This window comes from Streptomyces sp. NPDC048504, from assembly GCF_043200035.1.
In the GTDB taxonomy this organism is placed as follows: Bacteria; Actinomycetota; Actinomycetes; order Streptomycetales; family Streptomycetaceae; genus Streptomyces.
Map to the genome: position 1 here is coordinate 250,645 of NZ_JBICXA010000011.1, position 95,714 is coordinate 346,358.

General features: G+C 69.8%; 88 protein-coding genes, 5 pseudogenes and 2 riboswitches (1 of these 95 running past the window's edge). Of the genes and pseudogenes, 42 read left to right on the forward strand and 51 right to left on the reverse strand.

Annotation, left to right across the window (positions count from 1 at the left end; genetic code table 11):
• Together ACGFY9_RS27305 and ACGFY9_RS27310 are read left to right on the forward strand one after the other, a co-directional pair.
• Positions 1-664 carry the 3' portion of a hypothetical protein gene (locus tag ACGFY9_RS27305; RefSeq protein WP_393758340.1) on the forward strand. Its footprint begins 44 nt before the window's first position, so 664 of the gene's 708 nt are visible here — the last part of the coding sequence; its start codon lies beyond the left edge, outside the window; it ends in the stop codon at positions 662-664.
• Between the two features lie 17 nt (positions 665-681).
• Positions 682-876 carry a hypothetical protein gene (locus ACGFY9_RS27310; protein WP_393758342.1) on the forward strand — a complete coding sequence of 65 codons (195 nt, stop codon included), beginning with the start codon at positions 682-684 and terminating at the stop codon, positions 874-876.
• Between the two features lie 517 nt (positions 877-1,393).
• Here the strand turns inward: ACGFY9_RS27310 and ACGFY9_RS27315 are convergent.
• Positions 1,394-3,001 (reverse strand): AMP-binding protein, encoded by a 1,608-nt coding sequence (locus ACGFY9_RS27315; RefSeq protein WP_393758505.1) that lies wholly within the window; start codon positions 2,999-3,001, stop codon positions 1,394-1,396.
• 32 nt (positions 3,002-3,033) lie between these two features.
• Complete coding sequence (locus tag ACGFY9_RS27320; protein ID WP_393758344.1) at positions 3,034-4,704, reverse strand: AMP-binding protein; 1,671 nt, start codon at positions 4,702-4,704, stop codon at positions 3,034-3,036.
• A gap of 272 nt (positions 4,705-4,976) precedes the next feature.
• On the opposite strand from ACGFY9_RS27320, the gene ACGFY9_RS27325 reads away from it, so the two are divergent.
• From ACGFY9_RS27325 to ACGFY9_RS27340, 4 genes are all read left to right on the forward strand, one after another.
• Positions 4,977-5,789, forward strand: coding sequence for a response regulator transcription factor (locus tag ACGFY9_RS27325; RefSeq protein ID WP_393758346.1), 813 nt, complete (start codon positions 4,977-4,979; stop codon positions 5,787-5,789).
• Positions 5,790-5,960: 171 nt separating this feature from the next.
• Positions 5,961-8,780 carry an ATP-binding protein gene (locus ACGFY9_RS27330; protein ID WP_393758348.1) on the forward strand — a complete coding sequence of 940 codons (2,820 nt, stop codon included), beginning with the start codon at positions 5,961-5,963 and terminating at the stop codon, positions 8,778-8,780.
• A gap of 201 nt (positions 8,781-8,981) precedes the next feature.
• Positions 8,982-9,773, forward strand: a complete 792-nt coding sequence (locus ACGFY9_RS27335) for a serine protease (protein ID WP_366493857.1) — start codon at positions 8,982-8,984, stop codon at positions 9,771-9,773.
• Between the two features lie 161 nt (positions 9,774-9,934).
• A complete protein-coding gene (locus ACGFY9_RS27340) occupies positions 9,935-10,582 on the forward strand; it encodes a LysE family translocator (protein ID WP_393758350.1) in 648 nt (215 codons plus the stop codon).
• Positions 10,583-10,611: 29 nt separating this feature from the next.
• Here ACGFY9_RS27340 and ACGFY9_RS27345 read toward each other — a convergent pair whose 3' ends face one another.
• The gene (locus ACGFY9_RS27345) at positions 10,612-11,706 is read right to left on the reverse strand and encodes a winged helix DNA-binding domain-containing protein (protein ID WP_393758507.1); all 1,095 of its coding nucleotides are present in this window, start codon (positions 11,704-11,706) and stop codon (positions 10,612-10,614) included.
• A gap of 198 nt (positions 11,707-11,904) precedes the next feature.
• Between ACGFY9_RS27345 and ACGFY9_RS27350 the strand changes: the two genes are divergently transcribed.
• Complete coding sequence (locus ACGFY9_RS27350) at positions 11,905-13,083, forward strand: magnesium and cobalt transport protein CorA (protein WP_393758352.1); 1,179 nt, start codon at positions 11,905-11,907, stop codon at positions 13,081-13,083.
• 286 nt (positions 13,084-13,369) lie between these two features.
• On the opposite strand, the gene ACGFY9_RS27355 is transcribed toward ACGFY9_RS27350, so the two are convergent.
• From ACGFY9_RS27355 to ACGFY9_RS27365, 3 genes are all read right to left on the reverse strand, one after another.
• Positions 13,370-14,599: a tyrosine-type recombinase/integrase gene (locus ACGFY9_RS27355; RefSeq protein WP_393758354.1), complete on the reverse strand. Its 1,230-nt coding sequence runs from the start codon at positions 14,597-14,599 to the stop codon at positions 13,370-13,372.
• A gap of 47 nt (positions 14,600-14,646) precedes the next feature.
• Positions 14,647-14,883 carry a helix-turn-helix transcriptional regulator gene (locus ACGFY9_RS27360; RefSeq protein WP_393758356.1) on the reverse strand — a complete coding sequence of 79 codons (237 nt, stop codon included), beginning with the start codon at positions 14,881-14,883 and terminating at the stop codon, positions 14,647-14,649.
• Between the two features lie 321 nt (positions 14,884-15,204).
• Positions 15,205-15,462 (reverse strand): helix-turn-helix domain-containing protein, encoded by a 258-nt coding sequence (locus tag ACGFY9_RS27365; protein WP_393758358.1) that lies wholly within the window; start codon positions 15,460-15,462, stop codon positions 15,205-15,207.
• A gap of 513 nt (positions 15,463-15,975) precedes the next feature.
• Here ACGFY9_RS27365 and ACGFY9_RS27370 point away from each other — a divergent pair.
• From ACGFY9_RS27370 to ACGFY9_RS27390, 5 genes are all read left to right on the forward strand, one after another.
• Positions 15,976-16,905, forward strand: coding sequence for a hypothetical protein (locus tag ACGFY9_RS27370; RefSeq protein WP_393758360.1), 930 nt, complete (start codon positions 15,976-15,978; stop codon positions 16,903-16,905).
• Positions 16,902-17,597 (forward strand): ATP-binding protein, encoded by a 696-nt coding sequence (locus ACGFY9_RS27375; protein ID WP_393758509.1) that lies wholly within the window; start codon positions 16,902-16,904, stop codon positions 17,595-17,597. Before ACGFY9_RS27370 ends, ACGFY9_RS27375 begins: the two co-directional genes overlap by 4 nt.
• 94 nt (positions 17,598-17,691) lie before the next feature.
• A complete protein-coding gene (locus ACGFY9_RS27380) occupies positions 17,692-19,011 on the forward strand; it encodes a hypothetical protein (protein ID WP_393758362.1) in 1,320 nt (439 codons plus the stop codon).
• 309 nt (positions 19,012-19,320) lie between these two features.
• Positions 19,321-19,662: a plasmid mobilization relaxosome protein MobC gene (locus ACGFY9_RS27385; protein WP_393758364.1), complete on the forward strand. Its 342-nt coding sequence runs from the start codon at positions 19,321-19,323 to the stop codon at positions 19,660-19,662.
• On the forward strand, positions 19,659-21,386 hold the full coding sequence (locus ACGFY9_RS27390; RefSeq protein ID WP_393758365.1) for a relaxase/mobilization nuclease domain-containing protein: 1,728 nt from the start codon (positions 19,659-19,661) through the stop codon (positions 21,384-21,386). The genes ACGFY9_RS27385 and ACGFY9_RS27390 overlap by 4 nt, the downstream gene beginning before the upstream one ends.
• 59 nt (positions 21,387-21,445) lie before the next feature.
• Here the strand turns inward: ACGFY9_RS27390 and ACGFY9_RS27395 are convergent, their stop codons facing one another.
• The 3 genes from ACGFY9_RS27395 to ACGFY9_RS27405 all read right to left on the reverse strand — a co-directional run bounded on the left by ACGFY9_RS27395 (position 21,446) and on the right by ACGFY9_RS27405 (position 23,437).
• Positions 21,446-22,108, reverse strand: a complete 663-nt coding sequence (locus ACGFY9_RS27395) for a hypothetical protein (protein ID WP_393758367.1) — start codon at positions 22,106-22,108, stop codon at positions 21,446-21,448.
• Positions 22,109-22,215: 107 nt separating this feature from the next.
• Positions 22,216-22,668 (reverse strand): hypothetical protein, encoded by a 453-nt coding sequence (locus ACGFY9_RS27400; RefSeq protein ID WP_393758368.1) that lies wholly within the window; start codon positions 22,666-22,668, stop codon positions 22,216-22,218.
• Between the two features lie 82 nt (positions 22,669-22,750).
• Positions 22,751-23,437: a DUF317 domain-containing protein gene (locus ACGFY9_RS27405; RefSeq protein WP_393758369.1), complete on the reverse strand. Its 687-nt coding sequence runs from the start codon at positions 23,435-23,437 to the stop codon at positions 22,751-22,753.
• A gap of 540 nt (positions 23,438-23,977) precedes the next feature.
• Here ACGFY9_RS27405 and ACGFY9_RS27410 point away from each other — a divergent pair.
• The 10 genes from ACGFY9_RS27410 (at position 23,978) to ACGFY9_RS27455 (ending at position 29,792) form a co-directional block, all read left to right on the forward strand.
• Entirely contained in the window at positions 23,978-24,208 is a 231-nt protein-coding gene (locus ACGFY9_RS27410) for a hypothetical protein (protein WP_067022411.1), read from the forward strand.
• Positions 24,186-24,698 (forward strand): DUF6879 family protein, encoded by a 513-nt coding sequence (locus tag ACGFY9_RS27415; RefSeq protein WP_393758371.1) that lies wholly within the window; start codon positions 24,186-24,188, stop codon positions 24,696-24,698. The genes ACGFY9_RS27410 and ACGFY9_RS27415 overlap by 23 nt, the downstream gene beginning before the upstream one ends.
• A 27-nt stretch (positions 24,699-24,725) precedes the next feature.
• Positions 24,726-25,571, forward strand: a complete 846-nt coding sequence (locus ACGFY9_RS27420) for a helix-turn-helix domain-containing protein (RefSeq protein WP_393758373.1) — start codon at positions 24,726-24,728, stop codon at positions 25,569-25,571.
• Positions 25,572-25,667: 96 nt separating this feature from the next.
• The gene (locus ACGFY9_RS27425; protein ID WP_393758375.1) at positions 25,668-26,057 is read left to right on the forward strand and encodes a hypothetical protein; all 390 of its coding nucleotides are present in this window, start codon (positions 25,668-25,670) and stop codon (positions 26,055-26,057) included.
• Positions 26,054-26,596 (forward strand): NUDIX hydrolase, encoded by a 543-nt coding sequence (locus ACGFY9_RS27430; protein WP_393758377.1) that lies wholly within the window; start codon positions 26,054-26,056, stop codon positions 26,594-26,596. Before ACGFY9_RS27425 ends, ACGFY9_RS27430 begins: the two co-directional genes overlap by 4 nt.
• Before the next feature lie 182 nt (positions 26,597-26,778).
• On the forward strand, positions 26,779-26,922 hold the full coding sequence (locus ACGFY9_RS27435; RefSeq protein ID WP_393758379.1) for a hypothetical protein: 144 nt from the start codon (positions 26,779-26,781) through the stop codon (positions 26,920-26,922).
• Between the two features lie 60 nt (positions 26,923-26,982).
• A complete protein-coding gene (gene dapF, locus ACGFY9_RS27440) occupies positions 26,983-27,783 on the forward strand; it encodes a diaminopimelate epimerase (RefSeq protein ID WP_393758381.1) in 801 nt (266 codons plus the stop codon).
• Complete coding sequence (locus ACGFY9_RS27445; protein WP_393758383.1) at positions 27,780-28,871, forward strand: ATP-grasp domain-containing protein; 1,092 nt, start codon at positions 27,780-27,782, stop codon at positions 28,869-28,871. The genes dapF and ACGFY9_RS27445 overlap by 4 nt, the downstream gene beginning before the upstream one ends.
• Before the next feature lie 37 nt (positions 28,872-28,908).
• On the forward strand, positions 28,909-29,430 hold the full coding sequence (locus ACGFY9_RS27450; protein ID WP_393758385.1) for a C39 family peptidase: 522 nt from the start codon (positions 28,909-28,911) through the stop codon (positions 29,428-29,430).
• Entirely contained in the window at positions 29,430-29,792 is a 363-nt protein-coding gene (locus ACGFY9_RS27455) for a glutamate ligase domain-containing protein (protein ID WP_393758387.1), read from the forward strand. Before ACGFY9_RS27450 ends, ACGFY9_RS27455 begins: the two co-directional genes overlap by 1 nt.
• A 203-nt stretch (positions 29,793-29,995) precedes the next feature.
• Here ACGFY9_RS27455 and ACGFY9_RS27460 read toward each other — a convergent pair whose 3' ends face one another.
• Positions 29,996-30,637, reverse strand: coding sequence for a superoxide dismutase (locus ACGFY9_RS27460; RefSeq protein WP_393758389.1), 642 nt, complete (start codon positions 30,635-30,637; stop codon positions 29,996-29,998).
• Between the two features lie 456 nt (positions 30,638-31,093).
• Positions 31,094-31,356: pseudogene (locus ACGFY9_RS27465) on the reverse strand (hypothetical protein); the annotation flags it as partial.
• A 248-nt stretch (positions 31,357-31,604) separates the two neighbouring features.
• On the opposite strand from ACGFY9_RS27465, the gene ACGFY9_RS27470 reads away from it, so the two are divergent.
• On the forward strand, positions 31,605-33,119 hold the full coding sequence (locus ACGFY9_RS27470; protein WP_393758390.1) for an exo-alpha-sialidase: 1,515 nt from the start codon (positions 31,605-31,607) through the stop codon (positions 33,117-33,119).
• A 201-nt stretch (positions 33,120-33,320) separates the two neighbouring features.
• A pseudogene (locus tag ACGFY9_RS27475) lies at positions 33,321-33,734 on the forward strand (allantoin permease); the annotation flags it as partial.
• 103 nt (positions 33,735-33,837) lie between these two features.
• Here the strand turns inward: ACGFY9_RS27475 and ACGFY9_RS27480 are convergent.
• Positions 33,838-35,139 (reverse strand): hypothetical protein, encoded by a 1,302-nt coding sequence (locus ACGFY9_RS27480; RefSeq protein ID WP_393758392.1) that lies wholly within the window; start codon positions 35,137-35,139, stop codon positions 33,838-33,840.
• A 202-nt stretch (positions 35,140-35,341) separates the two neighbouring features.
• Between ACGFY9_RS27480 and ACGFY9_RS27485 the strand changes: the two genes are divergently transcribed.
• A complete protein-coding gene (locus tag ACGFY9_RS27485) occupies positions 35,342-35,557 on the forward strand; it encodes a heavy-metal-associated domain-containing protein (RefSeq protein WP_393758394.1) in 216 nt (71 codons plus the stop codon).
• A 462-nt stretch (positions 35,558-36,019) separates the two neighbouring features.
• Here ACGFY9_RS27485 and ACGFY9_RS27490 read toward each other — a convergent pair whose 3' ends face one another.
• From ACGFY9_RS27490 to ACGFY9_RS27505, 4 genes are all read right to left on the reverse strand, one after another.
• Entirely contained in the window at positions 36,020-36,637 is a 618-nt protein-coding gene (locus ACGFY9_RS27490) for a sigma-70 family RNA polymerase sigma factor (RefSeq protein ID WP_393758396.1), read from the reverse strand.
• A 155-nt stretch (positions 36,638-36,792) separates the two neighbouring features.
• A complete protein-coding gene (locus tag ACGFY9_RS27495) occupies positions 36,793-37,410 on the reverse strand; it encodes a hypothetical protein (RefSeq protein ID WP_393758398.1) in 618 nt (205 codons plus the stop codon).
• Positions 37,411-37,894: 484 nt separating this feature from the next.
• Complete coding sequence (locus ACGFY9_RS27500) at positions 37,895-38,650, reverse strand: YcnI family protein (protein ID WP_393758400.1); 756 nt, start codon at positions 38,648-38,650, stop codon at positions 37,895-37,897.
• 812 nt (positions 38,651-39,462) lie between these two features.
• Positions 39,463-40,590 carry a HoxN/HupN/NixA family nickel/cobalt transporter gene (locus ACGFY9_RS27505; RefSeq protein WP_393758402.1) on the reverse strand — a complete coding sequence of 376 codons (1,128 nt, stop codon included), beginning with the start codon at positions 40,588-40,590 and terminating at the stop codon, positions 39,463-39,465.
• A 35-nt stretch (positions 40,591-40,625) separates the two neighbouring features.
• A riboswitch (cobalamin riboswitch) is annotated at positions 40,626-40,855 on the reverse strand.
• A gap of 81 nt (positions 40,856-40,936) precedes the next feature.
• Here ACGFY9_RS27505 and ACGFY9_RS27510 point away from each other — a divergent pair.
• The 3 genes from ACGFY9_RS27510 to ACGFY9_RS27520 all read left to right on the forward strand — a co-directional run bounded on the left by ACGFY9_RS27510 (position 40,937) and on the right by ACGFY9_RS27520 (position 42,824).
• Positions 40,937-41,302: an ArsR/SmtB family transcription factor gene (locus ACGFY9_RS27510; protein ID WP_393758404.1), complete on the forward strand. Its 366-nt coding sequence runs from the start codon at positions 40,937-40,939 to the stop codon at positions 41,300-41,302.
• A gap of 320 nt (positions 41,303-41,622) precedes the next feature.
• Complete coding sequence (locus tag ACGFY9_RS27515; protein ID WP_393758406.1) at positions 41,623-42,300, forward strand: DUF5134 domain-containing protein; 678 nt, start codon at positions 41,623-41,625, stop codon at positions 42,298-42,300.
• A gap of 284 nt (positions 42,301-42,584) precedes the next feature.
• The gene (locus ACGFY9_RS27520) at positions 42,585-42,824 is read left to right on the forward strand and encodes a hypothetical protein (protein WP_393758408.1); all 240 of its coding nucleotides are present in this window, start codon (positions 42,585-42,587) and stop codon (positions 42,822-42,824) included.
• A gap of 48 nt (positions 42,825-42,872) precedes the next feature.
• On the opposite strand, the gene ACGFY9_RS27525 is transcribed toward ACGFY9_RS27520, so the two are convergent.
• The 4 genes from ACGFY9_RS27525 to ACGFY9_RS27540 all read right to left on the reverse strand — a co-directional run bounded on the left by ACGFY9_RS27525 (position 42,873) and on the right by ACGFY9_RS27540 (position 46,731).
• A complete protein-coding gene (locus tag ACGFY9_RS27525) occupies positions 42,873-44,336 on the reverse strand; it encodes a PepSY-associated TM helix domain-containing protein (RefSeq protein ID WP_393758410.1) in 1,464 nt (487 codons plus the stop codon).
• Positions 44,337-44,613: 277 nt separating this feature from the next.
• Positions 44,614-45,201 carry a copper resistance protein CopC gene (locus ACGFY9_RS27530; protein WP_393758412.1) on the reverse strand — a complete coding sequence of 196 codons (588 nt, stop codon included), beginning with the start codon at positions 45,199-45,201 and terminating at the stop codon, positions 44,614-44,616.
• Positions 45,180-45,842, reverse strand: coding sequence for a superoxide dismutase family protein (locus tag ACGFY9_RS27535; protein WP_393758414.1), 663 nt, complete (start codon positions 45,840-45,842; stop codon positions 45,180-45,182). The genes ACGFY9_RS27530 and ACGFY9_RS27535 overlap by 22 nt, the downstream gene beginning before the upstream one ends.
• A 175-nt stretch (positions 45,843-46,017) precedes the next feature.
• Entirely contained in the window at positions 46,018-46,731 is a 714-nt protein-coding gene (locus ACGFY9_RS27540; RefSeq protein WP_393758416.1) for a hypothetical protein, read from the reverse strand.
• 249 nt (positions 46,732-46,980) lie between these two features.
• On the opposite strand from ACGFY9_RS27540, the gene ACGFY9_RS27545 reads away from it, so the two are divergent.
• A complete protein-coding gene (locus ACGFY9_RS27545) occupies positions 46,981-47,388 on the forward strand; it encodes a hypothetical protein (RefSeq protein WP_393758418.1) in 408 nt (135 codons plus the stop codon).
• Positions 47,389-47,399: 11 nt separating this feature from the next.
• On the opposite strand, the gene ACGFY9_RS27550 is transcribed toward ACGFY9_RS27545, so the two are convergent.
• The 3 genes from ACGFY9_RS27550 to ACGFY9_RS27560 all read right to left on the reverse strand — a co-directional run bounded on the left by ACGFY9_RS27550 (position 47,400) and on the right by ACGFY9_RS27560 (position 48,734).
• Positions 47,400-47,675, reverse strand: a complete 276-nt coding sequence (locus ACGFY9_RS27550) for a hypothetical protein (RefSeq protein ID WP_393758420.1) — start codon at positions 47,673-47,675, stop codon at positions 47,400-47,402.
• Positions 47,676-47,678: 3 nt separating this feature from the next.
• Positions 47,679-47,894: a hypothetical protein gene (locus ACGFY9_RS27555; protein WP_393758421.1), complete on the reverse strand. Its 216-nt coding sequence runs from the start codon at positions 47,892-47,894 to the stop codon at positions 47,679-47,681.
• 279 nt (positions 47,895-48,173) lie between these two features.
• On the reverse strand, positions 48,174-48,734 hold the full coding sequence (locus ACGFY9_RS27560; RefSeq protein ID WP_393758422.1) for a DUF5134 domain-containing protein: 561 nt from the start codon (positions 48,732-48,734) through the stop codon (positions 48,174-48,176).
• Positions 48,735-48,987: 253 nt separating this feature from the next.
• Between ACGFY9_RS27560 and ACGFY9_RS27565 the strand changes: the two genes are divergently transcribed.
• Both ACGFY9_RS27565 and ACGFY9_RS27570 read left to right on the forward strand, forming a co-directional pair.
• Entirely contained in the window at positions 48,988-49,440 is a 453-nt protein-coding gene (locus tag ACGFY9_RS27565; RefSeq protein WP_393758423.1) for an SRPBCC family protein, read from the forward strand.
• Positions 49,437-49,784: an ArsR/SmtB family transcription factor gene (locus tag ACGFY9_RS27570; protein ID WP_393758424.1), complete on the forward strand. Its 348-nt coding sequence runs from the start codon at positions 49,437-49,439 to the stop codon at positions 49,782-49,784. The genes ACGFY9_RS27565 and ACGFY9_RS27570 overlap by 4 nt, the downstream gene beginning before the upstream one ends.
• 41 nt (positions 49,785-49,825) lie before the next feature.
• On the opposite strand, the pseudogene ACGFY9_RS27575 reads toward ACGFY9_RS27570, so the two are convergent.
• Positions 49,826-50,946, reverse strand: a pseudogene (locus tag ACGFY9_RS27575) (IS630 family transposase).
• A 111-nt stretch (positions 50,947-51,057) separates the two neighbouring features.
• Here ACGFY9_RS27575 and ACGFY9_RS27580 point away from each other — a divergent pair.
• The gene (locus tag ACGFY9_RS27580) at positions 51,058-51,669 is read left to right on the forward strand and encodes a DJ-1/PfpI family protein (protein ID WP_393758425.1); all 612 of its coding nucleotides are present in this window, start codon (positions 51,058-51,060) and stop codon (positions 51,667-51,669) included.
• Between the two features lie 9 nt (positions 51,670-51,678).
• Here ACGFY9_RS27580 and ACGFY9_RS27585 read toward each other — a convergent pair whose 3' ends face one another.
• The 18 genes from ACGFY9_RS27585 to ACGFY9_RS27670 all read right to left on the reverse strand — a co-directional run bounded on the left by ACGFY9_RS27585 (position 51,679) and on the right by ACGFY9_RS27670 (position 71,843).
• Positions 51,679-52,509 carry an ABC transporter ATP-binding protein gene (locus ACGFY9_RS27585; RefSeq protein ID WP_393758426.1) on the reverse strand — a complete coding sequence of 277 codons (831 nt, stop codon included), beginning with the start codon at positions 52,507-52,509 and terminating at the stop codon, positions 51,679-51,681.
• A 4-nt stretch (positions 52,510-52,513) separates the two neighbouring features.
• Entirely contained in the window at positions 52,514-53,479 is a 966-nt protein-coding gene (locus tag ACGFY9_RS27590; protein ID WP_393758428.1) for a FecCD family ABC transporter permease, read from the reverse strand.
• A 65-nt stretch (positions 53,480-53,544) separates the two neighbouring features.
• On the reverse strand, positions 53,545-54,588 hold the full coding sequence (locus ACGFY9_RS27595; RefSeq protein ID WP_393758430.1) for an ABC transporter substrate-binding protein: 1,044 nt from the start codon (positions 54,586-54,588) through the stop codon (positions 53,545-53,547).
• A 93-nt stretch (positions 54,589-54,681) separates the two neighbouring features.
• Entirely contained in the window at positions 54,682-58,944 is a 4,263-nt protein-coding gene (locus ACGFY9_RS27600) for an amino acid adenylation domain-containing protein (protein WP_393758511.1), read from the reverse strand.
• 4 nt (positions 58,945-58,948) lie between these two features.
• On the reverse strand, positions 58,949-59,206 hold the full coding sequence (locus tag ACGFY9_RS27605; RefSeq protein ID WP_393758432.1) for a phosphopantetheine attachment domain protein: 258 nt from the start codon (positions 59,204-59,206) through the stop codon (positions 58,949-58,951).
• A 63-nt stretch (positions 59,207-59,269) separates the two neighbouring features.
• The gene (locus tag ACGFY9_RS27610) at positions 59,270-60,856 is read right to left on the reverse strand and encodes a fatty acid--CoA ligase (RefSeq protein WP_393758434.1); all 1,587 of its coding nucleotides are present in this window, start codon (positions 60,854-60,856) and stop codon (positions 59,270-59,272) included.
• A gap of 17 nt (positions 60,857-60,873) precedes the next feature.
• Positions 60,874-61,431: an FcoT family thioesterase gene (locus ACGFY9_RS27615; protein ID WP_393758435.1), complete on the reverse strand. Its 558-nt coding sequence runs from the start codon at positions 61,429-61,431 to the stop codon at positions 60,874-60,876.
• On the reverse strand, positions 61,428-62,318 hold the full coding sequence (locus tag ACGFY9_RS27620) for a TauD/TfdA dioxygenase family protein (RefSeq protein WP_393758437.1): 891 nt from the start codon (positions 62,316-62,318) through the stop codon (positions 61,428-61,430). The genes ACGFY9_RS27615 and ACGFY9_RS27620 overlap by 4 nt, the downstream gene beginning before the upstream one ends.
• 60 nt (positions 62,319-62,378) lie before the next feature.
• Positions 62,379-62,618 carry an acyl carrier protein gene (locus tag ACGFY9_RS27625; RefSeq protein WP_393758439.1) on the reverse strand — a complete coding sequence of 80 codons (240 nt, stop codon included), beginning with the start codon at positions 62,616-62,618 and terminating at the stop codon, positions 62,379-62,381.
• The gene (locus ACGFY9_RS27630; protein ID WP_393758441.1) at positions 62,615-63,724 is read right to left on the reverse strand and encodes a beta-ketoacyl-ACP synthase III; all 1,110 of its coding nucleotides are present in this window, start codon (positions 63,722-63,724) and stop codon (positions 62,615-62,617) included. The genes ACGFY9_RS27625 and ACGFY9_RS27630 overlap by 4 nt, the downstream gene beginning before the upstream one ends.
• Positions 63,725-63,797: 73 nt before the next feature.
• The gene (locus ACGFY9_RS27635; protein ID WP_393758443.1) at positions 63,798-65,168 is read right to left on the reverse strand and encodes an MFS transporter; all 1,371 of its coding nucleotides are present in this window, start codon (positions 65,166-65,168) and stop codon (positions 63,798-63,800) included.
• 207 nt (positions 65,169-65,375) lie between these two features.
• On the reverse strand, positions 65,376-66,128 hold the full coding sequence (locus tag ACGFY9_RS27640; protein ID WP_393758445.1) for an aspartyl/asparaginyl beta-hydroxylase domain-containing protein: 753 nt from the start codon (positions 66,126-66,128) through the stop codon (positions 65,376-65,378).
• Between the two features lie 95 nt (positions 66,129-66,223).
• Positions 66,224-66,853, reverse strand: a complete 630-nt coding sequence (locus ACGFY9_RS27645; protein ID WP_393758447.1) for an ABC transporter ATP-binding protein — start codon at positions 66,851-66,853, stop codon at positions 66,224-66,226.
• Positions 66,854-67,085: 232 nt separating this feature from the next.
• Positions 67,086-67,694: a sigma-70 family RNA polymerase sigma factor gene (locus tag ACGFY9_RS27650; RefSeq protein ID WP_393758449.1), complete on the reverse strand. Its 609-nt coding sequence runs from the start codon at positions 67,692-67,694 to the stop codon at positions 67,086-67,088.
• 213 nt (positions 67,695-67,907) lie between these two features.
• Positions 67,908-68,588, reverse strand: a complete 681-nt coding sequence (locus ACGFY9_RS27655; protein WP_393758451.1) for a hypothetical protein — start codon at positions 68,586-68,588, stop codon at positions 67,908-67,910.
• Between the two features lie 134 nt (positions 68,589-68,722).
• Positions 68,723-69,262 (reverse strand): copper chaperone PCu(A)C, encoded by a 540-nt coding sequence (locus ACGFY9_RS27660; RefSeq protein ID WP_393758453.1) that lies wholly within the window; start codon positions 69,260-69,262, stop codon positions 68,723-68,725.
• Entirely contained in the window at positions 69,259-71,556 is a 2,298-nt protein-coding gene (locus tag ACGFY9_RS27665) for a heavy metal translocating P-type ATPase (RefSeq protein WP_393758455.1), read from the reverse strand. The genes ACGFY9_RS27660 and ACGFY9_RS27665 overlap by 4 nt, the downstream gene beginning before the upstream one ends.
• Entirely contained in the window at positions 71,556-71,843 is a 288-nt protein-coding gene (locus tag ACGFY9_RS27670; RefSeq protein WP_393758457.1) for a hypothetical protein, read from the reverse strand. The genes ACGFY9_RS27665 and ACGFY9_RS27670 overlap by 1 nt, the downstream gene beginning before the upstream one ends.
• Before the next feature lie 546 nt (positions 71,844-72,389).
• On the opposite strand from ACGFY9_RS27670, the pseudogene ACGFY9_RS27675 reads away from it, so the two are divergent.
• Positions 72,390-72,578 (forward strand): annotated as a pseudogene (locus ACGFY9_RS27675) (CorA family divalent cation transporter); the annotation flags it as partial.
• A 257-nt stretch (positions 72,579-72,835) separates the two neighbouring features.
• On the forward strand, positions 72,836-73,561 hold the full coding sequence (locus tag ACGFY9_RS27680; RefSeq protein WP_393758459.1) for a hypothetical protein: 726 nt from the start codon (positions 72,836-72,838) through the stop codon (positions 73,559-73,561).
• A gap of 163 nt (positions 73,562-73,724) precedes the next feature.
• Here ACGFY9_RS27680 and ACGFY9_RS27685 read toward each other — a convergent pair whose 3' ends face one another.
• A complete protein-coding gene (locus ACGFY9_RS27685) occupies positions 73,725-74,750 on the reverse strand; it encodes an alpha/beta fold hydrolase (RefSeq protein WP_393758513.1) in 1,026 nt (341 codons plus the stop codon).
• Between the two features lie 270 nt (positions 74,751-75,020).
• Positions 75,021-75,599: a TetR/AcrR family transcriptional regulator gene (locus tag ACGFY9_RS27690; RefSeq protein WP_393758461.1), complete on the reverse strand. Its 579-nt coding sequence runs from the start codon at positions 75,597-75,599 to the stop codon at positions 75,021-75,023.
• 434 nt (positions 75,600-76,033) lie between these two features.
• Between ACGFY9_RS27690 and ACGFY9_RS27695 the strand changes: the two genes are divergently transcribed.
• On the forward strand, positions 76,034-76,795 hold the full coding sequence (locus ACGFY9_RS27695; RefSeq protein ID WP_393758463.1) for an SDR family NAD(P)-dependent oxidoreductase: 762 nt from the start codon (positions 76,034-76,036) through the stop codon (positions 76,793-76,795).
• A gap of 139 nt (positions 76,796-76,934) precedes the next feature.
• Here ACGFY9_RS27695 and ACGFY9_RS27700 read toward each other — a convergent pair whose 3' ends face one another.
• The 4 genes from ACGFY9_RS27700 to ACGFY9_RS27715 all read right to left on the reverse strand — a co-directional run bounded on the left by ACGFY9_RS27700 (position 76,935) and on the right by ACGFY9_RS27715 (position 80,670).
• Complete coding sequence (locus tag ACGFY9_RS27700) at positions 76,935-78,191, reverse strand: hypothetical protein (RefSeq protein ID WP_393758465.1); 1,257 nt, start codon at positions 78,189-78,191, stop codon at positions 76,935-76,937.
• Complete coding sequence (locus tag ACGFY9_RS27705) at positions 78,188-79,444, reverse strand: glycosyltransferase (RefSeq protein ID WP_393758467.1); 1,257 nt, start codon at positions 79,442-79,444, stop codon at positions 78,188-78,190. The genes ACGFY9_RS27700 and ACGFY9_RS27705 overlap by 4 nt, the downstream gene beginning before the upstream one ends.
• Positions 79,445-79,547: 103 nt before the next feature.
• Complete coding sequence (locus tag ACGFY9_RS27710; RefSeq protein WP_393758469.1) at positions 79,548-80,153, reverse strand: hypothetical protein; 606 nt, start codon at positions 80,151-80,153, stop codon at positions 79,548-79,550.
• Between the two features lie 10 nt (positions 80,154-80,163).
• Positions 80,164-80,670 (reverse strand): SigE family RNA polymerase sigma factor, encoded by a 507-nt coding sequence (locus ACGFY9_RS27715; RefSeq protein WP_393758470.1) that lies wholly within the window; start codon positions 80,668-80,670, stop codon positions 80,164-80,166.
• A gap of 229 nt (positions 80,671-80,899) precedes the next feature.
• Between ACGFY9_RS27715 and ACGFY9_RS27720 the strand changes: the two genes are divergently transcribed.
• Positions 80,900-81,430, forward strand: a complete 531-nt coding sequence (locus tag ACGFY9_RS27720; protein WP_393758472.1) for a hypothetical protein — start codon at positions 80,900-80,902, stop codon at positions 81,428-81,430.
• A gap of 4 nt (positions 81,431-81,434) precedes the next feature.
• Here ACGFY9_RS27720 and ACGFY9_RS27725 read toward each other — a convergent pair whose 3' ends face one another.
• Positions 81,435-82,199: a class II aldolase/adducin family protein gene (locus ACGFY9_RS27725; protein ID WP_393758474.1), complete on the reverse strand. Its 765-nt coding sequence runs from the start codon at positions 82,197-82,199 to the stop codon at positions 81,435-81,437.
• A gap of 64 nt (positions 82,200-82,263) precedes the next feature.
• Positions 82,264-83,736 (reverse strand): sodium:solute symporter, encoded by a 1,473-nt coding sequence (locus ACGFY9_RS27730; RefSeq protein ID WP_393758476.1) that lies wholly within the window; start codon positions 83,734-83,736, stop codon positions 82,264-82,266.
• Between the two features lie 160 nt (positions 83,737-83,896).
• Between ACGFY9_RS27730 and ACGFY9_RS27735 the strand changes: the two genes are divergently transcribed.
• Positions 83,897-85,465 (forward strand): PucR family transcriptional regulator, encoded by a 1,569-nt coding sequence (locus tag ACGFY9_RS27735; RefSeq protein ID WP_393758478.1) that lies wholly within the window; start codon positions 83,897-83,899, stop codon positions 85,463-85,465.
• A 3-nt stretch (positions 85,466-85,468) separates the two neighbouring features.
• On the opposite strand, the gene ACGFY9_RS27740 is transcribed toward ACGFY9_RS27735, so the two are convergent.
• Positions 85,469-87,076 (reverse strand): purple acid phosphatase family protein, encoded by a 1,608-nt coding sequence (locus ACGFY9_RS27740; protein ID WP_393758480.1) that lies wholly within the window; start codon positions 87,074-87,076, stop codon positions 85,469-85,471.
• Between the two features lie 448 nt (positions 87,077-87,524).
• Between ACGFY9_RS27740 and ACGFY9_RS27745 the strand changes: the two are divergent.
• The 5 genes and pseudogenes from ACGFY9_RS27745 to metE form a co-directional block, all read left to right on the forward strand.
• Positions 87,525-87,752 (forward strand): annotated as a pseudogene (locus tag ACGFY9_RS27745) (diaminopimelate decarboxylase); the annotation flags it as partial.
• Between the two features lie 113 nt (positions 87,753-87,865).
• Entirely contained in the window at positions 87,866-89,671 is a 1,806-nt protein-coding gene (locus ACGFY9_RS27750) for a methylmalonyl-CoA mutase family protein (RefSeq protein WP_393758482.1), read from the forward strand.
• The gene (gene scpA, locus ACGFY9_RS27755) at positions 89,671-91,857 is read left to right on the forward strand and encodes a methylmalonyl-CoA mutase (protein ID WP_393758484.1); all 2,187 of its coding nucleotides are present in this window, start codon (positions 89,671-89,673) and stop codon (positions 91,855-91,857) included. The genes ACGFY9_RS27750 and scpA overlap by 1 nt, the downstream gene beginning before the upstream one ends.
• Positions 91,854-92,846 carry a methylmalonyl Co-A mutase-associated GTPase MeaB gene (gene meaB / locus ACGFY9_RS27760; RefSeq protein WP_393758486.1) on the forward strand — a complete coding sequence of 331 codons (993 nt, stop codon included), beginning with the start codon at positions 91,854-91,856 and terminating at the stop codon, positions 92,844-92,846. The genes scpA and meaB overlap by 4 nt, the downstream gene beginning before the upstream one ends.
• Before the next feature lie 62 nt (positions 92,847-92,908).
• Positions 92,909-93,133: riboswitch (cobalamin riboswitch) on the forward strand.
• Between the two features lie 137 nt (positions 93,134-93,270).
• Positions 93,271-95,589: a 5-methyltetrahydropteroyltriglutamate--homocysteine S-methyltransferase gene (gene metE, locus ACGFY9_RS27765; protein ID WP_393758488.1), complete on the forward strand. Its 2,319-nt coding sequence runs from the start codon at positions 93,271-93,273 to the stop codon at positions 95,587-95,589.
• Positions 95,590-95,714 lie beyond the last annotated feature (125 nt).

Sequence of the window (95,714 nt, forward strand, 5' to 3'; positions counted from 1 at the left end):
CCGACGAGAACACGTCTACGCCGCGCCGTCGTATCCCTGTGTGTGCGGGGCCCCCGTCGCTCCGCCGCTGGACCAACGTGGTGTGGCCACGGTAGTGAATCACCGCGTGTGGGACGAGGACTGGATCGCGGTCCGCTGCGCGGCCTGCGGCCGGCTGGACGAGTGGCCGTACCCGGAGCTGGGCTGCCCGTGCGGGATCCTGCTGCGGATACCGGTCGCGGGCGCGGAACCGACGTCGGAACCCGCCGCGAGGCCCCCCAAGGTCGGCGCCGAGGTCGAGGGCCGCCCCGCTTTCCAGCCTGTCACGATCCGCACCGCGCGCGACGCGGTCACCGCCGCCGCGCTCTATCTGCGCTGGCTCGGCTACCGGGACATCCGCCGCGCCGACCAGAGACCCCCGTCCGGCATCGGCCTCGCCGCCCGCGGCATCCTCGCGCAGGTCGACCCGACCGTGCGCCCGGCCTCACTGCGCGACGTGGAGTGCCTGTGGCTGACCGCCATGACGGAGTCCACCGAATGCGTCTACTTCTCCCTCGCCGGCTACGCAGACGACGCCCGAGCCCGCGCGGACGCCCTCCGCATCCCCCTGTTCGTCCTCGACCTCACGGGGACGCCCCAGCCGGTGAACGAGCTGGCTGATCAACTCGACGCGGCGGGGAGTTAGTTGGGCGGTCGCGGCCGGTGCACGGCGACCACGGCCGCTTCGTAACGGCGGACGACGGGCGACGGTGGCTGCGGCCGACGACGGCCTGGCGGTACGGCGAGGACACGCACCGCAAGTCGCCGACCTCGCCGCAGCCCGTCCTACTCGACCTCACGGGCACGCCCCGGCCGACGAACGGCCTCCCCGACCAAGTCACCACGGCGGGAGGCTAGTTGAGTGGTCACGGCTGGTTCATGGCGATCAGGGTGCGTTCGTGACGCAGGGCAGCGGGCGGTGGGCGACCTTGCCGGCCAACTCGACGCGGCGGACAGCTAGTTGAGCGGTCGCGGTTGCTTCGTGACGGCCGACGCGGGACGACGGACAGCGGGCGACTACCGGACCACGCGACGATGACGCGGACCCCCGGAGGCCGTCCGCCGCCGACGTCGTATTGCTGCGGCTGCGGCTCCGGGACGTCGCCACAAAGCCGCGCCGCAGGTCGCTGGACTCGCCGCAGACCGTCACGTCAGACGTATCCCAGGCCGTCGGACGCCCGGAGTCACAGCAGCTCAGCCGAGCACCAGCCCCCCGCCGCCGAGCGCCCCTTACACGCCACCGGCCGACCGGACGCCCAAGCCACCCCACACCCCAGCAACCCATCACCCCGGCGCACCCCGCACCCCTCACCCCGCCCCGGCCCGGCCCACCACAACACCCGCGAAGGCCCACCTACACCCACTTGCCCCCACCTCACCGCCCCCGAACAGCCCGCTCCCGCAACTCGATCTTCCGTACCTTCCCCGACACCGTCATCGGAAAGGCGTCCATGATCTGGAGCAGACTCGGGACCTTGTAGTGCGCCAACCTGCCCTCGCAGAACCCCCGCAGCTCCTCCAGCGTCAGCGGATCCGCCGGGTCGCGTGGGATCACGCATGCCAGGACCTCCTCCCCGTAGCGCTCATGCGGCACCCCCACCACCTGGACGTCCGCGACCTTCGGGTGGGTGTAGAGGAACTCCTCGATCTCGCGCGGGTAGATGTTCTCGCCGCCCCGGATGATCATGTCCTTGATGCGGCCGACGATCTCGACGTAGCCGTCCTCGCGCATCATCGCTAGGTCACCCGTGTGCATCCAGCGCCCCGCGTCGATCGCCTCGGCGGTCTTCTCGGGCTCGTTCCAGTAGCCGAGCATCACGCTGTAGCCGCGGGTGCACAACTCGCCAGCCGCGCCCCGGGGTTGGGTGACCCCCGTCGCCGGGTCGACGACCTTGACCTCCAGGTGCGGGAGGACGCGGCCGACCGTGCCGGTGCGGTGCTCCAGGTCGTCGTCCATCCGCGTCTGCAACGACACCGGGGACGTCTCCGTCATGCCGTAGCAGATGGAGACCTCCGCCATGTGCATCTCGGCGACCACCCGTTTCATCACCTCGACCGGGCACGGCGAGCCCGCCATGATGCCGGTGCGGAGGGAGGAGAGGTCGTAGGACGCGAAGTCGGGGAGGTTCAACTCCGCGATGAACATGGTGGGGACGCCGTAGAGGGACGTGCAGCGCTCCTGCTGGACGGCCTTCAGGGTCGCCGTCGGGTCGAAGGACGGGGCCGGGATCACGATGCACGCTCCGTGCGAAGTGGCCGCGAGGTTGCCCATGACCATGCCGAAGCAGTGGTAGAACGGGACCGGGATACAGATCCTGTCCTGCTCGGTATACGCGATCAACTCCCCTACAAAATAACCGTTGTTGAGGATGTTGTGGTGGGAGAGGGTCGCCCCCTTGGGGAAGCCCGTCGTGCCCGAGGTGTACTGGATGTTGATGGGGTCGTCGCAGGACAACTCGGCCTCTCGGGACCGTAGTTCCGCCGAACGGTCAGCCGCGCCCCGGGCGACCAGCGCGTCCCAGCTCGGGTCGCCGATGTACACCGCATCCCGCAACTCCGGGCACTTGGGCCGCACTTGCTCGACCATCGCCCGGTAGTCACTCGTCTTGTGGCTGGCCGAGGCGAACAGGACCGAGATCCCCGCCTGCTTGAGGACGAACTCGACCTCGTGGGTGCGGTACGCCGGGTTGATGTTCACCATGACCGCGCCGATGCGGGCGGTGGCGTACTGGACGAGCACCCACTCCGGGCAGTTGATCGCCCAGATCCCCACCCGGTCGCCCTTCGCCACCCCGCTCGCGAGCAGCGCGTACGCCAACTGCTCGACGTCCGCGGCGAATTGACCGTACGTCCAGCGCCGCCCGGACGGCACGTCCACGAGCGCCTCACGGTCGGGCCACGCGGCGACCGCCCGGTCGAGGTTGGCGCCGATGGTGTCGCCGAGGAGTGAAGTCCCGCTGGTTCCATGGCTGTACGAGTTCATCGGCGCGTTCATCGGCGAGGTCGTCGGCGCGTTCATCGGAAGTCCTCCTCGCGGTACTCGGCGCCCGACCCCGCGGCCGTCGCCTCCCGCAGTTCGATCCGGCGGATCTTGCCGGAGACGGTCTTGGGCAGGTCGGCGAACTCCAGCCGCCGGATGCGCTTGTACGGAGCGAGGACGTCCCGCGAGTGCTCGAACAGCACCTTCGCGGTGTCGGGCCCCGGCTCCCAGCCCGCCGCGAGCACGACGTACGCCTTCGGTACGGCGAGGCGCAGCTCGTCCGGCGCGGGCACCACGGCGGCCTCGGCCACGGCCTCGTGCTCCAGCAGGGCGCTCTCCAGCTCGAACGGGGAGATCTTGTAGTCGGAGGCCTTGAAGACGTCGTCGGACCGGCCGACGTAGGTGATGTAGCCGTCCTCGTCGCGGGAGCCGATGTCGCCGGTGCGGTAGTACCCGCCGGCCATCGCCTCCGCCGTACGGTCCGGGTCTCCGTGGTAGCCGGTCATCAGGCCGACCGGCGGGTCGGACAGGTCGAGCGCGATCTCGCCCTCGGCCGCGCCCGGCGCACCCGACACCGGGTCCAGCAACTCGACCCGGTAACCCGGACTCGGCCGCCCCATCGAACCAGTCTTCAACGGCTGGCCGGGACTGTTGGAGACCTGCACGGCCGTCTCCGTCTGCCCGAAGCCGTCCCGGATGGTGACGCCCCAGGCCCGCCGGACCTGCTCGATGACCTCGGGATTCAAGGGCTCCCCCGCCGCCAGCGCCTCGCGGGGCGGGGTGCGCAGCTGGGTCAGATCGGCCTGGATGAGCATGCGCCAGACGGTCGGCGGGGCGCAGAAGGTGGTGACCCCCGCGCGGTCCATCTCGGCCATCAGACGGGCCGCGTCGAAGCGCGTGTAGTTGTGGATGAAGACGGTCGCCTCCGCGTTCCAGGGCGCGAAGAGGTTGGACCAGGCGTGCTTGGCCCAGCCGGGCGAGGAGATGTTGAGGTGCACGTCGCCGGGCTGAAGGCCGATCCAGTACATGGTGGCCAGATGGCCGATCGGGTACGAGGTGTGGGTGTGCTCGACCAGCTTGGGGCGGGCGGTCGTACCCGAGGTGAAGTAGAGCATCAGCGGGTCGTCGGCCAGGGTCCGGGCGTCCGGCGTGAACTCGGCCGACGCGGCGTACGCGTCCTCGTAGGTCCGCCAGCCCTCGACCGCGCCGCCGACCGCGATGCGCGTGTAAGTCCCGGGCACCTCGTCGAACTTGGCGACGTCCCCGGAGCGCACGATCGCCTGCCGGACCCGGCCGCGTTCGACCCGGTCGCGCAGGTCGGCGGGGCCCAGCAGCGGGGTGGCCGGGATGACGACGGCGCCGAGCTTCATCGCGGCCAGCGCCGTCTCCCACAGCTCGGTCTGGTTGCCGAGCATGACGAGGATCCGGTCCTCGGCGCGGACGCCCTGGGCGCGCAGCCAGTTGGCGACCCGGTTGGAGCGCTCGGACATCTCCGCGAAGGACAGGGCGGCCTCGGTGCCGTCCTCCTCGACGATGTGCAGCGCGGTGCGGTCGTTGCCGGCCGCGATGACGTCGAACCAGTCGAGCGCCCAGTTGAAGTGCTCGGGCCTGGGCCAGGAGAAACCCTCGTAGGCCGTGGCATAGTCCGTACGGTGCGCCAGCAGAAAATCCCTCGCGCTACGGAACGACTCACTCGCCGTCGTCATCTGTCCTCCTTGCTTTTTTGGGTCGTTCACCTCCAGGGTGCTCTCAGCCGGCGTCGAGAGCCCGACCGTGCTCAGCCCTTCGGGCCTCCGCGCGCTCGACCTCTCGGCGCCGGCGCACCCTTCCAGTTCACTCCCGCGGTACCGGACCATTGCCGGGCGGCTCTCTGACATCGTGTAATCCGTGATGTGGGTCTCACTACCCCCGTACGGGGGTGTGTGCAGCAGGGCGGCCGCAATGAAGGGGCAAGCGGGTGGCGACGGACGCGGCAGGGATGGTGGAGATTCAGTCGGCGCTGGTACGGCTCCGGCGCGGTACGGGGCTGCCGGTCGCCTTCGGCGGCCTGGTGGAGACCGGCCGGCAGCAGATGCGCATCAGCGAGCTGAGCGGCACGTTGACCCCGTCCCTGCGCGCCCTCGCGGTGTCCTCGGGCAACGGTCTCGGCGGCAAGGCGGTCGCCCTCGCCCGCCCGTGCGCCGTCCTGGACTACTCCGCCTCACGCCAGATCAGCCACGAGTACGACGCCCCGGTGGCCACCGAGGGCCTGCGCGCGATCCTCGCGGTCCCGGTCGTCGTACGCCGCCGGGTGCGCGGTGTTCTCTACGGCGCGCTGCGCACCGCCCAGCCGCTCGGCGACCGGATGCTGAGCGCGGCGATGGAGGCCGCGCGGGACGTGGAACAGGCGCTGGTGGTGCGGGAGGAAGTGCGGGAGCTGCTGAGCGCGGCGCGCCCGGCACCGGCCCCCGATCCGGCGGCGAGCGCGGTGTGGGAGCAGGTGCGGGAGGCACACGCGGCGCTGCGGGCGCTGGCCCCGCGCATCCCGGACCCGGCGCTGCGGGCCGAACTCCTCGACGCCTGCGGCCTGTTGACAGCCGAGGCGGCCACCGGGGACGTAGAACTCGCGCCCCGGGAGCTGGACGTCCTGGCGTGTGTGGCGGCGGGGGCGACGAACGCGGTGGCGGCGGAGCGGCTGGGGCTGCGGCCGGAGACGGTGAAGGGGTATCTGCGCTCGGCGATGCGGAGGCTCGGGGCGCACACCCGCGGGGAGGCCGTGGTGGCGGCGCGGCGGGCGGGTGTGCTGCCGTGAGCGGAGCGGACGTACCCCCTGGGGCGGCTCCCGCGACGACCGGCTATTCATTCATCGGAGCTTTGAATTTCCTCATGCCGCACGGTTGTTATTTCCCTCACGACCCCATCCATCCGAATTTCAAGGACTGATTGCCTAATATTGGCCCGGACACGACACACGAGGGGAGCGGTGACCGTGCGACGGGACTTCAAGGAGCCTGCCAGAACGCGCCCCGACCTGGTCATCGGCCGGGAGGAGATGTTCAACGCCGCCCGTGACCAGCTCGCCGAGGGCGGCAGTGTGCTGCTCCACGGCCCCGCCGGAATAGGAAAGTCGACCGTCCTGCGGGCGTTGGCCGCGGAATACGGCGAGACGGCGCGGACCGTGTTGCGCTGCTCGGCCACGGAGTCCGAATCCCACCTCCCCTTCCTGGCCCTCGCCGACCTCCTCGGTCTGGTCCTGGACGAGGTGTCCGAGCGACTGCCCGCCGCGCAGCGCACGGCACTGGAATCCGCGCTCACCGGCCGCGGCGAGTCCTCCCTCCAGCGCGACGGACTCGCCCTGCGCCTCGCCGTCCTGTCCGCGCTGCGCGCCCTCGCCGCCGACGGTCCCGTGTTCGTCGTAGCGGACGACCTGCAGTGGCTGGACCCGGCCAGCGCGGAGCTCCTCGGGTTCGCCGCTCGGCGGCTCGGGGACACCCAGGTGCAGATGGTGTTCGCGGTGCGGACCGAGGGGCAGGAGTACGACCGGTATCTAAGCGCGTCGCCGCCGGACACCCTCGCGTTCCGGCTCAGCCCGCTGTCCCGGGCGCAGGTGTCGGCGCTGCTCGACCACCGCGGGTACACCGGGCTGCCGCGCTCCACGGTCCGCGAGATCCACCGTACGAGCGGCGGAAACCCGTTGTTCGCGCTGGAGTTGGGCCGCGCGCTGGCCGAGAACCCGACCCCGCCGAGACCGGGCGAGCCGCTGCCCGTGCCGACGTCACTACGCGCGTTGGTGCTGAGCCGGCTCGACATGCTGCCCGCCGAGGCGCGCCGCACCCTGCTGGTCGCGAGCGCGGGCGCCCGGCCCACGGTGGCCCTGCTGCAGACCGCGGGCCGGGAGAACGCGGAGGCGGAGACCGCCCAGGCGGCCGAACTCGGCCTGCTGGCAACGGAACCCGAGGCTCCCGCCGTACGGTTCGCGCATCCGCTGATCTCGGCCGCGCTGTACGCGGAGGCACCCGCGCAGGAGCGGCGGGCCGCGCACGCGGCGCTGTCGACCGCCGCCTCCGACCCCATCGAGCGCGCCCGGCACCTCGCCCTCGCGACCACCGGCACCGACCCGGAGGTCGCCGCCCGGCTCGCCGAGGCCGCGACCCTGGCCCGCGACCGCGGGGCGCCCTCGGTCGCCGCGTCGCTCGGGCTGCTCGCCGCCCGGCACACCCCGGGCGACAGCGTGCCGGGCCCGGACGAGCGCCGGTTGCAGGCCTCGGAGGACGCGATCACCGCCGGCGAGCTGGACCTCGCCCGGGACATCGCGCGCGAGGTGCTGACCCGGACCTCGGTGCCCGCCGAGCGGGTGCGGGCCTGGATCATCGTCATCGACACCGCCGGTCACTCCATGGCCGACGTCGACGCCGTCTTCCCGCAGGCACTCGCCGACGCGGGCGACGACCCCCGGCTGCTCGCCCTGGTCCGCTACCAACTGGCCTGGCGCGCCCTGCTGGTTGAGGGCGACTTCGCCGAGGCCCGGGCGGAGACCGCGCGCTCGGCCGAGCTGGCCGCACGTGCCGGTGACCGGCGCACCGAACTCCTCGCGCTCTCCTTCCAGGCGCAGACCGAGACCCTGATGGGTCATCCGGACGCCCCCCTCACCATCAAGCGCGCGCTGAAGGAGCCCCAGGATCCGAGGGTGGCGTGCCATCACAACGGCGCGGGCTCGGCCAGGTTCCGCTGGCTGGTGATGAGCGATCAGCTGCCCGAGGCACGCGCGACCATCACCGCGCTGCTGCGCGAGGTGCGGCGGCGCGGGTCGGTGGAGAGCGAGGTGCACTTCCTGCGCGGGTTCGCGGAGACCGAACTGCGCTCCGGGCACTGCGGCCGCGCCCTCGACCTGGCCCGCGAGGGCCTGCGGCTGGCCCGCGACTCCGGGATCGGCCAGACGGCGTCCGCGATGCTCACCGCGCTCGCCGAGGCCTCCGGCGGTGACGTCGAGGAGGGGCTGGCGCTGGCCCGCGAGGCGGTCGAGCACGCCGAGGAGGACGGCGACCAGATGTATCTCTCCCGTGCCCTCGGGGCCCTGGGGTACGCCCAGTTGGTCGCCGGGGACGCCCACGGGACCGTCCGCTCGCTGCGCCGGGTCCGCGAACTGGAGCAGGCCCTCGGGGTGACCGACCCGGCGCGCGGCCGCTGGCACGGCGACCTCGCCGAGGCCCTCGTCCGCGTCGGCGAGACCACCGAGGCCCAGGACGTCATCGACGTGACCCGCGAACGCGCGCTGCGCCTCGGCCGCGAGAGCGTCCTCGCCGTACTCGACCGCGCCGAGGCGCTCGTCCGGGCGGCACGCGGCGAACACGACGAGGCCGTCGCCCAACTGACGTCCGTCCAGGACCGCCTCGCCAAACTCGGCTACGGCCTGGAGGAGGCCCGCGCCGCCTTCGCGCTGGCGTCGCTGCGCACCGGCGGACAGCCCGGACCCACGTCGTACGACGAGGCGACCCGGCTGTTCCGGCGCTGCCGGGCGCTGCCCTGGCTGCGGCAGGTGGACGAGGCGGCCGTCACCAAGGCGCCGGAGCCGGCGCCCGTGCCCACGCCCGTGCCGACCCTCGAAGGGCTCGACGGGCTGGCCTCGATGGAGCGTCAGGTCGCCGCGCTCGTCATGGAGGGCGCCACCAACCGGGAGATCGCCGCCCGCCTGTTCATCAGCGTCAAGACGGTCGAGGCGACCCTGACCCGGGTCTACCGCAAGCTGGGGATCCGCTCGCGGGTGGATATCGTCCGACTGGCGGCGGGGCGCCGTCCGAACTGAGGACCCTACGGGTTTACTGTGCGGCGACCGAGGGTTTTCCCTGCCCAACTCCCCTAGGGGGTTCCCTCATTGGGAGCAGGGTGTTCCGGGTTCTAGCTTATGGGTGTGCCGCTCGCCCGGGCATACGGGGGTCGGTCCCGCGACCCCCGTTGCACCCCCCACACCCGCGCGACCCCCACCGGCAACCCAATGAGGAGACTCATGTTCGGGCTCAACCGCGCCAAGAGAACCACCGCAGTCGTCGCAGCAGCCGCCGCTGCCGCAGCGACCGCACTGCTCAGCGCCCCCACCGCTGTGGCAGCCCCCCAGCCCATCGTCGGCGGTTCCACGACCACGACGACGACGTACCCGTTCGTCATGCAGATCACGGACGCCTCGCAGAACCAGTTCTGCGGCGGCACGCTCGTCTCCGCGACCAAGGTGGTCACCGCCGCCCACTGTATGGTCGGCGAGACCACCAGCAGCGTCCGCGTGGTCGGCGGCCGCACCTACCTCAACGGTACGAACGGCACCGTCAGCAAGGTCAGCAAGATCTGGATCAACCCCAGCTACACGGACGCCACCAACGGCGACGACGTGGCCGTCCTGACGCTGTCGACGTCGATGCCGTACACCACGGCGAAGTACGTCGCCTCCACGGACACCTCGGTGTACGCGGCCGGCACCACGGCCCGCATCCTCGGCTGGGGCACCACCTCGGAGAACGGCAGCTCCTCCAACCAGCTGCGGACCGCGACCGTCCCGATCGTGTCCGACTCCAGCTGCAAGAGCTCCTACGGTTCGGACTTCATCGCGTCCGACATGGTTTGCGCCGGATACACATCCGGCGGCGTAGACACCTGCCAGGGCGACAGCGGCGGTCCCCTGCTCATCGGGGGCGTCCTGGCAGGGATCACTTCTTGGGGCGAGGGCTGTGCCGAGGCGGGTTACCCGGGTGTCTACTCCCGGCTGACCGCGTTCTCCAGCCTGGTGACCACGCAGGTCAACTCGTAACCCGGAAGAACTCCTGAGCACCCCTCAGGGAAATACCAGGGTGCGTTGCGGGCTTCCACGAGCAGCCCGCAACGCACCCTATCCATGTGCGAGCCACCGACCGGGCCCTAGAGCGGACCCCTCCCCGCCTGCTTCAATGAGCGCCGGATGGGAGTGATCGCATGGTGTCCACGGACCGTTTCGTCGCCTTCGCCGCGATGTCACTGCTGGTGATCGTGATCCCGGGACCCAGCGTCCTGTTCGTCATCGGCCGCGCCCTCGCCCACGGCCGCCGTACGGCGGTGGCGACGGCGATCGGCAACGTCTTCGGCTCGTACCTGCTGGTGACGGCGGTGGCGTTCGGTATCGGCGCACTGGTGGAGCGGTCGGTCACGATCTACCTGACGGTGAAGTTGGCGGGCGCGGCCTACCTCGTCTACCTGGGCGTCCAGGCGTTCCGCCACCGCAAGGACCTGAAGGCGTCCGCGATGCGAACAACTCCTGGGCGGGAGCCCCGAGGCGACCTCCGGACGGTCCTCGACGGAGCCCTGGTCGGCGTCACCAACCCCAAGGGCGTGGTGTTCTTCGCCGCCGTACTCCCCCAGTTCGTCAACCACTCCGCAGGCCACGTCCCGCTCCAGATGCTCCTGCTCGGCCTGATCCCCATCTCCATCGGCCTGGTCACGGACACCCTGTGGGGCCTGACCGCCTCGGCCGCCCGCACGTGGTTCGCCGGCTCCGACCGCCGCCTGTCCCTGATCGGCGGCGCGGGCGGCTTCACGATGATCGGCCTGGGCGTGACGGTCGCGGTGACGGGCAGAGCGGACTGAGCCTTCCAGAGGTCTCCGGTTTGGGGGTTCTACGGCTGTACGACCGTCCCGAACCGGATGTCGTACGACGTCCCCTTGTGCAGCGTGTCGAGCATCCGCGCCCCCTCGGCGACGACTTCACCCTGCTGAGCCTTGGTCAGCTTGCCGAAGGGCTCGACGACGAGGTGGCCGCCGTCGAGTTTCCAGACCCCGGCGAGGAACCCGTCGACGAGGAACGTGCGGTGAGCGACATTGCCCCACCAGGCGCGGCCCCAGTACTCGGGCGGTACGACCCGGGTGCGGTCGGCGTGGGAGAGGAGCAGGTTGTCGAACTCGGGCAGGAAGCGCGGCGGGGCCGGAGTGTCCGCGTCGGGCCGGGGCGCGTCCGGAAGATCGAAGAGTTCGACGCCGTTCGGATCGTAGAAGGTGACGAGCTGCGGACGCAGTCGCTCGAAGGCCTCGCGCAACCGCGTCAGCCCCGCCCAGGTCTGCATGTCCTTGACGGAGGCCGGCCCGAAGGCGGCGAGATAGCGCAGGACGGTCGCGTCGGGGGTGGGCGCGGGTTCGGCGGACCGCCCCAGCCAGTGCTCGGCGGTGGTCAGGGCCACCTGTCCGCTACGGCCCCACAGCCCGCGCGGGGTGACCTGGACGAGCGGGAGCTTGCAGCGGGCGGCGATCCCGAGGGCCTGCGGATCGGCGTCGGGCCACTCGACGAGGAGCGCCTCGCGCAACTCCTTCATGGTGCGCGGCTCGGCCTCGACGAGTTCACGGGCGAGTACGGCGAGCCGGTCCAGGTCGACACCGCCGAGCCCCTTGCGGAAATTGCCGAGCTCACGATCGCGGGCGGCCTGCACGAGCGGGCGGAGGGTGAGGCAGTCGGCGGCGGTGTGGGTGTGGATGGTGGAACGCATGGTGACGATCCGGACGACCTCGCGCTCGGCCATCAGCCCGGACAGTTCCTCGGGCGCGAATCCGTCGAGGCGGGCGGCGAGGGCGTAGTACGGCGGCTTGACGTTCTGGGCCTGGAGGCCGAGGAGATGTTCGACTGCGGCGCGGGCGGAGAGCGGGGAGCGGCGGAGGAGGAGTTGGCGGTGGAGGGTGGCGCGGTTGAGGGAGCGGGTGTCGAGTACGGGGGCCTTCGTCATGGTCGCCGCCTTGGTCGCCTTGGTCGTCTTCGCTGCCTTGGTCGTCACGCTCCGCACGCTAACGGTGATTGCGGACACCTTCTGTCCGCAACTCTCACCGAATCCCGGACCCCGATCTCACGCCCAGGTCGTTTGCCCCGTATATCCTGCTCGTGCTCCGCGATCACGCAGACGTAGGCCCGATCGAGAGGCACCGCGATGCCCCAGCGACGCGCCCGCCCCACCTCGAAGAACGGCAGAAACGGCAGTCCGAGCAGGACGTCCGGCTGGCGCCGAGCACCGGCCCCGCCCCCGGCGCCCGCACCCGAGCCCCCGGCGTCCACCGCCGACGCGTCCCCCTCGGAACCGTCCGACGCGGGCAGCGTCGTCCAGGCCGCCCTGTACCGGGACGGCGTGCGCGTCTCGGCACCGGACACCCTCGCCGACACCTTCCGCGAACTGCGCGAACAGCCGTCCGGCATGGCCTGGATCGGCCTCGCCCGCCCCACCGAAGGTGAACTCCTGTCCCTGGCAGCGGAGTTCGACCTCCACCCGCTGGCCGTCGAGGACGCGATGGAGGCCCACCAGCGCCCGAAACTGGAGCGCTACGGCGAAACACTGTTCGTGGTCCTGAGCGCGGCCCGCTATTTGGACACGACAGAGGAGGTCGACTTCGGCGAGCTGCACGTCTTCGTGGGCCCGGACTTCGTGATCACGGTGCGGCACGGCGCGGCTCCCGACCTGTCGGCGGTCCGCCAACGCATGGAGGAATCCCCGGAGTTGCTGAAACTCGGCCCCGAGGCGGTGCTGTACGCCATCCTCGACGCGGTCGTCGACGGCTACGCGCCCGTCGTCGCCGGCGTCCAGATCGACATCGACGAGATCGAGACGGAGGTCTTCCGCAGCGAACCGCAGGTCTCCCGCCGGATCTACGAACTCTCCCGCGAAATGGTCGAGTTCCAGCGCGCCACCCGCCCCCTGGTGGGCATGCTGCACAGCCTGATGGCGGGCTTCGCGAAGTACGGCACCGACGAGGAACTCCAGCGCTACCTCCGCGACGTGGCCGACCACGTCACCCACACCAGCGAACAAGTCGACGGCTTCCGCCAGGCCCTCACGGACATCCTCACAGTGAACGCGACCCTGGTCACCCAGCAACAGAACGCGGAGATGCGGGCGTTGGCGGAGGCGGGGTTCGAGCAGAACGAGGAGATCAAGAAGATCTCTTCTTGGGCAGCGATTTTGTTCGCGCCGACGTTGGTGGGGACGATCTACGGGATGAACTTCGATCGGATGCCGGAGTTGCACTGGGTACTTGGATACCCGTTCGCAATCCTACTGATGGCGGTGGTATGCACCAGTTTGTACGTCATCTTCAAGCGGAAAGACTGGCTCTGAGCAATCGCCCTCGGAGGCGCTCCCGGGAGTGACTGCGGCCCGGATCGCGGGCTCCGACGGCGCCTCCGAGGCCGCTGGGGAGAATCTGGGGAGAATGAGCCGCGCTCCAATCTGCGCGGTCTCCTGCGATCGCGGGCGTTGACCTGCGGTTGCCTCGCCGCTGAAGCGCAGGCTGGCAGCATTGATCGGCACGGAGAGTAGCCAACTTCCCTTGTGGAACGCCGAAACGGGTGGGCACAGCAGATCGCTGTGCCCACCCGTTTCGTGGGTTGTGCGGAGAGGACGTCTACGCGGCCAGTGCAGGCTGGCCGATCAGGGCGTCGATGGCGCCTCGCCCCTTGCCGCCGGCCTCCGGCATGAAGTGGGCGTAGTAGTCCAGGGTGATCGTCGGGCTCGAATGGCCGAGCCAGCGGGCCAGGGTGACGACGGACTCGCCCGCTTCGAGGATGACCGAGGCGTATGTGTGCCGGAGCACATGGAAGCCGTCCTTGCGCGACGCCTTCCACCGCTCTCCCTTCTTCTGCCGCATGGGGATGACGCCGGCGGCGGCCAGGGCAGGCTTCCACACCTCTACGTTGAAGATGTTCGCGCGAAGGGCGTTGCCGTACGTCGTGGTGATGACGAGCGGGAACTTCTTCGTCTCCCGGTCGGGCTCCGGGCCGCCCCACGGCAGCTCCACCTCGACCGCCGGGTACTCCATGAAGTACTGGGCCAGGGCCGCCGCGACCGACGGAGGCATGTCGACGACGCGGGTCTTGCCGCCCTTCGGCAGGGTGAAGTACAGCCGCCCGCCGAGGAGTTGGACCTGTCGGCGGATGCGCAGCACTCCACGGGCGAAGTCAACGTCCTCCGGCGACAAACCGAAGACCTCACCCTGCCGCAGCCCACAGCCCAGCGCGAGCACGACGGCAATGCGGTAGCGCGCGTTGATCGCGTCCCGTACGCGCTGCGCGGTCTCCAGGGGCCAGGCTTCCCTCTGGTCCTCCGGCGCCTTGGGCCACCGCACGGACTTGGCCCGCATCGGGTTGCGCACCAGGCGCTTGTCGTCGATGGCGGTCTCGAAGATGTTCGAGAGCGAGCCGAGGATCTGCCGGGCGTATCGCGGTGACAGTTCCTTCTCCAGCGCGGCGATGTATCCGCGCAGTACCGCCGGGCTGATGTCCCGCAGGGCGACGGTGCCCAGTTGAGGCTGGATGTGGAGGCGGACGCGTTCGTCGATGCGTTTGATCGTGCCGGGCGCACCGCGAACTCCCGTCTGCCAGAAGCGTGTTACGTAGTCGTCCAGCGTGATGGAGCCGTCGCGGGGATCGACGAACTCGCCACGTTCGCTGTCGGTGCCGGCCCTGCGCAGCCACGCCTTGGCGTCTTCGAGCACGTCGAAGGACTTGTCCCGGACACCAGGGATACCGGCAACTCGGTACCGGGAGCCCTTGCCGTAGCGGGTGGTGCGTTCCCGCTTGCCGGTGTCGGGGTCCTTCTTCTTCTTGATCCAACGGTCTTCTATGTAGCCGGCCAAATACTTCCCTCGATGACAGGTTGCGTGCGATAGGAGTCAGCCCGGGGTCAGGCGCCCGTGGCGTAGTCCGAGCGTTTCTGCGGTGCGGCGCCCAATGGGCTCAGGGCCGTATTGGAACGCGAGTCGGCCTGCTCCTGTTCGCGGATCCAGGCGTCGAGCGCTTCTATCCGGTACATGACGCGACCACGCGGCCCCATCCGGAAACTGGGCGGGCCGTTTCGGCGATGCCGCCAGACGTAGAGGGTGTGCGGGGACAGGCCGAGGTATTCGGCGGCGTCTTTCACGCTCAGGAATGCCTGGCGCGTTGTGGGGGTGGCATCCGGAACTTGGGTAGAACGCGGCTTCGGAGCACAAGGCGGGCGTGCAGGCATGGTTGGCCTCCGTGGGCGTGGCGGGGGGGTGCGGTTGGTCTGCCAAGCGGCGCGACATTGGAAAGGGGCGCTCGTCGCCGGGCGTGGTCGGCAAACACCATCAATGGTGCGGAGGATCCCCGGTTTCGGTAACCGGGGATCTCGTGCTATATGCCCCAGCGAGTACGAGCCGTACGGCCCAGGGCAAGCACTCGCCGACGGTCCCTGGACTGTGAATCCAGCTCTGGAAGCAGGTCAGACGAGTCTTGGGTCTCCGAGGAGTACTGAAGGTGCGACGTGCAGTGCCTCGGCGAGAGCCACAAGGTCGTCGATGTCGCACCGGCGCTGAACGCGTTCGACGCGAGACAGCATGGTGTTGGACATCGGGTGGCCAAGTGCGGTGACGTGGCGGGCGAGTTGGCGTTGCGACAAGCCGTGTTCGGTGCGGAGGATTTCGATGGTGCGGGCCGCCCGTATTCCTGCAGGGCCGATTTCCAATGAGCGTGCGGGCATGGCTCCAGTTGTAGCGTCCATTCGCCGGTTTGGTTAACCGGCGATCGTGGTCTATGTTCCCCCCGAGCCGGCCACATACGGAGCGGTTCCCCGCGCTGACATGACCCGAGAGCCGTCGCGCCGATCGCCGCTCAGCGACTCCTGCGACATGGGGTGTTGTGTTGTAGCTTGCCCGTCGCCGACACGTCAACGGCTTCCCGATGTGATGCTTCTGGCTTGGAAACCGGCACAACTATTTGGTCAACCGGCGATCGTGCCTTACCGTTTTGCCACCGCCTTCTACCGCCTGCTTTTACGGCTACCTTTCTGCCGTAAGAGATTGCGCGGGATGGGGCTGGACTTGTGCGACCTGGGTGTGGCTATGTTGACGACACCCCCGGAAAGCGCGAGCGGCCATCAGCGCGCCCCGCGCCGCCGGGCCGGTCAACTCCCCCACCCCGTACGCCCGTACCGCCGATCGACGGTGAGCCGTGGGCTCCTGCCCACCTGCAACCGAGTGAGGACCCGCCCCTCTTGGCACGAATCCGCACCCTCAAGCCCGAAGCTTTCGTCTCCGAGTCCCTGGCTGCTGTCTCGCTGACCGCCGAGCGCACCTTCTTCGGCCTGCTCACCCAGGCCGACGACCAGGGCCGTCATCGCGACCACGCCGCCATCATCGCCGGGCAGCTGTGGGTCCTGCGCCCCGAGCACACCCCCTCCGACGTCGAGACGGACCTCGCCCAGCTCGCCGACGCCGGTCTGATCTGCCGCTACACGGGCCCGGACGACAAGCGGTACCTGCACGTCGTCACATGGCACCAGCATCAGAAGATCAACCGGCCGAGCGTGAGCCGTCTGCCCGGCTGCCCTCGCCACAACGGGCCGTCCGGCACCCGGCCGATTGCCGCCGCACCGGTGGCGGAGGCGAGCGTCACGGAGTCCGCACCGTTGCCTCACGGAACCCTCCGTGAGACCTCCTGCGAAGCGCGCGAGCCTGCACCGCATTCGGGATCTGATAGGAAACCGGCAGGTCAGAACGATTTCACGGAGCCCTCCGTGAGGGAGTCAGGAACCCTCCCCGCATCGGCGGTGACGCCTCACCGTCCGGATCTAGGACCTAGGACCATGGATCTAGGAAATACCCCTTCGGGGGGCGCAAGCGCCCACACGCCCGACACCCTCTCGGCCAGGGAGCTCCTTGCCGAGTACGTCAGCGCGTGCAACCACCGCCCACCGGACGACGTCCTGAAGCGTCTCGGCGGACAGGTGCGCAAGCTGCTCGACGAGGGCATCGCCACCGACTACCTCCGGGCCGCTCTGAGACTCCATCGGCTCAAGGGCCTGTCCCCGAGCGTCCTGCCGAGTCTCGTCCACGAGGTCATGAACGCCGCGCCCGTACCAGCCACCCACAAGGCATGGACGAATCCCGCCGATGTCGACGCCGCCTACGGAGGTGACCTCTGACCGCCATCCTCACCCGCGAGCCCCACCGGGTCGGCCCGATCGCCGACCGGCTCAACGGCATCCTGGCCACGCGCGGCATCGACCCCGCGGTCACGGCCCAGGAACCACCCGCCGAGCCGGTCACCGCTCTGGAGCTCGCGGACGCCCGCATCCCCGCCCGCTACCGCCGCGCCCTGGCCGACCACCCGCAGATCACCGCCTGGGCCGACCGGATCGCCCGCGCCGGACGCCCCGGACCCGGCGGACCGGGCATTGCCGAGGGCCCGTCGCTGCTGATCGTCGGCCCTACCGGCACCGGCAAGACCCATCAGGGATACGGCGCCGTACGCGCCCTCCTCACCCGAGGTGTCCGCTTGCGCTGGGAAGCCACCACCAGCGCCGACCTGCACGCGCGGCTCCGTCCCCGCGCCGGCCACGACGGCGAACGGGAGCTGCAGACGCTGGCCCGCTGCCCGCTGCTGCTCCTGGACGACCTCGGCGCGGCCAAAACAAGCGAGTGGACCGAGGAGTTGACCTACCGGCTCATCAACCACCGGTACGAGCACATGCTCCCCACCCTCATCACGACGAACCTGCCGATCCCCGAGCTGCGCACCGCACTCGGCGACCGCGTCGCCTCCCGCCTCGCCGAGATGACCGAACGCGTCATCCTCACCGGACCCGACCGACGCCGCACCGCGCCCACCGCCTGACGGCAGCCCACGTCTCCCCCCTCGCCCTCACCTCACCCCGCCGCCCACGCAAGAGGCATGCACTCGCTCGCGTGGACCCTTGGAGAGCCTCTGCATGACCCCTGGCACCACCGCACTCATCAGCGCCAACGGCACCGGCATACCCGCCTGGCCGCACTGGATCCCTGCGCCTGTGCCCGTCGCGGTCCTGGTCGCCGTCGCCCTGTCCGTCGCATGGTCCATACGGCAGCGCCTACAGAATCGGGACCCCGAGCAGCGCCGTAGCACCGCCGCGGTCCGGGTCGCCGCCATCGCCGCCATCGGCTGTACCGCCTACAGCGCGGACACCAGCTGGCGGTTCGCCGCCGACTATCTCGACATGGGCAGCAGCATCGAACGGGCGGCGATGTTCGCCGCCGCCGAACTCGCGCTGTTCTCCACCGCCCTGCTCGCCCGGGCAAACCTCAACGGCCCGAAGCAAGCACCCGGTATGCCCGGCACCCTCACCTGGGTGATCACCGGCGTGCAGATCGTGCCCGCCTACGCCGAGTCCGGGCTGGTCGGCGGAACCGTGCGGGCCTTCGTCGGCCCGGTCCTGGCAGCCCTACTGTGGCACCTGGCCATGGGCATCGAACTGCGCCACCGCACCCCTGACGCCGACTCCCGCAGCCTGACCGCCGTCATCGCCCGACAGGCACGCGAACGCCTTCTGGCACGCCTCGGGATCGCCGACCGGGATGCGGACGCCGCCCGGATCATCCGCGACCGCGCCCTCGACCAAGCCGTCACCCTGATCCTCCGGGCAGAGACAATGACGCCCAATCAGCGCACCAATTGGCGAGGCCGGCGCCTCACCCGCCGCCTGCACCAGGCCCTAGAACAGGCCGATGTCGACCGCGACGAGCGCCAGGACGAGTTGCTGCTGCGCAAGCTCGCCACCCGCCAACAGGCCCTCACCCTGGCCTCCATTCCGCTGCCCCGGCGTTGGCCCGCCCTCGTCACGGGCAGGACGGTCAGCTCTACGACTGCCCGCCCGCGCGCCGTAGCGACGAAGCGGGCCGAGAATCCGGGCCGCCCGTCCGAGAGCGACGCGGGCGATGACACCGCCCACCGGGAGCCCGAAATCCGCCCGCACCAGCCCGCCCGCACCACCACGAGCCGAGAACCAAATCCGGGCAAGGAACCGTCGGATGCCGATCCGGGCAAGGCCACGCGGGCGAAGCCGAACCGCCCGGGCCCCAGACCGCGCGCGACACGGGAAGTGCTCACCTCCTACGCCCACCGAATCCACGGCGAGACCGGACGTCTCTCCCGCGATCTGCTGGAAGACACCGTGCGCGAGGACGGTTACAGCGTCGCCAGCGACACCGCCGGGGAGGTCGTCCGCACCGTCAAGGCCGAGCTGAGGGCCGCTCACGCCGACCATCCCCACTGACCCGCTCCGACCTCAACACCCAAGGAAGAACACTCAATGCACGGCTCGAACCACGAACTGCCCACAGTCCAAAGGGAGATGACCATCTCAGCGCCATCGGGAGCAAGTTGTACCGGAAGCGATGCTTCCGGGGTTCCCGCCCCAAGGGTGGCGGGAACAGCCCGGCGCCAGGGGGCACCGGGCACTCAGACTGCGACCGAGGGCGGACCGCAGCAGGGAGTAAGGCGGCAGGCCGAGTCCGTGTCGACCAGACGTCAGCGCGTTCGTCTGCCGAAATCGCGCAAGCGACTGAAGCAACCCAGCTGCCGTATGAACGACACCGAGTTCCAGCGATTCACCGACGCCGCCGCCCACTGCCAAATGTCCAACGCCGCCTTCCTCGCCTACGCCGCCGACAAGGCCGCCCGCGACCTGAACCGCACCGCCGCCGAGATCGCGACGGAACGGGAAATCATCAACGAGCTGTTCGCCGCCCGCCGACACCTCGGCCGTATCCACGGCCTGTTCAACCAGGTCGCCAAGGCCCTCAACTCCGGCGCCGACGCACCCCACCTGGACGCCATGGCCCAGGCCGTCGGCAACGCCGCCCGCCGTATGGAGGACGCTGCCGATGCTCTGCTCGCCCACCGCGACGGTGGTGCCTCTGCGTGATCCCCAGCATCCACAAGCGCGGCAGCGAGACGATCGGCCTGATTCGCTACCTCTACGGCCCCGGCACTGAAGAGGAGCACATCGACCCGCACCTGGTGGCCGCCTTCGATCCGCTCACCCCTGACCCCGGCCGCGACTCGAAGGCGACCTACGAGCAGCTTCAGCGCCTGCTCGACCAGCCCGTCAACGCCCTGCCCGCTGGCAAACGCCCCGAGAAGCACGTGTGGCACCTGTCGGTGCGGGCTGCCCCGGAGGACCCGATCCTGTCCGACGAGGACTGGGCGGCCATCGCCCGCCGCATGGTCGCTGCCACCGGCATCGCCCCCGACGGCGACGAGAAAGCCTGCCGATGGGCAGCCGTCCGCCATGCCGACGACCACATCCACATCATCGCCACCCTCGTCCGCGACGACGGCCGCCGGCCCCGCCTGCACAACGAGGCCCGCCGCGCCCAAGCCGAATGCCGCCGCATCGAAGCCGACTACCGGCTGCGCCGCGTCGCACCCGGAGACGGCACCGCCGCCAAACGCCCCACCAGCGCCGAACGCCATAAGGCGAAGCGCCAGGGCAGGGAACAACCGGCACGCGAGGAACTGCGCGAAACCGTACGCCGCGCGGTCGCCGGGGCCACGAGCGAGGAGGAGTTCTTCGACCGCCTGGCCTCGGCCGGCCTCCTGATCCGCAAACGCGTCGCGCCCTCCGGCGACCTGCTCGGCTACAAGGTCGCCCTCCCGGACAACCGCAACGGCGAGAAGGAGCCGGTGTTCTACGCGGGCTCCACCCTCTCGCCCGACCTGTCCCTGCCCCGCATCCGCAAACGCTTCTCCGGCGACAGCGACGCCGCCGACCAAAGCGACAGGGCACCGTCCGACCGAGCCTCCGATACCGCGCCAAGCGGTCCGGCCACTGCTCGGCGCCGGGCGGCTACGGCGGTGTGGCAGGCGGTGCTGGTCGTCGACGACGGCGAGGACGGCCAGGTGGCCGCGAGCATCGCGGCGGCTGGGGAGGTCCTGGATGCGCTCGCCAAGACCTCCGCGGCCCACACCCGCCATCAACTGCGCGAGGCTGCCTTCGTGTTCGAGCGGGCCACCCGCTCCCACGTCCAGGCCGAGCGCGGCCACGACCGGGCCCTGCGACAGGCAGCCCGCGACCTCGTCTACAGCGGGCCGGCGCTCGGCCGCGGGGAAGACGGGGCGACCACGGCGATGGTGATCGACATGGCGTTCTTCCTCGTCACCGCCGCGGCCCACTGGCATGCGAAGAAGGGGCATGCCCAGCAAGCGGTTGCCGCCCAGGGTGCCGCCGAGCACCTGCGCGCCGCTTACCAAGCCGCCGCCGGTGTTCCGTTGGGGGTGCTGTATCAGCGGGGTCGGCGCCTGCCGCAGCCCCTGCGACAGAGGCAGATCGCCCACCTGCGTCAGGCAGTGCCGGAGCTGGCGGATCAGATTCTCGCCGAACCGGGCTGGCATGCCTTGGCCGCCACGCTCGCCGATGTCGAGAGCGCCGGCCACGACCCGGCAGCGCTGCTGGCCGAAGCCGCTGCGCGGCGGGAGCTGGGCACCGCCGGTTCGATCAGCGACGTGCTCGTGTGGCGCCTGCGACGCATGGCCGACCTACCCGCCGACGCCACCACGATGCCCCAACACACCACCGCCGCGGCAAAGAGCGGAGGTACTGCCCGGCCCTCGCCAAGCCGACACGACGGGCCGCGCAACGCACGGTAATCCGGGACATACGCCGGTGCCCCTCTGCCAAAGCAGAGGGGCACCGGCAAAGCGGGTGGTCAGGAGGCGGACTGCACCTTGGCGACCGCCTTCTCCAGACTGACATCCACAAGCCCCGTTGAGCCGGAGACGACCACCAGGACGTTGCCGACTCGGACCGCCGTCTGCTTGACGACGCTGCGCTGCCCGCCGAGCGAGTAGGTGAGCAGCTGGCTCCACCGCTCGTCACCCAGATCCGGTGCGGCCGTCTTCTGAGTGCCCATGTCGATGATGGTGCTGCCCGAGGCAACCTGGTACGTGGGGCAGGAGACCATCGCGTCGAAGATCTGCCCGATGCCCTTCGACAGCTTCGCGGCGCCGTCGCTGTACAACTCCTCGGAAAGCGCGGACTCGCTGCCGCCGACGTAGGCGAAGGACGCCTTCGCCTTGCGGGAGAAGTCAAGGCCGGCACCGGTCGCCGCGTCAGCGCCGAGCTTCTCCAGCGACGGGCAGCCGATCACGCTCACGTCGTCGTGCACGGCGGGGCGCTGCGGCGTGCGGGCGTACCCCTCGCCCAAGTCGCCTTCGTCCAGGAGCCGCTTGGCCAGCTCGGCCGAAGACAGCGGGGCTGGCATCGAGGCGTTCTCGGACGGGGCGGACGCCGGGTCGGCGGAGGAGATGCTGCCGATCGAGCAGCCCTCCAGGGCCAGGACGGCGAGGGCGCTCAGGCTGAGGACGGTCATGGTGTGAAGACGCAAATGAACCCCTAAGTGGCCTGCGAAACGGACGGGTTGACCAAGCCGGGCCTCCGGGCACCGGCAGCGAGAAGGGGCGCAGGGGATCCGGGGGTTCAGTGGCCGAGGTGGCGCAGGCCCTCTTCGAGGGTGGGGTGGAACCGGTCGATCGGACCGGAGTTGCGGTTGTACCAGGCCGCATCCAGGCCGGGCTCCTTCGTCTCGTGGCCAGCCCGGCAGCGCAGCCATATCGAGTCGTCGCGCATGCAGAAGACGATCCAGTCCCGGTACACGCCGCACTCGGGGCACGTACGAACCTCGCCGCCGATGACGAGCGGCTGCTCCCAGCGCCTCATCAACCCGGCCACTTCCTGGCGGGACGGCACCCGCAAATCCGGCGGCGGGAGATCACTCACCGCCGATTCCTCCGCGTCCGATGCTGGAACCGGTGTGGTCGGCACGGGGAAGTCGCCCCACGGCTGTGTGGCCTGCAACTGCAGGAGCAGCGCGTGGCTGGCACGCTGGGCCTCGCGGAATGCGCGGTCCTCGCGAGCGCGTCGAAAGAACAAGATCTCTTCCTCTCTGTCATCGGACGGACGCAGGGAATGCGCCGCATACGTCCGACCTGCGGTTCCGTCAGGGCGCGGATCGTCAACTGCGGTGGACGACTGTGAGCCGTCCCTCAGCGATCTTGGGCACGCTGTGGCGGGGCACCGGGACTGGTGAGGCAAGCGATGACGCGAACGCGGCGACCAACCCGTTCGGAACGCTGGCGCTGAAGCTGGCACACCACAGGTACGGGGTGCCGAGAACAGGCTCCGCCCACGCCTGCCATCCCGACAGGTCAGGGCCCGGGTCGGCGTCCTGAATGAGCGGTGGCATCAGCTCCAGGGAGACGCAGCCGGAGAGCCCGGGGTCCGTGGCGGTGGTGCGGGGGCGATCCACGTCGCGGAGCCAGCCTTGGGCACTGAGCGCGTTCAGCACCGTCTCGGCCCCGCCGAAGTCGGTGTCGGGTGCCTCGCAGGCATCAATCGCCACGAGGAAATCGGCGAGCGCCTCATACGGGACGCCAGTGGTGAAGTACGCGTTCCACTCCGTCATCGCAGAGTTGGCGTGCGGACGTGCGCTCAACTGCCAAGCAACAGGCAGTCCGCCCAGCTCGAACGGATTGGCCGCGAGGGTCCACTCGGCACCACGCAGGTTGTCGGGGCTCACATACAACAGGGTGTGGCGGGAAGTGGGCCACATGCGCCAGCCAAGGCTGGCCAGGGTGTCGCCGATCCGCTCGGCGAGCGCACCGTCGTCCCCAGCCAAGTGACGTGGAGTGACCCAGTACACCGGGTCCGGCGAATCGGGATGGGAGGGATCGCTGGGATAGTGCGGGTGCAGGGGCGCCTCCGTGCCTCGGGATAGGTTACTGACCGTCGTTGACCTGGGGTTTCGGACGGTCGTTCAGGTTGACATGCCAATCCGCAGAGCGCCAGTGGTTTCGCGATCTTCCCTGTCTGCCTCCGGCGAACTGGCGTCCGTCGCCATCCAATCGAGGCGACCAACAGCGAACCCAGCCGTACGAGAGACCCAAGTTGGGGGCGTAAACGCGTCACAGGTGTTCCCTGAGGGAACAGACAGGGCGTTCCCTCAGGGAACGGACGGTGCGTTCCCTGGAGGAACGATATCCGTTGCCAGGGAAGGGCGGACAGCAATCAAATCCGGCCATCCCTGGGGTGTTGCGGCCGGTCCGCTCTTCGTCGCTCTGACCCCGGCCTCGTAAGGTCAACTTCCGTACTCCTGGCAAGTTTCGGCAAGTTCCTAGCCCCACGGCACAGCCACGGGCAAGCTCTGGCACAGAGATCGTTACCGGCATCCGAGGAGGACATCATGGCCCTGCGTAAGCTCGGTAAGGACCCGGAGAGTCCCAGTGGCGGCTCCCCCACCATCTACCTCGACGAGGAGAAGGACAGCTACCTCGTGCAGGGGCTGAAGGTGGAGGACATCGAGCGCCTCGGGCAGATGGACATCCCCGGCCATGAGTCGGTGGTGGAGATCCCCCGGCGCATGGTGCAGTTCTTCCTGGAGGTGAAGAAGGTTGACGAGGACCCCGACGTTTGAGGAACTGTTCCGCGACTGCCAGCGGACGGCCCTCCATCTGGAGATGCGCGACGCCTACATGAAGTCGGACCCGGCCTTCATCGACTGGAAGGCCGGCATCGCACTCGACCCGGCCGAGCGCTGGGGCGACTGGCACAGCATCGTCACGGAGGCGACCTCGCGAAGCGTCGAGGTCCGCCGGGCCCGCGTCGTCTCGACTCCTGTCAGCGAGTACATCCGCTTCGAGTACGACGTGACGGACGGACTCAACATCGCCGCCGGCGAAGACGTCCGCTGGCTCTCCCGGCGAAATACAACGGGCCTCGCCCTTCCAGGCAACGACTTCTGGCTCTTCGACTCCAGCCTCGTTCTCGTCAACCACTTCGACGGTGAAGGCGAGAACATGGAAGTGGAACTCACGGACGACCCCGAGGTGGCAAAGCTCTGCGAGTCGGCCTTCGAGGCCGTGTGGGCGCGGGCAACACCGCACACAGAGTTCCAGCCGGTCTGACAGCCCGAACAGCACCGTCGCAGCGACATGACATCGCCATCTTCGAGCGTTCAGGAAGCCCGCAGGGCTCTTGGTAAACGCCTGAGTGAAATCCGGCTCGAAGCCGGGCTCACCAAACGAGCCTTGGCCAGCAGTCTCGGCTGGCACGAGTCGAAGTGTTCGCGCTTCGAGAGCGGCACACGTCCGCCCTCGGAGCGCGACCTTCGCGCGTGGGCTGCTGCCTGCGGTGCGGAGAGCACAGCCGAGGATCTCATCTCGACAGCCCGCGGCATCGAGGGCATGTACGTCGAGTGGCGCAGGTTGGAGCGCACCGGCCTGAAGCAGGCCCAGGAGTCCGTCCTCCCCCTGTGGGAACGCACCCAGCGCTTCCGCTTCTACTCCCCGTGGCTCATTCCCGGCCCCGTGCAGACGGCCTCGTACATCACCGCACTGCTCACCTCAATTCGCAACCGCCGCGGCCTCATTGATGACGTGCCGGCGGCCGTCAAGGTACGTGTGGAGAAGCAGCAGATCGTCTACGGCAACCACACGTTCGCGATCCTCCTGGAAGAGGGAGCACTCCGAAAGCGCATCGGCGGAACAGAGGTGATGGCCGGCCAACTCGGCTATCTGCTCAGCGTTATGGCGCTGCCGTCGGTGAGCATCGGCATCATTCCTGAGGACGCCGACCGTTCCGGCCTCTGGCCCGTCGAAGGCTTCTTCCTGTACGACGACCACACGGTCCACGTCGAACTCGTCTCGGCCCATCTCGCCGTCACGCAGAAGCACGAACTTGCCATGTATGCCCAGACGTTCACGGATCTGGCCGAGCTTGCTGTCTACGGCTCGGCGGCGCGCGAAATCATCACGGCGGCCATCGAATCCCTGGGGTGAATGCCGGGCAAGTTCCGGCACACTCGTAGAGCCCCTCCTGTCGCCCTTCTTAGCGTTACTGGCACGGCCGGAAACGCGCACTGAAGGGGCGAGACGGTGATCACTGTGGCAAGTAGCGGCAAGGCATCGAGAGCAACCGACAGCGCGGGAACCGAAGTTCTCCCCGTCGACGTCGAGACGATTTCGGAAAGCACCGAGGCAGCCCTCTCCATGCAGATGGCCACCTCCACCCGCAAGGACATGGACACCTCCCTGCCGGAGATCGTCGGACACCTCAACCTCCTGCTCGGTGAGGACCTGGGGGCGGACGAGGACGACGACGTACGGGAGCTGTTCCGCAAGGGATACCGGCTCCTCGACCTGCAGAACCGTCCGACCGCGGAGACCCCGTCGTTCGGCGCCTTCATCTATCTACGGGATGCCGCCGACGTCACGCGAAGGCTCCTGTGGATCTACACACAGCGCCATGGGCTCGGTGCCCCGTGAGTGTCCGGGAGGACCAGATCGTCCGGGAGCTGTCCCACTACATCTACGCGCACCCTGACGAGCAGATGGCGCTGATGCCGGTGTACGACGCCGCCCGCGACCACGCACAGCGCGGGACCTGCACCCACAGCCGGCGCTGCCCGCTCATCACGACGGGCGCGGTCGTAGTCGACGAGCACGATCGTGTCCTGTGCCTGCGGCACGAAGGCACCTTCGCCCTGGCCGAAGCAGAGCCGGAGGAACAGGACAACTCGCTCGGAGGGGCGGCGCTGCGTCTGCTGGCCGAGGCGGTCGGCATCCGGGACGTGTGGACGGAACCCGACAGCGACGGCCCCTTCCTGATCGACGTGACCAGAGCGGGGCAGCACAGATACGGCCCCCGCCTCCGGATCGGCTTCAGATACCTCTTCCGGGCCCACTCCGGCGCCATCGCTCCGATGGTGATCGAAGCCGGCGCGGCGGCCTGGATGCCCCTTGAGGAGATCGGTATCCCGTCGGTCCGCGACCGCCTTCACGGCCACCTGGTTGGTGCCCCGTGAACCCCCGGAACCAACAACTCGCTTACGTGGCAAGCCTCTTGGCACTCGGCGGTTCGATCCTCCTGTCCATCTGGAGAGGCTGAATGTACGGGCGCCGCACCACCGAACCAACCCCTGTGCCTCCTCCCCTCGGCACCATCCCCGGTTACAGGCAACCAAGCGATGTCCACGTTGGAGATTTCGTGTTCCTCGACGGGTTGTACCTGCGGGTCCGCGACATGAGGTCCGCCGGCACCGCGGGGCGCCGCGTTCTGATCTTCGACGAGCACTCCCCATGGGTCATGAGGGAGTCGGCGACCACGTATCGGCCCGTCGAACTCCTCTGATCCCGGCCCCCATTCAGCCATCACGAGAACTGTCACCTCACGCCAGCGAGGAGCTTCGCCATGCGCTTCCGCAAGATCCACGGAGCTGGGAACGACTTCGTCCTGTTATCCGACCCCTCGCCGAATAGCGAGAAGGACTGGCCAAAGGAGGCCGAGCGCCTCTGCGCCAGGCGAACCGGCGTAGGCGCGGACGGCCTTGTCATCAGCAGCCTGATCAGCATCAGCCCGGTCGTCCTCGAAGTCGGCTGCTTCAACGCTGACGGCTCGATCGCGACGATGTGCGGCAACGCTCTGCGGTGTACCGCCTGGGCCGCACACCACGACCACGGCTTCAGCGAGATGAGCCTCCGCATGGCGGGGGTGATGCACGAGGCGATCGTGAGCGACGACTCCGTGTGGGTCACCGCCGAGGTCGGCGCGGTCCATCCACGACGCGTTCAGACCGTCATCAACGGCAAGCCCACTTGGTTCGACAGCGCCCACACCGGCACCGAACACGTCGTCGCCGTCGTGGACGACGTGGATGCCATCGACGCGGTACTCGTCGGACGCCTCGTCCGCCACCACCCGGACCTGGCCCCGCTGGGGACGAACGTCAACTTCGTACAGGCCGCCGGCCACCAGGCGCTGAAGGTCCGCACCTACGAGCGCGGCGTCGAAGCGGAAACCCTGTCGTGCGGGAGCGGAGCCGTCGCGGCCGTCGTCGTCGCCATCCTGCGGGGCCTCGTGTCGCCGCGCACCGTCACCGTCCACAACCGCGCCGGGGAACCGCTCACCGTCCGGCCACATCCCGACCGACCGAAGCGGACTCACTGGGTCGGCGGGCCGGTCGCCCACACCTTCGAAGGGGTCCTCGCATGACTCAGTTCCTCACTTCCAGCTCCGACCTCGCGGTGCGCGAAGCCACCCAGAGCCTTCGCGACTGGCAGCGCGACCGCGAGGGGCTCGGTGTCGCCCTCGTCTACGGGCCGGTATCGGCAGAGGACCGGCTCTACCACTCGACGTGCCCCGTGGACCAGCGCTCCGTGACCGCCCTGTCCGAGGCCCTCGACGACATCGGCGCCCGCTGGAACGTACTGAACCCGTGCGAGCCGGACTTCATCACGGAGTTGGCCGGGTACGACGTCGCCCTCTCCAACCTTCACGGTCCATATGGGGAGGATGGGAGGCTGCAGGGTCTGCTCGACTACCTGCGCGTGCCGTACTGCGGCAGCGGAGTCGCGGCATCCGCCGTGGCCGCCGACAAGATCCTCTGCAAGCGGGTGATGCTGAGCCTCGGCGTCCCCACCCCCGGGTGGTGGGTGTGGTCCGGCGGGCCGACGCGCTGGAACGGGCGGGCAGCGATGGTCAAACCGCCGTTCGGCGGCTCCAGCGTGGGCATGAGCCTGGTCCGCGAACAGGCAGATCTTCCCCAGGCGTTGGCGGACGCGGCCGGCGAAGAAGGCGATGCCGTACTGGTCGAGGACTACCTGCCCGGTGTACCGCTGACCGTGGGGCTTCTGGAACTACCCGGAGGCGCAGTTGTCGTACTTCCCCCGCTGGCCACCGAAGCCACCGAGGCGGCGTTCTACGACGCCGACACGAAACTCGACGTGGACTCCAAGGGCGCCGTAGCCGTTCGGGCCGCCGAGTTGTCGCCGGAGGTGCTGGCCAAGGTCACCGAGTGCGCCACGATGCTATGGGACGGGCTCGGGTTGCGTGGTTCGGCGCGCGTCGACTTCATCCTCGCCGAGGACGACGAGCCGTACGTGCTGGAGGTCAACAGCACGCCGGGCATGTCCCGTGACAGCAACTTCGTGGTGGGCGCCGCGATGGTCGGACTCACGCACACGGATGTCGTAGTGGCCATGCTGCACGAGGCGTTGGCCCGCCCGCCCTACGATGTTCCCCTGCCCACTCCCGCGTTCGCGAGCATCACACTGACTCGGGAGGCTGCCGTCTCACCGTAGGAGCTCGCCCGCTGTGTCGCGTGTCCACGATGTCCCCATGTGCCGACAGCTCATCGACCCCGCGGAATGGGATCTGCACGGAGGCTGGGCACTGGGAGACAGGTTGGAGTGGTCCAACCGGGCGTGCGGCCTGGCGTCTCTGAGGATGATCCTGCTCGCCTACGGGCGCGCGGCACCCACGGTCACGGAACTGCTGAAACTCGCGGTCAAGAACGAGGTTCTGACCCCGCGTGGAGCGCTCCACGCGGGGATCGCGAGCCTGGCTACCGACCTCGGGGTCCCTGCGACCGCTGAGCCTGTGCCGGTCGAAGACCTGCTCGGCCGCCTCGATGTCGCACCCGTCATCGTGTCCGTCACCGAGCAGTTCCCCGACGACGGACGTTCCGGGGGCCACCTCGTCATCCTTCACGGCTACGAGGACGGACCCGACCCGACGATCTTCATCCGGGACCCATCGGCCTGGGGCCAGAGGCACGATCGAGTCCCCCTGAGTCGCCTGTCCCCTTCCTACGCCGGCCGCGCGATCACCTTCGCGCCCCTGAACAACGGAGAATCTTGATGCCCGAGACACACGGCGAGACGACCGAGGCCGCAGGCGGCCGAAGGATCGCCGTACTCGGAGAGATGCTGGAGCTTGGCAACGAAGCCGTGGAAGCCCACCGCCAGGTCGGCCGCATGGCAGCAGAGAACAGCGTCGATCTCATCGTGGCGGTCGGCAACACACTCGCCAAGCAACTCGCCCTCGCAGCGGGCGCGGCAGGCGTCCCGGACATCGCGATGGTCGGCGACAACGGCACCGCCGCCGCGTACCTGGCCTCTATCCTCCGCCCGGGCGACGTCGTTCTCGTGAAGGCGTCCCGCGGCGGACAGCTGTGGCAGATCGCCCAAGCACTCACCGGGCAGCCCGTCACCGGTTTGTGAGCCGCCTCCGGCCCGCTCACCGCCCGAAGATACGTCCGACTCCCCAATTGGGGAGTCGAGAAAGCCCCACGCTGTACAGCCTGACGAAGCAGAAGGGCTCCCGCGAGGATCCGCCCCGCGGGAGCCCTTCCTTGTACTGCCTGCCCCGTGAAGGTTGAGAAGACGGTCACGAGCAGGACATCTGTGCGGTCGTGCCTACGGCGTCACGGCGCGAGCAGCAGGCTGTCGCCGCGCTCCTTGGCGGCGGCGTAACGCCTGGCCACGTCCTGCCAGTTGACGACGGCCCACATCGCGTCGATGAAGTCGACCTTCTGGTTCTTGTACTGGAGATAGAAGGCGTGCTCCCAGGCGTCGAAGACGAGGAGCGGGGTGGAGCCCTGGCCGACGTTGCCCTGGTGGTCGTAGACCTGCTCGACGATCAGGTGGCCGCTCAGCGGCTCGTAGGCGAGGACGCCCCAGCCAGATCCCTGGGTGGTCGCCGCCGCCTTGGTGAGCTGGGCCTTGAAGCCGGCGAACGAGCCGAAGGACTCGGCGATCGCGCCCGCCAACTCGCCGACGCCATCGGCCTCCAGAGGCTCGCCGCCGCCGTCGCCCGTCATGTTGTGCCAGTAGATGGAGTGCAGGATGTGGCCAGAGAGGTGGAAGGCCAGGTTCTTCTCCAGGCCGTTGATCGAGCCCCACGACTCCTTGTCGCGCGCCTCCGCCAGCTGCTCCAGGGTGTCGTTCGCGCCCTTCACGTATGCCGCGTGGTGCTTGTCGTGGTGCAGTTCGACGATCTGCGGGTTGATGACTGGCTCAAGTGCCGCGTAGTCGTACGGAAGCTCCGGGAGCGTGTAAACCGCCATGTCCAACACCCTCCGACGTTATTGCGAATGATATGCAGGTGCACGCTAGCAGCAGGACCGGTTCCTTGCGGATCAGGCATTGGATCTAGGACTTCCGACGTGTCGCAGGCACGGGAAGGGCAGTTGACGTGAGCGGGGCTTCTCAGCCAGCGCGCCACGACACGGCACGGCCGGAACCCGGGGCTTCACTGGGGCAACATGGTCAGCGCTGCACTCCGGGTCGACTGCACGTACTGGCCGTACTGTCGACGCCGGAGCGCCACCTCTCCACCGCTGAAACGTGTGCCCAACTGGCCCTGACCGGGGGGTCGTTCACCCCACTACGGTCTACCGGGCGTTGGAAACCCTGACGGCCCGGGCCTGACGCACACCGTGCGCACGCGGGAGCGGTGCACTACGGCGTGACCGGGCCACCGCACCGTGTGTCAACAGTGCGGCGACGTGGCGGCGGGCCGGCGGGACGAAGCCGTCGTTCAGCGCGTGGACGGTACGGTCGAGTTCGGCGGTCGTGGCGGCCAGGCGTGGGACGACCTCGCAGGCGGCGAACTCCAGGACGGCGGCGACCTGTTCACCGTGGTCGACGGGTACGGCGGCCGGATCCCAGTCGGCGTCCTCCATCGCCTGGACCAGGACAGGGCCCGTTCCTCGGCAGCGTCGGCCGTGGTGCGGGTCGCGGCCGACTCGTCCAGGCCCAGGGCCTCGCGCAGGCCGGGCAGGGCCATCGAAGTGTCCGAGGGTCAAGGGGACGTCAATTCCCTGCGGTTCAGGCGGTGTTGCGACGAAACGCGTTGACATGGTCATGCATGCCGCAGCAGAGTGGCGGCGTCCTTCAGCACGTCCTGCACGTTGTTCGGTTCGGCCGGGCTCCGCCCGCCCTGATGGTGCGGACGTGTACGAGGCATGCTCCCGACCCCCCTTCGCGACGCACCGATGCCGGACGTGCCCCTTCCTCGAAAGGGAACGGAAAATGTCCCTGGCATCCCTGCTCCACCGCCTGGCGAGACCCGGCCTGGTGACGGCGGCCCTCGCGGCCGGCTTGCTGACCCTGTCGACGACCACCGCCGGCGCCGCGCCCGCCCTCACCCAGATCAACACCGACCCCTACACCAACACCACCAGCCAGCACGCCACCGAGGTCGAGCCCGACACCTTCTCCTACGGCTCCACCATCGTCTCCGCCTTCCAGGTCGGCCGGTTCAACGACGGCGGCGCCTCCAACGTCGGCTTCTCCACCTCCACCGACGGCGGTGCCACCTGGACCAAGGGCTTCCTGCCGGGCATCACCACCCAGGCGGGCGGCACCTTCCAGCGGGTCAGCGACGCGTCGGTGACCTACGACGCGAAGCACAACACCTGGCTGATCTCCAGCATCCCCATCACCTCGTCCGTCACCGTGCCGGAGGTCTTCACCAGCCGCTCCACCGACGGCGGGCTGACCTGGAGCAACCCCGTCGTCACCGCGACCGGCTCCAGCCTCGACAAGAACTGGATCGTCTGCGACAACACCGCCACCAGCGCCTTCTACGGCAACTGCTACACCGAGTACGACAACAACGGCGACGGCGACCGTCTGAAGATGACCACGTCGAGCGACGGCGGCCTCACCTGGGGCGCCTCGAAGAACACCGGCAACAACGCCACCGGCCTCGGCGGCCAGCCCGTCGTCCAGCCCAACGGCACGGTGATCGTCCCGGCGTCCAACGCCTCCGAGACGTCGGTCCTCTCCTTCCGGTCCACCAACGGCGGCAGTACCTGGACCTCGACCACCACCATCGCCACCGTCAGCACCTTCACCGTGCGCGGCAGCCTGCGCAGCGGCCCGCTGCCCTCCGCCGAGATCGACGCCGCCGGGAAGGCGTACGTCGTCTGGCAGGACTGCCGCTTCCGCGCCAGCGGGGGCTCCTGCACCTCCAACGACATCGTGATGTCCACATCCACCAACGGCACCACCTGGTCGGCAGTGACCCGCATCCCCATCGACGCGACCACCAGCACCGTCGACCACTTCATCCCCGGCCTCGCCGTCGACCCGGCCACCTCGGGCACCACCGCCCACCTGGCGCTGGCGTACTACTACCACCCGGTCGCCAACTGCACCGCCGCCACCTGCCAGTTGGACGTCGGCTACGTCTCCTCGACCAACGGCGGCAGCACCTGGACCACATCGACCCAGCTGGCCGGCCCGATGACCCACTCCTGGCTGGCGAGCACCACGCAGGGCACCATGGTCGGCGACTACATCTCGACATCCTTCTCCGGCGGAACGGCACACCCCGTCTTCGCCGTCGCCTCGGCCCCCAGCGGGTCGGTCTTCAACGAGGCGATGTACACGCCGACTTCGGGTCTCACCGCAGCCGCCGGCACCACCGCCGCCACGACCGCCACCGCACGTGACAACGTCTTCTCGGCCCGCCTGGCCGCGATCGCCTACGCACAATGGCTGGCCAACGGCGGCACCGGAGGCGGCGAGGACAGCCCCTGACCGACACGACAGACCCTGAACGCAACAGCTGCCCCGGCACGTTTTGCCGGGGCAGCTCCGCGCCACATCTCCTTCTGTCCGGGGGACCATGAGCGGACGTGGCCGACGCTGTACGGGCGGCAGTCCCCTCGGGGGAGACCGCCACCGTGTGTGCGGGCACTCCCCTGGCCGGCCACTTGCAGCGCCCAAGGACAGGTGGTCCCGCTCCAGCCCGAGTTCCACTGCGGCATGCTCTACGCCGTCAACCCGGTCGGTGTCGTGGCCTTCGTCGCCGCCTCCAGCCTGTCCATCGCCATGTACTTCCACGCCCTCGGCGACACCCTGCAGCCCTACTCTGCCGTCGCCGCCGCCGTCATCACCTTCGCCCTCACCCCGCTGATGGCCATCGCCACCAAGGGCAAGTACTACCTGCGCCGCACCGACGACGCCACCGACGAGCCGCTGCTCGACGCCGAGGGCAACCCGAGCACGACGACGTACGACCGCCACGTCTGCCACCAGCCGTACGAGCGCCCGGACTTGGCCGCCTGCCGGACCCACGGCGCGCACGTCTGCTCCTTGTTCCTGAGCACTGACGAGGTCGGTGACCACGTACTGCCAGCGCTGGTCGTCTGACACCGCTTCGGCTGAGGACGGCGATCCGCCCACCGTCCTCGGCCGCTTCCTCGCCGCGCTTCCCGCCCTGATGTCGCTCTACGCGACAAGACGTCTCAAGGCGTTATCCACGCCGAAGATCATTCGACTCCTGCTGCGCGGAGGCATCGATGTCGTGTGCCTGATGTTCTAGGGAGTGGCCTATGGCCGCAACGGCCTCGCTCAAATGCCGAAACACCTTCGTGCGCAGTCCAAGTCGCCTAACTCCTCGTTCCAGCGGCTCCCTCATGTGCTTCTCACAGACCACGAAGTCCGCGTACCCGGCCGCGCACGACAGATAGATCATGTCCGTGAGGTCGCTCCGCTTCCATGTCGTGCCCCTGTTGAGGTGTCGGTGGTGGAGCATCGCGCGATAGAGCCCCGTCGCGGGCAAGATGCTGAAGCCGTTCATCGGCTGCTTCTGTCCCCACCGTTGGAGATCCTGCGGAGAGAGACCGGCCCCCTGCGCCCCCTCCGCCAGCTCGTTTCGGAAGTCGGCGAACAGGAGGGCGTCAATGGAGCGACGCTTCTGCTGCGAATCCCAGTTCTGGCCATCCAGCCAATCGCTGAACCGCTGATTGAACTGCACCCATCCGGGCTCTGGGCCAGGCTCAACCCGCTCGGTGTCGAGCATGACGTCGATGTAAGCGGAAGCGGCCGTCAGGGCGACCATGCGAAAGGCGTCATCGGTGGAGAAATCCGAAGGCGGTGTGTAGGGCACCATGCGACTCGACGAGTGGAGCGAGTTCGGAGTCAGCGTGAACACGGCCGTCGCTCGCCCATCAGCGTCCTGGCCCAGCCAACGGCGGAACATCCCGTCGATTTCGTCACGCCGCACCTGAAGCGGATCGAGCATCTGCCATCCTCGGCTGAGCTGGAGGATCGTCAGGCCGAGGCGATACCGATTGTGTTCCGACGCCCACTTGGTCGTCTCGTAGTAGTGGCCGGCCGAGGCCGGGAGGACGATACGCCGGTCCCGTACCCACTCGGCCAACTGCTCGGCAGCGTCTCGGTCTTCACGGTCCACCGTGGTCCCGCCTTGAAGAGCCTCGGTGATCCGGCGCCATACCCACTGGTCCAGATATACGACGAGGCGTTGCTCAAGCTGGTCGCTCCGGTCACGAACAGGCAGTTCGAAGGCGATGTCATCGCCCTTGCACGTCACGGCAACCAAGTCCCCGAGAGCCGGCGACCAGTGCAACCGCGAGAGGACGCTTGTGCTTTCGAACGGCGCTGGGGCAATCGACTGCCGAGCCTCTTTGCCGTCCGAACGCGTCAGCACGACGGATGACGTCTCGCGGTCGATGGTCATCATCACGACGAAGGGTTCGGGCTTCTTGTCCACGGCGACATCCTGCGGGCCGAACACATCGCTTCCCAAGTCCATTTCATGCGCCGTTCCCCCACAAGATCACATCAGCCTGCCCTGTCCGATGTTCTCGCGCTTCCCCGTCTGAACCCGAGGTCAGATCTTCGCCGGGAACTCCGCGCACCCCTCAGCCGACTACTGAACCGATGGCCCCTGCCTGAACATCCGCACCTGCGGGTCCGTATCCCATCAAAAGCCCTCAAGGCACCAGGAGTTCCCCATGGCTCAGAAGCAGTACAACGTCACCGGCATGACCTGTGCTCACTGCGCGGCGAGCGTCAAGGAAGAAGTGTCCGAGGTCGCGGGCGTGAGCGAGGTCGTGGTCGACGTCGCCGCGAACTCCGTCACCGTGCACGGCACCGACCTCGACGACGCGCGGCTGCGGGCGGCTATCGTCGAGGCCGGGTACGCCGTCGCAGACTCGGTCGCCGCCTGACCGAGCCGATCCATCCGGTCGAGAGCGTCCCGAGCCGAGCTCCGGGCAGGACGGCACCACCCCCGCCGTCCTGCCCGCGCGGATGCCCGGCACGGCGGTGAGTGGCGTCCGGGGGCGGCCGACCGTGCCGATGTCGATTCTCCGGCCAGGGCACGGACGACGTCCCGATCGGTGACCTCCTCCTCCCCCCGACAGCCCGGTGGTACGGAGAGGGCCTCATGACGACGACTTCACGGGCGGTCACCTCGCGGAGATGGACGACAAGCCAGGCAACACCCGTCCACTGATGGGTTGTTGATGTCGGCAGACGCCGATACGGGATGGACTCACCACGGCCATTCGCCCCAGCCGGCCGGTGCGCTCGCTCCCGGCCGCCACCAGACGCACACCTGCCACGCCCGACGCGCGCGACATGTCATCACCATCACACATCCCCCCGTCGGGCGCCGACAAGCGCAGCACTCAGACCGCCGCTACGGCGGGTTCCTCCGCCTCTGCGAGCAGGTCGGTCAGGGTCGCCCGGGCGCGCGCGACGCGGGAGCGGACCGTGCCGATCGGGCAGTGGCTCGCCTCGGCGGCTTCCACGTAGGGCAGGCCCAGCATCTGGGTCAGGACGAAGGCTTCGCGGCGCTCGTCCGGCAGCGCGGCCAGCAGGTCGAGCAGCGCGACGCCGTCCTCGAAGCCGGGCAGATCGATCGGCTGGGCCAGTTCGATCGCCAACTGCCAGTCCGGTACGTCGGACAAGCGGGGCCTGGAGGCGGCGTAGCGGTAGCTGTCGATGACGGCCCGGCGGGCGATCGACAGCAGCCAGGTACGCGCCGAGGAGCGGCCCTCGAAGCGGTGCAGGCTGCCGAGCGCGCGCAGGAACGTGTCCTGCACCAGGTCGTCGGCTGCCTGTGGATCGCCGCAGAGATGAGCCACGTACCGCTGGACGTCGCGTTGCAGGGCGCGGACGAAGTGGTCGACCGCGTCCGCGTCACCACCCCGGGCCGCGAGCGCCCACGCGGTGATCGCCTCGTCGAGAGCTGCCGACTTCTTCTCACCTGTGCCGCGCGAGGCGGGCAGGGCAGGAGTGATCACCTGGAGTCCTTCTCAGTCATCCGTGATCCGGACCGAGGCGCGCGAGATCGCGGGCGGTCCGGTGAGTGGGGTGAGACGGCCCTACGGCGCTTGCGCGGACGTACGGCCGTGGCCCGGGGCACGCCTCGCAGGCCGCCTCGGGATACCGGCTGTCCTCAGACGACAGCGGTCCGAGCCGGCGGTCCCCGGGAGGTGATCGCGTGGACGAGGAGGAGAAGGCGCGGCGCCCGGTCCGGGTAGAGGTGGCTCCTGCGGATGTGCGGGCGGTCCGTGGGCGCGGGCAGGGCGAGCAGCAGTCGTAGCGGAGCCAGCAGTCGGCCGGCGACGGCGCGCAGGATGCGGAACGCGGCCTTCTCGCCGTGGGCCAGCCAGAGCCCGCACAGCAGCGCGGCTAGCAGGTGGGCGACGAGCATGCCGGTCGACGACGTACCACCGGCCGACGAGTTGGCCATGTGCATGGAGCCCGTCCGCATCGAGGCCATGTTCATGGTGGTGTCCGGGGAGACCGAATCACCGGACGCCGACTGGGCAAGCAGGAACGCCGAATGCAGCACCGCCTGGGCGGCGACCACGACCGTCACGATGAGCGGGAGCCCACGTTCACGATCCGCCAAACACCAGCCCGGAACGCCGGTGACGACCAGTCCGGTGGCCAGTGCCCACGCGGGCACGTAGTCCCCGGACATCATGACGTGGCCCAGGGAAGCGAGCACCACGCAGACGGCCGCGAACATCGCGGCCCGTATCGCGCGAGAACACCACCCTGGCCTCATGGCGCCTCATCCTGGCACCGGGGCACCTTCTGTCATGTGCGGGTAAGCAAACCCATAGCCCATCACACTCGATCCACAGCATGTGACCCAGGCCACACCAATAGGCCGGAACTCAAAGTGATTCCTGTCCGACTTCTGTTGGAGTGGCCCTCAATGCGGGCGGCGTCGGTGCAATACCCCTTTCTCCTCTGCCTGGTGGTGGACACCCCGCTCGGGACACGGGAACTTCCCTCGCCCGTGGCCGAGGACGTCATGGCGACCAACCATCGTCCGCGCCAACGAGGTTGGCGACGTCGAAGCACAAGGTGGGGTTCGACCCATTGGCCAGGCGCCTGCCTTTCCAGTACCGAACTGGCCGTCGGCATGGCCGTGGCGGCAATGCTTGGGGCTCATGCAATACCCCTCTCCAGTCCCGTCGTGCGGCACAGGTCGGGGTCCACGGGGTTGCCCCACCCGCAGGTCTCCACCGGCAGGGCAACCCGAATCACTCGGCCCGAGATCCGGCGGAGCGGCTGCGCACTACGGCGAACGCCCCCGCCGCCAGCCCCAGCACACCCACGATGAGCCCGGCGATGCCGAGCCCGCGGGCCGTGGAGTCGCTCTCGGACGCGGTCGACTTGGAAGTGTCGGCACTGCCGCCGGAACTCTTGGAAGCCGTCGCCGAGGCGGCCGAAGTACTGCTCCTTTCGGCGTCCGCGCCCTTCGCGGTGAGCTTGAGGACCGGCGCCGGGTTCTCCGGCTCCTCGCCGCCCGTGCTCTCCTCGATCCAGCGGACGACGTTGCCGTCGGAGTAGGTCTGCAGCGCCTTGAAGGCCAGCTGGTCGGTGTCGTCGGGCAGTTGGCCGAAGGCTACGTTGAAGTCCTCGTAGTGGCCGGCGCCGATCTTCCCGCCGGTCCAGGTGATCTCGGAGACGGCGTCGGTGATGGTGCCGTCGTCGGTCTTGATCGGGGTCTTCAGTTTGGTGCTCGTGACCTTCGCGGTCCAGCCGTCCTGCGGGGAGACGAGCACGCCGAGGACGGGGTGGTCGGTGGGCAGGTAGACCTGGACCTTGGTGGTGCTGGCCTTGTCCTCTTCGTTGGGGACGCGGAAGGTCAGCACGCCGTCCGTGGCGCCCTTGGCGTAGCTCTCGGGGTGGACGGTGACGTGCGCGGAGGCGACCCCGGCGGCGGCCAGGACTCCGGCGGTGGCGAGGGCGGCGACGGTGCCTGCGCGGCGCAGGGTGGTGCGGTGTGCGGACATGGCTGAGTGGATCTCCGTACTGGTGAAGGGATGTCGGGTTCAGTTTGCGTACGACATCCCGTCGGCGGTCCGCGCCGGTGAACGGCGTACCGCAGCCGCACCTGCCGGGTGACACCGGCGGGCCGCGCCGTCGGGCGCGGCGCGTTCGCCCCGCCCTGCGTCCCGCGCGCTACCTGCCACCAAGCAGCAAGCCCCGGCAGGAAGTTGACTGCCCACCGCAGCAGTGACCACAGCGCGGCCTCACCGCGCCGCAGCCACCAGGTGAGCACGAGGGCCGCTCCGACGTGGGCGGCGGTGGCGTGCGGTGTCATCGCGTGCGCGTGGTTCATGGACATGCCGGGCATGGCCATCGCAGTACGAGGGCGTGCAGCGTCGAAGGCGAGGTGCAGACCGCCCTGGGTTGCCAGCGTCGCGCCGCCGATGCCGGTCAACGAGCGTTCCCGGCCGCCCAGTAGACAGCCGACAGCGAAGATCGGCAGGACCGCGGCGGCCTGTACCCACACGGGTGGTGCCGCGCCCATGGCCAGTGCGTGTCCTCCGGCGGCCAGCAGCACGCACAGTACGGCGAACACCGCCGCGCGCAAGCTCCGTACCGCCGGGGACGCGCTCACGTCCGACGGTGCGGCCATGCGGCCCGAGGATCTCTCCCCTTGCCCGCCCATGCGCATCACCGTCCACGTACTACCTGGTCAACCCTGCGTCTTCCTTACGAGTCGGATGCGGGTCCCGTTCAGTTCCCGGCTCGGCCGATGAATTCGATGCGGGCGGGAGCGCGGGCGGGCGGGGCCTCCGACCGCCCCGCAACCGAGGCGTCAGTCCGCATTGGCCGTCTTCACGTTCCAGCGGTGTTCGACGTTGGCCAGGCGCCAGTAGGCGATGGCGCAGGCCCATACGACGACGAAGAGGCCGACGATGATGTAGCCGACGTTGTCGAGGTCGATGCCGGAGATCCAGTCGGTGATGCCGTCCTGGAGACCGAGGTTGTCGTGCAGGACGCTGACGAGTTCGATCGTGCCGATGACGAAGGCGACCGCGATCGACAGGCCGGTGATGGTGAGGTTGTAGTAGACCTTGCGGACCGGGTTGGAGAACGCCCAGTGGTAGGCGAAGTTCATGAAGCAGCCGTCGAGGGTGTCGAAGAGGCTCATGCCTGCGGCGAACAGCAGGGGCAGGCACAGGATCGCGTACCAGGGCAGGCCGGCGGCGGCGCCGGAGCCGGCCATGACCATCAGGGCGACCTCGGTGGCGGTGTCGAAGCCCAGGCCGAACAGGACGCCGACGGGGTACATCTGACCCGGCCGCGTGATGGACCTCGTCAGCCGGCCCAGGATCCGGTTCATGAAGCCGCGGTTGGCGAGGTGCTTCTCCAGCTCGTGCTCGTCGAACTGGCCTGCGCGCATGGCCTTGAAGACCCGGTAGATCCCGGTGAGGGCGACCAGGTTGAGGGCCGCGATCAGGTAGAGAAAGGTGCCGGAGACGGTGGTGCCGATCAGGCCGAGGGTCACACGGGAGTCGGAGTCCTCGTTGAGCAGGGTGCCGGTCACCTTTGCGCCGGCGGCGATGAGCGAGGCCATCGCGACCACGATCGTCGAGTGGCCCAGTGCGAACCAGAAGCCGACCGACACCGGACGCTTGCCGTCGGCCATGAGCTTGCGGGTGGTGTTGTCGATGGCCGCGATGTGGTCGGCGTCGAAGGCGTGCCGCATGCCGAGGGTGTAGGCGGTGATGCCGAGTCCCACGCCGAAGACCTGATGGCCGACGGTGTAGTGGTTCGGGGCGACCATGGCGATCAGAATCATGAAGGCCACGACGTGCAGGGCCGCGATGACGGCGAGCAGGGCGCCGGTGCGGAGCCAGTCCCGGCGTTCCCAGCGCAGTGGCTGCGCGGCCGGTGTCCCGGTGGCGGTGGTCGGCGGGGCGGGGTTTTCGGGCAGGGTCATGTTCGGGGCAGCCTCTCCAGCACCTCGTGGACGGGGTCGTCGTACGGTGCCGTGGCCGGTCTCCTGGCTGACGGGTCGAACGTCTGCGCCGCCCGGCCTTCCCGGGCGCGACATGCGCCCAGTGGCCGCCCGGTCCCGGGTGGGAGCGGGGATGGTGCGGAGACTTCCCGATCACAGTGGCGAGGGCCGCTCCGGACTCCCGTGCCCGAACCTGATCGGACACAGTGCACCGGTCTTCCCGAACACCACGGCCGGATCAGGCTAGGTGCGACACCTGGTCATCCACAAGTCTGCGCAATTGCGCAGGTGTTGTGCATCACGCGGGGGCAGGGGTGAGGATGGGTGCATGCATCTGGTTCCGGAGAGTCGCGCGCATCGCCGTGCGATCGATGAGCACACCGTCTGCGAGGCCATCGAGGGCATCGGCGATGCCGCCCGCGTCAACGAGTGGGCCGCCCGTTTCTCCCTGCTGGGCGAGCCGAACAGGCTGTCCGTGCTGCTGGCCGTGCACCGGGCCGGGCCCATCGCCGTATCGGATCTGTCGCTGGCCACGGGCATCAGCGACACGTCCGTCTCCCAGATCCTGCGCCTGCTACGGGCCTCGGGCACCGTCACCGCCGACAAGGACGGTCGCGTCGTCCGCTACCGGCTGACCGATCCCGGTATGGCGGCGCTGCTGGACTCCTCGCTTCCGCCGGAGCCTGCGGCCTGAGTCGTCTTCAACTGACCCGCGCCGACCACCCGTTCATCGAGCCGCCGTGCAGGTCGTACGGATGGTCGGCCGCAGTCCGTCTCATGGTGCGTTCGCGGCCCGCCGCCCGCCGCCCGCCGCCCGACGCCCGACGCCCGACGCCCGACGCCCAAGTGACCGTACTCACACGGCACCTTGGGAACTCACCCCTGCGCCGCTCCGACTCCTGTTGCGTCCATCCAGCAGGTCGGCGACCGCGTCCTTCGCTTCTCCTCTGCTGATGCGACCCCGCCGTGAATCGGATGACGGATGCCTAACGGCGTCCCGGAGTTGGGGGTTTCGTGATCGCCGCGAGCGGACTGCGCTGGATCCTGAGCCTGATGTTCGCCGTGCCGGTCCTGTACGGGGTGTGGCGGATGGTTCTGCCCGCCACGGGGCTAGCCGAGCGGGCGGATCACTTGTGGCACGCGGCGATGGGGGTACTGATGATCGCCATGGCCTGGCCCTGGGGCATGGACCTGGCGGCGCTTCCGCAGGTGGTGTTGTTCTCGGTGGGCGGGTTGTGGTTCCTGGCGGCGGCCCCCTTCCGAACCGGTGACCGTACAAGGCGCCGAGCGGTACTCGCCGCCCTGCCCCATGTGGTGATGATGGGCGCCATGGCCTGGATGGTGGCGGCGATGGAGTCCTCAGGCGGTATGTCCGGGCACACGGAGGCGGCCGGTGCGCATGACATGGCGGGAATGGACATGTCCGGCAGTTCCGGTCTGGCCGCCATGAGTCTGACCGGGACAGGGCCGCGAGTGACGGCGGTGCTGTTCGCGGTGGTCCTTGGGGGTCTTGGTCTGTCCTGGCTGACCCGTGCTCTCGACCGGACCAGGGAAAGAGGCACCGTCTCAGAACGTGAACAGCCGGACGGCGGGGCCGCGTTGGAGGCGGTAAGCCAGGGCGGGGCCCTGTCCCCGGCGTGCCATGCCGCGATGGCGTTGGGGATGGCCGTCATGTTCGCCCTGCTCGTGTGACGTCACACGGCGCCGGCATGTGGAGAGGGAGAGCGGTACGGACCTCTCGTCTCCGTCCCGCGCTTCCGTAGTTTTCGTCGGCTCCGGGTGGGGAGGAATCGAAGGCGCGCCCACAGCCGTAGGGACGGCGGGCGGAGCACGTGGCGTCCAAGAGGGGTGGGGCAATGTCCGAGGTACTCGGGACGTCCAGGACCGTTGCGGACGGGGCTTGGCCCTGGGAGCACCCCGCCACCGAAAACCGGAGACTACGCACTGCACGACGGCTTCTGAACGAGGCGTGGTCCTTGTCGGTGCTGACCACGGGACTGCTCGCCAGTGGCTACGCCTGGCTGGGGTTCTTCGCCGGAGGCACAGCGGGGGCGCTGGTCGGTGGCTTCGTGGGACTTTCGACGAGCGCCTTGCTGCATCTGCTCGTCAGCCGAGCGGTGTCGGGTCCGCGTGGTCGTCGCCCTGCCGGGCCGGCGCTGCTCGGCCGCTCCACGATGGTACGGACGCCTGGAGGCGGCAGCGGCTCCGTCACCTGATCTGCCGCCTCCAGGGAGGTCGACCGGGGCCCGTCCCGGTCGTGCCGGTCAGCTTCCGGAGGTGGTCGCGGTCGTCGGCGAAGTGGGCGTACGGCGGCGCCGGTTGGCGCCGACGGCGAGGTCGACGACCAGGAAGATGGCCAGCGGGATGCCGAAAAGCGGGATCACCCAGCCGACCGCGGCCACCACGACGATGCCGATCGCCACGGTCCGGGAGGGCAGGCCGCGCCAGGCGCCCCGGGCGGGCGGGGTGCCGAGGAGGGCGCGGCGGTCGGCGCGGGTGGGGCGGCGCTGCCACCACATGCGGTAGCCCCAGAGGATGACGGAGATCAGGCCGATGGCCAGGAGCGCGAGCGCGATCTGGTTGAAGATGCCGAACAGGGTGCCCATGTGGGCGTTGATGCCCCAGCGGGTCAGTTTGGACAGCACCGGCCAGTCGGCGAAGTTCACCCGGTCGACGACGGTGTCGGTCGAGGCGTCGACGGCGACGCTGTCCCGGCCGACCGGCCACAGGTTGCGGGTCTGCGTCACGGTCCAGGCCGTGGTGCCGTCCGCCGGTACGGCTATCTCCACCGTGCCGCTCAGACCGTCGCCACGGGCCGCTTGGAGCACACCGTCGATCTCGCTCGGGTCGGCGCTCTTCGCGGCGGCGGAACCCTTCGCCTCGGTCAGGGTGGTGGACACCCCGGGCGTGCCGGAGCGCAGCGCGTCCAGGGCCTCGCCGAAGTTCGCGCCGGCGTAGCGGGACCAGGTCAGACCGGTGGCGGAGAGACCCAGCAGACCGATGGCGAGCCACACACCGGTCACGGCGTGCCAGTTGCGTGTGCGCCGTACGCCCTTCTTCGTGCCCCGTTCCGGCAGGAGCAGGCGCCGCGCGGTCCGGTTGCCGCGCTGACGGCGCCACCACAGGATCAGGCCGCCGAGGACGAGGACCCACAGCCAGCTCGCGGCGATCTCGGAGTAGTACCGGCCGATCGTTCCCAGGTGCAGGTTGCGGTGGAAGGCGTCAAGCCATGTCTTGACGGGCGTGTCGGCGTACCAGGTGGTCAACTGCCCGCGCACCTTGCCCGTGTACGGATCGACGTAGACGGTGTGCGCGTTCTCCCCCAGCTGGGGCAGGGCGAAGTCCACCTGGGTGGTGTCGTCGCCGCTGCCGGGGCGTACGGCGGTCAGGGTCCCCGTCGGATGTTCCGCCCGTGCGGCGGCCACCTGCTCCGACAGGGGGCGGACACTGCCACCGGCGTGGGAGACGTGCAGCTCCTTGCCGTAGACGAACGAGTCCAGCTGGGGCGTGAACGTGTAGAGCAGGCCGGTCACGGCCGCGACGAGCAGGAACGGCGCCACCAGGACGCCGGCGTAGAAGTGCAGCCGCACCAGCAGTGCGCCGAAGCCGCCCTGCCGGCGTGCCGGGGCGGCGGTCTCGGTGACGGTCGTGATCGGCGCTGCCGCTGGTTTCTCTTTGGTCGAGCCGCCTGGTTCGGACAGGTCGGGGGTATCGGAGTTGACGGACATCAATCCCACCTCGTGCGGTGTCGGCGGTGCGCGAGGCACCGGGATCCGTGCAGGAATCGACGCCCGCTCGATGTGAGTCCCCGCGGCATCGCTCCACGGCCCGCTTTCGGCCGCTGCGTTGAAACAGTCGGATGGGCGGGCCTTTGAGTTCCCGCCCGCTCCGTGAATTTGGCGGCGTGGACGCCCAGTTCCTCTGACAGCCGGCCGCGCGAGGGCATGCGTCGAACCGGACCGGGGACCCCCTCTCCGGCCCGGCGGCCCAAGAACGGGCCTCACCTCATTCGGTGCCGCTCTCCTCCAGGACTCTCCGGCGGCGCAGGCCACGGATGGTGAGGAACCCTCCGCCCGCCACCACGGCGGCGCCACCCGTCAGGACGGTCACCCCCGTGGTGCGGCCGAGGCCGAGGAAGGTCTCGGACGTGCCCGTGTCGGGGGCCGGCAGGCTCAAGTGCGAGCAGAGGGAAGGTGTGTCGGCGGGCTTGGTGCCGTCGACGGCCTCGAACTGGAAGGAGTTGGTCTGGGCGTCGCCGTCGCCCGCCGTGATCGAGTACGTGAGCGTGATGATCCCCGCGGGCAGCGGGGAGACGGCGGCGCAGGCCGTGGTGGTGTCGGTGACGACCGGTTGTCCCACCGGTATGGCATGGCCGTCGGGTCCGACCATACTGATGTTCGGCGCGATCCCGACTGTCAGGTTGTTGAAGGTCAGCCGGACCACGCTGGTGCCCGCGCCGACCTTCGCGCCGGGGGCTGGTGCCGCGTCCTTCAGCCCAGTGTGGGCGTAAGCGGGTGTGCCGCACAGGAGCAGCAGCACACCCGCCCAGCCGAGCGGCGCGGCCTTAACTCTCAGAAGTCGAAGTCGGCGCATGCGATCCGGTTGTCCTGTGCCTCGTTGGGGTGGATCACGATCGCGACCGCGCCCTTGCCGGTCTTGCGGGAGTTGTTCACCGTCGTCATGCCCGTTCCCGACTTGTCGGCGGTGAACATCAGGTGGATCTCGTTCGGGGGCATGGCCGGGCCGCCCTTCTCGAACTGGAAGTGCTCCCCTCCGTTGTCGGAGGAGCAGTGCTGGGCGTGCAGGTGCGCCATGTAGACGTGCCCGGGCTTGAGGCCGGTCAGAGAGACGGTGACCGTGGTGCCCTTGGAGCCCTGGGCCAGCCAGGCCGTGCCCTTGACGTTGTCCATGCCCGGCGGGCGGGTGTCGAGCATCTTGAAGGCGCCCTTCACCACGCTCGCGCCGGAGATCTTGTAGGCGGGCGTGGCCGAGGGGTCCCCCATCGCCATGCCGGACATGCCGTCCATGCCGTCCATGCCGTGCGCGGAGGGCGAGGCGGACGAGGCGGTCTTGGCGGAGGTGTGGTCGGCCGTATGGCCTCCGCAGCCGGTGGCGAGGGCCGTCGCGGCAGCTACCAGGGCAGCGCAAGCGGTAAGTCGGTTCCTGCGGTGGGTGGTTCGGGGCGTCAGCGCGTCGCCCGACGTGGATGCGCGGACAAGTCTGTTGTGGTGCATGGGATTCCCGATCGATCAGCGGAGCGGAGAGCATGCGCCGTCGCTGCGGTACAAGCAGGCAGACGGGCGTGCTCCGGGCCGGGTGGAGGAACGGACGCGCGCGAGAGCGCACGCCGATCCAGGGAATGAACCGGCCCTGGCCAACGCCGAAAATCCACAGGGGAGTTCGGGGGCGTTAGACGAACAGCGGGCCGGGTGACAGGCGCGGGAGCGCCGAACCGGCCCTGGGTGGCCCTCTGCGGATGACGGCGTGTTTCAGTACGGCGGAAACAGTCGGCTGAACTTCCGCCACGCCCACCGCGGTTCGACCCACGAGGTTGCGGACTTCGCGCACCGTGCGCGCCAGCATGCGACGGACACGCCGAAGCGGCGCGAACAGCGCCACGGCCAAGGCTCGGCCGAGCCGGTAGGCCGCCGTCTCACCGCGCCAGAGCCAGAGTCCGCATACGACAGCGGCCAGCAGATGGGCCAGGAACATCCCGGTGGAGCCGTGCCGCGCCATGACGGACTCCAGCGGCAGCATGCCCGCCGTGCCCTTTGTCCCGGCACCCGCCATCACCATGCCCGAACCCGAGTGACCCATGTCCATGACCATGCCGGAAGGGGAGAACCCCATCCCATGGTCCATGCCAGGAGCCGCTTCCGTCCCCAATACGCCGACGAGCGAGTGGGCCGCGTCGAACAGCAGGTGCAGCAGCCCCTGAGCAACGGCCGTCGCCCCGACCACAGTTACGGCACCGCGTTCGCGGCCGGTCAGCCACCAGGCGCCCGTCGCCGTCCCGGTGAACGCCAGGACCAGCGTCCACCACGGCGGGAGATCACCGGACATGACGGCGTGCCCCAGCGCCGTAGTCACCACGCAGACAGCCGCGAAGACGGCCGCCCGCAACGGACGCAGAGTGCCTACGCTCTCCGCGGTCCACGCCGTGCGGGTCCCCCGGCGTGTTCCGCCGCCGCGGCACCTCCGGGGCATCGCACAACTCCTCGAACCGATGGGCTTCTCGGTTCCTTACGGGCGGGAGCAACCGGGCGTTCACACCTGGGAGTTCACAGCTCGGGTTCGTCTCTTTCACAACGGCACGGGCGGTACTAGCGTCGGCGGAGTACACCCCGCTTTTCCCTCATCCTTGGGGTTGTGATGATCCACACCCGTGAACTCATCGAAAGCGTCACCAGCGAGAGCATCCTCGGCGGCGGGGTGCTGGCCGAGGCCATCGACGTACTCGCCGCCTGCGAGACGGCCGTCACCGCGTGCGCGACCGGCATGCTGGCCGAGAAGGACGCCGACGGGCTGCGCACGGCCATCGACCAGGACCTGGACTGCGCCGACGTCACCGCCGCGACCCGCCGGATCCTGACCCGCCACAGCAGTCACGACCCAGCGCTGCTCACCGCCCAGGTCGAAGCCTGTCTCATCGCCTGTCAGCGCAGCCACGACCTGTGCGGCGGACACGCCGAGCACCACGAGCACTGCCGTATCTGCGCCGAGGCCACCGGCCACGCCGCAGACGCCTGCAGGGACGTACTCAACGCCGTACGTGCCTGAGGCCCGCGCAGTCAGTCCCGCGAGGGCGGTGACGGCGGACGACCCGACACCGCCCGCTCCACCAGCAGGTACAGCAGCCCGCTGACCACGAGGCCGAACAGGAAGCCGATGACGGCACCGACGATGCCCGCGATCACCTCGCCCAACCAGCCGTAGCCTCCGGCCAGCACCGCAACGGTGGCAGCAGGCAGCAGCCACGCCGAGCCGCCGCTCGCTGTCCTGCCTCTGCTTGGTTGCTGGTCCCAGGGCCACACCGCGTGCCGCCCGTTCCGCCGGATGCGTGGCATCGGTCAGGCGGTGGCTATGCCGTCCAGCTTGCCGGCCTTCGCCTCCTCCACCAGCGAGGCGAACTGGTCGACGCTCATCTGGACGCGCTGGCCGAAGTCGTCGGTGAGCAGGACGCGGCGCTCCGCGGGTGCGCTCGGGTCGACGAACAGTTGCGGGCAGCCGCAGTTGCAGTTTCCGCAGAAGGTCGCCAGCGGTTCCAGGCCGTTGATGTCGCTCATCGTGCACTGCCTTTCGGGGGGGTCGGGCGGCCGAAGGCGTGTCGATTACCTGGGGCCCGGTACAGCCCTGGGCATACCCCCGGGCGCACGACGCGACGCGCCCGCGCACAGGGAGGTGGGAGCTCGGCTCTACGGTGCCATGCGCTCGTTCACTCCCGATGCCTCCGTTTCACCGCGCATCACGGGAACCAACTCCCTTGCTTCTACGACTAGCTGAGGAGGTGTCATTCGGCCCGCAGGCAGCCTGAGGCCGCGTCACCGCCTCCGTCACACACCTGTTCACACCATCGTCAGGAGCATCACGGCGGTGATGCCCGCCATGGCGATACGGGCCATCGGAACGGCCTCCGCGCTCCGCGATCCCTCTGAGACCACCTGCCGCCACAGAGTGACGGCCATGGACAGCATGAAGTAGAACGCTAGGACGGCGCAGGCGATCGCCCATCCGGACACCGTCTTCGCCATCGCCATGCCCGTAGGCGCGTGCACAGGGTGGGCGGCCCGCATGGCCAACACCATGCACACCATGGCCCCGCAGGCCACCGCATGCTGAAACCAGTGCGCTCCCCCGTGCCGATGGTCCGGGCGCACGGCCTGACGCGCGCCGGCCACCGCACACGCGACTCCCGCGAGCACGAACAGGATCGGCCACCAGCCCACCGAGGTGAACACGCCCACGGTCGCGGGGCACACCATCGCGGCCATGCACACGCTCATCAGTACGTCGGCCGTCACGCCGTACCGTGAGAAGGCGCGGTGGCCCGCAAGACGAGGCAACTCAGAGGCGCCCATCGCGAGCGCCATGCCCGCGGCAACCCATGCGATCGGTGCGAGGTCCACGGCTGTCCCTCCTTCGCCAGCCAGGCCCAAGCAGGACATGTTGAGGCTGCCCCGAAGCCGCCGCGAGGGAACTCCGTTCGGACGTCACGGTGCGGGCTAGTGCTCTGACCGGGATGGTTCACCGGGTGGTGTGACCGCGGACGCATGGCAGCGAGACTGTCGCCAAGCAAGGCGATTATGAGCAACCGTGTGGTTGCGCTTCCTCCGCTAGACATGCAACCATCGAGTTGCGCATCTAACGGAGGTATGCAGCATGGTTGCTGACAGCATCGAGCGTGAGATCGTCATCGCGGCGCCCGTGGACAGGGTCTGGGAGGTGCTGACCCAAGCCGAGTTCCTGGGTGCCTGGTTCGGCAGCGGCGGCCCCGCCGAGATCGACCTTCGTCCTGGCGGGAGGATGGTCTTCGACCACGGGGTGCACGGCGCCCTCCCGGCCCGGATCGAGCGGGTTGAGCGACCCCGGGTCTTCTCCTACCGCTGGTCACAGGGGGCCGCAGGGGAGCACCCGGGCGATGGCAACGCAACTCTGGTCGAGTTCACCCTGAACCCTGACGGCAAGGGCACCCGGCTGCGCATGGTGGAGAGCGGTTTCGCCGACCTCGTCATGCCGGAAGAGGACCGGCGCGCACGGCATGAGCAGAACGGTGCGGGCTGGACCCGCAAGCTCGCCGAACTCCAGCAGCACACCGAACAGCTTCCCGTATGACGGTCGACCGCGCCGCGGTCGATGACGTGCTGGTGGCGCTTGCCGATCCGATGCGGCGCAGGATCCTGGCCGTCCTGGCCGCGCAAGGGGCGGGCACCGCCACCACCCTCGCCGCCGAACTGCCCGTCAGCAGACAGGCTGTGGTCAAGCATCTTGCGATCCTGGACCGGGCGGGCCTGGTCGCTGGGCACCGGTCCGGCCGCGAGGTCCGCTACCTCCTGTCCCCGCAGCGCCTGGACGCGACCGCCCAGTGGATGGCGGGCCTGGCGGCCGAGTGGGACGTTCGGCTGCGGGCGATCAAGCATCTCGCCGAGTCCGCCCCGGACGCCGAGGCCGACGGGTGACCGTCCGGTGATGAAGGGCGTCCGCCCGGAACCTGCCTCGGTCAGGCAGCTGCGGTGATCGGGCGCCCTCCCCAGCGGATGCCCTTCTCGCTGCGAATCCGGGCGCGTTCGCGGCGTTGGGCGGCCAGGACGTCGGGGTGGCGGGCGTTGGCGTTGCGCCAGCGCAGGTAGCGGTGCAGTGCGCGGGTCTGGACGGTGTGGTTGGGGTGGTTCGAGTTGGCGAGGGTGAACTGTCGCAGCGGCCCGAACTGCGCCTCTATCGGATTGGCCCAGGAGGCGTCGGTCGGGGTGAAGCACAGCTCCACCCGGTGCTTCCTCGCCCAGGAGCGGATTGTGGCGCCTTTGTGGGCGGAGAGGTCGTCCATGATCACGTAGATTGGGGCGCCGTCGGGGCGGGCCGCGCGGATCGACTTGAGCGCAGTCAGGCTGTCCGCCGTGCCCTTGCGGCGGCGGTTGACGCCCCACAGGGTGTCGTCGCCTATCGAGTAGCAGCCGTGGAAGTAGGTCACGCCGTGGGTGCGGTGATAGGTCGCCGGGACCCGATCGGGCCGGCCCCGCTTGGCCCAGCAACTGCCGCCGGTGGGGCGGATGCCAAGCGGCCCAAACTCGTCGAACGCAAAACACGGTCCGGGAAGTGCTCCAGTATGTACTCGATCCGGTCGAGCTTGGCGTCGCGCTCGGGGTCCTTGGACTCCTTCCAGGTCTTGGTGCGCTGGAAAGTGACGCCACGCCGGACGAGTAGGCAGCGCAGGGCCTCGCGGCCGATCCGGATCACCCGCCCGCGGACTCTGCGGAGGTGGGCGGCGAGCTTGCGGATCGACCAACGGGTGAAGGGCTGGGCGAGCTTGGTCGGGCGGGTGGCGGCCGTCTGAACCACGAAGACCTCGTCGTCATAGCTGAGTTGGCGGGGACGGCCTCCCGCCCACTGAGGGTCCAAGCAGGCCAGGCCGATCTCGTTGAAGCGGTGAATCACGTCGCGCACCGTGTCCTCGTCGGCCGCCACCAGTTGGGCGATCACTGGCACGCGGTTCCCGCCAGCGGAGGCCAGCAGCATCATCGCGCGCCGGTACCGCACCGAACTGGTGCTGCCCCGACGCACGATCTGCTGCAGCCGCCGCCCCTCCTGGTCGGTCAGCCTGCGGACTTTAACCGGCTCTGCCACCACGCCTCCACGCACCAGATTGGATGTGTCCTCACATCCAACCGGCCCACAACCCGCGACCGCGAACCGCAACCCGGTGAACCATCCCGGTCAGAGCACTAAGGTGGGGGCGTGAGCGACACTCTGACCATCGGTGTGCTGCTGTTCGACGATGTCGAGGAACTCGACGTCGTCGGCCCGTGGGAGGTGCTCGGTTTCTGGGCGTCCCACATCGCGTCATCTCCCGTGCGTGTCCTGGCCGTTGGGCCGGAGGCCGGGGTGGTGCGCGGTTCGAAGGGGCTGGGGCTCGTCGCCGACCACACCGCGACCGACGTGCCGGCGTTCGATGTCCTCGTCCACCCCGGCGGCAACGGCACGCGCGCCCTGGTCAAGGATTCGGCGCACCTGGAGTGGCTACGGCACCTTCATACGCAGGGCACCGTCTTGGCGAGCGTGTGCACCGGTTCGCTGGTGCTCGCCGCCGCCGGTCTGCTGGCGGGCCGCCCGGCGACCACGCACCGGGACTACCTCGACAGGCTCGCGAAGATCGACCCGTCGGTCGACGTACGGACGCGGGACCGGTATGTGGACGACGACGACATCGTCACCAGCGCCGGAGTATCAGCCGGCATCGACATGGCTCTGCATCTGGTCGCACGCTACGGCGGGGCCGAGGCGAGCGAGCTGACCCGGGCCGGGATCCAGTACGAGGCCCCGGAGCCCGTGGCGGATTCCGGGGCCTGACCGACAGGGTCAGCGCGCGGCGGGCTCGGCGTCGGCAGGGTCGGCCTCGGCCACCGCCCTCTCGTCGCGGGCGAGCGGCTGGGCGTCGTAGGTGATGCGGATGATGCCGTCGGCGTGCCGCTCGGTGCTCGCCCGTACGCCGAAGACGTCCCTGAGGATCTGCGGGGTCAGTACCTCCAGGACCGGCCCGGCGGCCACCACGGCTCCCTCGTGCAGGACGGCGAGGTGGTCGCAGAGCCGGGCGGCCAGGTCGAGGTCGTGCAGGACCGCCAGCGTGGTGATCCCGGTGGCACGGATCAGGTCCAGCAGCTCGAACCGGGCTCGGATGTCAAGGTGGTTGGTGAGTTCGTCCAGGACGAGGAGTTGGGCGCTCTGCGCCAACGCCCTTGCCAACAGAACGCGTTGGCGTTCCCCGCCGGACAGGGAGGCGTAGTCGCGGTCCGCGTACGGTCGTACGCCGCAGTGGTCGATGGCCTCCTGTACGGCCCGGTGGTCCTCGGCTCCGTCGCGTCCCAGCAGGCCGTGGTGCGGAGCCCGGCCCAGGGCGACGATCTCCGCGACGGTCAGGCCGGTGGTGTTGCCGGTGGCGTCCTGGAGGACCGCGGCCGTACGGCGGGCCGCGGCACGGGCGGACAGGGTCCATACGTCGTCCTCGCCGACCCTGACGACGCCGTCCGCAGGGCGGAGCGAGCGGTAGACAGCGCGCAACAGGGTCGACTTGCCGCTGCCGTTGGGGCCGACCAGGCCGACGATGTCGCCCTTGCGGGCTTCGAGGCTCACGCCGTGCAGGATCGGACTGCGGTCCAGGGTGATGTGGAGCTGGTCGACGGTGAGTTTCATGGCTTCAGTCCAGACCCTTGTTGTGGCGCAGCAGCCACAGGAAGAAGGGGGCGCCGAGGAGGGCGGTGAGGATGCCGAGCGGCAGTTCGTTGGGGCGGTTGAGGGTGCGGGAGAGCAGGTCGACGAGGACCAGGTAGACCGAGCCCAACAGGGCGGTCAGGGGCAGGAGTCGGCGGTGGTCCGCGCCGGTGGTGAGGCGGACGAGGTGCGGGATCATCAGGCCGACGAAGCCGATACTGCCGGCGACGGCAATGACGGTTCCGGTCAACAGCGCGCTGAGCACCAGGAGCACGGCGCGCAGCCGGTTGACGTCGACGCCGAGCGCGGTGGCGGACTCATCGCCTGCCAACAGGACGTTGAGCCGCCGCCCGAAGAGCGTCAGGAGCGCGGTGGTGACCAGCACGACCACCGTGACCGTGGGGAGTTGGTCCCACTGGGCGCCGGCCACACTGCCCAGCATCCAGAACATGACCGTGCGCAACTCGGTTGGCGTCGCCTGGAGTTGGACGAAACTGGTCGCCGAGAGGAAGACGTATCCGACGGCGACCCCCGCCAACACCAGCCGGGTCGGCGCGAGTCGGCCGCGCCGCTGTCCGAGGGCGAAGACCAGCGCGCCCGCCACCACCGCGCCGATGAAGGCCGCCGCCGACACCCCGAGCCCGGCCAGCGCGGCACCGCCGCCCAGGGTGATGACGAGGACCGCGCCGAGCGTGGCGCCGTAGGAGAAGCCCAGCACGATGGGATCGGCCAGCGGGTTGGACACCACGGTCTGCAGCACCGCGCCCGACACCGCCAGGGCCGCGCCGACCAGGGCGGCCAACACCACCCGGGGCGTGCGGAAGTTCCAGACGATCTGGTCGAGCGCGGGGTCGGAGGGTGCCGCCCCGGCGCCGGTGACGTGGTGCAGGACGATCGCCCACACGTCACCGAGCGGGATGCTCACCGCGCCGATACTGATCGCCACGATCATCGTGGCGATCAGTGCGACGGGCAGCAGGGTGAACGCGAGGGTGATCTTCAGCCGGCCGGGTCGGCTCAGAAGGCGTCCGGGTGCAGTGCCTTGGCGATCTTCTCCACGGCCAGGTCGTTGCTGGGGCCGAGGTACATCGAGTCGGACAGCGTCACGTACGTGTTGTTCTTGGCGGCCGGCCACTGGGGGAACTCCTTCAGCAGTTTCTTGGCGTAGGCCGCCGGGTTCGGGTCGTTGTAGGCGATGACGACGAGGGCGTCGACGTCGGTGGCGGCCACCTTCTCCTTGCTCAGGTCAGCGAAGGAGGTCTTGGAGGCGTTCTCGAAGGCGTTGGAGCCGCCGGCTTTGGCGAGGATGTCGTTGTAGATGCCCTTGGCGACGACCGAGCTGAAGTCGTTGCCGCCCATGGACATGTTGGAGAACAGCACCATGACCTTGGGGGTCTTCGTCTCCCCCTTGACCTTCGCCGAGACGGCCGCGATGTTCTTCTCGGAGGCGGCGATCAACTCCTCCGCCTTGTCAGTGACGTTGAAGACCTTGCCCATGTCGCGCAGCAGCGTGTAGCTGTCTGCGATGGTCATCTTCGCGGTGTCCTGGTCGCATCCCTGCGGGGAGACATAGCTGTTGGCGCCGACGGTCTTCAACTGGTCCCTGGTAGCGAAGCCGTTCTTCTCGTCGAAGCCGTACGAGGTGGTCGACAGGACGAGATCGGGGCGCAGGCCGAGCATGGCCTCGCGGGGGATGTCGTAGGCGTCGTTGAGCTTCACGTTCCCTGTGGGCAGGGCCTTGATGGCGGCGGCGCGGCCCGCGACCTCGGACATGCCGTAGGTCTGCTGGTTGGCGACGATCTTGTCCTGGAGGCCGAGGGCGAGGAGGGTGGAGACCTCGGCGACGGAGGCGCCGTTCATGACGACGACCCGGCTGGGGGCCTTCTTGAAGGTCTCGGTCTGTCCGCAGTTCTTCAGCGTCACCGGGTAGCCGGTCTTCGACACGGCGGCCTCGGTCGTCGTACCGCTCGCCGTGTCGCTGTCCGAGGAGTCGCCGCATGCCGCCGTGAGCAGGCAGAGGGCTGCGGCCAGGGCGGTGGCGGCCGGCCGGTTGATCGACATGCGGGCTCCTTGCGTACGGGGTCTGCTCATGGGCTGAGGGGTTCTGTTGCAGTAGTCGGGGCGAGGTGGTTGCGAGTTCCCGGCAAGTCCCGCTTATTTGGCGGCTGTTGCCGGAGTGGGCAGCACACCCGCGGTGACGCAGTGGTCCAGGTAGCCGAAGACAAGGTCCCGGTCGGCCGGCGGGCTGGTGATGCCACTGCCTTCCAGGCCGGCACGGACGTTGTCGGCCCGGACGTGGCCGAGGCGCAGGTCGGTCGGCGCGGCCCGGTCGGCGGAATCGAAGAAGGCCAGCGTCGTGGCGGCGACGTCGGCCGTGCGGGGCAGTTGCTCGCGCCAGCGCGCCAGCGGCAGTCGCCGTAGCGGATAGCCGTATTCCTGAACCCAGTCGTAGACGTCACCGAGCCGCACCCGGGGCAGGGTCGCGTGGTGGAAGACCGGACCGGCTGCACGGCCGGGGGTGAGGCAGAGGTGGACGAGGGAGCGGGCCACGAAGTCCACGGGCGTCCAGACCTCGTCCTCGAACAGGTCGGGGACGATCCCGGCGGGGATGCCGGCCCGCAGCACGCTCCACAGGAAGTCCCGCTCGTTGACGTATCCCGTGCCGGACGGGCCGACCACCCGGCCCAGGCGGTGCACGGTCACCGGCACACCGCGCTCGGCCGCCTGCTCCAGCAGCCGTTCCGAGGCCCACTTCGACTGCTGGTAGCCGTAGCGGAGTCCCTCGTGCGGCGGCAGGAATGCCTCCGGCACCTCGGGGCTGTGGCTCGCAGGCGGGGCCACGGACAGGGTGGAGACGTAGTGGAGGGGCGTCGTGCGCACGGCGGCCAGGCGCAGCAGCTGACGGGTGGACTCGGTGTTGGCGGCGCGCAGGGTGGCGTAGTCGCGAATGATGCTGACGGTCGCGGCGTTGTGGAAGATCGCGTCGCAGGTGGCGGCGAGGTCGGCGAGCGCGTCGCGGGTCAGGCCGAAGTCGGGGCGGGCGAGGTCGGTGGGGAGGGCGGTGACCCGGTTGCGTGCCCGCTCGTCGAGGGCGATGCCATGACGTTCAAGTGCCTTGTGGATGCGTGTAGTTGCTTCGGCCTGGTCATGGGCCCGCACCGTACAGACGATCTCGGCTGCCGTGTCTGTGAGGAGTTGGGCCAGCAGGTGGACGCCTACGAAGCCGGTCGCGCCGGTGAGGAGGATGCGGCGGGGGGTGGCGTCCGGGGCGCGGCTGATGCCGGGGCGGATGCCCGGGTCGAGGACGGTGTCGGCGAGAAGGGTCGGCGGGAGTCCTGCCGGTGCGGACGTTGATTGGGCGTTCTCGCCGAGGAAGCCGGCCAGCCCAGCGGCGGTGGGGTGCTGGAAGAGCCAGGCGACCCGTATGTCGCGGCCGAGTTCGACGCCGAGGCGGTTGGCTGCCTGGATGGCCTGGAGGGAGTGGGCGCCCAGGTCGAAGACGTCGTCGTCCACGGCGAGGGTGTCCGTGCCGAGGATCTGTCGCCAGACGGCAGTGACGGTCCGCTCAAGAGGGCTGCTGGTGGTGGGGAGTTGGGGCGCTGATGTCCGGGTCAGGGCGGCCCGGTCGATCTTTCCGGAGCCAGTGCGGGGCAGCCGGTCGAGGAGTTCGACCGCGGAGGGGATCATCGCCGCGGGCAGCCTGGTCCGCAGGTGTTCCCTGACCTCGGACGCGGACGGCACCGGTGACTCGGCGACCACATGAGCGGCCAGGCGCCGGGTGCCGTCGGGGAGGGTCTGTCCTACGACGGCGACCTCCCGGATGCGGGGGTGGGTGAGCAGGGCGCTCTCGACCTCAGCCGGCTGGACACGATGGCCACTGATCTTGAACTCGTCATCCGCCCGCCCCAGGAAGCGGAGTTGACCGTCCTCGCCGACGTCGACCAGGTCGCCGGTGCGGTAGGCGCGGGGGGCGCGGGGAAGCGCGGTGAGAGGTGCGAAGCGGGAGCTGTCCGGTACTTCGCCCCGGTAGCCGCGGGCCAGGGCGGCGCCCAGCAAGTACAGCTCGCCGTCGACGACGGCGGCCCGGGTGCCGGGCAGTGGCAGGCCGATGGGTACGTCGCCGGGTGCAAGGGCGGGGTCGTGCAGGTCCGCGACGGTGGCTACCACGGTGGCCTCGGTGGGCCCGTAGGTGTTCAGCAGCGCAACCGAGGTGCCGACGGCCTTGCGCCAGCGATCGACCCGTTCGGGCAGGGCCGCCTCGCCGCCGATGACGACGGTCCGCACGTTCTCCGGCAGCTCGGCGGCGCCGGTCGAGAGCGCGTAGGCCATCTCGTGCCAGTACGCGGTGGGCAGGTCCAGCACGCTGACGCGCAGGCGGGCGCACTCGTCCAGGAAGCGCGGCACGGACTCGGTCATGTCGTCGGCGCGGATCACCAGCGTGCCGCCCGCACACAGGGTGAGGAAGAGTTCCTCCACGCTGGCGTCGAAGTGCAGTGGGGCGAACTGCAGGACGCGGTCCTGGCGTTGGATGCCGTAGCGGTGGGTGGCCGCCGCGACGAAGTGGGCCAGCGCGTCGTGGCCGATCTCCACTCCCTTGGGGAGCCCGGTGGAGCCCGAGGTGTGCAGCACGTAGGCCAGGTCCGCGAGTTCGGGCGCCGACGGCACTGTAGGTGTGGCGGGCCCGGAATCCGGCTGGTCCAGGGCGAGTACGGCCTGCTCAGGGAAGCCGGCCGCGCGGTCGCCGGTCGTCACCACGAGCGCCGGAGCGGCGTCGGCCAGGAGGTGGGCCGTGCGGGCGGCGGGGGCCTTCGGGTCGAGGGGGCAGTAGGCGGCGCCCGACAGCAGGACGCCCAGGATGGCGGTGACGGCGTCGATTCCCCGGGGCAGGGCCACCGCCACCACATCGCCCCGGCCGACGCCCCGGGCGGCCACGCGGCGAGCCATGTCCCGTGCGGTGCCGAAGAGTTGGGCGTACGTGAGGGTGTCCCCGGCGTGCTCCAGGGCGACGGCCGTGCCCCGGCGGGCGGCGTGGTCGGCGATGAGGCTCAGCACCGGGCGGGCGGGGGCGGGCAGCGGGTCCCCGGTCAGGACGCGGACGGCGCCGGCGGCGGAGGTACACGCCAGTTCTCGCAGGGGCCGGTCGGGGGCGGCGACCGCCCCGTCGAGGAGAGCGAGCAGGCCCTCCTGGAAACCGGCCGCCTCGCTCTTGGTGTACAGGTCGGGGTTGGCGTCCAGAGCGATGCGCAGGCCGGTGCCGTCGGAGCGGTCGTAGACGTTGACGGCCAGGTCGTCGACTGGTCCCGCGGACACGTTGTGGACGGTACTGCGGTGGCCGGCGAACCGCAGGTCGTACTCGAACGGCATGATGTTCACGCCGGGCCCGGACAGGCGGCGCTGACCGCCGACGAGCTTCAGGTCTCGCCGCAACTGCTCGTAGCGGTAGCGCTGGTGGGGCAGTCCGGCGCGCAGTTCGCGGGAGACGCGGGGCGCGAGGTCGCGCAGGGTGTCGTCGGGGGTGACGGGCACGCGCAGCGGCAGGATGTTGCGCACCATGCAGGGGACACGCAGGGAGACCGAGCCGAGGCGGCCCATCGCGGGCAGGCTCAGGACGAGTTCCGGGGCGCCGGTGACCTGGTGCAGGTGGGCGACGGTCGCCGCGAGCACCACCTCGGACCACGTCACCGACAGGTCACGGGCGACCGTGCGCAGGGTGGCGGACCAGGCCGCGTCGAGGTCGGTGACGTGGCGGTGGAAGGTGCGGGCGGGGAGAGCGGAGCGGCCAGCCGGGCTGGCCACCGACGGGCGGTCGGCGTAGCGGTCGGTCCAGTAGGCGCGGTCCTTGGCGTGGCGGGCGGACGCGCGGTGGGCGAGCTCTTCGGCGCGGACAGACTCCAGGGTGCCGAAGCCGCTGTCCGAGACGGGTTCACCGGCCACGAGGGCCGTGTAGACCTGGGCCACACGACGGGCCACCAGCGAGAGGCCGAAGCCGTCGAGGGCGATGTGGTGGACCCGGTGGTACCACAGGTACTGCTCCTGCCCGGTTCTGAGCAGGGCATGGCCGAAGACCGGGCCGCGGGTGAGGTCGACGGGACGGGCCATGTCCTGGTCCATCCAGGCCAGGGCCGCGGCGTGGGGATCGGGCTCGTCGGTGAGGTCGGCGATGTGGGTACGCCAGTCAACGGCCGGGGTGTCCAGCTGCCAGGGGCGGCCGGTGTCGTCGGTGACGAAGGTGACGTTGAGGGCCTCGGTCTCGGCGACGACGAGGTGCAGGGCGGTGTCGAAGACGGCCGTGTCCACGGGGCCGTCGATGCGTACGTATTCGGCGGTGTTGTAGGCGGGGCTGTCCGCGTCGAGTTGCTGGCCGGTCCAGATGCCCTCTTGCGCGACAAGCAGTGGGTGACGCCCGGCGGCTGACATGCTGTCAGGTGTCGGCACGTGCTGCTCCTTTCCGGCGTTCTTCCAGCAGTTGCCACCACTGGGCAAAGGAGGTGCGCTCGGCGAGGTCGATGAAGGTCACGTCGGCGCCGGCGGCCTGCCACCGCTCCAGCAGGGTGACGATGCGCAGGGAGTCCAGACCCGCGTCCAACGGGCTCTCCTCCAGGTCGACTTCGTCGGGCAGCAGGAACAGGCACTCCGCCAGGTCCGCGCGGAAGCTGTCCGGGGTGAGGGGTTCAGGCATGCGGGTTCTCTCTCGGTGGCTCGACGAGGGCGCGAGGGTGAGGAACTGGCCTTGTCCGACTGGTCAGTTGACCTTGCGGTCGGCGTCCGACCAGAAGCGGTCGCGCAGTTCGCGGCGCAGGATCTTGCCGCTGGGGTTGCGCGGCACGCTGTCGATGAACTCGTAGCGGGCGGGCAGCTTGAAGTTCGCGAGCTGCGGGACGAGGAAGGTGTGCAGGTCCCGGGGGCTGGGCTGTTGGTCAGGGGCCGCAACGATGAAGGCGTGCACGTACTCGCCCCAGCGTTCGTCGGGGGCGCCGACGACGACGGCCTCCGCGACGCCGGGGTGGCCTTCCAGCACGTTCTCGATCTCGGCCGGGTACACGTTCTCGCCGGCGACGAGGATGGCGTCCTTGATCCGGTCGCGGATGAAGACGTAACCGTCCTCGTCGACATATCCCGCGTCTCCGGTGTGGATCCAGCCGTCGACGAGGGTGTCCGCCGTTTTCTCGGGCAGGCCCCAGTACTCCACCATGCGGGCGGGGGTGTGCAGGCACACCTCGCCGACCTGGCCCGGCGGGAGTTCGCGCCCTTGGTCGTCGATGACTTTGGAGCGCACGCCGGGGTAGGGGTGGCCGGCGGCCTGCATGAGAGGACCGCCGGGGACATGGGCGGCCGGGGGCAGGCAGACGGCGGTGTTGCCGGTCTCCGTCAGACCGTAGATCTGGGCGAACTCGCAGTCCAGGACGGCGAGGCTCTGCTCCAGCAGCGCCTCGGAGATCGGGGAGCCGCCGTAGACCGTCTTGCGGAGCGTGGTGAAGTCCTCGGCGCCGACGCCGGGTTCGGTGAGCATCATGCGGAGCATGGCCGGGACGACACAGGCCGTGGTGATGCCAAGGTCGCGAATGAGGTCGACGGCCGGGCGGGCGGCGAACGCGCGCATCGCGACGATAGTCGTGCCCGCGTTGAAGTTCTGGGTGGCCCACCACAGGCCGCCGACGTGGAAGCCAGGGATGCCGACCAAGGCGATGTCTCCGGAACGCCAGTCGATCCAGTCGAGACCCTCGCTCGCCAGGGCGTCACGGATCGCGAAGAAGCTACGGTGCGCGAGCACCACCCCCTTGGGCAGGCCGGTGGTGCCGCTGGTGTAGAGCTGGGCGACGGGAGTGTCGGGGGTCGGGTCGAAGTCCGTCTCGTGGAGCGGCTGTTGCTGACACCACTGCTCCAACTCCCCGAGCGGAACGACCGTTTCGGGTGGCGCGGTCGGCATGCCGGCCACGACCGGTCTGAACTCGTCCTCCAGGAAGAGGAGTCGGGTGCCGGAGTCCTGGAGGATGTGGCTGACCTCGGGCGCGGTGAGCCGCCAGTTGACGGGGACGAGCACGGTGCCGCTCTTGGCGCAGGCGAAGAGGATCTCGTAGTAGTGCTCGGACTCCTTGCCCAGGTAGGCGACCCGGTCGCCCGGTGCGAGTCCGGCGGCCTGCAGAGCGCGGGCGATGCGGTTGCTCTCGCGGTGCAGATCGCCGTACGTCAGGCTGCGGCCCTCGCAGAGCACGGCGAGGATGTCGGGTTGGTGCTCGGCGTGGAAGCGGGCGGTCTGGACGAGGGTGCGCAGTTCGGGGTGGTGGATCCGGTCGGCCGCAGGCGGCTGTGTCGCCGTGGATGTCTCCATGGGCAGTCCTTCGGTGTTCAGGGGATGTTGACGAAGGCGAGGGTCGCCTCGCCGTCGCTCCGGCCGCCGTCGGCGTCCCAGTAGCGGTACGACGTCTCGGCGTGCAGGAACGGGCTGGCGCCACCGGGGGCACGCCGGGTGACGGAGCGGAACGCCAACTCCCCTTGGAAAGAACGAGGGTTGACCGGGCGGCGGAAGGTGCCGGCGAAACGGGCGATGAGGATGTCCGGGAGCTGGTGGCGCCAGAAGTCGTCCAGGGTCCAGGTCTCGAACCCGCTCAGGAGTCCCTCCCGCACGGACTTGGCGACCAGGTAATACATCATCTGGTTGTAGGCGATGTTGACCTCGACCGAGTTCAGGTGGCCGGTGTCGTCGATGTAACAGGACTCCGGGATCGCGAACTCGCAGCGCGCCGAGGCGAGTCCGGCTCCTGCTCCCGCCGTGACGAGGGCGCTCTTCAGGTACTTGCAGTGCGCCTTGTAGGGCACGAGCACGCGGGTCAGCAGCTCCTCGTCCGTGGGGTACGAGCGCCGCGGCGAGGCGGTCCCGGTGCGGTCGGCGGTGGGCGCGGTCACGCGGCCTGGATCCCGTCGTGCAGCTTGCGGTCGTCGTGGACGGTGACGCGGTACGAGACGGTCGGCTCGGGTGTGGTGGTGTGGCGGGCGCGGTGGATGAGGCTGCGGTTGTCCCAGACCAGCAGGTCGCCCTTCTCGAAGCTCTGCAGGTGGATGTTGTCGTGCTCGAAGGTCTCGTCGAGCTGGCCCGTGGCGTCGAACAGGCGCTTGAGGAGTTCCTCGTCGAGCGGATTGCCGTCCGCGTCCTCGATGCCGACGGTGAAGCCCTCGCTGATGTAGAGGACGGTCTCGCCGGTGAGGGGGTGGGTGAAGGTGGTGGGCTGGCGGACGGCCGGGGTCTTGGTCTCGACCTCCTCGATGATCTCGGAGATCGGGCGGTAGACGTCGTGAGGGCGGATCTTGAAGTACTTGCGGACGGAGTGCCGGCAGAAGGTGCCCTCGATGTCCCTCTTCAGCTCGGCCGGCAGCTTCTCGTACGCCCGGCCCATGTCGATGAAGTACGTGCCGCGGTTCTTCTCCGGGACGACCTGCGGGTAGATGAGGGTGAGGCCGAAGGGGTCGGGCATGAACTGGTAGTCGGCGTGCCAGAACTTGCCGGTCTTCGGTACGCCTATCTGCTTGCCGTTCTCCGGAACGTTGGAGGAGACGAATATCTCCGGGACCTCCGGGTGCTGGTACATGGGCTCGTAGTACGTCTCGGGGCGGCCGAGGCGCTCACCGAGCGCCAGGAACTGTTCGGGGGTCAGGTCCTGGCCCTTCAGGACCGCGATCTTCTTCGTGTAGACGGTCTCCTTGAGCGTCTCGACGTCGACGTCGGAGGCGGTGGCGTGGTCGAAGCCCTCGACGCTCGCGCCGAGAAAAGTGCCGGGCTGGTCGGTGATCTTCACGTGAGGATGCCTTTCGGGTGGGTGGTGGTCGGAGTAGTTCGGGCGGGCTGTGTCGGAGGGTCAGACGGTCTGTCTCGCGTCGATCAACTCCGCTGTGTCCGCGAGGGTGAGGGTGGGCCGCAGTTCGCTGTCGTGGACGGTGACGCCGAGGTCGCGCTCGATGCGGATGCTGATCTCGACCATCGTCAGCGAGTCGACGTCGAGGTCGGCGAAGGTCGCCTCGGGCGTGAACCGGTCGGCCGGGGTGTCGTGGAGTCTCGCGAGGATCTCGACCAACTGGTCATAGGTGGCAGCTCTCATGACGGATCGTCAACTCCTGTGTCGTGCGGGACGAGGGGGTCGTGGGGGCGGGTGGGCAGCGGCAGTTCGGGCCAGGTCAACAGACCGGAGCCCCAGGTGAGTCCGCCGCCGAAGGCGGTGAGGAGGAGCCGGTCGCCGGGGCGGATCACGCGCCGGGCGGCGGCGTCGGCGAGGGCGAGCGGGATGGAGGCGGCACCGGTGTTGCCCACGGCGTCGACGTTGGCGACGCAGCGTTCCCGGGGCAGGCCGAGGTCGTCGGCGACGGAGTGCAGGATGCGCAGGTTGGCCTGGTGGGGCACGAAGTGGTCGACGTCGTCGGTCTTCCACCCGGCGCTGGTCAGGGTGGCGCGGGCGGAGGCGGCCATGCGGGTCACCGCGTGCCGGTAGACCTCGTTGCCGCGCATCGCGAAGTGCCGCTCCGCGCGGGTGGGTTCGCCTTCGGCGGAGCGCCCGCGGGAGCCCCCCGCTGCGACCATGATCAGGTCCTCGTGCGTGCCGTCACTGCCGAGGTCGAAGTGGCCTATGGCGCCCGGTTCGTCTTCGTCTCCGGCGCGCAGGACGACGGCTCCGGCGCCGTCCCCGAAGATGATCGCGTTGGCCCGGTCCAGGGGGTCCACGATGGTGGAGTAGGTGTCGGCACCGATCAGCAGGACCCGTGCCGCGACGCCGGAAGCGATCAGCCCGGCGGCCGTGGCGAGGCCGTAGACGAATCCGGTGCACACCGCGCCGACATCGAAGGCCGCCACCCCGTTCAGGCCGAGTCGCGCGGCGACCGCGGGCGCGGTAGCCGGGCAGGGGCGGTCGGGTGTGGTCGTGGTGACGATCACGGCGTCGACCGGATCCGTCCCACCACGGTTCGTCTCGGCCGGGTCGAGTCCGGCGTTGCGCAGGGCCAGTCGGCCGGCCTCGACGGCCAGGTCGGAGGTGGCCTGGCCCGGTTTGGCGATGTGGCGACGGCGGATCCCGGTGCGGGTGCGGATCCAGGTGTCGTCGGTGTCCAGCCGTTCGGCGAGTTCGTCGTTGGTGACGACACGGGGCGGCACCCATCCGGCCACTCCGCACAGGACGGCGGCCGGAGCGGACGTGCTGGAGGTGTGTACGGGCACAACGGTTCTCCTGAGTGTGCGGTACGTGGGGTGACGGGCCGTCGGCCCCGGGATGTCGAGGGGCGGACTCGGCCTATCCGGCCGGAGCCGTTCTGCGCAGGGCGAAGGTCAGCAGCACGCCGCAGCCGATACCGGCCGCTATCGCGAACACGGCGATCCGGATCCCGTTCAGAAGGGCGTCACCGGGCGGGCTCTGTCCGACGCCGCCCGCGAGCGCCACGAGCAGGGCGAGGCCAACCGCGCCGCCCACCTGGAGACTGGTGGAGGCCAGCCCGGACGCCACGCCCTGGTCTTCGGGCGCGACCCCGGACGCGGCGACGATCCACATGCCGGTCCACGCGGCCCCCTGGCCGAGGCCCAGCAGCACGATGCCGGGCAGCAGCAGCGGGTACGAGCCCTCGCCGGTGAGTGCGAGTCCGAGCGCGACGGCCCCGGCCGCCCCCAGGGCCATGCCGGCGGCCAGCATGCGGCGCACGCCGATCAGCGCCACCGCCCGTTCGCCGACCTGGGTGCCGATGGCGGTCACCACGGCCGGGACGAGGAAGGCGAGCCCGGTCAGGAGCGCGCTGTAGCCGCGCACGGTTTGGAAGTAGAGGGTCAGGAAGTACGGCAGTGAGCTGAAGGTCGCGCTGTAGAGCGCGGTGACGGCCATCGCGGAGAACAGACCCCGGTGGGCGAACAGCCTCGCCGGTACCAGTGGATCTCGCGAGCGGGTCTCGACGACGGCGAAGCAGCACATCAGGGTGAGCGAGAGACCGGCGCTCACGAGGGCGGGCGTACTGGTCCAGCCGGCTTCCGGCGCGTGTACCAGCAGGAACACCAGGAGGGTGATGCCGCCGGTCGCGGCCAGAGCGCCCGCCACGTCGAACCGCCGGGTGGCGGTCCGCACTGCGTCCGCGGGGAACAGGGCCCGTCCTGCCCAGGCGATGCCCACCGCGATGGGGACGTTGACGAAGAACACCGACGGCCAGCCGAACGCCTCCACCAGCACGCCACCGAGCAGCGATCCGAAGCACAGGCCGCCGGCCCCCGCCGCACCCCACACCGCCAGAGCCCGGTTCCGCGCAGGCCCCTCCTCGTAGATCGTGTTGATCAGGGAGAGCGTGGCCGGGAACAGCAGCGATCCGCCGATACCCTGCACGGCCCGGACGGCGACGAGCGCTCCGGGGGACTCAGCGAACCCTCCCACCAGGGAGGAGCCCGCATAGATCAGCGCCGCCGTGACGAACGTCCGGCGGCGGCCTAGCAGGTCCGCCGCCCGTCCGCCCAGCAGCAGGAAGCCGCCAGTCGTCACCACGTAGGCGCTCACCACCCATTGCAGGTCATGGGCCGAGAAGTCGAGGCCCGCGCCTATCTCGGGGAGCGCCACGTAGACGATGTTGTAGTCGAGCGCGATGACCAGCTGGGCCAGCGCCAGCACGAGCAGGGACAGCCGGGCGTGCATCAGTCGATCCCTCCCCAGGCATGGATGGAAAACGCCGACGCATATCGAATGCGTCGAGGAATTTCGGCCACGATAACAGCCGGAAGAAGGCTTGAGAATGGCCGAAATGGAAAGTCACAGAGAGGCATTGATTTGCCTTTCGGGCAGCACTCCAAACCAGCAGTACAGAACTGCCGGTTCCTTTTCCTGAATGTTTTCAGGTATCCACTACTCCCCCATCAGGCGCCTTATCTCCGTCATGAGGGCAACCAGAGCCCGCCGTTCGGGAAGGGTCGTTTCCGGGTGCCACAGGTCGACGAGCAGGCACGTCCGCGGTTTTTTTCCGTCATTGCGCGCCTCGTGCTCGAAGGAGTAGTCGAAGAGCAGGCAGCGGCCTTCCCGCCAGGTGCGGGTCTGACCTGCCACGGTGATGCTGCACCGGTCCGGAATGTCGACGGCGAGATGCAGGTTGATGCTGAAGTTCCACAGGTCGCAATGCGGGGCGATCGAAGCCCCGGGCAGCAATGTGGAGAAATGGGATTCCAGTAGTGGGCAAATCGTCCCGGTGTCGACGGCGAACTCTTTGAGCACCTTGTACGCGGTCGGCACCGTCTCGGCCGATTCCTCAACCAGGTTTCCACCCCGGTAGAGGTACAGGGCCTGCCAGTCCTCCTGCCGGGTCAGGTAGTGCTCGTAGTCGGAGAACACCTCACGCCGGACCGTCCAGGCGGAGTTCAGCTCTTCCTTGACGGCCGGGTGGGCCGATTCCAGTGCCTCGACCACCGGGAGCAGTTCGGGATAGGCGTGGGGGTCGTGCCATGGAGCCTGAGACAGTCCCGGCATGATCCACTTGGCGCCCTTCTGGAGCGGGTGCCGCGGTCCGCCTCCGCCGGGCTCCAGCATGCGCTCGACGCGGGTGATCGCGTCCGCGCCGTGCTCGGCTCTGATCGCCGCGAAGGCGTCCTCTATCTCTGGCGTCATACGGACCTCCCTGACCGGTGCCACGGCCCTGTGCGGGGTCGAGCCGTCGCACTAGTAGTCGGGGGCGGGGCGGGATGAGTTCCCGCAACTTTCCATCAACTCGACTGAAATGAAAGGGAGTTGGTAGTTCCGGGTGGCTCGGCACACGGGACGGGCGGCGCGGTGCCCTGCGCCGGTAGCGGCATGGCGATGTCCACCCGAAGGCCGCACAGCACGGTGAGTACCGGGTCGTCGGTCGACACCATCAGGGTCACGGGCAGCCCTGCGAGCAGATCCGCCAGTGCCTCCCGGTCGGCCGCGGTCAGCCCGGCGGTGGGATCGTCCGCCAGCAGTACGCCCGCGCCCAGAGCCACACAGCCGATGACACGCGCCAGGTGCAGGAGCTTCACCTGACGTCGCGTGAGACTGCGCAGCGGGCGGGCCACGAGCCTCCCCACCCCCAGCCGTTCGGCGGCCTGTGCGGCCGCGGCCGGGTGTGCGCTGCGCGCCAGTACGGTGGCGGCCGGCACCGTGCGCCCGGTCACGCCGGGGTCACTCGGCAGCCACGCGCACGCCCTGCTCCGCCACGCCCGCTCCGCGGGCGTCCGGGTGTCCCGGCCGCCCACCGTGATCACTCCGCCGGTCACGGGGTGCAGGCCGGCCACCGCGCGCAGCAGCGCCGTAAGCGTCCCGGCGGCCGTACCGGACAGCGCCACGCGCTCTCCGGCAGGTACGTCAAGAGACACGCTCGGCACGTTCGGCACCCAGGCCACCGCCCTGAGATGTACGTCCAACGCGGGTACGTCGTACGGCGACACCGTGTACGTCGGTGCGAGCCGTGGGGATCGCCTTCTGTTCTGTCGCACGTCCCAGTAGTCGTGCTGCCGATCTGTCGAGTTCCCGTGAGCACGTTGGTATCCGCATCGCCGACAGGATCATGTGAGGGCCGGCGCCTGCCGGGAGGCGCCGGCCCTCACGTCACGCGGCCTGGACGGCCGCGGTCTCGGCTTCGCGCAGCAGGCGTTCCAGGGTGGTCCTCGCCCGGGCGACCCGGGAGCGGATCGTGCCGACGGGGCAGCCGATGAAGCGCGCCGCTTCGTCATACGGCAGACCGACCACCTGGGTCAGCACGAACGCCTCACGTCGCTCGTCAGGCAGCGTCTCCAGCAGGTCGAGGAGAGCGATGCCGTCGTCGAAGCCCGGCAGGTCGCAGGGCTGGGTGCGTTCCAGGGCCAGTTGCCAGTCATGCGCGTCGGCCAGGCGTGGGCGGACCGCGGCCCGGCGGAAACTGTCGGCCACCGCGCGACGGGCGATGGACAGCAGCCAGGTGCGGGCCGAGGCACGTCCTTCGAAGCGCGGCAGGCTGTCGAGGGCTCGTACGAACGTGTCCTGGGTCAGGTCGTGGGCGCTCTGGGGGTCGCCGCTGAGATGGGCGACGTAGCGCAGTACGTCGCTGTGGAGGGCGCGGACGAAGTGCTCGGTCGCGTGGGGGTCGCCGTTGCGGGCGGCCAGGGCCCAGGCGGTGGCGGAGGCGTCCGCCGCGGCACGCTCCGCCCGGCGGGGAGCGGGCAGCACAGAAGTGATCACGTGGTGTCCTTCTCGGGTCGTCCGGGGCCGACGTCCCGCGGTGGGGCACGGCTCTCCGGCACATGGGGTGCGGCCGTACGCGATGGGTACGGCGATGCCCGGGGCTCGTCGCGCGCTCGTCGGCCCACACGAAGAGGTGTGCAGCCCTGGGGAGATCCGCGCCGGAGCGCGGTATGACGAGGAGCGGGTGAGCCCCCGGTGGGTCCGGCTGTCTCAGACGACAGCGGGGCCCGTGGGCGGTCCCCGGGAGGTGACGGAGTAGCAGAGAAGGAAGCAGGCCAGAGACGACCGGTACGCGGCGGTGCGGCGCCTGCGCACGGACGGGCGACGAGCCGGTACCGGCAGCGCCAGCAGCATCCGCAGGGGAGCGACCAGCCGTGCTGCCGCCGCCCGCAGGACGCGGAAGACTGCGCGTTCGCCGTACGCGAGCCACAGCCCGCACAGGACGGCGGCGAGGAGGTGCGCGGCGAGCATGCCGAGCGAGGCACCGCCCGTCATCGTGTGCGCGTGCCCCATTCCGCCCGAACCGTGCGCCATGTGGGTCATGCCGCTCATGTCCATGGCGTCCATGGACATGGTGTCCGAGGAACCCATGTCCATCCCGCTCATGCCTGTCGACGCGGTACCACTCCCGGGCGTAAGGGTCTGGCCCAGGGAGAACGTCTCGTGGAGCACCGTCTGGGCGGCGACCACGACCGTGACGATCAGCCCGCGCCCGCGCTCACGGCCGGCGAGGAACCAGCCTGCCGTGCCGGTCGCGGCAGCGCCGGCGCCCATGGTCCACCAGGGGACGGGAGTGCCGGACATCATCACGTGACCGAGGGCGGCCAGCAGCACGCAGGCGGCGGCGAACACACCCGCCCGCAGCGTGCGGAACCACCCTCCGACAGTCATAGCGCGCCCATCTTTGCACCCGACGTCTGATCGTCATCAGGGGGTACGGGCGCACACCGGGTTCTCTACTCACTCCGGATGCAGTGACTCATGTCACATGGGAGTGCTGGGAACTCGATGGCCATGCCGGACGACTACTGGAACGAGATGGTGCCGGGACGCACGACTACGGCGAGCACCGTGATCCGCCCGCTGCGCCGGAACTCCAAGGTGAAGGGCACGAGATCGCCCGAGCGCCACTTGCCCGAGGCCGAAGAGACCGTCAGGTCGACTCCGGTCGGCGACATGGCGAGGCTCTCGCCCGCCGGAATGTCGGCGGAGTCGACCGCGGTGCTGTAGGCCCCGTTCCCCTCGGTCATACGGTGCCGGGAGAGGGCTATGCCACCGGGGGCGCGGGGTGAGGTGACCCGTATGAGGCGGTCGGCCGAGCCGCCCTCGTTGGCGACGCGGAAGAACGCCGCCGTCTCCCCGGCGCCGGCGGACGGCAGCAGGAGACGTCCCTCGGTGACGCGTATGCGCGCCGGAGTACCGGCCTTGCCCGTGCCCGTCCACGCGGTCAGACCCGCCAGAGCCACACTGCACGCGGCGACGGGCACGAGGGCGGCCAGCGCGGCGTCTCTCAGCTTCCGCCGGTCGCCGAGCCGCGACGACACCCGGGTCAGGATCCGCCTCATCGGGCACCGGCCTTCCTCGATCGGGCCCCGCGTCCGCGTGCGGGAGAGGGCTGCCAGGCGCGCAGCCGCAGGCTGTTGCACACCACGAGCACGGAACTGGCGGACATCGCGGCGGCGGCGACCATGGGGTTGAGCAACCCGACCATGGCGAGCGGCACGGTGACGACGTTGTAGCCGAAGGCCCACACAAGGTTGGCGCGGATCGTGCCGAGAGTGCGCCGGGCCAGCCGTACGGCGTCGGCGAGCGCCTCGATATCACCGCGCACCAGGGTCAGGTCGGCGGCGCCGATGGCCACGTCCGTGCCGGTGCCCATGGCGATGCCCAGGTCGGCGCCGGCGAGCGCGGCGGCGTCGTTCACGCCGTCACCGACGACCGCGACGCGGTAGCCCTCCTGCTGCAACTGCCGTACAAGAGCGGCCTTGTCCTCGGGAGAACAACGGGCGTGCACGTCCTCGATGCCGAGGGCGGCGGCCACCGCCTGCGCGGGCGCCTTGCGGTCGCCGGTTGCGAGCACCGGGCGGATGCCGAGACGCCGAAGCTGGTCCACGGCCCGGTAGCTGCCCGGCCGTACGAGGTCGCCGACAGCGATCAGCCCTTCGGCACGGCCGTCGACGCGCACGAGGACGGGTGTGTGCGCGGCGCTCTCGGCCGTCGTCAGGGCCTCGGCCAACATGGGGGGCAACTCGCCGTCGGGCACGACGACTTCGACCGTATGCCCCTCCACCAGGCCCTCGACGCCCTGCCCCGGTGTGGCCACGAAGTCCCGTACCGGGGGCAGCGGTTCGTCTCCCGCCGAGCGGCGCGCGTACGCGGTGATCGCCCGGCCGAGCGGGTGCTCGGACCCCTGTTCCACCGCCCCGGCCAGCCGCAGTACCGCGTCCTGCTCCAACTCGCCGGGCAGTGCGGTGACCTGGGCGACGCTCATGTGGCCGGTGGTCAGGGTGCCGGTCTTGTCCAGCACGACCATGTCGATGTGTTGGAGCGCCTCCAGCGTCTGCGGACCGCTCACCAGCACGCCCAGTTGGGCCCCGCGCCCGGTGGCTGCCATCAGCGCCGTCGGCGTGGCCAGACCGAGCGCGCACGGGCAGGCCACCACGAGGACGGCCACGCAGGCGGTGAGCGCCGCCTGCGGATCGGCTCCGGCGCCGAGCCAGAATCCAAGAACGGTCACCGCGATGCTCAATACGACGGGTACGAAGACCCCGGCCACCGCGTCGGCCAGCCGCTGCGCGCGAGCCTTGCCCGCCTGCGCGTCGGTCACCAGCCTTGTGATCCGGGCGAGTTGGGTGTCCGCGCCGACTGCTGTGGCTTGCACCAGCAGCAGCCCGCCGGCGTTGACGGCCCCGCCGACCAGCGCCGAACCGGGGCTCACCTCGACGGGTTCGCTCTCCCCGGTGACCAGCGACAGGTCGACGGCGGAACTGCCCTCCGTCACACACCCGTCGGTGGCCACCCGCTCACCCGGACGTACGACGAAGACCTGCCCCACCCGCAGTTGTTCGATGGGGACGGCGCGCTCACCGCGCTCGTCACGGACGGACACCTCCTTGGCCGCCAGCTCCGCCAGCGACCGCAGGGCTGCGCCGGTGCCGCGCCGTGCGCGCGCTTCCAGGAACCGCCCGGTCAGCACGAACAGCGGGACGCTGACCGCCGCTTCGAGATAGACGTGCGCCGTACCGTCCGAGGCGGACGGCAGCAGGCTGAACGGCATCCGCATCCCGGGATCGCCCGCTCCCCCGAGGAACAGCGCGTACGCCGACCAGGAGAAGGACGCCACGACGCCCAGCGAGACGAGCGTGTCCATGGTGGCCGTGGAGTGGCGCAGCCCCCGCACCGCGCGGGTGTGGAAGGGCCAGGCGCTCCACACCGCGACCGGGGCTGCCAGCGCGAAGCACAGCCACTGCCAGTTACGGAACTGCAGGGCCGGCACCATCGACAGCACCAGGACCGGCACGGCGAGCAGGGCGGTGACGAGAAGCCGGTCACGTTCCTGTCGGGCGGCACCCTCGGAACCGTCCGCGTCGGCGTCCGCTTTCCCCTTGTCCTCGCGGGCAGGGGGCGCGGGCAGGGCGGCCTGGTATCCGGCCTGCTCGACCGCGGCGACGAGATCCTCCGCCGGAACACTCTCCGGATGGCTGACCCGGGCGAGCCCGGTGGCCAGGTTCACCGTCGCGGTCACACCCTCCAGCTTGGCGAGCTTCTTCTCCACCCGCCGGACACAGGCCGCGCAGGTCATCCCGCCCACGGTGATGTCCGTCGTGACCACCAGGCTCGTCACCGGCTCACCCGCCATCACTCACCGCTCCCGTGCATCCCTGGCATGTCCTGAACGCTCCCGCCCGACCCGGACATGTCGTCCATGCCACCACTGCTACCGCTACCGCCCTCTCCCCCGGTGCCCGTCCCGGCGCTCCCGGTGCCGCGCATGCCGGGCGCCACCGGTCCGGCGGCCGATCCGACGACGTACGACACCGAGAACACCAGCACGAGCAGCAGTACGAAGCCGCAGAGCGCGGGCGGCAGCAGCAGTCTGCGGGGCGTCACACCCACGAGACGGAAAGACTGTCGGAACTCGGCCATGCCCGGCCTTTCTGATCGCATCGAACTGTCCTGCGGAACAGTGCAGTTGAAGCCCTGTCGCTCCAGTAGTCGGCACGGCAGGGGGCCGAGTTCCGGTGCCTAACCATGACGTACGTCACAAGGGAAGCGAACGCCTCACTCGCCGCGATCCTGGGCCCAACGGCCGTCCATGACGGCGAGCGCCACCGCACCCGCCCGCCGCACGCACACTCGGTGGAGCCGTGCCCTCAGCGTGCCCTTCAGAGCGGACGACTGCAGTCGGCGGCGGTGCCGACCGAACCCGCGCAACGCCCAGAGACCCCGGCGACACCGGTAACGGAATGCGAGCAGGACACTCTGCCTCGCCAGCACCGCAGCAACCGTTCCGCGCCTCCGCACGTAGCCGCTCCCTGGGGAGAATCTGGGGAGTACGAGCGGCGCTGGGGAGCGCACGGGGAGAATCAACTGCGTAACGCGGAGCGCACCTGAAAGACGGGGAAAGGGCCGTCCGCGCAGGTCAGAAGCGGCCGGAACCGCATCGCCGCAGCTCAGCGCCCCCAGGGAGACAACTTCAAGAAGATCTCCAGCTGGGCGGCCATCCTCTTCGCTCCCACGCTCGTCGGCACGATCTACGGCATGAACTTCACGCACATGCCGGAGTTGCACTGGGGCTTCGGGTACCCGTTCGCGATCGGGCTGATGGGGATCGTCTGCGTCAGCCTGTACCTGATTTTCAAGCGGCGGGACTGGCTCTAGGCCTCTCACATCCCGATCACCTGCGATTCGTGCCGCATCACCTTGCTGCTCCCGCCAACTGGATCCGCCCCTCGGCTTCCCCCAGTCGTACCGTCTGGCCCGGGGCACCGGCGGTGAAGAACACCGTGGACCGGGCCACGGGGCAGTTGGTCCGGCAGCGCACGGCAGCGAATACGCGCCCCTCTCGCACTCCAACACCCCCTTACCGGGCGGACAAAGCGCTGATACTACGGACTCCTGCACGAGGGGGAACGAAAGTGACACGCACCGACACAGGCTCCGACGACGGCACCACGAGCAACGAACCGCAGGGTGAGGACGACAAGAGCAACAACAGGACCAGGATCGCGATCGCATCCATCGGCGCACTGGCGGCCGTCGCCGCGGCAGCCGCCGGAGCCTTGTTCGCTCATGACGGTGACACCAAGGAAACATCGGCCGGCTCTTCGGTCTCCGCACCTGCCTCCACATCCGCGTCAACCGAGACCGCAGACCCCTGCGATCTGCAACGGCTCGCCGACTCCTGGAATCAGCCGCCGTCCCAGCGCTACAACGAGACGCTCTTCGCGAACCACGACGCGCCCAGCGTCTACACCCAGGTGGGCGGCCCGGCAAGGAGTCCCGAGATCAGCGTCAAGGGGCAGATGAGCCTCAACATCCCGGCAGGCCAGGTCCTTTACCTCGTCACCCGGCCCGACCCTGATTCGAAGGACGAGTACGGGCACCCGGGCAACGGCCGTTTCTATCCGGGCACGCCCGTCAGCCCCACGTCCAGCGGCTGCTGGGAGGACGACAACCACTCGGTCGGCTACATCGGCGTCGAGGGAATCAGCGAGACCTATCTGCTCGTCCTCGTCGGTTCCGACCAGGCCGCCAAGTTCCCGGCCGACCGCAAGGCGAAGGACTGGGACGGATACAGCGCGGACGACTGGCGGGCGCTCACCAAGATCGACGTCATGAACTTCCATGTCTCAACGGCCTAGCCCCGGGCTTCCGTGATGGCTTGCCTGTGCATCCGGTGGACCATTTCGGATCGTCCGTGAGGTCAGCGCGCCTTGCGGAAGGTCTCGCGGACGCCGCCGACGTAAGCCTAGGGATTTTCGTAGTGGCCGAAGTGGCCGCCCTTGTGGTGGGTGTTGACGTTGATCACGTTGAACGTGGCGCGGGTGGGGCCGTTCTCGAAGGCGGCGATGCGTTCCTCGGCTGTGGTGACGCCTGGCGGGTAGACGTCGCCGAGCAGGAAGGTGAAGCCGGTCGGCGGTTCGACCACGGGGCGGCGATCGTGCAGCGGTGTCCAGGGGGGCGGACCGCGTTGCGGTACATGGGGATGGAGGTGCCGATGGACTGGGTGCCCCAGAAGACGGTGGCCCGGGCGAGGATGAAATCGCGGGAGAAGCCGGCGTCGAAGTCGTTCTTCTTGTCGCCCCACTTCTTCCAGCGCGGCAGCAGCCAGGCGAGCATGCCGATCGGCGAGTCGTTCAGGCCGTGGGTGAGCGTCGACGCGTCGAGCATGTGGACGGCGACGTGGGAGGCGTACATGGCCTGCAACTTGAGGATGCCCGCGCGCAGTTCGGGCGAGGCGTCCGCAGGGATCGGCGCACCCGCGGTGAGGCCCCAGAAACGGTCGTGCTGGAACATCCCCGGGGGCAGATCGTGGCCGTGGTGCAGGGCGATGACGCTGTCGTCGTACTTGTGGCCGAGCGCGCTGTTGACCAGGGCACCGTAGTCGGAGCCCAGTGACCCGTACCTGTCGTAGCCCAGGACGTCGGTCATGAGCTGGTGAACGATGTCGGCGATCTTCCAGTAGTTGAGGTCGCCGCGGGTGACGGGGGTCGACCACGCGAAGCCCGGCAGCGTCGGCACGATGACGTCGAACGCGTCGGCCGGGTCGCCCCCGTGCGCGGCGGGATCGGCCAGCGGGTAACTGAACTCGCCCGGCCACGGCCAGCCGTGCAGGATCAGCAGCGGGGTCGGGTTCGGGCCCTTGGTGGGCTTGCAGACGAAGTGGACGGGGTGCCGTCGATCTCCACCCTGTACTCGTCGTGGCCGTTCAACCGGGTCTCCCGCCGCACGCCAGTCGAAACCGTCGGCCCAGTACTCGACCAGCGGCTTGAGGTAGGCCGTGCTCAGGCTGTAGTGCTCCTCCCCCTTTTGTCCAGGTCGTCGAAGAATCGGGTCGTCCTCAGGCGCGCCGCGAGGTCGTCCAGCACGTCCTGTCCCACATCGATCGTGAACCGCTCCGGCGAACGGCTGCTCTTCTCATGACTGCGGAGTGGAGCGTCCTGAAGTCCACCTGCTCGAAGTCGCGGAAGCCACCCGCCCACACGTCGACGAGGTTGCCCCGGACCTCACCGTCGCCGTAGTTCTGGAACACGACATCGGGGTGGAAGTACGGGCGAGTTTCGATGCGTCACTCCGAAGGACTGTGAAGTCCAGCCTTGGTCAGGCGGTCGGTGCCGCGGACCTCATCGGCTCGATCGCGGCCGTGAGGGCGGCCTCCAGGTAGTCGATGCGGTCCGTCATCTGCAGGAGCACCACGCCGCCCTGAACGGCCGCCAGAACACTCCTCGCACAGCCGACCGCCATCCCGCGGTCCGGAAGCAGCGAACCGGTGCCGCGCAGCAGAGCCGCCTCCCACGTGGCGAATAGGTCCGAGACCACGGTTCGCGCGTCGGGGGAGGATTTGCCGAGCTCGGAGGTGAGGCTTCCCAGCGGGCAGCGCCGCCCCAACTCGCCGTAGTGACGCAGCACCGCCTTGCGCCACGCCACCCAGGACTCCCAGGTCGTCAGGTCGTCCAGATAGGGCCGCTGCACCTCCAGCACCTGGTCGGCCTCGTGCCGGGCCACGGCCACGAGCATGTCGATCCGGCCGTCCGGGAAGTAGTGGAAGAGCTGGCTCTTGCTCGTCGACGTCGCCGCCCGCACGTCGTCCAGGGTCGTCTCCGCCGCGCCCTTCTCCCGGATCAGCAGAGCGGCCGCGACCACGATGCGGTGCATCGTGGCCATGCCTTTGGCGGTCATGCCTCGATTCATGCACCCATCATCCCATCTTGCTGGACTCAGAGGTCCAGTCAGCGAACGGCCGGAATGCCGATCACGCACGCCACCAGCTCCCGAGGCCCCCTCCGGGGCAACGCCACCCCGCCCTCGGGCTCGGCCGGGCCGACTCACACAGCCGCTTTCTGAACTTGACGGTCCATTCCACCAGAGGCACCCTGAACTGAACCGAGCAGTCCATAAACGCGGACGCGCCGCGAGGGAGTTGGAGTACGGGGCTCCCGCACCCTCGACCGCCCCGCCCCATTCCAACTCTGGACTTGCAAGTCCAATCTTTCCGCCCTACGGTGGCGTCCGCGCCCTGACAGCCAGGGCAGCCCCCGCCCCGTCGAAGGAAACCCGCACTACAGCCGTGCGGGGCATCGCGGAGCGCCAAGCACGAAGCAACGGAGTGGATCATGTCGATGCGCCTTCAGGGCAAGACCGCCCTCGTCACCGGTGCGACCAGCAACATCGGGCGGGCGATCGCGGAGGCCTTCGCTCGTGAGGGTGCGTATGTCGCCGTCTCCGGGCGCAGTGCCGAGCGGGGCGAGGAGGTCGTCGAGGGGATCCGCGCACGCGGCGGCCGCGCCGAGTTCACGCAGGCCGACCTGGACGGCAGCGCCGCCGCCTCGCGGACGCTGGCCCAGGAGGCGACACGGGTCCTCGGCGGCCGCATCGACATCCTGGTCAACAACGCCGGCATCTACCCCAGCACCACCACGGCATTGACCGAGGAGAAGACCTTCGACCAGGTCTACGCCGTGAACGTGAAGGCCCCGTTCTTCCTGACCGCGGCTGTCGCCCCCGCCATGGTGGAGGCCGGCGGCGGGGCGATCATCAACCTCGGTTCCTGGATCGCGCGCCTGGGCATTCCCAGCGCCCTCTACAGCTCCACCAAGGGAGCCGTGGAGACGCTGACCCGGGCCTGGGCGGCGGAGTTCGGGCCGCAGGGCGTACGCGTGAACGCGATCTCCCCGGGTGTGGTGCTGGCACTTGCACCAGGGGAGAGCCACCCGGCCGAGATCATGATGAAGGGCACCCCCGCGGGCCGGATGGGCACCCCGGACGAGATCGCCGACGCCGCCGTGTACCTGGCCGGCGACGATTCCTCGTTCGTGCACGGCATCGTGCTCGACGTCGACGGCGGCCGCACCACCGCCGCGGTCATCGCCAACTGACGCCCCCCAAGCCCGACTTCCCGTCCGGACAGCAACGCCGGGCAGGGCAGGAACACCGCCGACGCGCTCCCGGGAATCGCGCCATCCGACTGAACCGCAGGTTGCGCACCGCGAACTCCTCACGGAACTGAGCGCGCGCCTACGGCACCCCCACCTCGAACAACACATACCCGGCGTACGACCCCGAAGCGACCGCCGTGATCCCCAATAGCAGGCACAGCATGGGTAGTTGGAGGGTACGGAGCCTGACGGCCAGCGGGATGAAGAGGGGAAAGCACGGGAGGAGATAGCGGGAGACGTTGCCGAAGATCTGCTGGCTGCCCAGCACCAGGGCGAGAGTGAGCAGGGTGTAGACGGTCAGGACCGCCGGTGGGCGCAGGCGGATCAGGAGGGGGATCAGGAGCGCGGCCAGGAGGACGACGGCCACGCCGATGATGTCCTCGAAGGGGTACGCGAACAGGTAGTCGAAGCGGCCGACCGCCATGGAGCTGAAGACGTCGACGGTGTGCTTGCCGTAGTCGAAGCTGTGCGCCCAGGCGCCGCTCTGGAGCTTGAAGTAGCCCGCCAGGTCGCCCATTTGATTGCCGGCCCAGAGGAGATAGCCGATCAGGCCGAGCGGTGCGACCGCCATCGCGATCCATGGGCCCGCGAGGTTCTCCCGGCGGCGGTGGAGCGTCTGCAGGGCGGCGACGGTGAGGGCGGCGATGAGCGCTGCGGCCGTCGGGCGGTTGAGGCCGGCGGCGAAGGTGAGGACGCCCGCGGTGAGCCAGCGGTCGGTCATGACGGCGTGGCAGGCCCAGACCGCGAGGGCGATGTAGAGGGACTCCGAGTACGCCGACCACTCCATGCCGGAGCCGGGCCAGACCGCCCACAGGCCGGCAGCGGCCAGCCCGGCTCGCCTGCCTCCGAACCTCGCGGTGACGGCGTGGATACCGAGCGCCGCCGCGAACGACGCCACGACCGACACCAGCATCCCGGAGCCGTACAGACCCAGGCCCGTGGCGTCGGAGACGAGTCGCATCGTCGCCGGGTAGAGGGGGAAGAAGGCCGCCGAGTTGCCTTCGAGGGTGATCAGGCCGGTGGCGCCGGGGACTTGGACGAGCGCGGGGTGGTAGCCGTGTGCGGCTATCTGCTGGTACCACCAGCCGTCCCACGTGGCGAGTACGTCCCAGGCGTGGGCGCCGCCGCCGAAGCGCGGGTTCCTCGTCCGGAAGTCGCCGTCGGAGTCCAGCAGGTACATGAACACGGAGAAGCCGATGAGCTTCAGTACGCCGTACAGCGCGAGCACCGGGCCGCAGTGGCGGGCCGTGCGGCGCAGCAACTCACCAACGTCCCTGCGAGGCAGGTCAGTTGGGGTCTCCGCGACGGGCGGGGTCAGCGTCGTCGTATCGCTCATGTCGTCGTCGCCTCCGTCTCGCCGCGGCGCCCGGCCGGGAACACCCAGGCCCGAAAGAGCAGGAACCGTACGAGAGTCGCGGCCAGGTTGGCGGCTACCAGGACCCCGACCTCCGTGGTGCGCGCGGGAGTTGGGATGGCGTGGTGCAGGAGGGCCAGGGAGCCGCTGGTGAGGGCCAGGCCGACCGTGAAGACCAGGAGGCCCTGGGCCTGGTGGCGGAGGGCGCCGACTCGGCCTCGTAGCCCGAAGGTCAGGCGGCGGTTCGCGGCCGTGTTGGCGAGGGCGCAGAGCAGCAACGCCAGCGCGTTGGCGGCCTGTCCGCCTGTCGTCGGGCGCAACGCGACGTACAGCAGGACGTATCCGGCGGAGCTGACCGCTCCCACGGCGGCGAAGCGCAGGAGTTGGGCGGCCAGGCCGGCCGGGTGCGAGCCGTCGGTGGCGGCCCGGCGCAGGCCCGCCGTCGGGAGTGTGCCGCGCGCCAACTCCCGTCCTATGCGGGCGATTCCGCGCAGGTCGGCCAGTGCCGTGGCGAGGATGTCGACGCGGCTGTCGGGGTCGTCCTCCCAGTCGACCGGCACTTCGTGGATGCGCAGGCCGGCCCGTTCGGCGATCACCAGCAGTTCGGTGTCGAAGAACCATCCCGAGTCCTTCACCAGGGGCAGCAGCCGCTCGGCGACATCGCGCCGTACCGCCTTGAAACCGCACTGCGCGTCGGAGAAGCCGACGGCGAGGGTAGATCTCAACAGGGCGTTGTAGCAACGGGAGATGGCCTCCCGCTTGGGGCCGCGCACCACCCGGGAGCCGCGGGCCAGCCGGGTGCCGATCGCGATGTCGGAGTGGCCGGAGATCAGCGGCGCGACCAGCGGGAGGAGCGCCGCGAGGTCGGTCGACAGGTCCACGTCGACGTAGGCGAGCACGGGCGCCCGTGACCCGGACCAGGCCGCGTGCAGCGCCCGGCCCCGGCCCTTCTCGGCGAGCCGCAGCCACTCCAACTCGGGGAGTTCGGCCGCCAGTCGGGCCGCGATGCGCGGGGTCCCGTCCGTGCTGGCGTTGTCCGCGACCGTGATGCGGAACGGGTACGGGAACGTCTCCGACAGGTGTGCGTGCAGCCGTCGTACGCTCGGTTCGAGGTCCTTCTCCTCGTTGAACACGGGGACGACCACGTCGAGGACCGGCTCGCGGTGGTGTGCCGACACCGGTGTGCGGAGCGGTAGTTGGCTCGTCGAACCCGTCTGGCTCGTCAGTATCGTCATGTTCTGTCCTGATCTGTGGACTGCCGCAGGGCGTGCGGGATCGCCTGCGGGCGCCATGCCGCAGCTGGGGCTTACGGGTTGGGGTGGTCCCAGGCGGGACGGGTCAGCCGGAGCCGGTCGGGCCCACGGTCGCGGACGACTCCGTCGCCGCCCCCGTCGCCGGCGGTGTCGTGGTCGAACTCGTCGAAGTGCCGTGTCCCGTGGACGTGTTGGCCGTCCCCGTACTGGAGGGCGGCGGGGCCGTGTCGGTCGTGGTCACGTCCGAGGACGAGGTGGTCGAACTCCCGGTCGGGGTCGAGCTCGGTGTGGTGGGCGGCAGGGTGGTTCGTGTGGGTGTCGGGCTCGTGGTGGCGCTCGGGGGCGTGTCCGGTGTGCGGCTCGGGCTGGCGGTCGGGAGCGTCGGTGTCACGACCGGTCCGGGCAGCGGGGCCTGCGGCCTGTCGTCCACCCGGTCATGGGGCAGCAGGAAGAAGCCGAGGCCGATCCCGGCGACGGCCAGGGCGGAGCCGACCGCCTTTCGCGCCACGCGGACGCGGCGCCTGGCCCGTACGCCGGAGCGGAGTCGGGTCTGGTGCCTGGGTTCGAAGAGGGTCGTCTCCTGGGTGTCGCGCATCATCCGCGCGAGCTCCCGCTCGAAGCGATCGAAGTGATCGCCCTGGTCGAACCGATCACTGCCGTCGAACCGATCGCCGTGGTCGAAGTGGTCCATCAACTCCCCCTCATCCCACCGGTTCGATGACGTCGCCGAGGATCCGGCGCAGCCGCGCCACGCCCCGTGACGCATGGGACCGGGCGGTGCCGACCGGACACCCCAGCACTTCGGCGACCTGCCTGTCGGGCAGGTCCTGGTAGTAGCGCAGGACCACGGCGGCCCGTTGCGCGGGCGGCAGTTGGGCCAGCGCCGCCTCCAGCCGCGAGCGCTCCGCCACCGCGGCGGACACGTCTCCGGCCTCGGCGCGGTCGGGCAGCTGCTCGACCGGGCGCTCGCCCCACCAGCGCCGCCGCGCGGAACGGGCCGCCGCCCGCGCCAGGATCTTGCGGACGTACGGCTCCGGTGCCTCCTCCGCGATTCTCGGCCAGGCGAACCAGAGCTTGACCATGGCCTCCTGGAGGAGGTCCTCGGCGCGGTGCCGATCGCCTCCCACGAGCAGACAGGCCAGATGGAACAACGCCGACCAGCGTGCTGCCACGAACCCGTCGAACCCGTCGGCCCGACTCTGTTCCATCCGTACCGTCCACCGTCCCCGTTGCGGGCAAGCCCCTTACACAGAGAGAAAGGCCGTGGACCCCGTACCGCGCTGCACTTCAGGGCTGTGATCCGGGTTACACCCCGTTCCGGGGCGTGGGTGGTCAAGAGTGCGTCATGTGCGAAGCCCGGCTGAGAGAGGCGGGGTCGGCAGCCGTATGGGGAGGGCGAACAGGCAGTACGTACGACTCCCGACGAAGGGCACCTCCTTGATCCCGCGACGCATTGTCCTGAGCCTCGTCGCAGGCCTCGCCTCCGCGCTGTTGCTGGGGGCGTGCAATTCCTCGGACAGCGCCGGTTCCGGCAGCGCGGACACGGTGGCCGCGCCGGCTCCCACGAGCCCCGCGCCCGTCGCCTCGACGCCAGGGGCCACGGCCACGGCGTTCACCGTGTCGGCCAGGACGGTCGAGGGGGTGGGCACCGTGGTCACCGACACCAACGGGATGACTCTCTACCGCTACGACAAGGACGAGTCGAACCCCTCCAAGTGGACGTGCTCCGGTACGTGCGTGAAGACGTGGATACCCGTGATCGTGCCGGAGTCCGTACAGACGTCGGGAGTGGGGCGGAGCCTCCTCGGCACGGTCCACCGCGACGGCGAGCCGCAACTCACCCTCGCCGGCTGGCCGTTGTACCGATACGTCGGCGACACGGCGGCCGGCCAGGCGAACGGCCAGGGCAAGGACGGCGCCTGGCACGCCGTGGCCCCGACCGGAGAAAAGGCCGCCGCGACGGGCTGACCCCTCAGTCCTTGTAGTCGGGGGCGACGCGCTCCACGAGCCGGAGCAGCGCCGCCCACGCGAACTCGTACGCCTTGTCGTCCTGGAGGTCCGAACCGTCGTCCTGGCCAGCGAGTTGACGGGCGGTCAGTTCGCAGACGTCGGGGCTGGGGACGACCAGCGGGGTGCCCACAGCGCCGGCCGCGGTCTGGATCTCGCAGGCCTTGTCCAGGTAGTACATGCGCAGGAACGCCTGCGCGGGGGTCTCCCCTACGGTGAGCAGGCCGTGGTTGCGCAGGATCATCGCGGGGTGGCGGCCCAGGTCGGCCACCAGGCGGCGTTGTTCGGCGAGGTTGAGGGCGACGCCCTCGTAGTCGTGGTAGCCGAGCCTGCCGTAGAACTCCATGGAGATCTGGTTGAGCGGGAGCAGGCCGTGTTCCTGGGCGGCGACCGCGCAGCCCGCCTTGGTGTGGGTGTGCAGGACGCACCGAGCGTCGGGGCGGGCGGCGTGGACGGCGCTGTGGATGACGAAGCCGGCCGGGTTGACCGGGTGCGGGGAGTCCTCGACGGCGCGGCCGGACAGGTCGATCCTGACGAGGTTCGACGCGGTGATCTCCTCGAAGAGGAGGCCGTAGGGGTTGATCAGGAAGTGGTGTTCGGGCCCCGGGAGGCGGACCGAGATGTGCGTGAAGATCAGGTCGGTCATCCGGAAGTGCGCCACGAGCCTGTAGACCGCGGCGAGTTCGCGGCGCAGCCGGAGTTCTTCCGAGGAGACAGCGGTGGCGTGCATGGGGACCCTTCGATGAGATACGGCACGTGCGGGTGCGGGTGGGCGCTACCGGAACAGCGGGGGGTCAGACCACGCTCAACTCCGGTGCGGCGACGGCCTGTTCGCCTGCCAGGCGGCGGTGCCAGGCCTCGACCACGGCTTCCTCCGTCGGCTTGGTGAGGAGGCTGACGGCGACATAGGAGACCAGGCCGGCCAACAGGCCGTAGTAGATGGGCTCGTTGGCGAGCAGGCCGTTGGTCGCCATGAGGACGATCACCGTGGTGCCGCCCGCGATCACCGAGGCCATGGCGCCGGGGAGGTTGCCGCGCTTCCAGACGAGGCCGCCGAGGATGGGCACCAACAGGCCGCCGACGAGCAGGTTGTAGGCGACGGTGAGGGCTTCGATGACGTCGCCGAGGGCGCAGGCGATACCCATGGCCGCGACGCCGAGGACGACGATCGCGAGCCGGTTCGAACCGATCTCGTCGTCCTGCGCGCCTGTCTCGTCGTTCTTCGGACCGGTGGCCGTACGGCCGCGCAGCCGCGCCCAGATGTCGTTGTTGGCGACGGTCGCCGACGCGATCAGGGCGCCGCTCGCCGTGGACATCATCGCGGAGAGCGCGGCGGCCAGCACCAGGCCCCGGACGCCGGCGGGCAGGGCGTGCCGGACGATCGTCGCGAACGCGTCGTCGGCGCTGGCGAGTTGGGGGTAGAGGGACTTGGTGGCCATGCCGATGACGGCGCCTGCGAGGGCGTAGACCAGGCAGTAGACACCGGCGACCGTGCCGCCCCAGGACGCGACCCTGTCGGAGCGGGCGGTGAACACCCGCTGCCAGATGTCCTGTCCGATGAGCATGCCGAAGGTGTAGATCAGCACGAAGGTGACGATGGTCTGGCCGCCGATGGAGGTCGGGGAGAAGTAGCCGTCGGGCAGCCTGTCCGCCATCTCGGCGAAGCCGCCCGCCCGGACCACGGCGATGGGCAGCAGCAGGACCAGCACACCGAGGCTCTTGACCACGAACTGCACCATGTCGGTGAGGGTGATGGACCACATGCCGCCGAGCGCCGAGTAGCCGACGACGATCGAGCCGCCGATGACCACCGCGACCCAGCGCGGCACGTCGAACAGGACGTCGAAGACGCTGGCGTACGCGATCGTCGAGGTCACCACCAGCATCAGCGTGTAGATCCACATCACGATGCCGGAGATCACGGCGGCGGTGTCGCCGTAGCGCAGGGAGAGCATCTCGGCGACGGTGTAGACCTTGAGGCGGGCGATGCGGGCCGAGAAGAAGACCGACAGGGCCAGCAGTCCGAGGCCGATCGCGAAGACCATGGCGGCGCCCGAGATGCCGTAGGTGTAACCCAGGCGTACGCCGCCGATGGTGGAGGCGCCGCCCAGGACGACGGCGGCCATCGTGCCGGTGTACATGAGCGGGCCCAGCCGCCGTCCGGCGACCAGGAAGTCGCTCTTGGACGCGGCGCGTTTCTTGCCCCAACAGCCCACGCCGATGATGCCCAGCAGGTATGCGGCCATGACGAAGTAGTCGACGGTCATCCGCGACCTCCGGATTTGAGGGGTTGGTGCCCTGGGAGTGGGATGACGTTATCGGCGTTCGCACTGGCGTCGAAGTGACGGTTCTGTCCAATATGGAGTCGCCCATTGGATGATTCAGGCAGTCCCGCACGACACGGCCGGGTTGGGAGGATGTCCCCTCATGACCGAGTCCGAGCAACCGTCCGTGCCGCTGAGCGTGCTGCTCGCCGACCCCGCCCTCGGTCTGCGCCAGGTCGCAGGGCCTGCCGGGGATCACCTGGTCAGCACGGTCGGCACCACGGAGATCGAGGACCCGTCGCCGTATCTGGTGGGCGGCGAACTGCTCCTCACGGCGGGGGTGCGCCTCCCGGCCGACGCGGAGGGTATCGACACGTATGTACGGGGCGTCGTCGGCGCCGGGGTGACCGCGCTCGGGTTCGGTGTCGTCCCCGTGCACGACGAGGTGCCGCCCGAACTGGTCGCCGCGTGCGACCGTCATGGGCTTCCTCTTCTACGGCTGCCGCCTGCCACTCCGTTCGTGGCGGTCGGGCAGGCCACCTACGCGGCGATCGCCGCGGTGCGCAACCGTGAGCTGCGCGAGATCTCCCGGGCCCAGTCGGCGCTGGCCGCGGCGGCCGCCCGGCCGGACGCGCTCCGGGCCGTGCTCACCCAGCTCAGCGGGCACACCGGCGCCTGGGCGGTCCTGCACGACGCGCGGGGCAACGAGCTGTTCAGCGCCGGTCCCCGGCCTGCGCCGCCGACACCCGGGCGGGTTCGCGATCTCGCCGTGCGCACGATCGCCCGGGTACGAACAGGCGCCGCCGGCCGATCCGTTCCGGCCGCGGCCGCTGATCACCAGGGCGGCACCCATCTGACCGTGCACACCCTGCCCGGGGCGGACGGCACCGCGACAGCGCTCGCCCTCGGCCTGGCCGCCACGACCGCCCCGACCCTGGTCCATCGCCAAGTCACCGGTACGGCGGCGGTGTTGCTGGCCCTGCTCACCAGCCCACGGCACGCCCTGGGCACCGACACGCACAGCGCGGGCGCGTTGGTACGGCTGATGCTGGGGGCCGCCCCGGCCGACGTGGCGGCCTCGCTCGCACCCGCCGACGCGACGGAGGACGCCGGACACTGGGTCGTGGTCCACGGTCGGCACACGTTCCCGCGCTCCGCCCAGGGCGACGACCCGGCCCAACTCGCCACCCTGGGCACGGCGTTGGGCACGCCTTACCTGTACATCGACGGCTCCGAGCTGAAGGCCCTGGTCGCCAGTGCGCCGGACGCCCGTCCCGAAGTGCCCGCGCAGGCGGCGGACTTGGGCTGGGTCCTCGGGTTCAGCACACCGGCGCCCGCCTCGGATCTGGCGCACGCCGATGTGCGGGCCGGACGGGCCCTGCAACGCGCGATCGCGGCGCAGGTGCCCGCCGGCGTCGACACCAGGGGCCCGCTCACCGTCCACGGGATCGTCCCGTCCGCCGACGCCCGGGAGTTGGCCCGCACCCGCTTCGCCCCGCTCGACGGGGCCGCTTCTCCGGGTGCCGCGATCCTGCTCGACACGCTCCGAACCTGGCTGACCCTGCACGGCAGTTGGGACCGCACGGCGGCGGCCCTGCACGTCCACCGGAACACCGTGCGGCACCGTCTGGCACGGATCGCCGAACTGCTCGATGTGGACCTGCAGGACCCCGGCGTGCGGATGGAACTCTGGTTCGCCCTGCACTGGTTGCCGGACGAGGACCGCTCCTAGGGCCTAGCGGTGACCGTCCGAACGCTTGCGGTGGAGCGTGAAGTTCTCGAACACCGACAGGTCGCCGTTCGGCTTGTTCACGTTGTAGTAGGTCACGTGCATGCGGGTGGTGTCGCCGGGGTGCCCGCCGGGGTCGACGGTGAACGCCGCGAAGCCGTAGGGGTGTTCGGTGTCCCGGACGCCGATCCAGACCGCTTCCTCCTTGGTGTAGGTGGAGGTGCGCTTGCCGTTGGAGCCGGGGGTCGCCGACACGGACGTGATGACCTTGCCGGTGCCGTCCTTGAAGAAGCTCTGGTTCGTGGTGCCCGAGACTCCGCCGCCGCCGAGGATCATGTGGACGGTGCCGAGGCCGGTGTCGATGTTGTCGGTGGCCGTGGAGACCGGGTTGGGGGTCAGCGTCTCGGTGCCGCTGACGACTCCGCGGACGGCCAGCGAGCGCTCGTAGTTGTGCTCATGGCCGCACAGGACCAGGTCCACGCCGTACCGGTCGAAGAGGGGGCCGTACTTCTGGCGCAGGCCCAGGTCGGCGCCGTTCGCGTCCGTGGAGCTGACCATGACCTGGTGCATGGCGACGACGATCCAGTCGGTGTCGCGCGAGGCCCGGGCCGTCTTCAACTCCTTCTCCAGGAAGGCGAGTTGCCGCCCTCCGGAGTAGCCGTTGATGTAGACGTCACCGCCGTCCTGGAGACAGTTGTCGTCGTTCTGCAGCACGATGACCCGGACCGAGCCGGCCGTGAACGCGTAGTAGAGGCCCGCGAGTTCGGCGTCGGTCTCGGTGGACGGGAGAGCGAAGTAGGTCTGGTAGGCGCCGAGTCCGATCGGACCGTTGGCCTTCTCGATCTCGTGGTTGCCGGCCGCCGGCATCCAGGGGCGGAAGCGGGCCGAACGGGTGTTGTTGGTGAAGAAGTTGTTCCAGGTGCGCACCCGGTCGACGTCCAGGTTGGCGTAGCAGAGGTCGCCGTTGAGCAGGTGGAAGAGCGGGGCGACCTGCTCGATGCCGGTGACGATGTCCTTCGTCGCGGGCGTGGAGTTCGCGTCGAGGCCGACCGCGCCGTTGGCCGCCCAGGTGACCTGCGGGGCGGACTGGTCGCCGAAGCTGGTGAAGGTGAGCGGCTTGCGTCCGCGCGGCGCGGTGCGGAACGTACCGCTGTCGGGGGTCGCCCCGTCGTGGGTGGCGAGGTAGAGGTAGTCCGTGTCCGGAGTGAGCCGGTTCAGCGCGGCGTGGTGGACGTAGACGGTGCGGCTGGAGGTGCCGTCGACGTAGGTGACGGTGCGGGCCTTGGCGCTGGAGCCGAAGCCGTGCTCCAGCGTGCCGTAGCGCACGACGGGTCTGTTCACCGGTTTGTCGGTGATCCACGAGACGTTCATCTGGGTGCGCGGGTCCGCGCCGAAGGTGAGGTGCAGCCCCTGGACCGGGGTCGCGCCGGAGGCGTCCGCAGTGAGGTGCAGGGCCGGGGCGGCGAGCGGTGCGGCCTGCGCCGTGCCTGCTCCCAGCAAGGGGGTGACGGCCGCGCCGGCGCCGGCCGTACCGAGGAGCCCCAGCGCGTGACGCCGGCTGACCCCGTCGGACGACTGCGTCGACTCGTCCGGTGTCTCTGTCTGTGCGGTCATGATGCCCTCCCTGGCGAGCAGTTGAGCTGACAACGTCCGCACAGTGGCGCTTCCCGGCGGCCCCCGAGTGAACAGTGCGTTGCCAGACGGTCATTGCGGCACGAGGTGCGAGCGCCGGGGGCGATTCTTGCCCCGGGCTTTGCCAGGGACCGCCCCTTCGTTGACACGGCCGACCGGACGGACGGGAGCCGAGGCGCCATTTCCGGCCACCGCCCGGACCGCGTCAGGGGCGCGTCAAGGATCGGCGTCTCGCCGTCAAACGAGCGCCAACACGGCACTACGTCCGCTCTCTTCGCCTTTCGATGGGACACGCAGACGTCTGTGTACGCCGAGGAGTGAGCGACGATGAGCAGTGACGGACGGGCACGTGCCGTGGTCGGAGTGAGCGGTTCGCCAGGCAGCCCGGCGGCGCTGCACCGGGCGGTGCGGGAGGCCCACCGCACCGGCACACTGCGAGGCGGGCGACATCCTCGCGGACGAGGTGGCGCTCCCCGGCGACGTACGCCCCGGCGACCTCCTCGCCGTACCGGCGGCCGGCGCGTACCACCTGTCCATGGCGTCCGGTTACAACCTCGTCGGCCGCCCGCCGGTCGTCGGGGGGGCCGACGGCATCGCGCGCGTGCTGGTCCGCCGCGAGTCGCCGGACGACATGAACCGCAGGGACATCGGGCTGTAGCCCCTGGCAGGGAGGGGGACGGAGCCCCGGAACTGGTCTAGACCGCGGGGAGAGGTCAAGGTCACAGCCACGTCCTCTGCTGCTCACCTGCGCTTTTGCCCTAGCATCCGAGCATGACGGTCCTGCCCGACGACGGGCTCTCGCTGGCCGCCGAGTTCCCTGACGCGACGCATGAGCAGTGGCAACGCCTGGTGGAGGGCGTACTGCGCAAGTCGGGCAAGGAAGTCTCGGGCGCCGCAGCGGAAGACGCCCTGTCCACCTCACTGGAGGACGGACTCCGTGCCCGTCCCCTGTACACCGCCGACGACTCCGCGCCCGAGCCCGGCCTCCCCGGTTTCACCCCCTTCGTCCGGGGCGGCCGCGCCGAGGGCAACACCCTCGGCGGCTGGGACGTACGCCAGCAGCACACGACCGCCGACAACACCACGGTCCTCGGCGACCTGGAGAACGGCGTCACCTCGCTGTGGCTGGTCACGGGCGAGCGCGGCATCCCGGTCGCGTCCCTCGGCGCCACCCTCGACGGCGTCTATCTCGACCTGGCGCCCGTCGCCCTCGACGCGGGAAGCGAAGTCGAGCCCGCGGCAGCCGAGTTGCTACGGCTGTACGAGGAGCGGGGCGTCGCGCCCGAAGCCGCCCGCGGCACCCTCGGCGCCGACCCGCTGGGCTTCGCGGCCCGCACCGGGAACGAGGGCTTCCCCTTCGCGCCCGTCGCCGCGCTCGCCCGGCGCTGCGCCGAGGGGTACCCGGGGCTGCGCGCGCTGACCGTGGACGCGCTGCCGTACCACGGGGCCGGCGGTTCGGCGGCACAGGAGCTGGGCGCCTCGCTGGCGACCGGCGTCGCCTATCTGCGCGAGCTGACCGAGGCGGGCCTCAGCGTCGAACAGGCCGTAGGGCAGCTGGAGTTCAGGTACGCGGCGACCGCCGACCAGTTCCTCACCATCGCCAAGTTGCGCGCGGCGCGCAGGCTGTGGGCACGCGTGGCCGAGGTGTGCGGGTCGCCGGGCGGGCAGGTGCAGCACGCGGTGACCTCGCCCGTGATGATGTCCCGCCGTGACCCGTGGGTGAACATGCTGCGCACGACGGTCGCGACGCTGGCCGCCGGGGTGGGCGGCGCCGAGTCCGTCACCGTGCTGCCCTTCGACCACGCGCTGGGCCTGCCGGACGCGTTCGCGCGCCGGATCGCCCGCAACACCTCGACGATCCTGGTCGAGGAGTCGCATCTATCCCGGGTGATCGACCCGGCGGGCGGCTCCTGGTACGTGGAGCGGCTCACGGACGAACTCGCCCACGCGGGCTGGGAGTTCTTCCAGCACATCGAGCAACAGGGCGGCCAGGCGGCCGCGTTGCGCTCGGGCCGCCTCCGAGAGGACCTCGCTACGACCTGGGCGGCCCGCAGCGCGAAGCTCGCCAAGCGCCGCGAACCCATCACCGGCGTAAGCGAGTTCCCGAACCTCACCGAACGCCTCCCGGAGCGCGCCCCCGCTCCCGTGGAACCCTCCGGCGGCCTGCCGCGCGTACGGCGCGACGAGGCCTACGAGGAACTCCGCGCCCGCTCCGACGCCCACCTCGCGGCGACCGGCTCCCGCCCGCGCATCTTCCTGGCCGCGCTCGGCCCGGCCGCCGCGCACACGGCCCGCCTCACCTTCGCGTCGAACCTGTTCCAGGCGGGCGGCATCGAGCCCGTCACCGGGGGCGAGTTCGCGAACAGCGGCGCCACCGAGGCCTGCCTGTGCTCAAGCGACACGCTGTACGAGGAGCAAGCGGCCACGATCGCCGGGGAGTTGAGGTCGGCCGGTGCCGGGCACGTGTTCCTCGCGGGCCGTCCCGGGCAGTACTCCGGTGTCGACGCCTACGTCTTCGCGGGCTGTGACGCCGTAGCCGTACTCTCCGCCACCCTCGACCGCATGGGAGTGTCCTGATGGCAGCGATGGGGCGCATCCCCGACTTCTCCGGGATCGAGCTGGGAGCCCCGGCCACCGGGGTCGGCCCCGACGAGTGGCGTGACGCAGTCAAGAAGGCGGCGGGCGGCGACGACCTCCTCTGGGAGACCCCGGAGGGCATCGCCGTCAAACCCCTGTACACCGGGCAGGACTTGGAGGGCCTGGACTTCCTGGCCACCTACCCGGGCATCGCGCCGTATCTGCGCGGCCCGTACCCGACGATGTACGTCAACCAGCCGTGGACGATCCGCCAGTACGCGGGTTTCTCCACGGCCGAGGAGTCCAACGCCTTCTACCGCCGCAACCTGGCGGCCGGCCAGAAGGGCCTGTCGGTCGCCTTCGACCTGCCCACGCACCGGGGTTACGACAGCGACCACCCGCGCGTGACCGGTGACGTCGGCATGGCGGGCGTGGCGATCGACTCGATCTACGACATGCGCCAGCTCTTCGACGGCATCCCGCTGGACAAGATGACCGTGTCGATGACGATGAATGGCGCGGTACTGCCCGTACTGGCCCTCTACATCGTGGCGGCGGAGGAACAGGGCGTACCGCCCGAGAAGTTGGCCGGGACCATCCAGAACGACATCCTCAAAGAGTTCATGGTCCGCAACACCTACATCTATCCGCCGAAGCCGTCGATGCGGATCATCTCCGACATCTTCGCCTACACCTCGCAGCGGATGCCCCGCTACAACTCCATCTCCATCTCCGGCTACCACATCCAAGAGGCGGGCGCGACGGCCGACTTGGAGCTGGCGTACACCCTCGCGGACGGGGTGGAGTACATCCGGGCGGGCCGGGCCGCGGGGATGGACGTGGACGCGTTCGCACCCCGGCTGTCCTTCTTCTGGGCGATCGGCATGAACTTCTTCATGGAGATCGCGAAGATGCGCGCGGCCCGCCTCCTCTGGGCCAAGCTGGTCAAGCAGTTCGACCCGCAGAACGCCAAGTCCCTCTCCCTGCGCACCCATTCGCAGACCTCGGGCTGGTCGCTGACAGCGCAGGACGTCTTCAACAACGTCACGCGCACGTGCGTAGAGGCGATGGCGGCAACTCAGGGCCACACCCAGTCGCTCCACACCAACGCCCTGGACGAGGCCCTCGCGCTGCCCACCGACTTCTCGGCGCGCATCGCCCGCAACACACAGTTGTTGATCCAGCAGGAGTCCGGCACGACCCGGGTGATCGACCCGTGGGGCGGCAGCGCGTACGTCGAGAAGCTGACCTACGACCTCGCCCGCCGCGCCTGGCAGCACATCGAGGAGGTCGAGGCGGCGGGCGGTATGGCCAAGGCCATCGACGCGGGCATCCCCAAGCTGCGCATCGAGGAGGCCGCGGCCCGCACCCAGGCCCGCATCGACTCCGGCCGCCAGCCGGTCATCGGCGTCAACAAGTACCGCGTGGAGACCGACGAACAGATCGACGTCCTCAAGGTCGACAACTCCTCCGTCCGCACCCAACAGATCGAGAAGCTGCGGCGGTTGCGCGCCGAGCGCGACGAACAGGCCACCCAGGACGCGTTGCACGCGCTGACCCGGGCCGCCGAAAGCACGGGAAATCTCCTGGAGTTGGCGGTCAACGCGGCCCGCGCGAAGGCGACGGTCGGCGAGATCTCCGACGCGCTGGAGAAGGTGTACGGGCGGCACGCGAGCCAGATCCGTACGATCGCCGGTGTGTACCGCACCGAAGCCGGCGACTCCCCGTCCGTGGAACGCACCCGTGCCCTCGTGGCCGAGTTCGAGGAGTCCGAGGGCCGCCGCCCGCGCATCCTGGTCGCCAAGATGGGCCAGGACGGTCACGACCGCGGCCAGAAGGTGATCGCCACCGCCTTCGCCGACCTCGGCTTCGACGTCGACGTCGGCCCGCTGTTCCAGACCCCCGGCGAGGTGGCCCGCCAGGCCGTGGAGGCGGACGTACACATCGTCGGAGTGTCGTCCCTCGCCGCCGGACACCTCACCCTCGTACCGGCGTTGAAGGAGTCCCTCGCCGAGGAGGGCCGCGAGGACATCATGATCGTGGTGGGCGGGGTGATCCCACCGCAGGACGTACCCACCCTCCTGGAGATGGGCGCGGCGGCCGTGTTCCCGCCCGGGACGGTGATCCCGGACGCGGCCCACGACCTGGTGCGGCGACTGGCCGCCGACCTCGGGCACACCCTGTGATCGAGGTCGACACCTATGTGAAGGGCGTACTCGGCGGCAAGCGGGCCCTGGTGGCCCGCGCCATCACCCTCGTCGAGTCGACCAAGCCCCAACACCGGTTCATGGCCCAGGAGTTGCTGACCGAGCTCCTCCCGCACAGCGGCCAGGCCCGGCGCATCGGCATCAGCGGCGTACCGGGCGTAGGCAAGTCGACCTTCATCGACGCCTTCGGCACCCTCCTCACCTCCCTCGGCTTCCGGGTCGCGGTGCTGGCGGTCGACCCGTCCTCCACACGGACGGGCGGTTCGATCCTCGGCGACAAGACCCGCATGGAGCGCCTCTCCGTCGACCCGGCGGCCTTCGTCCGCCCCTCCCCCACCGCCGGCACCCTCGGCGGCGTCGCGAAGGCGACCCGCGAGTCCATCGTGGTGATGGAAGCGGCGGGGTACGACGTCGTCCTCGTCGAGACGGTAGGCGTAGGCCAGTCGGAGACGGCGGTAGCCAACATGGTCGACTCTTTCCTGCTGTTGACGTTGGCCCGTACCGGCGACCAGCTACAGGGCATCAAGAAGGGCGTCCTGGAACTGGCGGACGTCATCGCCGTCAACAAGGCGGACGGGCCGCATGAGCGGGATGCGAAGAGCGCGGCACGTGAACTGGCAGGCGCACTACGGCTGATGCACCCCGCTGACGCGGCCTGGACCCCGCCGGTACTGAGTTGCAGCGCGCGCGAGGGCACCGGCCTGGACACGGTCTGGGAGCGCCTCGAACAACACCGCTCCCTGCTGGAGTCCACCGGCCGCCTGGCTGCGAAGCGCAGCGAGCAGCAGGTGGATTGGACGTGGACGATGGTCCGCGATGAACTTCTGGGGAGGCTGCACTCCGATCCGGCGGTACGTGCGCTGGCTCCGGCCCTCGAACGCCAGGTACGCGAGGGCGAGTTGACAGCAACCTTGGCGGCAGAGGAAATCCTGCGAGCCTTCGAATCCCGGGGACCCCGACCTACCTAGGGGCGCGGGGAACTGCGCGACCAGCCCCCACCGGCCGAAAGCCAAAACTCGACGTACCCGCTACGCTGATCGACGCAGCTGGTTCGCCCCGTCACCCAGACGGACGCGTCGCAAGAGGGAACCCGGTGAAATTCCGGGACTGCCCCGCAGCGGTAAGCAGGAACGACCGCCGTCATACGCACTGGGCCCACACAGGACCTGGGAAGCGACGGCCAGTAGGTGACCTCCAGTTCAAACGGGGGCCGTGCCCGCAAGTCCGAAGACCTGCCACCTGCCCGCACGCGAAGCATTCGCGCGCGGAATCCCGGTGACCTCGTGGGCGGGTCGGCGTACACACGGGCGGTCACCATCCCCCGGTCTACGAACCTTCGCGCTCACGTCCCGACACCGGGATCCAGGGAGATATCTCGCGAAGGAGATTTCCGTGACACCGAAGTCCGCAGCCGCGGCAGCACGGGCAACCGTCTACGGCTACCCCCGCCAGGGCAGGGGCCGAGAACTCAAGAAGGCCATCGAGGGCTACTGGAAGGGCCGCGTCGACGCCGAAGCCCTCCGGACCACCGCCGCCGAACTGCGCCGCACGAACTGGCGGCAACTGGCGGACGCCGGCATCCACGAGGTACCGACCGGCGACTTCTCGTACTACGACCACGTCCTGGACACCAGCGTCATGGTCGGCGCGATCCCCGAACGCCACCGCGCCGCCGTCGAACTCGACGCGCTGGACGGCTACTTCGCGATGGCACGCGGCACCCAGGACGTGGCGCCGCTGGAGATGACGAAGTGGTTCGACACCAACTACCACTACCTCGTGCCCGAGTTGGGCCCGGACACCGTCTTCACCACCGACTCCGCCAAACAGGTGGCGGAGTTGAAGGAGGCCCTCGCCCTGGGCCTCACCGCCCGCCCGGTGCTCGTCGGCCCGGTCACCTACCTCCTGCTCGCCAAGCCCGCGCCCGGGGTGTCCGCGGACTTCGATCCGCTGACCCTCCTGGACCGGCTGCTGCCCGTGTACGCCGAGGTCCTCGCCGACCTGCGCGCGGCCGGCGCGGAGTGGGTACAACTCGACGAGCCCGCCCTGGTCCAGGACCGCACCCCGGCAGAACTGAGCGCCACCACCCGCGCGTACCGCGCCCTCGGCGCCCTCACCGACCGGCCGAAGCTGCTCGTCGCCTCCTACTTCGACCGGCTCGGCGACGCGCTGCCGGTCCTCGCGAAGGCGCCCGTGGAGGGCCTCGCACTCGACTTCACCGAGTCCGCCGCCGCCAACCTGGACGCCCTCGCCGCCGTGGGCGGACTGCCCGGCAAGCGGCTGATCGCGGGGGTCGTCAACGGCCGTAACGTCTGGGTCAACGACCTCACCAAGTCCCTTGCCACACTGGGCACGTTGCTCGGTCTTGCCGACCGGGTCGACGTGGCCGCCTCCTGCTCGCTGCTCCATGTGCCGCTCGACGCCGCCGCCGAGCGGGACATCGAGCCGCAGATCCTGCGCTGGCTCGCGTTCGCGCGGCAGAAGACCGGCGAGATCGTCACGCTTGCCAAGGGCCTGGCCCAGGGCACCGACACGATCGCCGCCGAACTCGCCGCCAACCGCGCCGACTTGGCCTCCCGCGCCGGTTCGGCGCTCACCAGGGACCCCGCCGTACGGGCCAGGGCCGCCGCGGTCACGGACGCCGACGCCCGCCGCTCCCAGCCGTACGACGAGCGGACCGCGGCGCAGCGCGCGCATCTCGGGCTGCCGCCGCTGCCGACGACCACGATCGGCTCCTTCCCGCAGACCTCCGAACTGCGCACCGCGCGGGCCGACTTGAGGGCGCGGCGGATCGACACTGCCGGTTACGAGGAGCGCATCAAGGCGGAGATCGGCGAGGTCATCTCCTTCCAGGAGAAGACCGGTCTCGACGTCCTCGTGCACGGCGAACCCGAACGCAACGACATGGTCCAGTACTTCGCCGAGCAGCTCACCGGCTACCTCGCCACGCGGTACGGCTGGGTCCAGTCGTACGGCACCCGTTACGTCCGCCCGCCGATCCTGGCCGGCGACATCTCCCGCCCCGAACCGATGACGGTCCGCTGGACGACGTACGCCCAGTCCCTCACTTCACGCCCGGTCAAGGGCATGCTCACCGGGCCGGTCACCATGCTCGCCTGGTCCTTCGTCCGCGACGACCAGCCGCCCGGCGACACCGCCCGGCAGGTCGCCCTCGCCCTGCGCGACGAGGTCAACGACCTTGAGGCGGCCGGGACTTCGGTCATCCAGGTCGACGAACCCGCGCTGCGCGAGACCCTGCCGCTGCGCGCGGCGGACCGGGAGGCGTATCTCGCCTGGGCCACGGAGGCGTTCCGGCTGACCACCGCCGGCGTCCGTCCGGAGACGCAGGTCCACACGCACATGTGCTACGCCGAGTTCGGCGACATCGTGCAGGCCATCGACGACCTCGACGCGGACGTCATCAGCCTGGAGGCGGCCCGCTCGCGCATGCAGGTCGCGGGCGAGCTGACCGAGCACGGCTATCCGCGCGAGGCGGGGCCGGGCGTCTACGACATCCACTCCCCGCGCGTGCCGAGTACGGCCGAGGCAGCGGCCTTGCTGCGCAAGGGACTTGAGGCGATCCCGGCGGAGCGGCTGTGGGTCAACCCGGACTGCGGTCTGAAGACCCGCGGCTGGCCCGAGACCCGCGCGTCCCTGGAGAACCTGGTCGCCGCGGCCCGCACAGTCCGTGAGGAGCTGGCCGGGCCCTGACCCGGTGCTGGTGGGGGGGGGGGGGGGGTGACCCCCCCGCCCGCCCCCCCCCCCCGGGGGACCGCGGGAGGGGTGGCCCCCCCCCCCCCGCGGGGGGGGGCCGGCTGTGGGGCCCGCCAGCACCA

What these genes read in the sequence shown, in the direction of transcription:
- ACGFY9_RS27665 (WP_393758455.1), bottom strand. Translation starts at nt 71,556, where the DNA reads ATGGCGGGTGAGCCGGTGACGAGCCTGGTGGTCACGACGGACATCACC.
- ACGFY9_RS27660 (WP_393758453.1), bottom strand. Translation starts at nt 69,262, where the DNA reads ATGAGGCGGATCCTGACCCGGGTGTCGTCGCGGCTCGGCGACCGGCGG.
- ACGFY9_RS27470 (WP_393758390.1), top strand. Translation starts at nt 31,605, where the DNA reads ATGTCCCTGGCATCCCTGCTCCACCGCCTGGCGAGACCCGGCCTGGTG.
- ACGFY9_RS27735 (WP_393758478.1), top strand. Translation starts at nt 83,897, where the DNA reads ATGACCGAGTCCGAGCAACCGTCCGTGCCGCTGAGCGTGCTGCTCGCC.
- ACGFY9_RS27535 (WP_393758414.1), bottom strand. Translation starts at nt 45,842, where the DNA reads ATGCACCACAACAGACTTGTCCGCGCATCCACGTCGGGCGACGCGCTG.
- ACGFY9_RS27550 (WP_393758420.1), bottom strand. Translation starts at nt 47,675, where the DNA reads ATGCCACGCATCCGGCGGAACGGGCGGCACGCGGTGTGGCCCTGGGAC.
- ACGFY9_RS27725 (WP_393758474.1), bottom strand. Translation starts at nt 82,199, where the DNA reads ATGCACGCCACCGCTGTCTCCTCGGAAGAACTCCGGCTGCGCCGCGAA.
- ACGFY9_RS27350 (WP_393758352.1), top strand. Translation starts at nt 11,905, where the DNA reads ATGCCCCAGCGACGCGCCCGCCCCACCTCGAAGAACGGCAGAAACGGC.
- ACGFY9_RS27510 (WP_393758404.1), top strand. Translation starts at nt 40,937, where the DNA reads ATGCATCTGGTTCCGGAGAGTCGCGCGCATCGCCGTGCGATCGATGAG.
- ACGFY9_RS27595 (WP_393758430.1), bottom strand. Translation starts at nt 54,588, where the DNA reads ATGTCGATCAACCGGCCGGCCGCCACCGCCCTGGCCGCAGCCCTCTGC.
- ACGFY9_RS27420 (WP_393758373.1), top strand. Translation starts at nt 24,726, where the DNA reads ATGACATCGCCATCTTCGAGCGTTCAGGAAGCCCGCAGGGCTCTTGGT.
- ACGFY9_RS27600 (WP_393758511.1), bottom strand. Translation starts at nt 58,944, where the DNA reads ATGTCAGCCGCCGGGCGTCACCCACTGCTTGTCGCGCAAGAGGGCATC.
- ACGFY9_RS27530 (WP_393758412.1), bottom strand. Translation starts at nt 45,201, where the DNA reads ATGCGCCGACTTCGACTTCTGAGAGTTAAGGCCGCGCCGCTCGGCTGG.
- ACGFY9_RS27455 (WP_393758387.1), top strand. Translation starts at nt 29,430, where the DNA reads ATGCCCGAGACACACGGCGAGACGACCGAGGCCGCAGGCGGCCGAAGG.
- ACGFY9_RS27640 (WP_393758445.1), bottom strand. Translation starts at nt 66,128, where the DNA reads ATGACGCCAGAGATAGAGGACGCCTTCGCGGCGATCAGAGCCGAGCAC.
- ACGFY9_RS27750 (WP_393758482.1), top strand. Translation starts at nt 87,866, where the DNA reads ATGACGGTCCTGCCCGACGACGGGCTCTCGCTGGCCGCCGAGTTCCCT.
- ACGFY9_RS27705 (WP_393758467.1), bottom strand. Translation starts at nt 79,444, where the DNA reads ATGACGATACTGACGAGCCAGACGGGTTCGACGAGCCAACTACCGCTC.
- ACGFY9_RS27385 (WP_393758364.1), top strand. Translation starts at nt 19,321, where the DNA reads ATGAACGACACCGAGTTCCAGCGATTCACCGACGCCGCCGCCCACTGC.
- ACGFY9_RS27700 (WP_393758465.1), bottom strand. Translation starts at nt 78,191, where the DNA reads ATGAGCGATACGACGACGCTGACCCCGCCCGTCGCGGAGACCCCAACT.
- ACGFY9_RS27670 (WP_393758457.1), bottom strand. Translation starts at nt 71,843, where the DNA reads ATGGCCGAGTTCCGACAGTCTTTCCGTCTCGTGGGTGTGACGCCCCGC.
- ACGFY9_RS27500 (WP_393758400.1), bottom strand. Translation starts at nt 38,650, where the DNA reads ATGTCCGCACACCGCACCACCCTGCGCCGCGCAGGCACCGTCGCCGCC.
- ACGFY9_RS27345 (WP_393758507.1), bottom strand. Translation starts at nt 11,706, where the DNA reads ATGACGAAGGCCCCCGTACTCGACACCCGCTCCCTCAACCGCGCCACC.
- ACGFY9_RS27365 (WP_393758358.1), bottom strand. Translation starts at nt 15,462, where the DNA reads ATGCCCGCACGCTCATTGGAAATCGGCCCTGCAGGAATACGGGCGGCC.
- ACGFY9_RS27410 (WP_067022411.1), top strand. Translation starts at nt 23,978, where the DNA reads ATGGCCCTGCGTAAGCTCGGTAAGGACCCGGAGAGTCCCAGTGGCGGC.
- ACGFY9_RS27555 (WP_393758421.1), bottom strand. Translation starts at nt 47,894, where the DNA reads ATGAGCGACATCAACGGCCTGGAACCGCTGGCGACCTTCTGCGGAAAC.
- ACGFY9_RS27605 (WP_393758432.1), bottom strand. Translation starts at nt 59,206, where the DNA reads ATGCCTGAACCCCTCACCCCGGACAGCTTCCGCGCGGACCTGGCGGAG.
- ACGFY9_RS27495 (WP_393758398.1), bottom strand. Translation starts at nt 37,410, where the DNA reads ATGAGGCCAGGGTGGTGTTCTCGCGCGATACGGGCCGCGATGTTCGCG.
- ACGFY9_RS27325 (WP_393758346.1), top strand. Translation starts at nt 4,977, where the DNA reads ATGGTGGAGATTCAGTCGGCGCTGGTACGGCTCCGGCGCGGTACGGGG.
- ACGFY9_RS27655 (WP_393758451.1), bottom strand. Translation starts at nt 68,588, where the DNA reads ATGACTGTCGGAGGGTGGTTCCGCACGCTGCGGGCGGGTGTGTTCGCC.
- scpA (WP_393758484.1), top strand. Translation starts at nt 89,671, where the DNA reads ATGGCAGCGATGGGGCGCATCCCCGACTTCTCCGGGATCGAGCTGGGA.
- ACGFY9_RS27335 (WP_366493857.1), top strand. Translation starts at nt 8,982, where the DNA reads ATGTTCGGGCTCAACCGCGCCAAGAGAACCACCGCAGTCGTCGCAGCA.
- ACGFY9_RS27380 (WP_393758362.1), top strand. Translation starts at nt 17,692, where the DNA reads ATGACCCCTGGCACCACCGCACTCATCAGCGCCAACGGCACCGGCATA.
- ACGFY9_RS27395 (WP_393758367.1), bottom strand. Translation starts at nt 22,108, where the DNA reads ATGACCGTCCTCAGCCTGAGCGCCCTCGCCGTCCTGGCCCTGGAGGGC.
- ACGFY9_RS27480 (WP_393758392.1), bottom strand. Translation starts at nt 35,139, where the DNA reads ATGGACTTGGGAAGCGATGTGTTCGGCCCGCAGGATGTCGCCGTGGAC.
- ACGFY9_RS27730 (WP_393758476.1), bottom strand. Translation starts at nt 83,736, where the DNA reads ATGACCGTCGACTACTTCGTCATGGCCGCATACCTGCTGGGCATCATC.
- ACGFY9_RS27740 (WP_393758480.1), bottom strand. Translation starts at nt 87,076, where the DNA reads ATGACCGCACAGACAGAGACACCGGACGAGTCGACGCAGTCGTCCGAC.
- ACGFY9_RS27545 (WP_393758418.1), top strand. Translation starts at nt 46,981, where the DNA reads ATGATCCACACCCGTGAACTCATCGAAAGCGTCACCAGCGAGAGCATC.
- ACGFY9_RS27565 (WP_393758423.1), top strand. Translation starts at nt 48,988, where the DNA reads ATGGTTGCTGACAGCATCGAGCGTGAGATCGTCATCGCGGCGCCCGTG.
- ACGFY9_RS27710 (WP_393758469.1), bottom strand. Translation starts at nt 80,153, where the DNA reads ATGGACCACTTCGACCACGGCGATCGGTTCGACGGCAGTGATCGGTTC.
- ACGFY9_RS27460 (WP_393758389.1), bottom strand. Translation starts at nt 30,637, where the DNA reads ATGGCGGTTTACACGCTCCCGGAGCTTCCGTACGACTACGCGGCACTT.
- ACGFY9_RS27585 (WP_393758426.1), bottom strand. Translation starts at nt 52,509, where the DNA reads ATGAAACTCACCGTCGACCAGCTCCACATCACCCTGGACCGCAGTCCG.
- ACGFY9_RS27525 (WP_393758410.1), bottom strand. Translation starts at nt 44,336, where the DNA reads ATGTCCGTCAACTCCGATACCCCCGACCTGTCCGAACCAGGCGGCTCG.
- ACGFY9_RS27450 (WP_393758385.1), top strand. Translation starts at nt 28,909, where the DNA reads ATGTGCCGACAGCTCATCGACCCCGCGGAATGGGATCTGCACGGAGGC.
- ACGFY9_RS27635 (WP_393758443.1), bottom strand. Translation starts at nt 65,168, where the DNA reads ATGCACGCCCGGCTGTCCCTGCTCGTGCTGGCGCTGGCCCAGCTGGTC.
- ACGFY9_RS27715 (WP_393758470.1), bottom strand. Translation starts at nt 80,670, where the DNA reads ATGGAACAGAGTCGGGCCGACGGGTTCGACGGGTTCGTGGCAGCACGC.
- ACGFY9_RS27610 (WP_393758434.1), bottom strand. Translation starts at nt 60,856, where the DNA reads ATGGAGACATCCACGGCGACACAGCCGCCTGCGGCCGACCGGATCCAC.
- ACGFY9_RS27690 (WP_393758461.1), bottom strand. Translation starts at nt 75,599, where the DNA reads ATGACCGCCAAAGGCATGGCCACGATGCACCGCATCGTGGTCGCGGCC.
- ACGFY9_RS27570 (WP_393758424.1), top strand. Translation starts at nt 49,437, where the DNA reads ATGACGGTCGACCGCGCCGCGGTCGATGACGTGCTGGTGGCGCTTGCC.
- ACGFY9_RS27695 (WP_393758463.1), top strand. Translation starts at nt 76,034, where the DNA reads ATGTCGATGCGCCTTCAGGGCAAGACCGCCCTCGTCACCGGTGCGACC.
- ACGFY9_RS27315 (WP_393758505.1), bottom strand. Translation starts at nt 3,001, where the DNA reads ATGAACTCGTACAGCCATGGAACCAGCGGGACTTCACTCCTCGGCGAC.
- dapF (WP_393758381.1), top strand. Translation starts at nt 26,983, where the DNA reads ATGCGCTTCCGCAAGATCCACGGAGCTGGGAACGACTTCGTCCTGTTA.
- ACGFY9_RS27505 (WP_393758402.1), bottom strand. Translation starts at nt 40,590, where the DNA reads ATGACCCTGCCCGAAAACCCCGCCCCGCCGACCACCGCCACCGGGACA.
- ACGFY9_RS27625 (WP_393758439.1), bottom strand. Translation starts at nt 62,618, where the DNA reads ATGAGAGCTGCCACCTATGACCAGTTGGTCGAGATCCTCGCGAGACTC.
- ACGFY9_RS27485 (WP_393758394.1), top strand. Translation starts at nt 35,342, where the DNA reads ATGGCTCAGAAGCAGTACAACGTCACCGGCATGACCTGTGCTCACTGC.
- ACGFY9_RS27340 (WP_393758350.1), top strand. Translation starts at nt 9,935, where the DNA reads ATGGTGTCCACGGACCGTTTCGTCGCCTTCGCCGCGATGTCACTGCTG.
- ACGFY9_RS27320 (WP_393758344.1), bottom strand. Translation starts at nt 4,704, where the DNA reads ATGACGACGGCGAGTGAGTCGTTCCGTAGCGCGAGGGATTTTCTGCTG.
- ACGFY9_RS27445 (WP_393758383.1), top strand. Translation starts at nt 27,780, where the DNA reads ATGACTCAGTTCCTCACTTCCAGCTCCGACCTCGCGGTGCGCGAAGCC.
- ACGFY9_RS27590 (WP_393758428.1), bottom strand. Translation starts at nt 53,479, where the DNA reads ATGATCGTGGCGATCAGTATCGGCGCGGTGAGCATCCCGCTCGGTGAC.